We start from the raw sequence: 112102 nt of genomic DNA, 5'->3' as shown, positions 1-112102 counted from the left end.
ACGTCGATGAAGGCGTTGAACGCCCCGTTGCTGGTGCTCGGCGACCCGGGGTCGGGCAAGTCGGTGCTGACCGAGATGCTGGCGGCACGGTTGCCGGCCTCGGACTTCGCCGTGGTGCGGATCGAGCTGCGGACGACTCCTGTCGATGCGGACCTGGTGCGGCGGGTCGAACACGGGCTGCATCGGCTGTTGGACGAGCGGGTGAGCTGGGCCGAGTTCTCCCGCACCACCGGTGGTGCGGTGCCGCTGGTGATCCTGGACGGCCTCGACGAGCTGATGCAGGCGACCGGGGTGAGCCAGACCCGCTACCTGACGGTGATCGAGGAGTTTCAGTCGAAGTTGCTGGCGAAAGGTCGGCCGGCGATCTTCGTGGTGACGAGCCGGTTGAGCGTGTGTGCGGGGTTGGAGCTGCCTGAACAGTCACACGTGGTGCGGTTGCTGCCGTTCTCCGACGAGCAGGTGCGGCAGTGGCTGGACGTGTGGAATGCGAGCAACCCGCCGTTGTCGGCCGAGGTGGCGTTGTCCTATCCGGATCTCGCCGCGCAGCCGTTGCTGTTGCTGATGCTGGCGTTGTACGAGGCGGTGGACGGGTCGCTGCGGCGCGATCACGAGTCGCTGAGCCGGGGACAGCTCTACGAGCGGCTGCTGGAGCGCTTCGCGCGGCGTGAGGTGGAGAAGTCCTGGCCCGACCTCAGCGAGGCCGATCTGCGGCGTGAGGTGGAGTCCGAGCTGGAGCGGTTGTCCGTGGTCGCGCTCGGGATGTTCAACCGTGGCACGCAACAGGTGGCCGAGCACGAGGTGACCGCCGACCTGGCCGGGCTGATCGGGATGGGGTCGCCGAACCGGTCGGCCGGCACGCGCACTCCCCTGTCGGCCGGTGAGGCGGTGCTGGGGCGGTTCTTCTTCGTGCAGAAGTCGGAGGCGATCAGGGAGGATCGGACGACGCTGCGGACCTACGAGTTCCTGCACGCCACGTTCGGCGAGTACCTGGTGGCGCGGTTCGTGTGGGAGCGGCTGCTGGACCTGCAGCGCGAGGACGCGGCCCGGTCGCGCCGCAAGTCCACTGTGGACGACACGGAGCTGTACTCCGTGCTGTCGTACATGGCGTTCACGACGAGCAAGCCGGTGCTGGACTTCCTGCAGGAGTTCGCGGCGAGGGCGGATCGTGAGGCGTTGTTCGACCTGGTCGTGCGGTTGATCGCGGCGCGGGACGAGACCCGGTCCTCGCGTGGTGACTACGCGCCGGTGTCGCTGCCGGATTCGGTGCGGGACGCGAAGTACTCGCTGAACCTGGTCGTGCTGGCGATCGTGTTGCGGCGCACGGTGTACGCGCTTGATCTGGGGTCGGGCGTGAACGACTGGCAGCGGCTGGCGTTGTTCTGGAAGTCGCGGCTGCCGTCGAGCGAGTGGTCGAGCGTCGTGCGGGGGCTGTGGTCGGTCCGGGACGCCGAGCGGCATTTCGGACTGTCGCTGAACAGCCGTGAACGCCAGGTGGAACCGGGATGGCTGGTGATGGCGGAGCCTTACGTGACGCTGGACGAGGTCGCGCTGAGGTTGCGCGACGCGATCACTCCGCTGGCGTCGCGGTATCCGCTCGAGGTGACGGCGTTGTTGATCAGGCTGGCGGCGACACCGGTCGAGAGGTGCGTGCCTGATCTCGACCGGTTGGCCAGGGTCCTGCCTGCGGAGGAGATCTCGGACCTGATCTGCGCCCGGCTCGGTCGTGGTGGGGACGACCTGGCCCTGCTCGATCTGTGGGTCGGCTGGGCGAAGACCGTGCGCAACGCCGAGGTGCTCGACGCGTGGCTGCGGTTGCACGAGGGCGGCTTCCCGTTCTCCGCTGGACAGACCTACCCCACCGTCAGCGCGATGCTGCCGCTGCACGGGGGCGCGAAGTGGCTCGCGGCCAGGCCGGACCTGGTCAAGCGGGCCAGGTCGGCCGCGGCCGAGTTGGGTCTTGAATGGCCTCTGAGAGAGACCGGGCGAGCGCGGCGAGATCGTCTTCGCTGAGGTCGCGCTCCCCCACCCTGCGCAGGATCTCGGTGCGGGAGCACACGACGACCGCGCCGAGGTGTCCGCCGAGTTCGGCGGCGGCGACGATCTCGGTTGTCCCGTTGTGCACCACCAGGACGGGGTCAGGGGTCTCGGTGTAGAGCAGGCGCTCGATGTCCCGTCCGGTGATGGCCATGCCTCAGTCTTCTACGGCGCGGGCGTAGCGGGCCGCAAGAGTGCGAACGTGTTCGACCAGTTCCGGTGGTGAGGTGACGTCGAAGTCGTAACCGAGCATGCCGATCCACACCGCGAGGGTTTCCACCGAGTCGGCGCCCGTGACGAGTACGCACGACGAGTCGTCCACGGCCTCGACGGTGCCGACGGCGGCGTTGATGCGGGCGGCGACGGCTTCGGCCGGTGCGCGGACGAGGACGCGGGCCTGGAAGCGCCAGGCGGCTGAGGTCACCCGTGACGCGACGTGGGTGGTGGCGTCGAACTCGCGTGGGGTGAAGCGCGGGCCGTGAGGTGGTACGGGCTGGGTGATGCGGTCGACGCGGAAAGTGCGCCAGTCTTCCTTGTCGACGTCCCAGGCCACGAGGTACCAGCGGCGGCCCCAGTTGACGAGGCGGTGCGGTTGCACACGGCGGCGCGACGGGGTGCCATCGTGGGCGTTGTAGTCGAAGCGGATGGTCTCGCTGTCGCGGCAGACGGTGGCCAGGACCGTGAGCAGTTCGGGGTCGATGGCGGGGGCCGGTGAGTCGCGGGGCACGGACTCGACGGTCTGCAGTGCGGAGACGCGGTGGCGCAGGCGGGACGGGAGGACCTGTTCGAGTTTGAGCAGGGCCCGCAGGGAGACCTCCTCCAGGCCGGTGACCGGGCTGGTGCGCAGGGCGACGGCGACCGCGACGGCTTCGTTGTCGTCGAGCAGTAGTGGGGGTAGTTCGGCGCCGGCGCCGAGGCGGTAGCCGCCGAACGAGCCGGTGGTGGCGTTGACGGGGTAGCCGAGCTCGCGCAGGCGGTCGACGTCGCGGCGGACCGTGCGCGGGCTGATCTGCAGTTCGTCGGCCAGTTCTGATCCTTGCCAGTCGCGGCGTGACTGCAGCAGGGCGAGCAGGCGGAGCAGGCGGGCCGAGGTTTCCAACATGGACGAAGACTTTAGGACAGGAGGTGGCCACAATGGTCAATAGCCTGGGGGCTATGACGGAGATCAGGGAATTCCACATCGCAATCGACGAGGCCGACGTCGACGAGCTGCTGCTCCGTTTGGCGCGGACGCGGTGGACGGACCAGGTGCCCGGCGCCGGGAACCGTTACGGCGACGAGGTCTCGGCCGTGCAGGAGATGGCGCGGTACTGGGCCGAGGAGTTCGACTGGCGGGCGGTCGAGGCCAAGCTCAACGCGTTCCCGCAGTTCATCACCGAGATCGACGGCACCGACGTGCACTTCCTGCACGTGAAGAGCACGAACCCGGACGCGCGGCCGCTGCTGATGATCCACGGCTGGCCGGGGTCGGTCATGGAGTTCGTGGACGTCATCGAGCACCTGCGCGGTGAGTTCCACCTGGTCATCCCGTCGATCCCGGGGTTCGCGTTCTCCGGGCCGACGAGGGAGACCGGCTGGCACTCGGGGCGGGTGGCGCAGGCGTTCGCGACGCTGATGGCGCGGCTGGGCTACGAGCGCTACGGGGTGCACGGCAACGACGCCGGCTCGATCATCGCGCCCGAGGTCGGCCGGGTGGACCCGGAGCACGTGGTCGGTGTGCACGTCACGCAGATCTTCTCGTTCCCGTCGGGTGACCCGGCGGAGATGGAGGGCCTGACCGAGGACGACTACCGCCGCCTCGGGGTGTTGCAGGACTTCTACGAGAATCTGTCGGGCTACTCCAAGCTGCAGCAGGCGCGGCCGCAGAACGTCGCGTTCGGACTCGCCGACTCCCCCGTCGGGCAGCTGGCGTGGACGATGCAGCTGATGGGCGAACCGGCCGTCACGAAGGACTTCCTGCTCGCGAACGTGTCGATCTACTGGTTCACCCGGACCGCGGGTTCCTCGGCGCGGCTGTACTACGAGGACGCGCACCGCGAGAACCCGCCCAGCGAGCCGACGACGGTGCCGATGGGAGTCGCGATCTTCCCGGACGACTTCCAGACCATCCGGCGCTTCGCCGAACGCGATCACCACAACCTGGTGCACTGGTCGGAGTTCGAGCACGGCGGTCACTACTCCGGGCACGACGCGCCGGAGCTGCTGGCCGGTGACCTGAAGGTGTTCTTCGCGAAGATGTAGCCCGTGCCCCAATGGGTTGAAGCGGGATTGTGGGGATTGGCAGGCGGCGGCGCGCTCGTGCTGGGCGCGCTCGTCGCCTGGTTCCTGCGCGTGCCACGCGACGTCGTCGCGGTGGTGATGGCGTTCGGTGCCGGGGTGCTGACCGCGGCGGCGGCGTTCGAGCTGATGGACGAGGCGGAACAGACCGGCGGACTGCTCGCCACGTCCGTCGGGTTCCTCGGCGGCGCGCTGGGGTACGTGCTGGCGAACATCGTGCTGGCGCGGCACGGTGCCCGGCACCGCAAGCGCAGCCGCAACCAGCCGTCCGAATCCGACCAGGCCGGCAGCGGCACGGCCATCGCGGTCGGCGCGCTGCTGGACGGCGTGCCCGAGTCCGTCGTGCTGGGTGTCTCGCTGCTCGACGGCGGTGTCGGGGTGGCGATGCTGGCGGCGGTGGTCATCTCGAACGTCCCGGAAGGACTGTCCAGCGTCGCCGGCATGAAACAGGCCGGCCGCGGCGCGCGGTACGTGTTCGGGGTGTGGGGCGCGATCGCCGTCGTCAGCGGGGTCTCCGCGGCGCTGGGCAACCTGCTGCTCGACGACGCGTCACCACAGCTCATCGCCGTGATCACGGCGACGGCGGCCGGGGCGATTCTGGCGATGATCGCCGACACGATGATCCCCGAGGCCTTCGAACGCGCCCGCCTCTACACCGGACTGTGCACCACCGCCGGGTTCCTCACCGCCTTCGTGGTGGAGCGACTGGGATAGGTCACCGGCGCGTGCCCGCGAGCCGGGCCTGACATTCCTCAGTGGTGGAACGACTGGTCAGTTCACCGGCCTGTGCCCGCCAGCGGCGGCCTGACCACTTCGTGGTGGAACCACTGAACTGGACCAGAGGCGCGTGCCCCGCGAGCCGCGGGCCTGAGCACGCTCGTGGTGGAACCCACTGAACTGGACCAGAGGCGCGTCCCCCGCGAGCGGCGGGCCTGAGCACGCTCGTGGTGGAACGACTGGGCCGGTTCACTGGCGCGGCCTCGCCATGGGCGGTAGGAGTGCAGCCATGGGTGTTCCGCTGGTGGACTTGACCGGGTGGTTCGACGGCACAGGCCGCGAGGAGGTCGCGGCGCGCGTCGACGCGGCGTTGCAGGACTACGGGTTCCTGCTGATCACCGGGCACGGCGTGCCGGGCGAGCTGCGCGACCGGGCGCGTGCGCTGACACGCGAGTTCTTCGCCCTGCCGGCGGAGGAGAAGCAGCCCTACGCCGTGCGCACCGGCGGCCGCGGCTGGCTGCCACCCGACGAGCAGGCCACCGGCCGTGCCGACGGCGCCATGGCTCCCCCGGACCTGAAGGAGACGCTGGCGTTCGGCTCGGACGACCCCGCCGGCGGCGACCCGTTCTTCTTCCGCCCCAACGTCTTCCCGTCCCAGGTACCGGACCTCGAACCCGTCGTGAACGAGTACGTGCGACGCATGCGCGCGCTGGCCGACGAGCTGCTGACGATCTTCGCCGTCGCCCTGGGTTCGCCGGAGGACCTGTTCACGCAGTACACCGGCAAGTCCTCGTACACGCTCAACGTCAACCACTACCCGCCGCTGCGCCAGGTCGGCCCCGCGGGTCCCGGCCAGTTCCGCATCGGCGAGCACACCGACTTCGGCACCGTGACGATCCTGGACCGTCAGCACGGCGTCGGCGGCCTGCAGGTGCGCAACGCGGCCGGCGTGTGGGAGGACGCGCCGTTCGACCCGCGCGCCTTCACCGTCAACATCGGCGACCTGATGGCCCGCTGGGTCTCCGACCGGTGGCGTTCGACCCCGCACCGCGTCCTGCCCCCGGACGCGTCCGCGCCCGACGAGGACCTGGTGTCGCTGATCTTCTTCTACAACACCGACGCCGACGCCCGGATCGCCTCACTGGACGGCAAGTACCCGGAGGTGGGCGGCGGTGAGTACCTGCGCGCCAAGCTCGACGCCATCTCCATCGGCTAGGCCGCGCCCGGCGAGTCCGTTCGACGGGAGTCGCGGGAGAGAGACCTGAAGCCGGTGCCGCCTCCAGGCCCCTCGGCCGTGACTATCGCGGACGGAGACCTGTCGGACGCGGCCTAGGCGCGCCACACGGTCGCGCTGCGGGTCTCGGTGCTCTCCAACGTCAGCGGCACCGGCACCTCGTAGCGGGCCTGCGCGGTGAACAGGTCACGCGGCAGGTGCGCGCGGTCCGGGTCGCCCAGCAGCACGAGCGCGCCCCTGGCCGCGGCCCTGGTCAGGAACGGCAGCACCAGCGCGGTGATCTCGGCGTCGTAGAACACGTCGCCCGCGAGCACGACGTCCGCGCCGTGGGCGTCGCTGTCGAGCTGGTCACCGGGCAGCGTCCTGACCGCGACGCCGTTCGCCGCTGCGTTGAGCTCCACCGCGGCCAACGACAACGGGTCGATGTCGTTGGCCGTCACCGAGTCGGCGCCCGCCAGTGCCGCGGCGATCGCGACCAGGCCCGAGCCCGACGCGAGGTCGAAGACCTTCCGGTCACGCACCAGACCTGGGTGGTCGAGCAGATGCCGGGCCAGCGCCTGGCCTCCCGCCCACGGGAACGCCCAGAACGGCGGCTGGTCCTGGTCGGTGAGCTCCCACAGGTCCATCGCCTCGACCGCGCTGTGCAGGACGACCTCGGGCACCAGCGGCACCGGCGTGAGCGACGTGTTGGCGAGCACGAACTCCGTGAGCGTGGGCGCGGACATGACGAAGAAGCTTAGGGCCCACGCGTCCGGGCGCCGCAGAGGCGAAAGTCATGAGGACAGGGCCGCCACGACCGCCGCGCAGGTCCGCTCCACGTCGTCGCCGGCGGTCTCGATCACCACCGACTCCGGCGTGAGGTAGCCGGCGAACCGGTCGCAGCTCCGCTCGATCACGCTCACCCCGCCCAGCGCCTCGACGACGTGATCGATGTGGTGATCACGCTCCCGATATCGCCGCACGACCACGCCAACAGGCGCGAGCAGCACCAACTCCACGTACTCCGCGCCCGCTCGCTGTGCGGCCTCGGCGAACCGGGCGCGCTCGCTGCGGCGCATGATCAGCTGCGGCATCACGACGTCGTGCCCGGACGACAGGTGGTGGACGGCCATCGTGATCGCGAGCGGGCGCACCAGGTCGACCGTGCCGTAGAAGTCCTCGCGCCACCCGCCGATGAGCCGGACGATCTCGTCGGCGTCGAGGTTGAGAGTCTTGGGACGGGCGGCGGCGTACCGAGCGGCGATGGTCGACTTGCCGACACCGGTGGGGCCGTTGAGGTGGATCAGCCTGGGCACACCGCAACGCTAGCCGCAGACCCGCACCAGCTGGTCGATCGCCGTGGCCACCAGCGCGATGGCGCTGTCCGGGAACTTCCCGCAGCTCGCCGGCCGCGGGGGCACCGGCTGCTCGGTCAGCGCCACCCGCCACTCCCGGCCGTCGGTGTGCCGCACGGTCGCGGAGTCGGAGGTCTCACCGATGACGGTGAGGACGTCGCGGGTCTCGCCGATCTGCGCGCGGACCGCGACCTCGGCGACCTGACCCCGAGGGGTGAAGCACGAGCGTCCCCGGCACCGGTCCGCGACGATGCCCTCGGTGACCACTCGTTCGGCCAACTGGTGGTCCAGTCGCCCGTACAGGTGGCCCGTCGGCAGCAGCACACCCGTGGGCGCGAAGCGGTGGCCGCCGGTGTGCGTGCACTCCCACAAGTTCAGCGACGTCGCGATAGGACGGCCGTACAAGGCGCAGCAGACATCGCGTTTGCTGTTCGTGCACACCAGCAGCAGCGGATCTTCGACCGGCGTGCCGAACGCCGTCGAACGGCCCTCGCCCAGCGCGGCGAAGTCGAGTTCGAGGGCTTCCTCCGGCGCGGCCAGATCAGCCTGCTCCAGCCACGACGCACCCGGCTTCGTCGAGGCCAGGTACACGCGCCGCGTGCCACCGACGTGGGTGTCGGCGTGCTTGCCGGGACGGCGGATCAACAGGATGCGCACACCGGTGCCGGCGGCGCGGCGTTGCAGTTCGGCGCCGAGCTCGGGGTCGAGGTGACTCTCCACGATGGCGTCGCGGCCCCACGGGCCCGGCTGTTCCAGGCACAGCCACGCCGTCGCGGTCGCGGCCGTGCCGGCCAGCGGTTCCCCCGCGAAGTCGGAGAGTGTCGAGCACCTCATCTGCACACTCTATACGGCCGTTCGGGTGATGGCTAAGGGCACCCTTACCTAACCGTTGTGATCTTGGGCATTCCCGGTCCGGAGGGCTAGGTTTTCGTTCATGGACGTCGCCGTGTGGATCGTGTCCGCCGTTCTGGCGGCCCTCTACCTGATGGCCGGGTTCACGAAGGTCGCCAAGTCGAAACAGGACCTGCTCACCGAGCCGCGGTTGTCGTGGGTCGGCGACTTCTCCCCCGGCCAGGTCAAGGCGATCGGCGCCGCGGAGATCGCGGGCGCGCTCGGGCTCGTGGTGCCGTGGCTGACCGGCATCGCGACGATCCTCACCCCGGTCGCGGCGGTCGGACTGGCGTTGATGCAGGTCGGTGCCGCGATCGTGCACGGCAAGCGCGGCGAGACCGCCACGGTGCCGATCAACCTCGTGTTGTGCGCACTGGCGGTGTTCGTCGCCGTCGTCCGATATGGCCAGGTCTAGCCCTCGAGCTGCTTCACGCGCTGCCGCATCGTCTCCTCGAGCTGGGCCCGGTAGCCGATGAACAGCTTGTTCGCCAGGTACGGCGCCCAGTTGCCCTGCTTGGCGATGTTGTAGACGCGGTGCACCAGCAACGCGCCCTCGGGATGCGGGTGCAGCGAGTCCTCACCGCGGTACCACCAGTTCCCCCAGTAGGCGATCACGCCCTGATCGCGGTCCACGAGCCGATGCGACCCGGACACCCCCGCGTCGGTGAACATGCGCTCGCGTACGTCCTCTATCGGCGCGTGCACCACCCCGGACACTTCGAACAGCAGTTTCATCGGTGCTTGTCCTCCCAGTTGTCGTACCCGCCGACCGTGCCCTTGCGGACGGAGGCGGCGAACCCGGTCAGCCACGAACGCTCGGCGCGCAACACGGCCATCCGGTAGTCGAGCTCGATCCACGCGAGCTGCGGCAACCCCATGCCCTTGAGCTCCTCGATCAACGTCGCCAGCGCGACGATCTGCTCACCCACGGCGGCCTCGCGCTGCTCGACGACGACGAGCGCGTCGTCCGGCGGCAGCAGGCCGACCAGCGAGATCCCGGCCTCGAACCGCGGGTACTCCTTGGCCGGCACCGCGATCAGCTCGCGCAACCAGTCGTGCAGCTCCTCCGTGCCCGCGTCGGTGACCGCGTAGACGGTGCGCTCGGGCCGGTTGCCGGCCTTCTGCGTGGCGCTCGCGGTGATCAGCCCGTGCTTCAGCAGCCCCTCCACCACCGTGTAGAGCGAGCCGTAGTTGAGCTTGATCACCTCCTCCTGGTGCCGTTCCCGCATGGTCTGCGCCATCTCGTACGGGTGCATCGGCCGCTCGGACAGCAGCGCCAGCACCGCGAGGGCCAGGGGGTTCGTGCGCTTGAACGTCATATCCGCTCCCGTATATTCGGCACCGAGTATACGGGTTAGGGTGGGCGCCATGACAACGGTGATCACCGGGGGAAGCCGGGGTATCGGTGCCGCGACAGCGCGCAGGCTCGTGCGCGACGGGCACCGCGTAGTGATCAGCTACCGCAAGGCCGTCGACGAGGCGCGCGCGTTGGAGAAGGAACTCGGCGTCCTGGCCGTGCAGGCCGACACCGCGAACGAGGACGACGTGGCGCGGCTGTTCGACGAGGCGGGCGACGACATCACCGGCGTGGTGAACAACGCCGGCATCACCTCACCGTCCGGCCCGCTGGCCGAGCTGCGCACCGAGGACCTGCGCCGCGTGGTGGACGTGAACGTGATGGGCGCGTTCTTCGTGGCCCGCGAGGCCTCCCGGCGCATGACCCGCGGCGCGATCGTGAACGTGTCCTCGGGCGCGGCGACGCTGGGCAGCCCCGGCGAGTACGTCCACTACGCCGCCACGAAGGCCGCGGTCGACGCCCTGACCATCGGCCTGGGCAAGGAGCTCGCGCCGCGCGGCATCCGGGTCAACTGCGTGCAGCCGGGCACGATCCGCACCGACATCCACCAGCTGTCCGGTCAGCCGGACCGCCCGGACAAGGTCGCCGGCCGGGTGCCGATGGGACGCCCCGGAGAGGCCGAGGAGATCGCCAACGCCATCGCGTGGCTGCTGTCGGAGGAGGCGTCGTACGCGACTGGGGCGATCCTGCGGGTGACGGGCGGGACGTGACGGGTCGGCGGGCCGCAGGGGGCGCGGCGAGGACCGGCACCTGACGTCTCCGCATAGAAAACGCTGATGGGAGCCCGGCAGACGAAGCCGGTTTCTGTCAGACCCGCTGGGTACGTTGATCGAATGGGTCCCCTCCTGAGCACGCACCCAGTCGCACGAAGACACCTCGGCGGCCTGGTCGCGCTGACCATCTCGCTCGTCTGCTCCCTGCTCGTGGTTCTCGCGTTCGTCCTCGACCTGGGCGGCGCCGAGCTCGCACTGCTCGCCGCCGCCTACCCCCTGCTCGTCTCCGCCCCGGTAGCGGTCGGCATGCTCCGGAACTCCGCGATCCGGGAGACGTTCGAACTGCACGAAGGCGGACTGGCCCGCGTCAGGTCAGGCGTGCGCAAGAGCTGGACGTGGGACCGGGTCCGCGCGATCGACCTGACCGCGCAGGGCCCCGACCTCGTCTGCGCCGTCCGCTTCGACGACGGCGAGCTGATCCGCTTCACCAGTGCCGAGACCGAGAACAGCCTCGCCATCCACCACGCCCTCGGCGAACACTGCGTCGAAGCCCTCGAACGACCTGCCAGGACCGACCGCAGCGCACCCGCGCTGAGCGTCCTCACCCTGGCCGGCGCGGGCGGGGCCGCGGCGGCCATCTGCACGGCGTTCCAGATCGACGACCCGGAGACGCAGTTCGGGCTCGTCGTGGTGGCGATCGGCGGTTCGGTGACGGCCGTGATCACCGGGATTCTGCTGGGCGCCGTTCTGCTGGGGCCTCGGTAGGGCTGGGCACGGTCGCCGAGAACACCCCGATCCCCAGCGCGTACGGGTCGTCGAGCCCGACGGTCTCCAGCGTCTCCACCGGCAACGCCAGCAGCGAGATCGCCACCCCCAGGAAGTACGCGTCCAGCAGCCCGGTGTCGCGCACCGTCGACGGCAACCCGGCCGCCTGCTGCAACGCGGCGCCGGCCTCGGCGTTGGCCAGCACCATCCCGGACAGGGCGGCACGGACACCGGGACGGCGCACGGCCTCCAGGTACAGCTCGACCATCGCGAGCATCTGGGTCGGGTCGTCCGCGACCGCGCGGCGCAACAGCGCCGGGTACAGCTCGGCGACGTCGGTGGCGGAGATGTCGGCCGGCGTGGTCTCACGCAGCCGGTCGACGGCCGTGCGGTGCAGGGACGTCATGCGGGCCGCGCAGGCCTCGAGGATCGACTCACGGGTCGGGAAGTAGTTCTTGGTGGTGCCGATGGGAACGCCGGCCTCGCGGTCGATCGCGCGGTGGGTCAGTCCCCTGCCGCCTTCCACCGCGAGGATCTGGATCGCGGTGTCGCACAGAAGATCACGACGGCTCACGGTCCGGGACACTAGCAAGATCACCACAGCCGTGGTGAATCGGGGCGAACGTGCTGGTACCGGCAGTCGCCGTGATCACTCCGCGTTCGACGACCAGGAACAGGCCGCAGACGCAGCGGACGTACGACACGACACCGTGCGAGGAGACGGCGGCAGAACAACGCCAGGAGCAGGCGGGGCAGGTGGCGATCATGCCCCCAAGCCTGGTGTCATGGTCTAGTGCATTTCAACCCTTACGGCGGGGCGGCCGCCGAGCTCGCCGCGAAGCTCGTCAACGCCGAGCGCTCCACACCCCTCATCGACGTGCTGAAAGCCTCCGACTACAAGCCACTGGGCTCACTCGACGCACGTCAGGAACGTGACGTAAGAGACTGGGTCGAACGCCTGCGGCAGGTCTTCAAGGCACCCACCGTGGACCTGCTCAACGACCTGCTGGCCGAGTCGTCGACCACGCACTACATCTCCACGCACGACGGGCGCGCGCCGCACCTGCACTACGCGCGCGAGGACGCGCCAACAGACGTGCGGGTCAAGGCGTACACGGCGGCGGGCCTGGCGGCGTTGTTCTGCGAGGACGCGCAACGCATCGGCTGGTGCGACCGCGAAGGCTGCGACACGGTCTTCGTCGACACCAGCCGCAACGGGCGGCGCCGGTTCTGCTCGACCAAGTGCGCGAACCGGGTGGCGGTGGCGAACCACCGGAGCCGTCAGTCGGCGTGAATGCGGTGGCCGAACCGGGTGTTCTCGAACGACGACTCGCCCCCGAACGCGGCGTCGACGAAGTCCTCACGGCCGCGGAACCACGCACCGGCGAACGAGCAGTTGCCCGCGAACCAGGCGCGGCGGAACAACGCGCGCCCGCCGAACCGGACGCCTGAGCAGTCCAGATCCGACCCGAACCGCGCGCACGTGAAGTCCGCACGCCCCGAGAACCGCGTACCGCGCAACGTCACGGCACCGGCGCAGTGGACGTTGGAGAACTCGCCGTTGCCGCACACCGTCGCGCCGCGCAGCCCGAGTCCACGGGCGAACACGGAGTGCGTGAACAGGACGTGCCGCCCGAAGTAGGCCCCGGAGGCGTCGAAGGAGCCGACGAACGTCGTCTGGTCGAAGCGGGTGTCGCCCAGGAACCGCGTCCCGTCGAACCGCGCCGACCGCACCCGGCACTCCGACAGGTCGAAGTCCACGAGCGTGGTGTGGCGCAGGTCGAGGTCGCTGTCGAGCCAGAACCCCGGCCCGGGACGCAGGTGCGCGGCCAGCGACGCCTGCAGCACCATCCGCCACCGCTGGTCGACCTCGGTACCGGGCCACGGCAGCTCCCGCAGCGCCTCGCACAGCACGTCCAGCGCCGGCTGCCGGTTCTCGACCGCCCGCGCGCCGAACTCCACCCAGTCCCGCAACCCGCTCAGCCGCCGGTCGGCCTCCAGCGCCATCAACCTGCAGCGGATGTCCTCCAGCGGTGTCTGCTCTGTTGTTCTCGGGGCCAGCACCTCGACGTCATGGCGGAAGGACAACCGGCGCCTTCCCAGCGTCACCGCCGCCACGGTCAGAACAGAAGAGGTCGCTGTGAGCCAGCGCGAGAGAGAGGACATGACTCGATGATGTGACCTGGGTCATTGCATCGGACAGTGGTGGAGTTCAACGGTGTGCCCACCGGCAGTGACAGCCGGTGGGCATCACCTCAGCCCGTGACGTTCTTGAGCTTGCGCGGGAAGTATCCGTCGGTGCCGCTCAGGCCGTACTTCACGACCCGGTGCGAGGTGCCGTACACGTCGCGCTGCTCGTACGCCCAGTACGCGGTCTTGTAGGGGTCGGCCCACTTGTCGAAGATCACGACGTGGCGGGTCGTGCCGGTGCCGTTCGGGTCGACCACGATGTCGCCCCACCGCAGGTTCACGGCGGCGACCTCGGTCGAGTAGGTGTCGTAGAGCTCGACGGTGCGCTGACCGGGCGCGCCGAGCTTGGCGGCCATCGAGACGTAGCCGGAGCAGTCCTGCCGGTAGCGCTCGGTGCCCCAGTAGCTGGTCTGGCTGTAGGGCACGGGGCCGCCGTTGTTCGCCGTCAGCCACGTCTTCGCGCGCGCGATCAGGTCCGCACGGCTGATGGGCGCCGCGTGTGCGGGCAACGCCGACACCAGGGTCGTGCTCACGGCGACGAGGACGGCGGCTGCCATCGCCGTGACTCTTCTGCGGGCGACTCTCATGCTGGTAACTCCCATTCCGTAGATCGCCGGTCGGCGCTTAGGGTCGGTCCATGGAGCTGACGGAGCTGTCTTTCGCCGGGGTGGCCCGCCAAGCCGAGGCCGTGCGGTCCGGCGAGGTGACCGCACGCGAGCTGGTCGCGGAACACCTGCGCCGCATCGAGCTCGTCGATCCGCAGCTCAACGCGTTCCGGCAGGTGTTCGCCGAGCAGGCCCTGGCCGAGGCCGACGCCGCCGACGCACGCGGTGAGGACCTGCCGCTGCGGGGCGTGCCGATCGCGGTCAAGGAGGACATCGCGATCGCGGGCCTGCCCACGACGAAGGGCACGAACGCCGCCCGCACGCCCGAACCCGCGGACTCGGCGATCGTGCAACGCCTGCGCGCGGCCGGAGCGGTGATCATCGGCCGGACCCGCATGCCCGAACTGGGGCTGTGGCCCTACACCGAGAGCGGCTGGGCGGGCCCGACGCGCAACCCGTGGTCGCTGACGCACTCCCCCGGCGGCTCCAGCGGTGGCTCCGCCGCGGCCGTCGCGGCAGGGCTCGCAGCGGCCGCGATCGGCACGGACGGCGCCGGTTCGATCCGCATCCCGTCGGCCGTCACGGGCCTGTTCGGGCTCAAGCCCCAGCGCGGCCGCGTCTCGCTCGCCCCCGAACGCGAGGTCTGGGGCGGCATGGTCGTCGCGGGACCGATCACCCGCACGGTCCTGGACTGGGCGTTGGTCGCCGACCAGATCCACGGCGCCGTGCCCGGTGACCCGCACGTCGCGCACCCGCCGCGCACCAGCTTCACCGAGGCCGCGCGCACCGATCCCGGCCGGCTGCGGATCGGTGTGTCGCTGCGGCCGTGGGGGCCCGGCATCTCGATCGCCGAGGAGGTCCGCGACGCCGTGCAGGACACCGCCGCGCTGCTCACCGACCTCGGCCACGACGTCGTGCGGCTCGACCCGCCGATGAAGGACCTCAAAGCGTCCACGCAGTTCGCCGTGCGGTACCTGCACAACGCCCACCTGGCGCGCACCGGCATGGAGTTCCCGGACCTGGTCGAGCCCCGCACCCGCGCGGTCGGCGAGCTGGGCCGCCGGTTGCCGCGCGGTCTCGTGCGCTGGGCGTTGAAGGACGACGCGACGCTCACCGCGTACGCGAACCGCATCTTCTCCTCGGTCGACGTGCTGCTCACCCCGGCGCTGACCCGGCCGCCGATCCGTGTCGGCGAGTGGGACCGCCGCAACGTCGTGACCGCGCTGCTCGCGGCCTCGCACTACACGACGTTCCTGCAGATGTGGAACGTCGTCGGCAACCCCGCCGCGTCCGTGCCCGCCGGCCGCACGTCCTCCGGCCTGCCGCTCGCGGTACAGCTCGTGGGCCGCCGGCACGACGAGTGCACGCTGCTGTCGGTGTCCGCCCAGCTGGAGCGCGCTCGGCCGTGGGCGGACCGAACCCCCTCCGGCCTCGGTCATGCGAACTAGGATATTACGAAGACGGACTATCCGAACCGGAAACGGTTAGAAACCGCGTCGAGACAACTCGTCGAGCAGTTGACGGTCCGCCACGTGCCGCGACTTGATGTGCTCCAGGTAGTCCGCGAACGCGTCGGGCTGCAGGCCGCGTAGTTGCTGCAGCCATTCGACGACCAGTTCCTGCTCCTCGATGCCGCGCCGGGCGAGCTCGACCTCGACGATGCGCCGGTACACCTCGATCGCGAGGCGGCTGCCGTCCTGCACGAGGTGGTTCACCAGCTCCGCGCGCAGCGGTGGCCACTCGTCGGTGTGCACGACCAGCGCCCGGATCTTGAGGTAGATGTCCAGGTTGGGGCGCGCGAAGAAGGCGTCCCGGCACACCTCGACCGCCCGGTGCGGCATCCCGCGCCGCAGGTGTTCCTCCACCGCCAGGTCGATCAGCCGCAGCGCCGCACCCCGGCCGCCGACGGCGCGCAGGCCTCGTTCGACCCACTCCAGTGCCTCATCCGAGCGGGCGTTGTCGCGCAGCACGGTCGCGACCTGCAGGTAGTGCCAGCCCGAGGACAGGTCCTTCGACAGCACCAGCAGCTGCAGGTCGACGTCCTCGGTGTATTCAGCCAGCTCCTCCATGACCCGCAGCAACGCCCAGCGCGCGCGGTCGTAGCGGCCGGTCTCACCGAACCCGATCACCGGCAGCGGCTCGAACAACGTGACCGCGCGGTCGCGGTAGTGCTGCAGGCCCTCGTCGTCGAGCGCGTCGGTGTAGGCCGACAGGCTCACGTCGGGGGCTTCGGGGTGCTGCAGCTGCAGGTCGAGCAGCCAGTCGGCGAGCCGGATCGGGTCCGGGGCGGTCTCGGCGCACGCGCGGGCGTGGGTGCCCAGTACGCGGTGGGCGAGCTCGGCCAGTTCGACGCGGTGTCTTCGGGTGGACGCCACTCCATCGGCCAGCTGGGTGACGATGTGCTCGATCAACGCGACCAGCTCGGGACCCGGATCGGTGACCAGCATCGACTGCAGCTCGACCGACACGCCCGTGAGCGCCTGCCAGCGGGCCGGCCAGTCGGCGTCCCCGCCGTCGGCCTCGATCAACGCGGAGGCGACGGTGGCGGGCAGCGAGTCCATCACAACATCATTCCCGCGTCACCCGGTCGAGTACACAGATGTCGCCCTAACGGATTTAAGGTTCACCCCACGTGGTCATGCGCCTACAGGTCGGCCAGTTTCCTGGTCAGCACCGCGCGCTCGCGTTCGTTGCCGCACAAGCGAACCGCCTCTTCCAGCGCCGCCCGCGCCTCGTCCACCCGGCCCAGTCGGCGCAGCAGTTCACCACGCACACCGGGTAGCTGGTGCGAGTCCTTGAACGCGTCACCGCCCGCCAGCGAGTCGACGATCGGCAACGCCACCTCGGGGCCCTGCGCCATCGACACGGCGACCGCGCGGTTGAGCTCCACCACCGGCGACGGCGCGAGCCGGCCGAGGCCTTCGTAGAGCAGCACGATGCGCGCCCAGTTGGTCTCCTCGACCGACGGCGCCAGCGCGTGGCACTCGGCGATCGCGGCCTGCAGCCCGTAGTAGCCGTAGCCGCGGCCCGCGTCGGCGGCTTTCGCCAGCGCCGCACGGCCTCGGGCGATCGCGGAACGGTCCCAGCGGCGGCGGTCCTGGTCCTCCAGCAGCACGGTCTCGCCGTCGGGTCCGCGCCGCGCCGGGAAACGGGCGGCGGTCAGCTCCAGCAACGCGAGCAGGCTGTGGACCTCGGGCTCCTCGGGCATCAGCCGCGACAGGATCCGGGCCAGCCGCTGCGCCTCCCCGGCGAGATCGAGCCGCATCACCTCGTCACCGGAGCTCGCGGAGGAGCCCTCGGTGAAGATCAGGTAGATGACGCTGAGCACCTGCGCCAGGCGCGCGGGACGTTCGCTGACCGGCGGCACCTCGAACGGCACCCCGGCCGCCCCGAGCGTCTTCTTCGCACGGGTGATGCGGGCCTGCACGGTCGCGGTCGGCACGAGGAACACCCGCGCGATCTCGTCGCTGGTCAGACCACCGATCACCCGCAACGTCAGCGCCACCCCGGCCTCACGCGAGAGCACCGGGTGGCACGAGGTGAAGATCAGCTTGAGGGTGTCGTCGTCGATCTGGTCGGGGTCCCACAGCACGTCGTCCGGCGCGGGGCCGGGTTCGGCGCCGGTCAGCGCGCCGCCCTCGGTCAGGTGGTGGGCGAGGGCGGCGTACTTCTCGTCACGGGTGCTGCGGCGGCGGAACGCGTCGATCGCGCGGCGCCGCCCGACCGTGAGCAACCAGCCGGCCGGGTTGTTCGGCACGCCCTCGCGCGGCCAGGTCACCAGCGCCTCGGCCAGTGCTTCCTGGGCGAGGTCCTCGGCCAGCGCGAAGTCGCCGGTGTAGCGGGTGAGCGCACCGATGATCCTCGCGGAGTCGATGCGCCACACCGCCGCCACGGCCTTGCGTCCCGTGGGGTCGCTGTCGCTCATGGGGCCCAAAATAGATCAAACACGGTGGATCAGAGCTGGCCCGTGGACTCGCGCCAGGCCCGTTCCTTCTTGATCCACTCGTTGTCCTGCGGGAACTCGTCGATCGTCGGAACGCGGCGGATCTCGGTCTTGAACCCGGCCGCGGTCATCGGGGTCCGCTTGGCCCACTCGATCGCGTCCTGGATGGTGGGGACGTTGATCAGGTAGAAGCCGTTGAACAGCTCCTTGGTCTCGCCGTAGGGGCCGTCGGTGACGACGGGCGGCTCGGACGAGAAGTCCACGACCACGCCCTCCTCGGCGGGTGCGAGACCCTCGGCGGCGATCAGGACACCGGCCTCGATCAGCTCCTCGTTGAACCGGCCGACGGTCTCGAGCATCTGGTCGAAGTCGATCTCGCCGAGGTTGGCCCAGGCCTCGTCGGAGGTCACGCGCCAGATCAGCATGAACTTCATGGTGGTCTCTCCCAGTGGGTCGTGAAGGTCCGTTGTGGACCCTTTCACGCCCAGGTCGAACGGGCACCCCGTTCGATCGACACCCGGCCCGAAAAAGTCTGAGCGGCCCACCCCGGACATCGGGATGGGCCGCTCAGCGGGGTCGTTCGCTCAGATCTGGTCGTCGGGCTGGTGCAGTGACCGGGGCTGGTCCGCTTCCAGCTCGGGCCGCACGGACGGTGCGGCGACCGAACGCGGCGGCGTGCTCAGCGGTCCGGGCACCTCCTGGCGTGCCACTGCCTCGGCGGCGGCGACCGCCTCGGCGACCTTCGGATCGGACTTGAGGTCGAACCACGAGGCGACCGACTCGTCCTCGTCCTCCGGGCGCGGCAGTTCCTCGTCGGCGGCCGGGGGCTCGTAGCGGAACACGCCGTCCTCGCCGGGGGCACCGAGCATGCGGGCGAAGCCTTCGAGCGCCTTGCCGTAGTCGGACGGGATCATCCACACCTTGTTCGCGTCGCCCTGCGCCATCTGCGGCAGGGTCTGCAGGTACTGGTAGGCCAGCACCTCCGGGGTGGGCTTGCCGGCCTTGATCGCGGCGAAGATCTTCTCGATGGCCTTGGCCTGACCCTGCGCCTGCAGGTAGCGGGCGGCACGTTCACCCTGCGCGCGCAGGATCTGCGACTGCCGCTCGCCCTCGGCGGACAGGATCGCGGCCTGCTTGCCACCCTCGGCGGCGAGGATCTGCGACTGCTTCTGGCCCTCGGCGGTCTTGATGGACGACTCCCGCTGGCCCTCGGCGGTGAGGATCATGGCGCGCTTCTCGCGGTCCGCGCGCATCTGCTTCTCCATCGAGTCCTGAATGGACGGTGGAGGGTCGATGGACTTCAGCTCGACGCGGGCCACCCGCAGGCCCCAGCGGCCGGTCGCCTCGTCGAGGACACCGCGCAGCTGGCCGTTGATGTGGTCGCGGGAGGTGAGCGTCTCCTCCAGGCTCATGCCACCGACGAGGTTGCGCAGCGTGGTGATGGTGAGCTGCTCGACACCGATGATGTAGTTCGAGATCTCGTACACCGCGGAGCGCGGGTCGGTGACCTGGAAGTACACGACCGTGTCGATGGAGACGGTCAGGTTGTCCTGGGTGATCACCGGCTGCGGCGGGAACGACACGACCTGCTCGCGCAGGTCGATGCGGGCACGCACCTTGTCGATGAACGGCACGATGATGTTCAGGCCGGGTGCCGCGGTGTTGCGGAAGCGGCCGAGACGTTCGATGACGGCGGCCTGCGCCTGCGGGATGACCAGTACCGACTTGACGGCGACGGTCAGCACGAAGATCGCAATGACGGCCACGACCACAAGGGTGATCGGGTCCAACTCAGGTCACATCCTTATTGGGTCACACAGCCGCGATGACCACGGCGGTCGCACCCGAGATCTCGACAACGGTGACGGCTTCGCCCTCTTCGACCACGGACCCGTCCAGGGTGCGCGCGCTCCAGGTGTCGCCGCCGATCTTGACCTGTCCACCGTGCTCGTCCACCCGTGACACCGCGATGGCCTTGGCGCCCAGCAGCGCCTCGTGGTGCATCTTGATCCCGGAGCCGAGCTGCAGCCGCTTCTTGAGCAGCGGCCGGGCTCCGACGATCAACCCGAGCGAGGTCGCGGCGAAGACGAGCACGCTCACCAGGTCTCCGGCACCCAGCGCCGTGACGCCCGCCGCGGCCAGCGCGGCGGCGCCGAGCATGACCAGCACGAAGTCACCGGAGAGAACCTCGGCGACGACGAGGAGTATCCCGACGATCAGCCAGATCAGCGCGGCCATGCGCCATACATACACCAACGGGGAGGCTCAGGCGCCGAGATTCACCGTGCTGGGCCCTCGACCGTGACGAAATCGATCAACCGCTCGACCGCGCCGAGCAGATCGGACTCGATGTCGCGGTAGCTGCTCACCGCCCCCAGGACCCGCTGCCAGCCTTCCCAGGTCTCGCCCCAGCCGAGCTCCGCGCAGACGCCTTCCTTCCACGGCACCCCGCGCGGGACGACCGGCCAGGCCTCGATCTTCACCGCGCTGGGCTTGACGGCCTGCCAGATGTCGACGTACGGGTGCCCGGTCACCAGGACGTTGGCGTCGCGGATCTGGTCGACGATGCGTTGTTCCTTGGAGTTCGCGACGAGGTGGTCGACCAGCACACCGAGACGGCGGTGGGGCGCGGTGCCGAACTCGGCGATGCGGGCGGGCAGGTCGTCGACACCGTCGAGCGGCTCCACGACGATGCCTTCGACGCGCAGGTCGTGGCCCCAGACGCGTTCGACGAGCTCGGCGTCGTGCTTGCCCTCCACCCAGATGCGGCTGGCCTTCGCGGTCTGCGCGCGCAGCCCTTCGACCTTGACCGAACCCGACGCGCTGACGCGGGGCTTCTGCCGTTGCGGCATGGGTTTGACGAGGGTGACGGGCCGGCCGTCGACGAGGAAGCCGGCGGGGTTGAGCGGGAACAGGCGGTGCCGGCCGTGGCGGTCCTCGAGGACGACGTGACCGTGCTCGAACTTCACGACGGCGCCGCAGAAACCACTGGCGGGGTCCTCGACCACGAGGCCTGGTTCGGCCGGGATCTCCGGGACCTTCTTGCGCTTTGGGGTGTTCAGGACGTCGCGGCCGTAGTCGTGAGATCGCACGGCTGGAAACCCTAGCCCCAGAAGTCGTACAGGGGTTTGAAGGCGGTGATCCAGTCCTGCACCCGGTCCAGGTCGACGTCGGCGCGGTACAGGTCGTGGCCGTCGTGCACGAGGTCCATCCAGTCGAACGCCGGATCGCCCGCGCACGGCTGCGGGTCGATGGCGATCGGGCCGTGCGGGCCCTGCAGGACGTTGCCGGGGTGCATGTCGCCGTGCAGCAGCACCGGTCTGACGTCGTCGGCGGCGAGGTCGCGGGCGCGCTGGTGTTCGGCGGGGTGGTGTTTGCCGGTGAGCTGGGCGATCACGGTGCCGAACAGGAAGTCGACGTGGTCGGTCAGCGGCCGGAAGCCGGTCGGGTCGGCGGTGTGCAGCGCCGGGACGACCCGCGCGGGGTCGGGTGCCGGTGTGCCGGGGGTGATCGCTTCGAGCAGCAACGCGCCGCGATCGAGGTCTGTGGCGAGCAGGCCGACCATCGCGGGCGTGGCAGCCCAGGCGGTGAGGGCTTTCGCCTCACGTTCGGCGAGGTCGTGGTCCGGGGTCAGCTTCAGCACCGCGCCGGGCTCGCACAGGAACACCGCGCCGCTGCCGCCGGGCATGAGCTTCACGACCGTGAGGCCCCAGCGGGCGGTGAGCGTGCCGACCAGGTCGGGCAGCGCGTCGATCCAGGCGGTGACGCCGTCGCCGAAGCGCTTGATCAGCCAAGACCGGTCGTCCTCGTCGAGCATCCACCCGACGCTAGCGGTGCTCGTCGGGTCCGTCCCCTGTTCGCGGGCGATCGGTCCACTTCTAGCCGTAGAAGGGCTTGAAGGCGTTGAGCCACTCGTGGACGCGGTCCAGGTCGACGTCGGCGCCGTGCAGGTCGTAGCCGTCGTGCACGAAGTCCATCCAGTCGACCGCCGGATCGCCCACACACGCACGCGGGTCGATGGCGACCGGGCCGTCCGGCCCCTGCAGGACGTTGCCGACGTGCATGTCGCCGTGCAGCAGTACCTGTTCGACGTTGTCGTCGGCCAGCTTGCGGGCACGGTGGTGCTCGGTGGCGTAGTAGGTGCCGGTGCGCCGCGTCAGCACCGTCTCGAAGAGGAGGTCGATGCGGGCTTTGAGCGGCGGGAAGCCGGCCGGGTTCGCGGTGTGCAGGTGCGGGACGACGAGCGCGGGGTCGTCGGCCGGCGTGCCGGGGTCGATGCGTTCCAGCAGGACGGCGCCGCGAGCGAGGTCCGCGTCGAGGAGGTTGACCATCGCGGGTGTGTCGGCCCACGCGGTGAGGGCGCGGGCTTCGAGAGAGGCGATGTCGGGGTCCGGGGTCACCTTCAGCACGGCATTGGTGCACAAGAAGGTGGCGCCGCTGCCGCCGGGCATGAGCTTCACGAGGGTGAGGCCCCAGCGGGCCGTGAGCGTGGCGATCAGGTCGGGCAGTGTGTCGATCCACCCCGTGACGTCGTCGCCGAAGCGTCTGACGAGTCTGGCTCTGGCGGCGTCGTCGATCACTGCATCGATCACCCAGCTCACGCTAGCGAGTCGGCTCCCTCTTGGCGCCGGAATTGGTAATCGGCCAGGGCGGGGCGCCACAGAGCGTTGACGTCGAAGCAGGTGGAGAGCAGGCGCAGGTCGGCGCCGTCGCCCGCCACGGCGACCTTGCCGTCGATCACCCACCGGTTGACCGGCAGCAGCGGCACGGGCCAGCCGACGACCACGAGCCGGTCGCACACGAGCCGTTGCAGGCGGCCGCCGTCGTTGTCGACGATCACGGCCGGGGTGTCGAGGTCGAAGTCGCGGACGGTGGCTTTCGGGTAGCGCCGGACGCCGATCTCGGCCAGGGCGGCGGCTCCTGGTCCGATCAGGTGAACCGGCCCGAATCTTCGTGCCAGGCAGGCGGCAGCGCGTGCGCCGAGATCGGCCGCGCCGACCACGACGATCCGTTCGAAATACGCCATGTCAACCGTTTCCCGCATTCACAATTCAATGTTTCCGCAGGTCAGAACGCCCTGACGAAGATAGGGCCCTAATGATCGGCGCGTCAATCTCATAGCATCTCATTTGGCTTATAACAATGGGTGCGGAATAGGCCTGTTGAGACGCGTTGAACCGTGGGGCGTTCGATGGCGTGTTGTGCTGCATTAACCCCCTCTTCGAGGAAACCTCATGACCACGACCATGGAACGGTTCGACCTGCGGCTGGCGCGCGCGTCGCTGCAGTACGCGATCGACTACGGCTGGACGACCGAGGTCTCGGGCACCCGGTTGTTGTTCTCGCAGGCCTCGCACGTGATCGGGCTGGCGGTGCCGTGCGACGAGGCGATCACCCTCGCCGAGCACCTGTCCGGCCACCGGCTGTCGTACCCGGCGGTGCGGTTGCCGCACCGGCCGGAGTCCATCGTGTTCCTGGCGGTGCCGCGGGGGCTGGCGGCGGCGCCGTGGCCGTTGGTCGAGGTGATGCTGCCGCCGAGCCAGGCGCCGGAGGGTCCGGTGGTGTGGGTGGTGCCGCCGCGGCGCAGCCCGCAGCCGATCCCGAGCCTGGTGTCGCTGCTGGCGGCGATGCGCGGCCGTTAACCCCGCACGAGGGGCAGCAGCGGTTTCACGAGGCGGTGCGTGATGCGCCAGCCGTCGTCGGTGCACTGGTAGGTGTCGGTGTTGAGCACCGTGATCAGCGTGGTGCTGCCGTCCTTGTAGAGCATCTCGGCGCGCAGGTAGTGCGTGCCCGTGCCGGCCTCGGTGTCGATGATGTGGTTCGTGGCCGTGTGCGCGGTGTGGGTGGTGAGGTCGAAGACCGCGTGCCAGAACCCGCGGATGGCCTCACGTCCGGTGAGCACCGGCAGGTCGATCGCGGAGGCGTCGAACACGGCGTCGGAGCTGAACACCTGCTCGATGCCGTCGGAGGTGGCGGTGTCGAGCAGCAGCGCGTAACGGTGGGTCAGGGCTCTGATGGCTTCGATGTCGCTCACGCGGCCGACGCTAGCGGTGTGGCGGCGGCACGGGCCAGGTGCGGACCGGACGTCAGAACGCGGGCCACGGGATGGCGGGCCAGTCCCCGGAAGGTTCCGGGAACACCCCCGCCGCGAGCAGTTTGTCGGTGCGTTCGGCCACCGCGCGGACCTCGGCGCGGGTGAGGTGGTCGTGCAGCGACTCCCCCAGCTCACCGTCGAGCGAGGATCTGAGGCGGCGCAACGCGTCCAGCACCTGCTCGGTCAGCGGTTCGCGGGCCCAGCCCCACAGCACGGTGCGCAGCTTGGGTTCGGTGTGCAGGCAGATGCCGTGGTCGACGCCGTACACCCCGCCGTCGAGCGCGTGCAGGACGTGTCCGCCTTTGCGGTCCGCGTTGTTCACGACGACGTCGAACGCGGACATCAGCGCGATGCGCGGGTGGTCGGCGTGCACGAGCACCGCCGGGTCGCCGAAGCGGTCGTGGGCGTGGAAGACGGGGATCCAGCCCGGTTTGACGTCGTCGACGCCGACGATGTCGACGAGCTCGTCCTCTTCGCGGGTCTCGATCCACAGCTGGACCATGCCGCTGCCGAACGGGCCGGGCCGCAGCACCGTCGGCGGCACCAGGTCCAGCCCGGCGCCGGCGGAGATCAGGTAGGTGGCCACCTCGCGGCCCGCGAGCGTGCCGTCGGGGAAGTCCCACAGGGGGCGTTCGCCGCGGACGGGTTTGTAGACGCACTGGGCCTCGACGCCGTCCAGCTCGATCTTGCAGAACAAGGTCGCGTTGGAGGCGTCGACGAGCCGGCCCTCGACCTCGATGCGGCCGCGGGTCAGCAGGTCCAGGGCCGCGGAGGTGTCCACGTCAGTCTTCTTCGGTGCGGCGGTAGCCGTTCTGCCGCGGGCAGATGTGGCCGTCCGGGTCGAGCGGCTCGGCGCACAGCGGGCACGGTTTGCGGCCGGCGTTGACGACGCGGTCCGCGCGCTCGGCGAAGGCGCGGGCGGCGGACGGGGACAGGAACACCCGCACGGCGTCGGGGCCTTCCTCGGTGTCGTCGAGCACGACGGCCTCGTCGACCTCCTCCTCGGAGATCGCCAGGAGCTCGATCACGACGGCCTTGGACTCGGCGTCCCAGCCGAGGCCCATGGTGCCGACGCGGAACTCCTCCTCGACGGGCACGTCGAGGGGTTCGGTGTCGAGGTCGTCCGGCGGCGGATCGTCGGGCACGTCCGTGCCGAAGCGGCGGTGCACCTCCTCGAGCAGCGAGCCGATGCGTTCGGCGAGGACCTGTACCTGCTGCTTCTCGAGCGCGACGCTGATCAACCTGCTCTGCTCGGAGGCCTGCAGGTAGAAGGTGCGGTCGCCGGGCTGCCCGACGGTTCCTGCGATGAACCGGTCGGGTGCGCGGAATACGTGAATGACGCGAGCCATGGCACTTACCAACTTAGGCCACGCGGAGATCGTCGGCAGGTCCTCCCCCACCAAACACTCCGCGTATAGGGTCGGGCTGTGGTGAAGATCGCTTCGTACGGGACCTGGACCTCGCCGATCACAGCCGGCGACACCTCCAAGCCGGGTGGTGGGTTCCAGTGGGCCGACCTGCACGGTGAGCAGGTGTGGTGGGCGGAGAGCCGCCCTGCCGAGGGCGGCAGAGTGGCGCTGGTGCGCGACGGCGCGGACGTGCTGCCCGCGCCGTGGAACGCCCGCAACCGGGTGCACGAGTACGGCGGCCGGCCGTTCGTGGTGCTGGCCGATGACCGGGTGGCGTTCACGAACTGGGACGACCAGCGCGTGTACGTGTTCGACCCGGACTCCCCCGCACCTGTCGCTCTGACGCCGGAACCGGAGCGTCACCACGGCCTGCGCTACGCCGACCTGTCCGCCGGTCCGGACGGCGAGGTGTGGTGCGTGCGGGAGACGATCACCGGTGATCACCGCACCGACGTGCGGCGTGATCTCGTGGCGATCACCGCTGAGGGCGAGGTGCGGGTGCTGGGTTCCTCGCACCACTTCATGACCGGCCCGAAGATCAGCCCGGACGGCACGAAGTTCGCGTGGCTGGGCTGGAACCACCCGCAGATGCCGTGGGACGGCACCGAGCTGTGCGTCGCCGACGTCGGGTCGACCGAGCACCGCGTGGTGTCCGGTTCGGAGACCGAGGCGGTGTGCCAGTTCGAGTGGGAGGGCTCCTCGCTGCTCGCGCTGACCGATCCGGACGGCTGGTGGAACCTGTTCCGCGTCGAGCTGGACGGCACCCGCAAGAACCTCGCGCCGTGCGCGCAGGAGCTGGGCGGGCCGATGTGGCGGCTGGGCAACCGCTGGTTCGCCACCCTGGCGCCGGGCCGCTACCTGGTCGTGCGGTCGGGTCATCTGGCTGTGCTGGACGAGCGTTCGGCGACGGTGACCGATGTGGAGACCGATCTGCCGCTGTGGGCGGCGGAGCTGTCGGTGCGCGAGGGCGTGGTGGTGTGCGGCGCGGCCGGGCCGACGTCGGAGTTCGAGGTCGTCCGGCTGGACCTGTCCAACGGTGAGCTGACCTACCTGACCGGCGAGGAGACGGTGTCTTCCCCAGAGGCGGCGTACCTGCCGGTGCCGGTCGAGCGGATGTTCGGGGAGATCCCGGCGTACGTGTACGCGCCGTCGAACCCGGACTTCGCCGCGCCGGAGGGTGAGCTGCCGCCGTACGTCGTGCACGTGCACGGCGGGCCGACGGGGCGGGCGATGCCGAAGCTGGACTCCGACATCGCGTACCTGACCAGCCGCGGCATCGGCGTGGTGGCGGTGAACTACGGCGGCTCGACGGGGTACGGCCGGGCGTTCCGGGAACGGCTGCGCGAGCAGTGGGGTGTCGTGGACGTGGAGGACTGCGCGTTCGTGGCGCAGCAGCTGGCGAAGGAGGGCACCGCGGATCCCGCGCGGCTGGGCATCCGGGGTGGTTCGGCGGGTGGCTGGACGTCGGCGGCGTCGCTGACCTCCACGAACGTCTACCGGTGCGGCATGGTGGCGTTCCCGATCCTGGACCTGAAGGGCTGGACGTCGGAGGGCGGCGAGACACACGACTTCGAGTCCCGCTACGTCGAGGGCCTGGTCGGCACGCTGCCCGAGGCCGAGGACCGCTACCGCGACCGGTCGCCGTCGTCGAAGGCCCGGTCGGTGTCGGGTCCGGTGCTGCTGTTGCAGGGCCTGGAGGACGAGATCTGCCCGCCGGAGCAGGCCGACCGGTTCGCCGCGGATCTCGCGGGGTCGGGGATTCCGCACGCCTATCTGACGTTCGAGGGTGAGCAGCACGGGTTCCGCAAGGCGGAGAACATCAAGACGGCGCTGGAGGCGGAGCTGTCGTTCTACGGCCAGGCGTTCGGGTTCGTGCCGCCAGGCGTGCCCGTGCTGGAACTCTCCGAGTGAGTTTGCTGTCGCCTGGGGATCGGGTCGCGCTGGTGTCACCGGCCGGCCCGGCCCTGCCTTCGAGGGTCGCGGCGGGTGCCGAGGTGCTGCGGTCGTGGGGTCTGGAGGTCACCACACCTGTGGTGGAGCCGTGGTCGCTGTCGTATCTGGCCGGGTCCGACGAGGCGCGGGCCGCGGAGTTCGTGTCGGCTTGGTGCTCGGACGTGGCGGCGGTGTTCTGCGTGCGCGGCGGCTACGGGTGTCTGCGGATGACGGACCTGGTGCCGTGGAAGGACCTGCCACCTCGGGTTTTCGTGGGCTCGTCCGACGTGACGGTGCTGCACGCCGAGCTGAACCTCGTGGGTCAGGCGACGGTGTTCGGGCCGATGCCGGGCACCTCGGACTTCGTCGACGACCCTCTCGCGCAGTCGCGGTTGCGGGCGTTGTTGTTCGACGGCGTGTCGTCGTGGGCGGCCGGAACGGCTGTGGTGCCGGGGACCGCGCGTGGGGTGCTCACGGGTGGGAACGCGGCGTTGCTCGCGGCTTCGGTCGGCGGGCCGCGGTGGGCGCCGCCGGTCGACGGCGCGATCGCGTTGCTGGAGGACGTCGGCGAGGAGCCGTACCGGTTGGACCGGATCCTGACGCAGCTGCTGCGCGCGGGGTGGTTCGAGCCGGTGTCGGGGATCGTGCTGGGGTCGTGGACCGGCTGCGGCGATGTGTCGTCGGTACTTCTGGATCGGCTCGGTGGGCTCGGGGTGCCGGTGCTGGGTGACTTCGGGTTCGGGCACTGCGCGGGCTCGTGGTCGCTGCCTTTGGGGGTGGAGGCGTCGCTGGACGCCTCCACGGGGTCGTTGCGGCTGGTCTAGAGGATCGGCTGGGTCGCTTCGAGCCCGGCGACGGCGGCGCGCATCGCGGTGGTGAAGTCCCAGAACAGCTGGGTGGTCGTGTTCTTGCGCTGGGCCGCGGTGTTGGTGGTGAACATGCCGGCACGCAGCGGTGTCGTGGTCTCGACCTGGACGCCGGCGCCGAGCAGGGTGCGGTTGACGATGTTGCCGGGGGCGCCGCCGTCGAGCGTCGGGTGGGTGGAGGCGTCGACCGCGGCGATGCCCGCGCCGGTGAGCGCGTTGATCACCCGTGTGCGCAGGTCGGTGTTGGCGCCGCCGACGAGCGCGCAGGCCGGGTCGGGCAGCGGCCGCCAGTTGCGTTCGGCCTCGGTGACCGAGCAGCCGTGCAGCGCGACGGCGTTGAGCGCGCCCGCGGCCAGTGAGCGGGCGTAGTGGTCGTCGCAGCCGGTGGAGGTGACGTGCAGCTCGGTGTTGCCCGAGGAGCGCAGTCCTTCGAACATCCAGTGATCGTGGGTCTGACCCGAAGGCTGCAGGGTGGCCGGGTGGTAGCCGGCGATCGCCAGGCACAGTTCGGAGGTGCCGGGTTCGATGCCGCCGCCGTGCGGGGCGAACACCGCGGTGCGCCCGAACGCGGTGTGCCGCAGCATCCGCCGTCCCCAGTCGACGCCTTCGCGCAGCGCCGGGTCGCGGTAGAGGTCGCTGTAGGTGGCGTAGCCGGCCGCCTGGGCCGTTGTCGTCGCGCGGGTGAGCAGCGGAGTCGCGGCGATCAGCCCGAGAAACACACGTCTGGAAGTCCCCATGACCCGGCAGGTTAGGGGACGTTCAGTTGTTCATGGCCTCGCGTGCCGCCATCGCCGCGCGGCAGGCGTGGACGAAGTCCCAGAACACCTCGGTGGTGGTGTGGCGGCGGTCGGAGCGGGAGTTCTCGGCGAACATCGCGTTGCGCAGCGGTGTGGTGAGCTCGAGCTGGCCGCCCTGCCGGGTCTTGGTCCGGTTCGCGATGTTGGAGCGGTCGTAGCCGCCCAGTATCGGGTGGTCGACGGCGTCGATGGTGTGGAACCCGGCGCGGCGCAGCCTGGTCAGCAGCTCCAGGCGCAGCAGGGCGTCGCGGCCGCCGACGAGCACAGCGCGGTCGTGGTCTTCCAGGCCCGCGGCGGCGGCGGTGCAGCCGTGCAGGCCGAGGGCGTGGTGGGCGCCGGACACGAGGTCGCGGGCCATGCGGTCGTCGCAGTTGGACGAGGTGACGTGCAGTTCGTCGTTGGCGACCGACCGCAGGCCCTCGAACATCCAGTAGTCGTGCGTCTGGCCGATCGGCACGCGGGTCGACGGGTGGAAGCCCGCGATCGCGAGGCAGAGTTCCGAGGTGCCGATCTCGATGCCGCCGCCGTGCGGGGCGAGGACGACCGAGGGTGTGCGGGGCCGGTGCCGCTTGAAGCGACGCCGGTAGTCCACCCGTTCCACCAGTCGGGGATCGGCGTAGAGGTCGGTGTTGGACGCGTAGACGTCTAACGCCGTCCACTGAGGCTGGGGTCTCATGGCGGGCGGAAGCCTACCCGGCGTCACCCGGTCGGCCGCCGCCCGCCGGGTGAATCAGGCGTCGATCTGCTTGGGCGTCTCGTCGCCCGAGGTGATCGCGATCTTGCGGGGCTTCGCGCGTTCCGCGATGGGAATCCGCAGCGTCAGCACGCCCGCGTCGTACTTGGCGTCGATCCGGTCGGTGTCGAGCGTGTCGCCGAGGAACAGCTGCCGCGAGAACGCGCCCAGCGGCCGTTCCGACACCTGCATCTCGACGTCCTTGCCGATCGGCCGGCGCTCGGCCTTGACGGTGAGCACGTTGCGTTCGACGTCGAGCTCGATCGCGTCGGGTGCGACGCCCGGCAGGTCGAAGCAGACGACGAACTGGTCACCGTCGCGGTAGGCGTCCATCGGCATCGCCGTGGGCCGCGACCACGTGCCCGGAGTTCCGAAGACCTGCTGGGTCAGCCGGTCGAGCTCACGGAACGGGTCGGTACGCATCAACATCGGACTCCTCCTCGTTCTTGGTCTGTCAATGCGCTGCCCCTCTGTTCTAACATGTCGTCGAAACGATGACAAGTCCCGGCGTCATCGGAAGGATGACATGACGAGTGACTACGAAACTGTGCGCGCGACCGCGGCCTCTCCCGGCGACGCGAACCAGGTGCTCGCGGCGCTGATGCTGCTGCGGGACCTGCGAGACGAGCTGGCGGGCTTCGAACCGCAGCTGATCGAGGCCGCCCGTGCGCTGGGCACGAGCTGGGCGGATCTGGCGCCGGTGCTGGGTGTGGCGAGCAGGCAGGCCGCGGAACGCCGTTATCTGCGGGTTCGTCGCACCGGTGAGTCCGGGACGGGTGATCAGCGGGTGCAGGCGGAGCGGGATCGGCGGGCGGGTGACAAGGCGGTGGCGGCGTGGGCGCGGGAGAACGCGGGTGTGCTGCGGATGCTGGCCGCGCAGGTCGGGCCGCACGCCGCGGCGGTGCAGCAGGCACTCGGCGGTGAGGACGCGGCGGGTCTGCTGGGGCCGCTGGCTGACGCCGGGCCGGGGTTGCGGGCGGGTCATCCGGGGCTGGCGGAGCAGATCGCGGAGATCGGGGCGCGGACGGACCAGTTGCGCACGGATGCGCGGCACCGGCGCTCTGACTAGCGTCGAGGTATGCGGCTCACCTCGGTCTCCGTGGGTACTGAACGGCCACGCGAGCTCGCCGAGTTCTACGCCCGGCTGCTGGGCACGACCGTGGCGCTGGCGGAGGACGACTGGGCGCTGGTGCGGGCACCGGGCGGGTTGTCGGTGGGGTTCGAGCGCGAGAGGCACTTCCGCCGGCCGGTGTGGCCGAGTGTGGCGGGTGAGCAGACGGCGTCGCAGCACCTGGACATCGAGGTCGACGACGGCGATCTCGACGCGGCGGTCGCGCACGCCGTGGCGTGTGGCGCGGTCCTGGCGAACGAGCAGCCGCAGGCGCACGTGCGGGTGTTGTTCGACCCGCACGGTCATCCGTTCTGCCTGTGGCTAGACCCGGAGCGCGAGTAGCCGGCCGGGCCAGGTTCCGTTCTTGGCGGAGAAGGTCGCGACCGGGGTGAAGCCCTGCTTCTCGTAGTAGGCGACGAGCCGGTGGTCGTCGCCGTCGTAGCAGTCGACGCGCAGCAGCCCGACTCCGGCGGCGCGGGCTTCGGCGCGGGCGTGGGCCAGCAGCGTGGCTCCGACGCCCGCACCGGTGAAGGCCCGTGCGGCGACCAGCAACGAGACGTAGTGCTCGGGTTCGGGCGCTGGTGGCACGTAGTCGGGTGACGTGGTCGAGGTGATGATCACGCCCGCGGCGGCGCCGTCGATCATCGCGAGCCAGACGGTGCCGGACGTGGCGAGTGAGGTGAACCGGTCGACCGCGGCCGGGACACCGGACCAGTGGTCGGTGCCCCACTGGCCGGTGCGGCCGCGTGCGGCGAGCCAGTCCTGGGCGTCGTCGAGCATCCGCATGATCGCGGGCACGTCGGCCGGCCCGCCCCTCACCACGTCCATGGACCTACAGGTACACGGCCCCGCAGGCATCCGGTGCCTGCGGGGCCGGCAACTCGGGACCTACAGGTACTTCTTGAGCTCCCGCTTGGCCAGCGACATGCGGTGGACCTCGTCGGGGCCGTCGGCGATGCGCAGGGTGCGGGTGGCGGCCCAGAGCTCGGCGAGCGGGGTGTCCTGGCTGACGCCCGCGCCGCCGTGGGCCTGGATGGCCTTGTCGAGGACCCATTCGGTCATCAGCGGGGTGCCGATCTTGATGGCCTGGATCTCGGTGTGGGCGCCCTTGTTGCCGACTGTGTCCATCAGCCACGCGGTCTTCAGCACCAGCAGGCGGGCCTGTTCGATGCGGACGCGGGCCTCGGCGATCCACTCGTGCACGACGCCCTGGGTGGCGATGGGCTTGCCGAACGCCACGCGCGACGACGCGCGACGGCACAGCAGTTCGAGGGCGCGTTCGGCGATGCCGATCAGGCGCATGCAGTGGTGGATGCGGCCGGGGCCGAGACGCGCCTGCGCGATGGCGAAGCCCTCTCCCTCACCGGAGATGAGGTTCGAGGCCGGGACGCGGACGTTCTCGAAGACGATCTCGGCGTGGCCGCCGTGGGCGTAGTCCTGGTAGCCGAAGACGGTCATGGCGCGCTTGACGGTGATGCCGGGGGTGTCGCGCGGGACGAGGATCTGCGACTGCTGGCGGTGCCGGTCGGCGGACGGGTCGGTCTTGCCCATGACGATGAAGATGGCGCAGTTGGGGTTCATCGCGCCGGAGGACCACCACTTGCGGCCGTTGATGACGTAGTCGTCACCGTCGCGTTCGATGCGGGTGGCGATGTTGGTGGCGTCGGAGGAGGCGACGTCGGGTTCGGTCATGCAAAAGGCGGAGCGGATCTCGCCGTCGAGCAACGGCTGCAGCCACTGCTTCTTCTGCTCGTCGGTGCCGAACATCGTCAGCACCTCCATGTTGCCCGTGTCCGGCGCGGCGCAGTTCAACGCCTCCGGGGCGAGGTGGGGGCTGCGGCCGGTGATCTCGGCCAGCGGCGCGTACTGCAGGTTCGTGAGGCCGTCGCTGTGCTCGGGGTGGAAGAGGTTCCACAGGCCCTGCTTGCGGGCCTCGGCCTTCAGCTCTTCCAGGATCGGCTGGCGTTCCCACGGGTCGGCGGCGTCGTGCAGCTGCTGTTCCAGCACGGCTTCGGCCGGGTAGACGTAGGAGTCCATGAAGGCGAGCAGCTTCGTGCGCAGTTCCTCGGTCTTGGCGTCGTAGGCGAAGTCCATGACTCAGAGCTCCTTGTCGGCGGCGGCGAGACCCAGCCGCACGAGGGGGACGGTGAACGCGCCGAGCTCTTCGAAGCCGGCGCCGACGGTCTTGCCGCTGGCGAAGCGGTAGTGGATGCCTTCGACGATGACGGCGAGCTTGAAGTAGCCGAAGGCGATGTACCAGCCGAGGCCGGAGGTGTCGATGCCGGTGCGGGTGGTGTAGCGGGCGACGAGCTCGTCGGCGGAGAGGAACCCGGGCATCGACGGGACGCTGCCGGTGATGGGGTCGTTCTCGACGGCGAGGCCCTGCCAGTAGACGTAGAGCAGGCCGAGGTCGGCGAGCGGGTCGCCGAGGGTGGCCATCTCCCAGTCCAGCACCGCGCTGATCCGCAGCGGCGACTCGGTGACCAGCGCGTTGTCGAGGCGGTAGTCGCCGTGGATGATCGCGACGCGCGAGGAGTCCGGGACGGTGGAGGCGAGCTTGTCGCGCAGTTCGTCGATGCCGGGCAGGTCGCGGCTGCGGGAGGCGTCGAGCTGCTTGCCCCATCGCTTGACCTGTCGCGCGAGGAACCCCTCCGGCCGCCCGAAGTCGCCGAGACCGACCGAGTCGGGGTCGACGGAGTGCAGGTCGGCGAGCACGTCGACGAGCTTGCGCGACAGCACGGTCGCCTTCTCGGAGTTGAGCCACGGGCACTGCTTGCGTTCGCGCAGCGCCACGCCGGACATCTCCGACATGAGGTAGAACGGCGCGCCGATGACGGAGGTGTCCTCGACGAGCTGGTGTGCGTGCGGGACGGGCACGTTCGTGCCCTCCAGCGCGGAGATGACGCGGAACTCGCGGGCCATGTCGTGCGCGGTCGCGAGGACGTGGCCGAGTGGCGGGCGGCGCAGGACCCACCGCTGGGTGCCGTCGGTGACGCGGTAGGTCAGGTTGGAGCGGCCACCGGGGAACAGCTCACCGGTCAGCGGGCCTGTGCCGAGGTGCGTGGCCAGTGCCCCGAGGTCGAGGCCGGGAAGATCGGTCACTGGGTCGTCGGTCACAGGGTCACTCCGAGGGTGGCGAGGTTGGCGCGGGTGTCGTCGGCGGTGGTGTGGCGGAACGCGTGCATGCCGACGGCTTGGGCGGCTTCGACGTTGACGGGTGCGTCGTCGAAGAACACGGACCTCTCGGCGGGCAGGCCGATCTGGTCGATGGTGTGGCGGTAGATGCGCTCGTCGGGCTTGCGCAGGCCGATGCGGCCGCTGATCACGACGGTGTCGAACAGCTCGATGAGCAGGTCTTTCGGGTAGCCCTCGCCCCAGCTGTTGGACAGCAGCGCGGTGTGCAGGCCGGCGGCGCGGGCCTTGCGGACGAGCTCGACCATCGCCGGGTCGGGCGCCGCACCGCCGAACATGCGCTTGAGCAGCCCGTTCTCGTCGATCTTCGCGCCCGTCGTCGTGATGAGCTCGGCGGCGAGCAGCCGTTCGAACTCGGGCACCGTCAGCTCACCTGTCTCCAGGCGGAAGACGGGGTTGTCCGGGACCGCGTCGCGGCTGAGCCACTCGCGCATGATCCGACCGTAGACCTCGCGGTCGATGGCCTCGGCGCGCAGCCACGCGCCGACGAACTCGGGCACGGAGACCGTCATGACCCCGCCCCAGTCGAAAACGAGCGCGTCGACGAGAGGCTGCTCCGGAAGTGTCGTGTCACCCACGGACAGGAGGGTACCGACCGGTCGGTATGTCGGCAACAGGTGATCGCCACATCCACCTTCGGATGATGGAACATGTTCCCCTTCAGCGGTTTTATCCCTTTGCGGACCTCGATACGTTCGAGTCCGAAGGGGGTTCAACAACTGATGTCGAGGATTCTGACGGCGGCCGCGGTCGCCGCGATGGCGCTCGCCCTCATCCAGGTCCCAGGGGCTCAGGCACGGGGTGACGGACGGGTCGTCCAGACCGACAAAGGTGCGGTCGAAGGCACAGTGACCAGCACGTATCGCACGTTCGGCAACATCCCGTTCGCCGCCGCACCGGTCGGCGCGAACCGGTGGCGCGATCCGCAGCCGGTCACGCGATGGCAGGGCGTGCGGGACGCGACGAAGCCGAGCCCGGCGTGTGCGCAGACGGAGCTGCTGGGCCAGCCGGCGTCGGAGACCGAGGACTGCCTGCATCTGAACGTCACCACACCGGCTGAGAACTCGCGCAAGCCGCGGCCGGTGATGGTGTGGATCCACGGCGGCGGGTTCACCACCGGTGCGGCGAACGTGTTCGACGCGAAGTGGCTGGCGGTGAAGAACGACGTCGTCGTGGTGACGATCAACTACCGGCTCGGGGTGTTCGGCAACTTCGGCTATCCCGGCTTGCCGGGGTCGGGCACGTTCGGCATCGCGGACCAGCAGGCCGCGTTGAGGTGGGTGCAGCGCAACGCGCGTGCGTTCGGCGGTGACGCCCGGAATGTGACGATCTTCGGTGAGTCCGCGGGTGGGCTGAGTGTGTGTGCTCAGCTGGCATCACCGGGTGCGGCGGGGCTGTTCCACAAGGCGGTCATCCAGTCGGGGGCATGTGCGCTCACGATCCCTGACGCGCCGGGCGAGTTCGTGACGTTCTGGCGGCCTCAGGCCGAGGTGGAGAAGGTGGGCGCGGCACAGCAGCTGGGGTGTGCGGACATCGCGTGCCTGCGCGGGTTGCCGGTCGCGAAGTTGCTGACCGTGCACAACACCTTCGCGTTCCCGGCGTACGACTCGCGGGTGCTGCCGGTCGACCCGGCGGTGGCGCAGAAGACCGGCCGGGTTCACCGGGTGCCGACGCTGGTGGGGTCGACGCACGACGAGGCGAACCTGATGGTGGGGCTGAACCAGCCCGTGCCGGTGCCCGACGCGCAGTACCGGGTCAGCGTGGCGGGCCTGTTCGGCGAGGAGATCGCTGATCAGGTCGTCGCCCGCTACCCGCTCAACGGCAACGGCGACATCCGCGACGAGGTCGCGGCGGCGCTGACGGATCACTCGTGGGCGTGCCCGATCCAGGACACGCGCCGCTACCTGGGGCGCCGGATGCCGGTGTCGGGCTACGAGTTCGCCGACCCGAACGCGCCCGCGATCTTCCCCGGCCTGCCGCCGTTCCCCGGTGGCTACCGGGCCTATCACGCCTCGGAGCTGCCGTTGCTGTTCGACATGGGCGTGCAGCTCTCGCCGGGTCAAAGGGAGTTGTCGGACCACATGGTCACGGCGTGGGGCCGGTTCGCGCGCACGGGTCATCCGGGGTGGCGGGCGGACGTGCAGTCGCTGGCACCCGGAGCCGTCGGGCCGACCGACTTCGTGACCGATCACCAGTGCGGATTTTGGGGGCAGCAGTGAGGAAAGCATTGACGGCGGCCATTGCCGCCGCGCTCGCGTTCACGATCTCGGAGGCCCCGGCTCAGGCCGAGGGTGACGGCCGGATCGTCATGACCGACAAGGGTGCCGTGTCCGGCACGGTGACCAGCACTTATCGGACGTTCGGGAACATCCCGTTCGCCGCTGCGCCGGTGGGTGGGAACCGGTGGCGCGATCCGCAGCCGGCCGCGAGGTGGCAGGGCGTGCGGGACGCGACGAAGCCGAGCCCGATGTGTGCGCAGGACGGGCTGCTGGGCGAGCCGGCGTCGGAGACCGAGGACTGCCTGTACTTGAACGTCACGACACCGGCCGGGAACGCGAAGAAGCCTCGGCCGGTGATGGTGTGGATCCACGGCGGCGGGTTCGCCGGTGGTGCCGCGTACATGTACGACGCGCGGTGGCTCGCGACGAAGAACGACGCCGTGGTCGTGACCATCAACTACCGGCTCGGTGTTTTCGGGTTCTTCGGCTATCCCGGGCTTCCCGGATCGGGTGCGTTCGGCATCGCCGACCAGCAGGCGGCACTGAAGTGGGTGCAGCGCAACGCGCGTGCGTTCGGCGGTGACGCCCGGAATGTGACGATCTTCGGCGAGTCGGCCGGTGGATTGAGTGTGTGTGCTCAGCTGGCATCACCGGGTGCGGCGGGGCTGTTCCACAAGGCGATCATCCAGTCCGGGCCCTGCGCGATCACGTCCCCGTCCCAGCCGCCGGGGACTTCCGTGAAGGCTTGGAAGCCGCGGGCCGAGGTGGAGCAGCTGGGTGCACAACAGCCGCTGGGGTGTGCGGACATCACGTGCTTGCGGGCGTTGCCGGTGGCGAAGCTGTTGCCGGTGCACGGGGTGTTCGTGTCCCCGGCGTTCGGCACGAGGGTGTTGCCGATCGACCCGGTGGTGGCGCAGCGGACCGGGCTGATGCACCGGGTGCCGACGCTGGTCGGGTCGACGCACGACGAGGCGACGTTGTTCATCGGCCTGTTGCAGCGGGCGCCGGTCCCGGAGGCCGCGTACCGGGTCGCGGTCGCGGGGATGTACGGGGAGAGCGACGCGGACCGGATCGTGGCTCGCTATCCGGTGAACGGCAACGGGGACGCGCGTGACGAGCTCGCCAGGATCCTGACGGACGGGTCGTGGGCGTGCGCGTCGCACGACACGCGTCAGCAGCTGGGCCGCGTCACGAGGGTGTCGGGCTACGAGTTCGCGGATCCGAACGTGCCGTTGATCTTCCCCGACATGCCCGAGTTCCCCGGCGGCTACCGGGCCTATCACGCCTCGGAGCTGCCGTTGCTGTTCGACATGGGCGAGCAGCTCTCACCGCGGCAGCGGGAGCTGTCCGACTACATGATCGCCGCGTGGGGCCGGTTCGCGCGCACGGGTGATCCCGGATGGAGGGCTGAGGTGCAGTCACTGGCCGCCGGTGACATCAGGCCGACGGAGTTCGTGAAGGACCACAACTGCGCGTTTTGGGGGCAATCGTGAGGAAGATGCTGACCGCTGCCGTCGCCGCGGTGATGGCGTTCGCGGTCGCCGTCCCGGCGTCGGCTTCGAACGGCGCCGTGGTGCGGACGGACAAAGGACTGGTCGCGGGCACGGTGACCAGCACTTATCGGACGTTCGGCAACATCCCGTTCGCGGCGCCGCCGGTGGGTGAGAACCGGTGGCGTGACCCGCAGCCGGCCGCGAGGTGGCAGGGCGTGCGGGACGCGACGAGGCCGAGCCCGGTCTGTGCGCAGAACTCGCAGCTCGGACAGCCGGGTTCGGAGACTGAGGACTGCCTCCGTCTGAACGTCACGACGCCGGCTCGGCGGTCGGTGAAGCCGCGGCCGGTGATGGTGTGGATCCACGGCGGGGCGTTCACCGGTGGCTCGGCCGCGATGTACGACGCGCGGTGGCTGGCGACGAAGAACGACGTCGTCGTGGTGACCGTGAACTACCGGCTGGGGGTGTTCGGGTTCTTCGGTCACCCCGGGCTGCCGGGGTCGGGGGCGTTCGGGCTCGCCGACCAGCAGGCGGCACTCGAGTGGGTGCAGCGCAACGCGAGGGCGTTCGGCGGTGACACGCAGAACGTGACGATCTTCGGTGAGTCCGCGGGCGGGCTGAGCGTCTGCGCGCTGCTGGCGTCGCCGCGGGCGGCGGGGCTGTTCCACAAGGCGATCAGCCAGTCGGGTCCGTGCGGGCTGACCGCGGCGTCGCTGACGGAGCCGGGCAGGTTCAGGACGCTGTGGCGGTCGCGTTCGGAGGTGGAGGACCTCGGCTCGGGCGCGCTGGGCTGTGCCGACGTCGCGTGCCTGCGCGCGCAGCCGGTGGCGAAGCTGCTGACGGTGCACGAGCAGTTCGGATTCCCGGCGTACGACACGGCGGTCATGCCGATCGATCCGGTCGTGGCGCAGCGGACGGGCCGGATGCATCACGTGCCGACGCTGGTGGGCACGACGCACGACGAGGTCACGTTGTTCGCGCCGCTGATCTTCCCGCAGCCGATCCCGGAGGCGGGGTACCGGCAGGTGCTGGCGGGGCTGTTCGGGGAGGGACTCGCGGACACGGTCGCCGCGCGGTACCCGGTCAACGGCAACGACGACGCGCGGGACGAGGTCGCGCGCGTGCTGACGGACAAGTCGTTCTCGTGCCCCTCGCACGTGGCGCGCAAGGAGCTGGGCCGGTACGCACGGGTGTCGGGGTTCGAGTTCGCCGATGAGGACGTGCCGCTGATCTTCCCGCTACCGCCGTTCCCTGACTACGGCGCCTACCACGGCTCGGAGCTGCTGATGCTGTTCGAGTTCCCCGGCGTCACGTTGTCGCCGGAGCAGCGGAAGGTGTCGGACTACATGATCGCCGCGTGGGGCCGGTTCGCGCGGACCGGGGATCCGGGGTGGCGTTCGGCGGTGCAGTCGCTGGCACCCGGAGCAATCGGGGGAACTGATTTCGTCCGGGATCACCGGTGCGGGTTCTGGTCGTCCATTCTGTGACTCATGCCCGGCTACCGCGAGCTCGCCCGCGACGGTGAGTTCCGCGCCCTGTTCGTGGCGCACGTGGTGTCGGTGGCCGGGGACCAGTTGTCGCGGGTCGCGCTGACGGTGCACGTCTACGACCGCACCGCCAGCGCGGGCCTGACCGCGCTGACCTATGCGTTGACGTTTCTACCGGACCTGGTCGGCGGGCCCCTGCTCTCAGGGCTCGCCGACCGTTTCGCCCGTAAAGAAGTGATGGTGGCCACCGACCTCGTGCGGGCGGCCCTGTTGTTGTTCATGGCGGTGCCGCTGCTGCCCCTGTGGGCGCTGGCGGCACTGCTGGTGCTGGTGCAGTTCGCCGGGGCACCGCACGGGGCGGCGCGGGCGGCACTGTTGCCGCAGATCCTGCCCGACGAGCGGTATCCGATGGGTCAGGCGGTGCTGGGCACCGTGTCGCAGGCCGCCCAGGTCGCGGGGTTCCTCGTCGGCGGCGCGCTGGTGGCGTGGTGGGGGCCCGGGCTGGTGCTGGTCGCGGACGGGGTGACGTTCGGGCTCTCGGCGTTCCTTCTCTCGGTGTTCCTGCTCGATCGGCCCGCACCGGAGCGGCCGCACGTGCGGGCGTGGCCGGCGGACCTGGTGGGCGGGGCCAGGCTGGTGTGGGGTGATCGGCGGTTGCGGGCGCTGGTGGCGCTCGCGTGCGTCTCGGGGTTCTACATCGTCGGCGAGGCGTTGGCCGCGCCGTACGCCTCGCAGCTGGGTGCGGGGCCGACGGCCGTCGGGGCCATCTTCGGCGCCTACGCGCTGGGGACGGTCGTGGGGATGTTGCTGGTGGCGCGGTTGAGCGAGACGGCTCAGCTGCGGGTGATGCCGTGGCTGGCGATCGCCGCGTGCGCTGTCCTTGTCCCGGCCGCGCTGCGGCCGGGTCTCGCCGTCAGTGTGGGGTTGTTCGCGCTGTCCGGCGCGGCCAGTGCGTATCACCTGGTCGCGAACACGTCGTTCGTGCGGGCGGTGCCGGATTCGTCGCGCGGGCAGGCGTTCGGTCTGGCCGTCACGGCGTTGCGCGTGTCCCAGGGGGTGGGGGTGGCGCTGGCCGGTCTGGCAGCCGAGAAGGTCGCGGTGCACCAGGTCGTCGCCGCCGCCGGAGCACTGGGCGTGCTCGCGGCCGGCGGTGCGGCGGTGGTGTGGTGGGTCAGCGGGTCTCGCTCGAACGCCAGTCGTTCGGACGCTTCCAGTCGTTCGGACGCTTCCAGTCGTTCGGACGGACCGGACGCGGAGAGGAGGAGGTACGGACGATCATGACTGCTCCTATGGGTGTTCGTTGCGTGGAGTGAGGTAGGGCTTTCCGGGGGTGCATTCTGTGAGGACTACTCACGGTGAGGTCCCCCACATGGAGCCACGACTTTGCGTTACCCGGTAGCTACAGTTGTTTGTTCCTGACGGTGGTGTGGGGGTGGCAGCGTGCCTTGGCTCGACCCGCGCCGATGGAGGTTATGGTCGCTTCCTCCTGTGGTGCTGGCCTATGTCGTGACGGTGGACTTTTCGGCGTCCCTCGTCACGCTCGCCACCGCATGGCGTACCCCTGCCGAGGCCTTCGTCTGGCCTCTGTTCGTGCTGCTGGCCGGGGGTGCGGTGCTGCACCTGGAAGCCGCGCAGGGGATTGAACGGATCCGCGAAATCTCACGCGAGGGCTCGCCACACGCCCACATGCAGTCGGTGTGGCTGTTCGCGGGCGTGCTCGTACTGCCGATGCCACTGCTGGTGGCGCTGATCACGATCAGCTACCTGCACGCGTGGCTTCGGGTCTACAAGCGGCGGGCGGTCCTGTTCCGCAAGGTGTTCTCCGCAGCCACTGTCGTACTCGCGTGTGCGGCGGCGCAACTGGTTCTGGGATTCTTCTCGAACCGGCCTCTTGACGTTGACGGCCCGATCGGGCTGATCGCACTGGCCAGCGCGGGCCTGGTGTACTGGCTGGTGAACTACGCGCTGGTGGTCGGCGCGATCATCATGACCAACCGCGACCAGCCCGCTCGGGCGGCTTTGGGCAACGCCTCGGACCAGCTCATCATCCTGGCCTCGATCGGGCTGGGGTCGGTGCTGGCGATCATGATGAGCAACCGGCCGTGGCTGGCGCCGATGCTGCTGCTGACCGTGCTGGCCCTGCACATGGGTCTGCTGCTCCCCCAGTTCCGCGTCGCTGCCCGCACGGACTCCAAGACCGGGCTGGTCGACGCGACGTTCTGGCACGACGTCGCGGGCCGCGAGATCGAACGCGCCCGCCGCCTGCTGTCCACCGTGGGCGTGCTGATCCTGGACCTCGACCACTTCAAGCAGATCAACGACACCTACGGCCACCTCGCCGGCGACCGCGTGCTGCGGGCCGTCGCGGACGCGTTGAAGCACTCGGTGCGCTCCTACGACCTCGTGGGCAGATTCGGTGGTGAGGAGTTCGCCGTGTTGCTGCCCGGTGTCAGCACCGACGAGGTCCGAGCCACCGCCGAACGCATCCGGTTCGAGATCGCGAGCCTGCACATCGTCGTGGTCGACCGCCTGGGCGAGGACCAGGTCGTGTCCGGTCTGACGGCGTCGGTGGGCGCCGCGGTGTTCCCCGACACCGCGACGGAGCTGAGCCCGTTGCTGCTGGCCGCGGACGACGCGCTCTACTCGGCGAAGAACAACGGCCGCGACCGCGTCGCGACCGCTCGGGTGTTCTAGATCCGCTGAAGGACCTGGCGGGCTCGTTGGACGACGAGCCTGCGTTGCCGGTGCGCGGCGAGCTGCACGGCGTGGGTCGCGGTGGCCGTGGCGGCGGTCTTGTCGCCGAGTTCGAGCTGGTCGTGGGCCATCTCGGTGAGCGCGTCGGGTTCCAGCAGCAGGGCGCCGTGCTCGCGCATGAGGGCCAGGGCTCGTTCGCTGCGGGTCAGGGCGGCGCGCGGGTCGGTGCCGCGCACGGCTGAGGCGAGGCCGATCAACGCGGCGGCTTCGCCGTAGCGGAAGCCGATCTCCTGGGCGAGCGCGACGGCCTTCTCGTAGGTGGCTTGGTCGTGCTCGATGGTGGCGATGATGCGGATCAGGTTCGCTTCGACACGCCGGTCCCCCATGCGCAGCGCGAGAGTGAGGGCGTCGTCGGCGAACGACCGGGCCTGCTCGCGGCGGCCGGCGTCGAGGTGGCTCTCCGCCAGGCACGCCAGCGACGACAGCTCACCGAATTTCTGGCCCGCGTCGCGGCAGTAGGCCAGGACCTGGTGGTGGATGTCGAGTGACTCGTCGAGGTTGCCCAGGGCCCAGTGGGCGATGCCCAGGCCGTTGAGGGCGCGGTGGGCGGCCTCGCGGTTGCCGGAGAGCTCGGCGAGGTCGCGGGACTGTTCGTGCCACTCGACGGCGTCGGCCGGTTCTCCTGCGAACGCGGTGGCGACGCCGATGAAGTTCAAGGCCATGATCTCGGCCTCGGTGTTGCCCGCCTGGCGGCTCACGGTGAGCGACATCCGGTACTGGCGCAGGGCGTCCTGGGGGCGGCCCTGTTGCTTGAGGTGGCTGCCGACGTTGCGCAACGCCTCGGCTTCGGCGTCGAGATCGCGCAAGTCGCGGGCGGTGGCGAGCATCTGCTCGTGGTGGCCGACGGCCTGGTCGAAGTCGCCGAGGTTGTGGTGCAGGTGCCCGAGCAGGTCCAGCAGTGCCATGCAGGCCTTGTGGTCGCCCGCCTCGGTGGCCGCGTCGAGGGCCTGGGTGCAGGCGGCGACGGCTTCGCGGGCGTGACCGCGGGCCCGCAGGTAGCCGTGCAGGACGCTGAGCAGGCGCCACGCGTGGTGCCGGGCGGCCGGCCGGGTCGCGGCCCAGGTCATGGCGGCCAGGAGGTTGTTGCGTTCCTCGTCGAGCCACGACAGGGCGTTCGGGTCTGCGTGCGCGACGTAGAAGTCGATCAGCCGGGTGACGGCGTCGTCGTTGGTGGCGGCGCGTGAGGCGGCGTATTCGCGGATGAGGTCGTGGAAGGCGTAGCGGCCGGGTTCGGTGCGGTGCAGCAGGTTGGCGACGGTGATCCGTTCCAGCGCGCGTTTCGTGTCGCGCTCTGCGGCGCCGACCAGGGCCGCGGCCGCGGCGGTGCTGATGTCCGGACCTGGTGCCAGGCCGAGAAGCCCGAACAGAGTCTGGTCCTGTTCGGACAGTCGCAGGTAGGACTGGTCGAACGCGGCACGCACGGCGGAGCGTTCGTCACCGTCGATCGCGAGCTCGTTCAGCCGCCCGCGGGCGAGCTCGCGGGTGTAGGCGGCGACACCGCGGTGCGGGTCTGCGGCGAGGTTCGCGCCCGCGATCCGCAACGCCAGCGGCAGGTGCGCGCAGGCGTTCGCGAGCTCGCCGATCGCGTCGGGTTCGGCGTCGGCACGCGTGGTGCCCACCATGTCGGTGAGCACCGCGCGGGACTCGGCGCCGCTCAGCACGGTGAGCGGGAGGTGACCGGCGCCGGGGGTCACCGCGAGGCCGCGCAGGTCCGTGCGGCTGGTGATCAGCACCCGGCAGTCGCCCTGGCCGGGCAGCAGCGGCCGGACCTGGTCGGCGTTCACGGCGTTGTCCAGCACCAGCAGCATCCGGCGGCCGGTGAGCATGCTGCGCAGCAACGCCGCCTGCTCCTCGACGTCGTCCGGCACGTGGTCACGAGGCTGGCCCAACGCGCGCACGAACCGGCTCAGCGCGGCAGCCGGCGACAACGGCGGATCCGCGGCGAAACCCTGCAGGTTCACGTACAGCTGCCCGTCCGGGAACTGCTCGGCCCACCGGTGCGCGACGTGGATCGCGAGGGTGGTCTTGCCGACCCCGGGAGGGCCGGAGATCACGACGTTGCGGTGCGCTCCGACCATCCGGGTCAGGTCGTCGATCACCGCGGTGCGGCCGACGAACCGCTGCACGTCGCCGGGCACCTGCCACACCACGACCGGCGCCTTGGTGGCCGGGACGGGTTCGGTGCCGTCGTTGAGGATCGCCTGGTGCGCGCGTTGCAGGCGGGCGCCGGGTTCGACGCCGAGCTCCTCGACGAACCGCCGGTGCAGCTTGCGGTAGGTCTCCAGCGCCTCGGCACGGCGACCCGTGCCGTCCAGCGCCACCAGCAGCAACGCCCAGAACGACTCCTGCCACGGGTGGTGCTCGGTCAGTCGCACGAGTTCTCCGAGCACGTCGCGGTGGCGGCCGAGTTCGAGGCTGACCTCGAAATAGCGTTCCTGCACACGCAGGCGTTCCTCTTCCAGCAGCGGCACCTCGTCGCGCTGCAACGGCTCCGACGGCACATCGGTCAGCGCCGGGCCACGCCAGCAGGCGAGAGCCTCGGCGAGCAGCCGCCGTTCGTCCTCCGCGGCACCTTCCCGCGCGTCCGAGGCGAGCTTCTGGAACTTCAACAGGTCCAGCTGATCCGGTTGCAGGCGCAGCAGGTAGCTGTTCGGGCGGGTCTCGATCACCACGTCGTCGCCCAGCATCCGCCGCAGCCGCAGCACGTACATCGAGGTGCTCTTGTGCGCGGCCGGTGACGGATCCTCGCCCCACAACCAGTCCGCGAGGGTGACCACGGGCACGGGGCTGTTCGCCCGCAACAGGAGCGCCGCCAGCAGCACTCTCAGCTTGGGGGCGTTGAGCTGCACCGGCTGCCCGTCCCGCTCCACCTGCAGCGGGCCGAGCACACCGAACGCGACACTGCCCATCCCGGGCTAACTGTCCAGGAAGGTCGCGATCTGCTTGGCGACCTGGTCCGGTTCCTCCACCCACGGATAGTGCCCCACGCCCTCGTGCACGTACAGGGTGGCGTGCGGGAACAGCTCCGCGAGCTCGGCACAGCGGCGCACCGGCGAGATCGGGTCCACCGTGCACGCGTACACCAGCACCGGGTGGTCGAAGTCCGCCATCGCCCGCCGCAGCACACCGGGCACGAACGCACCCTCGGCGTTGTAGCCCAGCGCGACGTGGAACTTCCACTGACCCAGCTCGGCGTTCGCGTGCGCCTGCGCCCGCTCGTCCCAGCGCGCGTACAGCAGCGGCGACGCGGCGACCCGGTTCTCCACGGAGTCGTCACCGGCGGCGTTGCGTTCCAGCGCGGTCGTGGCACTTTCGAACCACGGCTGGTCCGAGCGTGAAGCCAGGAACGTGTCCCAGTCGCTCTGCTCCGGCGACAGGCCGACGCTGCGCAACGCGGGAGTGAGCAGGACCAGCTTGCCGACCCGGTCCGGGAAGTCCGCCGCATACCCCATCGCGATACCGGCGCCCGCCGAGTGACCCAGCACGTCGACCCGCGCCAGGCCGAGGTGCCGACGCAGCATCTCCACGTCACGGACCAGCATGTCCCGCCGATACGTGAACGGGTCCTCCGGCTCGTCGGACTCCCCCGTGCCCCGGTTGTCGAGGATGATCAACCTGCGCGCCGCGTCGAGACCGCCGAGCGTTTCCAGATACTCCGAAGCCCTGCCAGGGCCGCCCGCCAGCACGAGCAGCGGGGCACCCTCCCCTGCTTCTCGATAGGCGAGTTCGGTGCCGTCGAACGAGGTGAACCGTGCCATGCTGCACATCATGCCGAAGATCGCCACGGCCGACGTCGTCGACCGGCCGCAGCTGCTCGAGTTCCTCCGCACCCGCCACCACGGCGTCCTGATCACCCGCCGTTCCACCGCTGACGCCGTGCAGGTCTCCCCCGTCGCCTGCGGTGTCGACGGCGAGGGCCGCATCGTTGTCTCGACCTACCCGCAACGCGCCAAAGTCCGCAACGCGCGCCGCAACCCGTCCGTCACGATGTGCGTGCTCTCCGACGACTGGGACGGCGCCTACGTGCAGATCGACGGCACCGCCGAGGTCCTCGACCTGCCGGAAGCCCTGGAGGACTTCGTCGAGTACTACCGCTGCATCGCCGGCGAGCACCCCGACTGGGACGAGTACCGCGCCGCCATGCTGCGCCAGGGCAAGTCGCTCATCCGCATCACCATCGACAGCTGGGGCCCCATCGCGACCGGCGGCTTCCCACCGGAGCTCGACGCCTGATGAAGCCGTGGATGAAGACCGTCCTCTGGGTCTACATCGCGTTCAACCTGCTCCAGACCGTCGTCCTGACGTTCAGCCCGGAGCTCACCGACCGCGCCTACCTCGGCGGCGAGATGACCCCGACGCGGGCGTTCCAGTGGTACGCCGTCGCCGGCTACCACGTGCTGATCATCGCGGTCACCATCGTCGCGATGGGCCTGCAGCGGGCAGCCGACCGCCGCAAGCTCATCGTCATCAACGCGCTGATGTACCTGTTCTGGGACGCCGGATCGCAGCTCGCCCACTGGGGCCGTGAGATCGGCATGGCCACGTCCGACCTGCTGATCAACTCCGGCGTCAGCATCGCCACCGGGCTGCTGCTGCTCGCCGTGGCCTGGTTCGACCGCGACTAGACCGCCCAGGTCCCGCCCCAGCCCTTCGGCTGCTCCAGCAGCACACACGGGCCACCGTGCGGACCTTCGATCGACGCGATGAGTCCGGTTGGCACGGTCGTGGGCTCCAGCAGCACCCGACCGTCCAACTCGGACACACGCTCACACGCCCGCGCCAGGTCGTCGACCGCGAAGTACGCCGTCCACCCCTGCGCGCGAATCGTCTCCAGACGACCCGCGACCGGACGTGGATCGCCGTGCCGCGACGACATGAACAGCACGAAATCCTCCGCGCCGGGCCTGGATTCCCAGCCGAGCTCGTTCATCCAGAACTCGTCCTCGGGCGCGTCGGTCATCAGCTCCACCCAGCACGGCTCACCGTGCCGCGGCGGCGGCGCCCACGGACCGTGCAGCACCCGGCCACTGTCCACAGAGGAATTGACCTTCAGCTCACGCGGCTCGTCACCGTCGAAGAAGAAGCGCCAACCCTGTTCTCCCGCAACGACTTGCGTCGCGAGTCTGTCACCGACCCAGCCCGAGAACGATCCGCCCGGCTCTGCTATCACCGTCCAACCGAGCACGGCGGCGAAGAAGTCCACCGACAGCTCAGGCTCGGCAACACTCAGTTCAAGACGACGCAGACCACAAGACGACACGGGCATCCCATCAGGCGGTGATCAGGAGCGCGCACCATCCTCTGCTCCGACCACCTGAGACGACAATGCGCCATTCGGCGGCATGCGCTCCGCGTTCACCACGTCACGCAACGGCACCGGCCTGCCGAGGTGGAAACCCTGCCCCACCCGGACCCCGAGCTTGCGCAGAGCATCCACCTGGGACGGTCGCTCCACCCACTCCGCCACCGCCGACAACCCCAGCCCGTTCGCGATCTGCACGATCCCCGACACCAGCACCGCGTCCGCGTCGTTGGTCTCGATGCCCTTCACGAACTCGCCATCGATCTTGATACCCGTGATCGGCAAGTGCTTCAGGTGCACGAACGACCCGAAACCACTGCCGAAGTCGTCCAGCGTGATCCGGCAACCGAAACTCCGCAGCTGCGTCGCCAGCGTGACCGCGGCGTCCAAATTGGTCACCGCCGCCGTCTCCGTGATCTCCAGCCCCAGCCGGCCCGGCGCCACACCGGCCTTGCCGAGCTTGTCCAGCACGAACCCACCGAAATCCGGGTCCTCCAGCGTGCGGCCGGAGACGTTGACGTTGAACCGGAGCCTGGAGTTCGGCTCAGCGACCAACGCGTCGATCGCCGTGGACAGCACCCAACGGTCGACTTCGAGGATCAGGTTGCTGCGCTCAGCCACCGGCAGGAAGTCCGCCGGCCCCAGGTACGGCTCCTGCTGGTCTTCCAGACGCAGCAGCAGCTCGTGACCCAAGGTCTTGCCGCTGTGCAACTCCACCATCGGCATGCCGTAGAGCGCCAGGCCGTTGCCCGCGAGCGCCGCTCTTAGACGGTCCAGCACACTCACCCGCTTGACCGTGTCCGCGTAGTGGTTCGGCTCGTACACCGTGACGCGATCGCGGCCCGCTGCCTTGGACGCGTACAGGGCGAGGTCGGCGTTCGCCAGGACCAGCTCCCACGAGTCACCCGGACCGAACTCCGCCAAGCCCGTGCTGACCGTGATCCTGGCCGGCGTGCCGATACCCGCGAGCGGGAAACCCGCCACCGCGTCCCTCAGGCCGTCGGCCACTTCGGAGGCGTCCTTCGGGGACGCACCCGGCAGGACCACCGCGAACTCGTCACCGCCGAGCCTCGCGATGAGGCGGTCACCCAGGCGCGATTGGAGTGCGGACGCCAGCATGCGCATGACGCGGTCACCCACCGCGTGGCCACGCAGGTCGTTGACGTCCTTGAAGTTGTCCAGATCCAGCACGAGCAGCGCGCCGGAGCCGTTGTTCGCGAGCTCCTGCTCCAAGGCGCGGGTGAGCGCCCGGCGGTTCGGCAGGCCCGTCAGCGGGTCCTGCTCGGCCATCCTCACGAGCTCGTCGTGCACCCTGGAGGACTGCGTGACGTCGTGCGCCGTGCCGAGCGCCCTCAGCGGAGCGCCGTCGTCGCCGACCACGACCTCACCGAAGCACTCGAACACCCGCTCCTTGCCATCCGGACGCAACATGCGATGCGTGTACGTGAAGACAGACCCGGTCTTGAGCGCCGCGTCCAGCGTCTCCTCGATCATCGGCAGGTCGTCAGGGTGCACCAGCTGCGAGTACATCTCGAAGTCGAACGCCGTCCCCGGCGAGAACCCGAACATGTCCAGCAGAGTGTCCGACCAGGTCACCCGATCGTCCGCGATGGACCACTCCCACGTGCCCATCCGCCCGAGAGCCTGCGCTCGTCGGAGAGCGTCAGCCTCCTGGGTGACAGTCAGCTCGCGATCCCGCCACGCAGACACGTCCACGACCTCGTACATCAGGTCGTCCCCGAGCTTCGAGCACCGAACCTCAAGCCACTTCGGACCGGGCGCCAGCACCTCCCGCGCAGGCGCCGCCACCTCAGGCACCCCCGGAAGAAGCGCCGGCAACGACCGCCCGTACGCCTGCTCCACCGGAATCCCGAGCACAAGGCCCAGCGCGCGGTTGCACCACAACAGGTTCCCGCGCGCATCCGTCACGGCATAGCCGACATCCGCTCGGTCCAGCACCGTGCGGGTATACGAGGTCACGCGCGTCATGATCGTCCGATCACCGGACGTAAGCAACCCGCTACGCCGGTCAGTTCGCTATTTCGCGAACGGCTATGTGGAACACGGCCTCAGCGAAGCCGCTCCAAACCCTTCGCCGACTCCACGAGCTCAGCAGCCAACTTCCGAAGCTCCTCGTTCTCAGCCCCGTCCTGCGCCGCCGTCACCACGTCCTCCGCGGCACACCGCAGCTGGAACAACCTGTCCTGCAAATCAGCCAGCTCAGCGGTGGAGAGTACAACAGCGTCCTCGGGAAGCCCGCCCCGCTGCAACGCCGCCCGCCGCTCATACGCCCGCTGACGACACGGCTGCGCGCAGTACCGCCTCGGCCGGCCGATCCGCCCACTCCCCGGCAACCGCCTCCCGCACCACGCACAGTGCTTGGGCTCATCCGCCTCCATGGAGCGCTCCATGGCGCGCGACGGTAGCGGGTGGCGGCGGGTGGTCTCCAGCGACGCGCCAGAAACCCCGACCTTCGTAGGGAACCGGACAGTACCGGTAGGGCGATTGGTGTTGGGTTTGGGTGGGGTTTGATCGGCTTCGGTGACGTTGTGACGGGATTTGGGTGCGGGCGGGTGGCTTGCGGCGACCCGGTGCCGGTTCCGGACGAGAGAGGCGGTTGCCGGACGGCGGGTCGCGTTCCAGCGGCGCGTGCTGGCAATCGCCGTGCGAGGGCGGACGCGTTCCGGGCGGGCGGGTCGGCTTGCGTGGGCCGGCTGCGGTTCCAGCGGGGCGGTCGCCTTGCGTGCGTGGCCGGACGGGCCGTTGCTGAGCTCTGGTTGCGTCATCGCCGGTTGCCGTGATTGCCGCCGCTCAGCGCGACACAAGGCCGGCTCGCCTTCGGCGTTGCCCTGCGCGACATGAGGCCTGTCCGGCTCGCTTCGCGTCGCCGTTGAGGGGTGCCTCAGCTTCGCCGTCGACCGTGCCAGCCCGCCTCCGTTGGCTACCCGCCGCGCCGCGGCGGGTGTGGGTCGGGCGGTTGAGCTGGTTCGGGAGACCGTCAGGTCTGAGTTTAGTCAACACTGAAGTGATAGAGGTAAAGAAGAAAGTGTCCCGCCACCCACTGTCCACTCCGAAGCCATGACCGGGAGGCACACTCAGGGGGTGACCCACCCGTACCTCGCAGGCCCGCACCCCCGCGCCTTCGCCCACCGCGGCTGGCACGTCGGCGACCTCGCCGGCATGGAGAACTCGCTGAGCAGTTTCAGGCGAGCCGTGCAGGAGGGCTACCGCTACATCGAGACCGACGTGCACGCCACCGCTGACGGTGAGGTTGTGGTGCACCACGATCACACGCTCGACCGCACCACCGATGGCGAAGGACGCGTGGCGGACCTGCCGTGGACCGAGGTTCAGCGGGCGCGCGTGGGTGGGCGGGAGCCGATCGCGCGGCTGGCGGACGTGCTGGAGGAGTTGCCGGACACGTTCTTCAACATCGACGTGAAGGTCGACGGGGCGGTCGAGCCGATCATCAACCTGCTGCGCAAGGCCAAGTCGTTGCACCGCGTGTGCCTGGCGAGCTTCTCGGACAACCGGCTCGCGAGGCTGCGCCGCAAGGGTGGGCCGGAGCTGCTGACGTCGATGGGGCCGCGGAGTGCAGGCGCGTTGTGGGCAGCAGGCCGGATTCCGTTCGCCGGGCTCGCGGTGCGCGGGCAGGTGGCTCAGGTGCCGCGCAGCCAGGGGCGGTTGACCGTGGTGGACGAGAGGTTCGTTCAGGCGGCGCACCGGCGGGATCTTGAGGTGCACGTGTGGACGATCGATGACGAGGCGGACATGCGGGCGTTGCTCGACATCGGGGTGGACGGGCTGGTGACGGACAGGCCGGATGTTCTGCGCGAAGTACTCCGGTCGCGCGGCACCTGGTAACAGCTTGGACAGGCGATCATGGGATGAGTCGGCGGACAAGTACAGTCCGCCGACATGAAGGTCAAGGGCGACGACGCCGCCGACGCCACCGCCAGCCGCCGTCGGGAACAGCGCGGCTGGGTCTGGTACGACGTGGCGAACTCCGTGTTCCCCACGTCTGTGGTCACAGTCTTCTTCTCGCTGTACCTCACGGACATCGCGGCCAACGCCGCCAGGGCCGACACCGGGCTCAACGGCGCGAACCCCTGCGCCAACGACAACACGTTCGACCACTGCGACGTCACGATCTTCGGGCTGCAGTTCCCCGCCGGATCGCTGTGGGGCTACCTGCTCTCACTCGCCACGGTCATCCAGGTCGTCGTGCTGCCCGTCATGGGCGCCATCGCCGACCGCACCCAGAGCAAGAAGAAGATGCTCGCCGGGTTCGCCTTCACCGGCTCCGCGGCCACCATCGCGCTCGCGGCCGTGCAGGGCACCAACTGGCACCTCGGTATCGCGCTCTTCGTGCTCGCCAACATCTGTTACGGCGCCAGCGTCGTCGTCTACTACGCCTTCCTGCCCGAGATCGCGCCACCCGACGAACGGGACGCCGTCTCCAGCCGCGGCTGGGCCTTCGGCTATCTCGGCGGCGGTGTCGCCCTGGCGATCCAGCTCGGCATCACGCTGTCCGCCGAACCGCTCGGCATCACGAAGGCCGACGCCGCACGCATCGCGTTCGTCATCTCCGGCATCTGGTGGGCCTCGTTCACGATCATCCCGCTGCTGCGCCTGACCGAGCACCAGTCCCCGCACGGCCGCGAACACGGCACCTCGGTGATCTCCGCGGGCTTCAAGGAGCTCGGCCAGACCCTCAAGCAGGCCAAGGCCTTCCCGCTCACGCTGGCGTTCCTCGGCACGTACCTGATCTACACCGACGGCATCGCGACCGTCGCCAACGTCTCCGCCCAGTACGGCAGCGTCGAGCTCAAGTTCGAACAGGAAACGCTGATCACGACGATCCTCATCGTCCAGTTCGTCGCGTTCCTCGGCGGCGTCCTGCACGGCGCCGTGGCCAAGAAGGTCGGCGCCAAGAAGACGATCCTCGGCTCGCTGCTGGTGTGGATCGTCGTGATCACCGCGGCGTTCTTCGTCAAGACCGGCGACGAGATCCAGTTCTACCTCGTCGCCGCCGGCATCGGCATCGTGCTCGGCGGCACGAACGCCCTGTCCCGCAGCCTCTTCAGCCAGATGGTGCCACCCGGCCGGGAAGCCCAGTACTTCTCGCTCTACGAGGTCGGCGAGCGCTCCACCAGCTGGCTCGGCCCGCTGGTGTTCGCCGGTGTCGGACAGGCCACCGGCAGCCTGCGGCCCGCCATCCTCGCGTTGATCATCTTCTTCGTCGCCGGGTTCGTCCTGCTGATCTTCGTCCCGGTCCGCCGGGCCATCAAGGCAGTCGGTAACGAAGAACCGAAGCTCGTCTGACCGGTGCGGCGGCGCTGATCACCAGCAGCGCCGCCGCCACCACGTTGAACGCGGTCGCCTCACGCGGCCCCTGCAGGACCAGGATCACGAGCGGGCCCAGCAACAGCAGGCTGAACAACGACAACGCCCGCCCCAGCACGAAATCCCCGCGCACGAACCCGTACGCCCGTACACCGAACACCGCGATCGCGAGCACGGCCACCCCGCTCCCCCACACCAGCGGTTCGGCGAGGCCCAGCAGCACCGCTCCCCCACCCCACCACGCGAGCCTCCTGGCCGGCGGCGTCGGCGCCTCCCGGTGGAAACCCAGGCACAGGCACGCGAACGTGACGAGCTGCGGCAGCTGGTAGAGCAGACCCGCGAACCCCGTCCCCGGCATCGCCACCTGCAGCGCCAGCGGCACCAGCAGCAGCCCGGACACCACCTTCGCCGCCGTCCGCTGCCCGCTCAGCAGCAACACGAACGCCGCCAGCGGCGCCAGGCCCCACAGCAACCAGCCGAGCGTCCACTCAGGAGTGTCCAGCGGGGCGAACGCGCCGTAGACCGACGGCGCCACGTGGGTGAGCCCGAGCAGCAACCCGAACATCCCCAGCGCCCGCACGATCTCGCCCAGCCACACCGGCCCGCTCGCGGCCGTCAGATGCGTCCGCACGGCCAGGCCCAGCACCGAGAACGCCTCACCCCAGCCCGGCCAGCCGTGCTCCAGGTCGAGGTCGTCGGTCCGGCCGGCCAGGAACAGGCCGACCATCTCCTCCTCGCGGTCGCGCCGGTACCACCGCGGCAACACCTTCAGCAGCAAGCGGTACCGGCGTTCCAGGTTGCTCATGACAGCCTCGCCGACGGCTTCCGGATGGGCGCGACCACCGTCAGCAAGAGCAGCACCGCGAGCGGCAGCACGAAGATGAGGATCTCTCCCCCGATCAACGGGAACACCAGCGGCGCCAGCTGCAGCAGCGCGAACAACGACAACGCCCGCCCCAGCACCACGTCACCGCGCACGAACGCGACCACCCGCACGATCAGCGTGACCAACCCGATCACCAGCAACCCGGTGCCCGTCGCGAGCCCACCGGCCAGGCCGAGCAGCAACGCTCCCAACGCCCACCAGCCGAGCCTCCTGGCCGGCGGCGTCGGCGCCTCCCGGTGGAAACCCAGGCACAGACACAGGAACGTCACCAGCGCCGGCAGCTGGTACACCAGCCACGTCCAGAAGTGCCCCGACTGCCCGATCATCACGAACGCCGGCAACACCGCCGCCAGAGCCGCGAGCTTCGCCAGCGTCCGCCTGCCGTTCACCAGCGCCACGAACGCCACGACCGGCGCCACGTCGAACACCCGCAGCCACGTCAGCCCACCGATGATCTCCGGGTGGTTGTAGGCGTAGAACATGCTCGTGAGCGACGCACCCGCGTAGAAGACGCTCAGCAGCAACCCGAGCATCCCCAGCGCGCGCACGACCTCCCCGCGCCACACCACCTTCGCCGGCGCCTGCGTCAGCCCGCTCCCCGCCGCGAGATGCGTGCGCACGGCGAGACCGAGCATCGCCCCGGTCTCGCCCCACCCCGGCCAGCTGTGCTCCAGGTCGAGGTCGTCGCTGCGGTCGGCCATGAACAGACCGACCATCTCCTCCTCGCGGTCCTGCCGATACCACTTCGGCAGGACCCTCAGCAGCCGCCGGTAACGGCGCTCCAGATTGCTCACACCTTGCTCGCCCATGGCAGCACTCCCCTCCCCCTCAGCACCGCCGACGCCGCGCGCACGTTCGCGCTCAGCCTGGCCACCTCCGCCTGCAGCGCCCGCACACCGGAGTCGGTGAGCTTGTAGTAGCGCCGCAGCCGCCCCTGGTGCACCTCTTCACGGTCGCGCTCGGCGAGCCCGTCCGCCACCAATCGGTCCAGCACCCCGTACAGCGTCCCGACCCGCAGGACCGTCCGCCCCTCGGACAGCTGCTCCACCGCCTGCACGATCGCGTAACCGTGCAACGGCTCCTCCGCGAGCGCGGTGAGCACGAGGAACGCCTGCTCCGACATGACTCGACCACTCATGTCGTTGAATATATCGCGGCGCGAGCTATATCGGGGAGCGGAACAACCGGATGAGTCCGGTTTCAGGCAGCACTGAAGCTATCGAGAGTGCTGGAAGGAAGTTTGCCGAGGCGTTCGCGCTGCGGGAAGTCGCCGACGGGCACCCGCGCCACCTCCCGGCCGGTCCGGTAGTCGATCACCGAGACCGCGTCCAGGTTGGACAGCGTGACGAAGCAGTGGTTGCCGTCCACGCTCGTCAGCGACCAGTACGGCAGCGCCCCCACCGGGTAGTGCACGAAGGCGTCCGTGGTCAGTCCAGGCCGCGAGACGATCGCCGTGTAGTCGTCGATCGTGCCGGCCGTGCAGAGCTTGTCCGCTCCCCCGTTGAGCGCCATGCCGTGGTGCGCGGAGTTCTGCGGGTACTCGTCCTCCTTGAGCTTGCGGCCTGCCTCGCTGAACGGCATCTGGACGGTCTTGGTGATCTTGCCGGCGACGAGGTCGAACTCGGCGAACCCGTTGAGGTAGGACAGCTGCAGGTAGAGGGTCTTCTCGTCGGGCGTGATCACCGACGGCCGCACGCCGAACTCGAAGTCGTACGAACGCACCTTCTGCAGCGACTGCGCGTCGACGACGGTGACCCGCTTGGCGCCCTTGGCCCAGTTCATCCACTTCGGCAGCGCGGGGTTGCCGATGCTCATGTTGTAGATGCGCTGGCCGTTGGGCGAGTACATGTTCTCGTGCGGGTACGCGCCGGTCGCGAACGATCCGAGCACGCGGCCGGTGGCGGCGTCGAGCACCTGCGCCTTCTCCGCAGTGATCGCCGAGATGACGTACTTGGTGCCGTCGGGCGAGAGCGTGGCGTGGTCGGCCTTGAAGCCTTCGAGCTGGGTGCGCCACTTCTGCTGCCGTGACGCGACGTCGAACGCCACCGCGTCGCCGAGGTTGCCGCGCGAGACGATCAGCGTGCGGCCGTCGGGCGTGAGGTGGGCGTCGTCGACGAACTTGTCCCCGACCTGGCCGCGGATCACCTCGTAGGCGGCGCGGCGGACCGGGTCCATCTCGTCGATGCGCTGCTGCTTGTCGGCGGCCACGTCGAGCGTGCCGACGCCTGCGAAGGTGTGGCCGTCGAGGAACGTGACGGTGCCGGCCACGGAGTTGCCGACGATCACCACGTCGCGCAGGGCGTCGGCGGCACTGGCGGCCGGGGCACTCGTCAGCCCCAGGCAGATGACAGCCAGCAGGAGACGTGCAGGGTTCATCGTCCTCTGGTCCTTTCAGGTGTGTACGCGCTTCCACGAACACCTGAAGGATTCTCACGTCTGGGTGATGATCGGGACCGCCATTCGCGCGATGGCAACTATTAGTCAACACTGAAGTCATCGAGTTGATACAGATGTTTCGACCACCTCAGCAGCGGTTACCTCCACTCAACGGTTTCGAGGCTCGCGCGGAGGGACGCACGATGGGCAGGGATACGCCGTGGGGATTCCTCAAGATCAGGACCCAGGCACTAGGGTGACCCGCCGTGGACGCCCTTCCCGATCCGACAGATGCCCTTTCCGCTGTACCTGTCGCGGGTTCCCGACGCTCGACGCCGGTGGTGGGGCACCTCAAGTTCTTCTTCGGCCCCATGGACTGCGGCAAGTCGACGCTCGCGCTGCAGATCGACCACAACAACTCGCGGCAAGGTCGCCGCGGGCTGCTGCTGGTGCGGCACGACCGTTCGGGGCGCCCGCAGATCTCCAGTCGCATCGGCATCACGCGCGAGGCGGCGGAGATCCGCGACGACGACCTCCGCCGGCTGGTGCGGGCGGAGTGGGCAGAGGGCCGCCGCGTCGACTACCTGATCGTCGACGAGGCGCAGTTCCTGTCACCCGAACAGGTGGAGCAGCTGGCCGAACTGGCGGACGACGTTCAGGTCGACGTGTACTGCTTCGGGCTCGCCACCGACTTCCGCGGGGAGATGTTCCCCGGTTCGCAGCGGTTGTTCGAGTTGGCGGACGAGCTCAAGGCGATTCAGGTCGAAGTTCTGTGCTGGTGCGGGGTGCCGGGACGGTTCAACGCGCGAGTGCGGGCCGGACGGGTGATACGTGCCGGAGACACCGTTCTGGTCGCCGACACGGTTTCGGACACGGAACAACACCGATCGGGTACAGAGAGCAACTGTGTAACCGATACCACGGAAACTACTGTCCGCTACCAAGTGCTCTGTCGGCGTCACTTCCGACTGGGTGACCTAGGCCCTGACGTCGCACAAAGTGGCCAACTCCGCTTGGCATAGCCGGTTACACACAGGGATCGCTAGGCCATTAGAGTGACGCGTGAGCACAGTAGCTTGATAACGCGTCACGATCCTGTGGCGATCGCATCCATTAGTAGGAAGCCTTCGTTGACGAGTGAACGACGTCACTGTGGGCGACCATGAGAGCGAACCGGAAACAAACGGAGCAATCCGGGCGTTGCACACGGTGAGCAAGAAGCCTGGGCCCCGGCCCTGAGCCGAGCGAAAGGACACCGCCATGGCCGACCGCGTTTTGCGTGGCAGCCGGCTCGGAGCAGTCAGCTACGAGACCGACCGCAACCACGATCTCGCTCCGCGCCGGGCAGCGCGGTACGCCTGCCCGAAGGGACACGACTTCGAGGTCCCGTTCTCCGACGACGCCGAGTTGCCGCCGACCTGGGAATGCCGCCTCCACGGCACCGAGTCGAAGATCATCGACGGTGTCGAGCCGGAGGTGAAGAAGGTCAAGCCGCCGCGCACGCACTGGGACATGCTCCTGGAGCGCCGGTCGATCCCCGAGCTCGAGGAGCTGCTCGACGAGCGACTCGAAGAGCTGCGCGGACGCCGCACCCGCACGGCCTGATCTCACAACCGCTTCAAGCCGTCCCGGTCTCCCGCCGGGACGGCTTTTTGCGTGCGCAGAACCAGCCTCCTGCCCCACCACAGACCGACGGCCGCCAGCACGGTCCAGATCGACAGCGCCACGATCGACCGCGGTGACCCGAGGTCGCTCAGCGCGTCCCCCAGCACCGCCGCGAGCACGGTCGGCGGCACCAGTCCCAGCGCCGTGCCGAGCGCGAAGTGTTTCGCCCTGACCGAGGTGACGCCCGCGCCGTAGTTCGCCAGCGTGAACGGCAGCACCGGCAGCAGCCTGATGACGAGCGTCGCCTCGACACCCTTGCGTTTGAAGACCTCTTCGAGGACGTGCAGCCGCTCCCCCAGCGTTGTGGCGACCGCGTCCCGGCCGAGCGCGCGGGCTGTCGCGAACGCGATCATCGCTCCCGCGGTGAACCCCGCGATCGCGAGCACACTCCCCCACGCGACGCCGAACAGCAGCCCCGACGCGGTGGCGAGCACCGGTTTCGGGAAGAACACCGCGGTGCCGAACGCGCAGACCGCGACGAAGATCGCCGGGGCCGCCGCTGTGCCGTCGATCAGCTCGCGGAGTCGCGCGCCGTCAGGGATGTCCACGAGCTGCGCGGTGACGGCCAGCGCGATGACGAGCAGCGCCAAGACGATGAGGCCCGCGCGTCGCATCAGTCCAACGTACCCGGCAAGCTGGACCGCATGACTGTGACGCTGCCGTCCGGCGAAGTCGTGCCCGCGCTCGGCATGGGCACGTGGATGATGGCCGAAGACCCTGCCCGGCGTTCCGACGAGATCGCCGCGCTGCGGTGCGGCCTCGACCTCGGGCTCACGGTGATCGACACCGCCGAGATGTACGGGTCGGGTGCCGCCGAGTCGCTGGTCGGCGAGGCCGTGTCGGGCCGCCGCGACGAGGTGTTCCTCGTGTCGAAGGTGCTGCCCTCCAACGCTTCTGCCGCCGGGGTGGTGCGCGCCTGCGAGGCCAGCCTGCGCCGCCTCGGCACCGACCGCCTCGACCTGTACCTGCTGCACTGGCGCGGCAGCGTGCCGCTCGCCCAGACTTTGGAGGGCTTCGCGACGTTGGTGGAGGCCGGCAAGATCCGCCACTGGGGCGTCAGCAACTTCGACCTGGCCGACATGCGCGAGCTCACCGCGTTGCCCGGCAACTGCCAGACCAACCAGATCCTCTACAACCTGTCCCGGCGCGGCCCCGAGGCCGACCTCCTGCCGTGGCACGCGTCCGCCGGCATGCCGATCATGGCCTACTCCCCCGTCGAACAGGGTCGTTTGCTGGGCTCTCCGGTCCTTGCTGCGGTTGCTGAGCGGCTGGACGCCACGCCCGCACAAGTCGCGCTGGCGTGGGTGCTGCGGCTGCCGCACGTTCAGGCGATCCCGAAGGCAGGCACCGTCGCGCACGTGCAGGAGAACGCCGCCGCCCGCTCGTTGCGGCTGTCTGCCGAGGACTTGGCGGAGCTTGATCGCGCCTTCCCGCCCCCTTCCGGCCCGGAACCGCTGGCCATGCTTTAGTTCTGGCCGTGAGCTGGACCGGAATCGAGGCGTGGGCCCGGACTCACGCGCCCAAGCTGCCTCTGCTGCCGCCCTCTTCCCCCGCGGACATCGCGGCCGCGGAAGACGTTCTGGGACTGACGCTGCCGGCCGATCTTGCGGCGTGGTGGCGGCAGTTCGGCGGCATCGACGACAAGTACACCCGCTGGGAGCTCATCGCGCCCTCCTGGCACCCCTACTCGCTTCGTGAGGCGCTCGACGACCGCACCCGGATGATGGACGCGATCCGGGGAATCGCCTCTTCCTCGCCCGACGAGGAGGCCGCGTCGGGCGAGCCGGCGGGCTCGCCGTGCTCCGACTGGTGGCTGCCGGGGTGGTTGCCGATCGCTTCGGACGGGTGCGGCTGGTTGCTGTTCGTGGATCTGCGCGGTGGGCCGTTGCACGGGTGCGTGATGGAGTGGGACAAGTACGGCGGGGCGGAGAACGAACCTCTGTGGCCCAACGTGACGGAGATGTTCGCGTTCGCTTTGCGGGCGCTTGAGAGTGGAGACGGGGAGCGCCGCGTGGCGCTCGACGACGGGCTCTACTGGGAGTGACACCCGTGACGGTCGAGGGGACCTGGGCGCAGGTGGACTCCTGGGTCCAGCGGAAGGCGCCGGCGCTGCACGCCGCGTTCCTGCCACCTGTCGACGGGCGGCTCGCGGACCTTCCGTCAGATCTGGCGGCGTGGTGGGGACTGTTCGGTGGGGTGGACCGCGTCTTGCTCGGCGACTCCAGTCCGCTCATCCCGGAGTACTTCCACCCGCTCGGTGCCGATGCTGCCGTCCAGCTGCGCGACACCTGCCTCAGCACCAGCGCCGGGTGGCTGCCCGGGTGGCTGCCGATCGCCATCGACTTCGAGGGCGAGGACGTGCTGTTCGTGGATCTCCGTGGCGGGGCTGTCTGGACCTGCGAACACGGGCACGGCCCCCACGCAAAGCCGACCTGGCCGAGCGTCACCGCGATGCTCGAACACCTCTGGCGCATGCTCCGGCACAACGACGACCCGGTCCACCGCCTGTCCCTCTGGTCCGACGGCCACCTCAGTTGGGACGTGCGTCCCGTTCTCACCCCGGACTCACGTCCGGTTCAGTAACGTGAACTCCCGGTCTTACCAACCAGACACCAGGAAGCGAGGTGAGCGACACATGCCAGGCGACAGTAGCCCGCGCAGGTCTTTCACCTCGCTCGCCTTCTTCGGGCACGCTCGAGTTTCTGGCGTGTGACGCACACCCCCTGCACACAAGGGGAGTCACACGATGCACGTCTTCGACATGACGCTGCGCATTGCCGAGAGCATGGGCCTCGGCGCGTTGATCGGTTTTGAGCGGCAGTACCGCGCCCGCATGGCCGGGCTGCGGACCAACGCCCTCGTGGCGGTGGGGGCCGCGTTGTTCGTTCTGCTGTCCGCGCAAGGGTTCGACGGCCAGGGCGACCCCACGCGGGTGGCCGCTCAGGTCGTGTCCGGGATCGGCTTCCTCGGCGCGGGCGTGATCCTGCGCGACGGGCTGTCGGTGCGCGGACTGAACACCGCGGCCACGCTGTGGTGCGCGGCCGCGGTGGGTTCGTTGGCTGGTGCCGGGCTGCACGTCGTCGCGGCGGCCGGCACGGTGGCGATCATCGCGGTCAACGTCGGCCTGCGGGAGTTGGGCCGGGCGGTGGACCGCAAGGAAGAGGACTAACGCGGTTGGTAGGTCAGGCAGTTCGCGTGGTGGTCGCCCTGACCGGCGCCGATGCGCACGCTCTGCGCCGTGCACTCCAGCGAGGCGTTGTGCGTGCAGTCGGTGCGGAGGCAGGCGCCCACCTGCGCGACGACCTTGTCCAAGCCACCCTTCGTGCTCAACGGGATGAAGGTGCCGCAGTCCGCGGCTCCGTTGTCGCCGCGCACGGTGATCGCGAAGGCGTGGCACCCGTCGTGGTTGTACGAGCACTCACTCACGGTGCAATCGTGGACGGCGGGCATCGCCGGGTTCTCGAGAGTGGTCATGTCCGCTCCTGCCGTGGTGGGAAAGGTTCGGTGATCCGGACGATGCCACCACGGCAGAAGGCCCGCAATTCGAGATTAATTAGGCGAGCCTATCCTTCAACAATCATTTCCAGCCACGCGCATGAGCCGCCGGTCTTGGTGATCGCATCGGCCAGCCAACGTCGTTGCACGGCGCTGAGCAGCGGTAACACCGCGTGGAAGTCGGCGGTGTCTTTTGGGCGCGGCGATTTGGACTTGTAGAAGAGTTGAATCTCGGGAGCCAGGTACGGGATCGGGGAAGAGCGGGTCAGCGTGGCGATGGGGCGGCGCACGCGCGGATCACGCCGGGAAACCCAGTCGTCGCCGGACGATTCGTCGAGCATCACCTGGACGCGCCACGTTTCGGAACCGGCCGGGCGGCACCAGATGTCGTGGACGTCCGGCGGCAGGATCTCGCCGGGCCGCCACGGGCGAAGCGTGCCCGGCGGGTCGGCGGCCCACCACTCCCAGCCCGCCAGCGCCTGTTGCGCCGCGAGCTGGTCGCGGCGCAACAACAACACGTCGATGTCCGAATGGGGCCGCAGAGGACGGCCGACCGCCAGTTCGATCGCGTAGCCACCGGCAACGCACCACCACGGGGCGTCCGCGAACAGACCGGCCACCTCGGCCGGGCTCAACGGATCCCACGGAAGGTCGATCACCCGTGGTCCAGCACGCGACGCAGGAACCGTTGCGTCCGCTCCTCCTGCGGATCACCGATCACCTGCGCAGGCGAACCCCGCTCCACGATCACTCCGCCGTCCAGGAACAGCACCTGATCGGCAACGTGCTCGGCGAACCGGATCTCGTGCGTGACGATCACGGTGGTCCACCCCTCGGCGGCCAGGTCCTTGATCACCGCCAGCACCTCCCCCACCAGCTCTGGGTCCAGGGCCGAGGTCGGCTCGTCGAACAGCACGACACGCGGCTTCAGAGCCAACGCACGAGCGATGCCAACGCGCTGCTGCTGCCCACCGGACAGCTGGTACGGGTACGACGAGGCCTTGTCAGCCAATCCGACCTGATCCAGCAGCACCCGAGCCTCAGCGACGACCTCGTCGACATCACGCTTCTGAGCCACGACCGGCCCCTCGGTCAGGTTCTCCAGGACCGTCCGGTGCGGGAACAGGTTGTGGGACTGGAACACCATCCCGCTCTGCCCACGCAGCCGCTGCCCAGCAGCTCGACCGGCCTTCCCCGGCGGCAGAGCAGAGAAGTCCACCGACACGTCGTCGATCCGGACCACGCCGGAATCCGGGACGTCAAGCACGTTCAGCGAGCGCAGCACAGTGGTCTTGCCGGAGCCGGACGGTCCCAGCAGGACTGTCGACGTGCCGCGAGGGGTCGAGAAGTCGATGCCGCGCAACACGTCCAGGGAGCCGAACGACTTGTACAGGCCGGACACTTCGATGCGGATGTCGGTCATCTGTAGTCCTCCGAGAGAAACCCGGCCTTCACGGCACAGAGGAATCGGGCCATTGCAGCACGAGGCGCGGATAGCTGGTTCGCCGTCAATGCAGAACGCCGGTCATGATCCACCCTCATGGCAGCAGATGGCGGCTTGCTGTGTTCTGAACCGTGGACGCACTGGTGAAGCGCGCGTTCAAGTACCGCTTCTATCCCACCGAGACGCAGGCAACGGAGCTGTCTCGCACCTTCGGATGCGTTCGCAAGGTTTACAACCTGGCCTTGCATGCCCGCACGGAGGCTTGGAAGCAGCACAAGGAACGGGTTGGCTACGACACCACGTCCGCGTTGCTGACCGCGTGGAAGCGCACCGAGGAGCTGGCATTTCTCTGCGAGGTGTCGTCGGTGCCGCTGCAACAGGCGTTGCGGCATCTTCAGACCGCGTTCAGCAATTTCTGGGCGAGACGTGCCCGCCATCCGCGCTTCAAGTCCAGGAAGAGGTCTCACGACTCGGCGGAGTACACACGTTCGGCGTTCCGCTGGCGCGACGGAAAGCTCACGCTGGCGAAGATGTCCGAACCGCTCGACATCCGATGGTCTCGGCCGTTGCCTGAAGGGGCGGCTCCCTCGACGGTGACCGTGTCGCGGGACGCGGCAGGACGCTGGTTCGTGTCCATGCTGTGCGAGGACCCTCTCGTGCGGCCGCTGCCCGCAGCCCATTCGAACGTGGGGATCGATGTCGGCCTCGACCACCTTCTGGTCCTGTCCACCGGCGAGAAGGTGAGCAACCCCCGACACGAGCACCGTGACCGGCTCGCGTTGGCCAAGGCGCAGCGTGCCCTGTGCCGCAAGCAGAAGGGCAGCCGCAACCGGACGAAGGCTCGCATCAAAGTCGCCCGTGTCCACGCCAGGATCGCCAACCGACGCTCCGACCACTTGCACAAGATCACTACTCGGCTCGTGCGTGAAAACCAAACGCTCGTGATCGAGGATCTGGCCGTGTCCAACATGGTCGGCAACCACCGCCTCGCCCGCGCGATCAGTGATGCGGGCTGGCGGCAGTTCCGGCAGATGCTGGAGTACAAAGCAGCGTGGTACGGGCGGGACGTTGTCGTGGTCGATCGATGGTGTCCGTCGTCCAAGTTGTGCTCGGTCTGCGGCGCGCTCGCGGCAAAGATGCCGCTTCATGTGCGCACCTGGACCTGTGCCTGTGGCGCGACCCGTGACCGGGACGTGAATGCGGCACGCAACATTCTGGCCGCCGGGCTGGCGGCGACAGTCTGTGGAGCCGATGTAAGACCCCAACGGAGCACTCCGGGCGGGCAGTCGGTGACGAAGCAGAAAGCACCGCAGCGCGAGCTGCGGGAATCTGTCTCCCTTGAGGAGCGGGACGGAAGTCAAGCGATCACGTACCTGTTCAGCCTGGTCTCCAGTCGTTTCTGCGCCGCCGACAGCGCCACGCAGATCACCCAGTAGTAGAGCCCCGCGAACGAGTACAGGGCGAGGAACTCGTTGCTCTCGGCCGCGGCCAGCTGCGACTCGCGGAACAGTTCGGTCAGCAGCACCACCGAGCCCAGCGATGTGTCTTTCAGCAACGACAGCAGCGTGTTCGACAGCGGTGGCACGGCGGTGCGCGCGGCCTGAGGCAGCACGATGCGGCGCAAAGTCTGCGAGTACCCGAGGCCGATGGTCGACGCCGCCTCGAACTGGCCGCGCGGCACGGAGAGGATCGCCGAGCGCACCACCTCGGCCGCGTAGCCCGCGACGTTCAGCGAGAACGCGACGACCGCGGCGGTGAACGGCGGGAACTTCAGACCGATCTGAGGCAGGCCGTAGAAGACGATGAACAGCTGCAGCAGCAACGGAGTGCCGCGGATGATCGAGATGAAGCCGCGCGCCAGGCCCGAGAGCACCCGATAGGGCGAAATCCGGGCAAGGGCCACCAGCAAGGCGAGGATCAGGCCGATCGCGAACGACAAGGCGGTCAACGGAATGGTGACCTTCACCAGGCCCACGAACATCGGCCAGGCGGTACCGAGAAGCACGTCCCACGTGCTGCGCGGACCACGGCCGGCGGACAGGTCCGCGGCACCGCCGTCCTCACGGGACACATCGGCCTTGAAGTACTTCTCGGAGATCCCGCGCAACGTGCCGTCGGCCTTCAGGGCGTCGATCGCCTGGTTGGCCTGAACCTGCAAAGCGTCGTTCTTGCGGAACGCCAGGACCTGCCGGCTGCCGGACGAACCCGCGTCGCCCGCGATCTCGACGTCCTTGGAACCCGTCGTGGCGAGGTAATCGAGCACGGCGATGTTGTCGTTGACGATCGCGTCGACCCGGCCCTGCTGCAGCAAAGCCGCGGCCTGGGCGAAGCCTTCGACGGCCTCCACGCGGGCACCGGCGTCACGGGCGACCTTGGCCCAGTTGCTGGTGCTCGACTGGGCGGTCGTCTTGCCGTTCAGGTCCGCGAGGGACTTGATGCGGTCGTCGCCCGCCCGGCGGACGACCACGCCGCGCGAGTAGGTGTAGGGGTTCGAGAGGCCGTACTTGGCCTGGCGTTCGTCGTTGACCGAGACCTGGTTGGCGATGAGGTCGATCCGGCCCGAGTCGAGAGCGGGGAAGATGGCGTCCCACTGCGTCTCGACGAACTCCAGCCGCCAGCCGGCCTTCGTGGCGATCGCCTTGATCACCTCGATGTCGTAGCCGGTCAGCTCGGAGGTCTGCGGGTCGTGGAACGAGAACGGCGGATAGGTGCCCTCGGTGCCGACCCGGACCACGGCCTGCTGTTGTTGCGCTGTCGCCGGTGCGGGGACGACGATCAACAGCAGCAGGAGCAGCACCGCGCCCCTGATCACTTGTCGCATTCGGGCAGGGTAGAGCGAACGGGGCGGGCGGCGCTGATGATCCACCATGCGGGAAACCCGGGATGAGGTGCGGTATGGCGACGGTGACGACGGGCGACGGGCAGCTGGTGTCCTACGTGGACCACGGCGGTGACGGCCCCGCGGTCGTGCTGCTGCACAGCTTCCTGATGGACACGACGATGTGGGCGCCGCAGGTCGCGGCGTTCAAAAACACGTACCGGCTGATCGCGATCGACGAGCGCGGACACGGTGAGACGCCGGCGAACGGGCCGTTCGACCACTGGGACGTCGCGAAGGACACGCTCGCGGTGCTCGACGGGTTGAACGTCGAGCGGGCAGCGGTCGTCGGGACCAGCCAGGGCGGGTTCGTCGCACTGCGGATGGCGTTGCTGGCGCCGGAACGCGTCACCGCGCTCGCCTTGCTGGGCACGTCGGCAGAGCCTGAGGACGAGCAGATCGCGGCGGCGTACCAGCAGCTCGCGGAGGTGTGGATCGCGCAGGGGCCGGACACGGTGATCCAGGCCGTCGCGACGATCTGCCTGGGCGACCACGACCCGTCGGACTGGACGCCGAAGTGGCGGGAGATCGAGGGCGAACGGCTGCGGTTCATCATGAACGCCCTCGTCGAACGGGAAGGCGTGCTGGAGCGCCTCGGTGAGATCACCGCGCCCGCGCTCGTGCTGCACGGGACGGCCGACGTCGCCTACGCGGTCGCGAAGGCCGAGGCGATCGTCGCGGCACTGCCGAAGGCCGAGCTCGTCACCGTCGAAGGCGGCGCGCACTTCCTCAGTCTCACGCACGCCGAAGACGTGAACCCGCACCTGCAGCGGTTCCTCAGCGCGAACCTCTGACGGCCCACGCCCTGGCGGTGAGCTCGATCGGCCCGTGGGCGGGCAGGCGGGAGCGGAGCAGGTCGCGAACCGCGTCGCGCTGCTCGTCGGGCAGCGTCGCGAGGTAGGCGGGTGCGGCGCCGGTCCGGCCCAGGAACGGCGTCCAGTAGTCGTCGAAGTCGCGGAACACCGTGGGCACCACGAGCCCGGCCACCTCGACGTCGCGCAGACCGGCGTCCGTCCACAACGAACGCAACGGGCCTGGCAGGCAGACCCTGGCGAACTTCGGGCCTTCGTCGTGGGAGGCCGCGGCGGGATCGACGTCGATGGCGGCGTCCCAGAAGAGGCGCATCATCTGCATGCCGTTCGTGTAGTCCCACACGTAGGAACCGACGCACTTCCCAACCCGCGCGAACTCGGCTGCCGCCCGGCTCGCGTCCGGCACGAAGCTCAGCACGAGGCCGCTGATGACCACGTCGGCCTCCCGCGCGCCCAGGTCCGTCGCGTCGCCGACCTCGAAGGACGCACCGGGCACCCGTTGCCGGGCCAGCTCCAGGAATCCCGAGGAAGGGTCGACGCCGGTCACCGACGCCGGTTCGGCGTGGGCCAGGACGGTCTCGGTCAGCGCGCCGGTGCCGCAACCGACGTCGAGCCAGGTGCGGCCGGGAGGCACGTCGAGGAACCGCAGGAACTCCACCGCGACCGGCCTGCTCCACCGGCCCACGTAGCTTTCGTACGCTTCTCCGAGATCCCACACGTCCGCGACGCTAGCGGAGGGGCCGGAAGCCCGCCCAGAGCTCCTGAGCGAGGATCTGCGGCTGTTCCCAGGCGGCGAAGTGCCCGCCGGCCGCGACCCGGTTGTAGTGGATCAGGTTCGGGTACGCGCGCTCGGCCCAGCTGCGAGGGGCCTGGTAGACCTCCTCGGGGAACACGCTGACCGCGACCGGCAGCGTGACGCCCTTGGCGGCGATCACCGAGTACTTGCTCTCCCAGTACAGGCGGGCGGCCGAGATCGCGGTGTTCGTGAGCCAGTACAGCGAGATGTTCTCGACGACGTCCTGCTTCGTCAGCGACTCTCGGTGCCCGGCGAACGCCCTGGCGATCAGCGCGAGCGACGCGACGTTGTGGTCGATCATGAACGACGCCAGCCCGACCGGGGAGTCGGTGAGCCCCATCAGCGTCTGCGGCCGCGTGCCCATGATCCGCGCGTAGGCCTGCCCCTTGCCGTAGCGGAAGAGCAGGTCCTGCCACGCCTTGAGCTCCTCGCCCTGCAGTCCGGGCGGCTGCGGGCCACCGGCGCGGGCGGCGTTGTCGATGTCGACCGGCACGGCGCCGGGCAGGTTCGTGTGCACGCCGAGCAGACCGGCCGGCTTCTGCAACGCCATCAGGTCGACGACCAGCGCGCCCCAGTCACCGCCCTGCGCGACGTAGCGGTCGTAGCCCAGTCGTTTCATCAGGTCGATCCACGCGCGGGCGATGTGGTCGGGTCCCCAGCCGGTGGTCGTGGGCTTGCCGGAGAAGCCGTAGCCGGGCATCGACGGGATGACCAGGTGGAAGGCGTCTTCGGGCTTGCCGCCGTGCGAGGTCGGGTCGGTGAGCGGTCCGATGATCTTCAGCTGCTCGATGACCGAGCCGGGCCAGCCGTGCGAGACGAGCAGCGGCAGGGCGTTCTCGTGCTTCGAGCGGATGTGCAGGAAGTGGATGTCCAGCCCGTCGATCTCCGTCATGAACTGCGGCAGCGCGTTGAGCTTGGCCTCCGTGCGGCGCCAGTCGTACTCCTCGGTCCAGTACCTGGCGAGGGCTTTCACGGTGTGCTGCGGCGCGCCCTGCGTGAGGTCGGAGACGGTCTCCATCTCGGGCCAGCGGGTCTGCAGGACACGGCGGCGCATCTCGACGACGTCCCGCTCCGGGATCCGCACCCGGAACGGCCGGATCTTGCCCGGAGCGGCTTGCGCTGGGGCGGCTTTGAGCAGCCCGAACGTGAGCGCGGCGGCGGCGGAGGCGGACAGGAAACTGCGGCGGGACGGCTCGTTGGACACGTTCACGACCGTAGGGAGGCCGGTCCGGCCGTCGCGAGCGTCGCGTGACGGTGTTCCGGTACGTCATCGGGGAATATCCGCGCGCCCGGCCCGTTGATGTGGATGACACGTCAACTAGCCAGGTCAGGTGTGCTGTGAAGATCGCTGTTCTCGGTGCTGGCCACGTCGGTCCCGTCATCGCGCGCCTCGCCCTGGCGGCGGGCTACCCCGTGACCATCGCGGGCTCGGGCGAGCCGGCGCGGATCGAGATGATCATCGAGTTCCTCGCTCCGGGCTCGGTGCCGTTGTCGGCCTCGGACGCCGTCGCCGACGCGGATCTGGTGGTGCTGGCGATCCCGTGGCACCGGTTCTCCACGCTCGAACCGGGGATGTTCGCGGGCAAGGTCGTCATCGACGCCATGAACCACTGGCCTCCCGCCGCCGAGCCGGTGGGCACGAGCGAGGACGTGGCCCGTCGGCTGGTGGGCGCGCGGGTCGTGAAGACCCTCAACCACGTTGCGTACCAGGACATGGAACCGCCGAACGGCCGTGCCGTCGGGTTGGCCGGTGACGACGCGGCGGCCGTGGAGGTCGTCGCATCGTTCCTGGCGCGCATCGGCTTCGAGCCGGTGGCGGTGGGTCCGCTGACCGCCGGACGGCTGCTCGAACCCGGCAGCCCGCTGTTCGGCGTCGCCGTGGGTCGTTCGGAAATCGAGAAGTTCGCGAAGGAGTTGTCATGACCACGTTCGGACTGGACACGTTCGGCGACGTCACCCAGGGCGCCGACGGCAAGCTGCTGACCCACGCCGAGACCATCCGCGACGTCGTCGAGCAGGGCGTGCTCGCCGACCAGGTGGGTCTCGACTTCTTCGGCATCGGCGAGCACCACACGCCCGACATGCCGCTGTCGGCGGCCGACGTGGTGCTGGCCGCGATCGCCGCCCGCACCTCCCGGATCCACCTCGGCTCCGCCGTCACGGTGCTCAGCTCGGACGACCCGGTCCGGGTGTTCCAGCGGTTCTCGACGTTGAACGCCGTGTCCGGTGGCCGGGCGGAGATCATCCTCGGCCGCGGGTCCAGTGTGGACTCGTTCCCGCTGTTCGGGTACGACCTCGCCGACTACGAGGACCTGTTCGAGGAGAAGACTCAGCTCTTCGCCGAGATCCTCAAGGGCGGCCCGGTGACGTGGCAGGGCAAGACCCGCGCGTCGCTGCACGAGCAGGACGTCGTGCCGTACACCGAGCCGTTCCCGACGTGGATCGGTGTCGGCGGCAGCCCGCAGTCCGTCGTGCGCGCGGCCTCGCACGGTTTCTCGCTGATGCTCGCGATCATCGGCGGTCACCCCGGCCGCTTCGCCCCGTTCTCGGAGCTCTACCTGCACGCGCTGGAGAAGTTCGGCCGCTCACCGCTGCCGATCGGCATCCACTCCCCCGGCCACGTGGCCGAGACGGACGAGCAGGCGCAGGAGGAGTTCTGGCCGCACTACCTCGACGTGATCAGCCGCCTGGGCCGCACGCGCGGGTTCGCGACGCCGACTCCCGAGTCGTACGCCCACGAGGTGGGGCCGCACGGCGCGTTGTTCGTGGGCTCGCCGGAGACGGTCGCGGAGAAGATGGCGCGGACCATGAAGACGTTGAAGGCCAGCCGGTTCGACCTGAAGTACGGGATCGGCGCACTGTCGCACTCGTCGCTCATGCGGACGATCGAGCTGTACGGGAACGAGGTCGTGCCTCGCGTTCGTGAGCTGCTCAACGAGGCGTGACCAGGCCCGACTCGTAGGAGATGACGATCGCCTGGGCGCGGTCCCTCGCGCCCAGCTTCGTCAGCACTCGGCTGACGTGCGTCTTCACGGTCTGCTCCGCCAGGCCCAACTCATGGGCGATTTCCACGTTGGACAGGCCGCGCGCGATCTGCCGGAGGATCTCGGTCTCCCGTTCGGTGAGCGATTCGAGGCTTGTGGGGCGCACGGACGGCAGTCGCCGGGCGAACTCCGCGATGAGGCGTTTCGTGACGGCGGGTGAGAGCAGCGCTTCACCGTTGGCGACCACGTGCACGGCTCGGATCAGTTCGGCGGCGGGGGCGTCCTTGAGCAGATAGCCGCTCGCCCCGCCGCGCAAGGCCTCGTAGACGTACTCGTCGAGGTGGAAGGTGGTCAGGACGATCACCTTGCACGGGTGGTCGCGCAGTCTGCGGGTGGCTTCCAGGCCGTCCATCATGGGCATCCGGACGTCCATCAGCACGACGTCCGGGTTGAGCTTTCCGATTTCGCTCAGGGCTTCGGCGCCGTCGCCCGCCGACCCGACGACCTCGATGCCGGGCTGGGCGTCGAGCAGCGCGACGAAGCTCTCGCGGACCATGGCCTGGTCGTCCACCACGAACACGGTGGTCACACCGGGACCTCCGCGATGACCTCGTAGCCACCGTCCGGGAGCGGGCCCGCGGTGCTGTGGCCGCCCAGTGCCGCGACGCGTTCGTGGACGGTTTTCGGTCCGTTGTGGATGGTCATGCGGATCGTCTTGCCGGACTTGGTGATGGTGACGGTCGTGGGCGCGCCGGGGCTGTGCTTGCGCACGTTGGTCAGCGACTCCTGGACGATGCGGTACAGCGCCAACCGGGTGGTGTCGCGCAGTTCCGGCAGCGGGCCGAGACTGAGCGTTGCGCCGGCCTCCTCGACCAGGGCGCGGAGATCGGTCAGGCCTGGTGGGGTGTCCTCGCGCAGCACGTCGACCAGGCGGCGGGTCTCGGTCAGTGCCTGACGGGCGGCGTCCCCGAGTTCCTTCAGTTCCAGGTGCATGCCGTCGAGGTCCGTGCGGCGGTATTGCGCGCTGTCGGTGCGCACAGCGATCAACGACAGGTGGTGGCCTACGACGTCGTGCAGCTCGCGGGCGATTCGGGTGCGCTCCTCGAGGATGATGCGGCGTTCGCGTTCGTCGGTGGTGCGGCGGCGTTCGCGCTGGAGGGCGAACCCTGCGGCGACCGTCAGCACCGCACCCACCAGAGGACCGGCCATCACGCCTGGGCCGAACAACGCCGCGGCTGCAAGCGGGAGGGCTAGCACGAGCGGGGCCACGAAGCTGGCTTTGCGGGCGATGGCCAACGCGAACACCGGGGCCAGAGGTACCAGGTAGGCGTCGAGCGGCCAGCTCGGCGAGGGGCCGACCGCCGGGTTCGTCCAGGCGAGAACGCCGATGGCGAACGCCATGGCCAGGAGCGCGAGCCTTGCCGCCGCCTGTGGTTTCTCCGGGATCAGCAGGGCGGGGGCGATCTGGAGACCGAGCAGCACGGGCGTGACGGCCGGGGCGATGCGGTACCACTCCGGGGCTTGCCACAGACCCCACGCCGTGACGACCACGGCGATGGTCAGGCGGCCGAGCCACACCGGTCCGCGCCACCAGCCGAGCGGCGGAAGTTCCACGCCATTCACCCCCGGAGATCACCTTACGGAGCCGGGGTTAACGGCTGGGGTGGGTCTCATCCCTCGGAGTGACAACGGCCGGTGAGGTGGCTCATGAGAGCTACTCCGAGATCGTGCTCGGCGCCGACGCGGCCCACCCTGCTCCCCCACCACGATCTCCAGCATGAAGATCCTGGGGTTGATGGTGCTCGTGCTGGGGGTGCCCGCCGTCGAGCCGCGGGCGGTGGAGATCGAGGACGTGGTGGCGTCGCGGCAGATCACCGAGGTCCGGATGGCGCCCGACGGCAAGCAGGCCGCTGTCGTCATCACCGAGCCGTCGCTCGACGACAACGCGGTGACCAGTCGCCTGATGATCGTCGACGTCGACGCGCCGGAACGGGCCCGCACGGTGACGACGGTGCGCGGTGTGGTCGAGCGGATGACCAACGTCCGGTGGTCGCCGGACGGGAAGCAGGTCGCGTTCCTCGCCCCGCTCGACGGCGCCGACGAGGTGTGGACGGTGTCGCGGTGGGGTGGGCGGCCGCGCAAGATGTTCGGCTCGCCCGCGCCCGCCACCAGGTTCGGTGGCAACCACATGGCGTTCTGGAGCCCGAACGTGCCACCGCACGACGCGAAGGTGCTGGCGTTCGAGTGGAGCGCGGCCGGTGTCGCGTTCACCGCGCCGAAGCCGTTGAACAAGTCGACCGACGACGGGGTCGTGTACAACGGACGCAACCTCATGCCGTTGCTCGCCCGTGAGCACGATGAGGTGCACAACGCGTTGTGGCTGTATGACCCGAAGACCGGCAACATGCGGCACGTCCTGGACGCGCCGACAGGTCCGATGGCCCAGCCGGGCAAGCCGAAGATGGCGTTCTCGCCGGACGGGAAGCGGCTGGCGTTCGTCACGGACCGGCTGCGGGTGCTCGACGGTGACCGGGTGTCCGCGGTGGACGCCGGCACGGCGAGGCCGCTGGAGCCGTCCTGGTCATCGGACGGGAAAGAGCTCGCGGGAGTCGAGAACGGCCAGGTGGTCGCCATTCCCGTCGACGGCGGGCCACGTCGCCCGCTCGCCGTCCTGCCACCGGGAGCCACGGCCACACGGGTCTGGTTCACCCAGAACGGCGTCACACTCGCACTGAACGACGATCGGCACGAGTGGCTCAGCACCGCAGAAACCGAGGACGATCTGTCGAACTGTTCGGTGCACGAGGACAAGGCCGTGTGTGCACGGCAAACCGCAAGCACTCCCCCTCGCATCGCCGCCGTGCACAAGGGCACGATCAAACACGGCTACAACCCCAACCCGTGGGTGAACGGCGTCCGCGTCAACACGCCGATCCCCACCGAGTGGACGACCGGCTTCAAGGCCACCGGCTATCGGATCGTGCCGCCGCAGTGCGCCGGGAAGCGTTGCCCCGCCGTCGTGATCACGCACGGGTACGACGCGCGGAACACGTTCATGGCCGACGTCAACGAGTGGTCGTTCCCCTCCCAGGTCTACGCGGCCAAAGGCTATGTCGTGCTACTCGTCAACGAACCACGCGCGGCCAACCCCACGAACACGGTTGAAGCGCGCAAGACGATCGAAGCGGCCGTCAAGTCCGCTGTGGACAGTGGTGACGTCGATCCCGCCGAGGTCGGCGTCCTGGGCTACAGCCGGGGCGCACGGGTCGCGGACGAGCTGATGATCCACTCGACGACGTTCAAGGTTGCCGTAGCCGGTGACGACGGCACGTTCGAGCTGATGCCGGGCTCGCCGGTGCCGCTCGCCCAGCGGTTCAACGGGCCGTTGCTGCAGCAGATGGGGCCGGCCGCCGGGGTGATGGTCACGCGGATCGACGAGTACCTGAAGCACGGCCTGAAGGTGCCCACCGAGCTGGTGGTGTTCCCGGAGGAGACGCACATCCTCCACCAGCCGCGGCACCGGGCGGCGGCGATGCGGCAGAACGTCGACTGGATCGACTACTGGCTGCTCGGCAGGCGCGATCCCGACCCGGCCAAGGCGGCCCAGTACGCCCGCTGGGACTCCTACCGCTGAAACAGGGTCCGCACCGCCACGGTGACCCACGCGAGCACGAGCGCGCCGTACAGCACGACGGCGACCCCGGTGAACATCGCCGAGGGAACCCGTGCGGCGAGCGCGCTCGTGCCGGTCACCAAAGTGCCCAGCGGGAAGACGAAGCTCCACCACGTCAACGCGAACGGCAGCCCGCGCCGGGCCGTGCGGATCGTGACGGACAGCGCGATCGCCACCCACAGCAGGGCGAATCCCCACGTGATCGTGCCGTAGAGGACGCCGAACGCGACCTGCCCCGGCAGCACGGGCACGCCGGCGAGGAGGTTCGCGGCGGTGATCGACTGCCCGAGCGGGCCGAGCACGATCCACAACGTCGGCACGGTCGAGGCCGCGCCCAGGCCGTGCTGCACGAGCCGTTGCCAGATCTGCGGCACGATCACCAGCGTCGCGAACAGGCTCACGCCGAACAGCGCGTAGCAGCCCAGGACCATTGCCTGGCGCAAGGATCCTTCCGGCAGATGTGAGGCGAGCAGAGCGCCGGAAGCCGCGGACACCATCGGCGGCACGACGGGCATCAGCCAGCCGCCGAACGCGCGTTCACCGCTGCCGATCATCCGCAACGGCACCAGCACCGACGTGGCGAGTCCCAGCAGCGTGCCGACCGTCCACAGTGTCCAGTCCACGGCCAGCGCGGCGGGCAGGCCGATCCAGTCGGAGCCGAGCAGCAGGGCACCGGTTCCGACGGTCATCAACGCCATCGGCGGCGCACCCCAGAACTGGGCCATGACCGGGTCGGCCAGCTGCGCGCGCACCGTCGCCCACGTCCAACGCCGGCAAGCGGCAACCGTGAGGAACACCAGCAGTGCGGCGTCCAACGCCCAGACGACCGTGGCGGCGGGGCGGAGACCGTGCAGGGGAAGCGACGCGGCGGCCGTGGCGACGATGCCGGTGCCCATCACCGAGGCGAACAGGTTCGGACCGAAAGGCGCCGCTCGTCGCACCTCATGGGGCACGGTGTGTGTTTGAGGTGCGAGAGCGGTCACGACATGACAATGCTCGTGTCCGGGCGGCCTCGGTAGGCACTGATCACCGATGAACGCATAGGCTGTCCCTATGCCTCTGCCGTCCAGGGTCACCGACCTGAGCAGCTTCGACCTGTTGCTGAGCGTCGCCGAGCTGGGCAGCATCGGCCGGGCGGCCAAGGCGCACGGCATGTCGCAGCCCTCGGCCAGCGAACGACTCCGCGTGCTCGAAGCCCGCGTCGGGGTGACGTTGCTGGAACGGACCTCGCGCGGCGCGAAGCTCACGACGGCCGGGCAGCTCGTGGCCGGGTGGGCGGCGCCGGTGCTCGCGCGGGCGGTCGACCTGGACGCCGGCATCACGAGCCTGCGGGCGGACCGGCACAGTCAGCTCAAGATCGCGGCGAGCCTGACCGTGGCCGAGTACCTGTTGCCCGCGTGGCTGATCGCGCTGCGTGCGGTCAGTCCGGACACCGCGACCGTGCTGACGGCGGGCAACTCGGTGCACGTCGCCGAGCAGGTGCTGGCGGACCGGGCCGATCTGGGGTTCATCGAGAACACCGACGTGCCGGCCGGACTCGCGAGCCGGGTGGTCAGCCAGGACGAGCTGGTGCTCGTGGTCGCGCCGGGGCATCCGTGGGCGAAGCGGCGGCGGGTCACGGCGGGGAAAGTCGCTGGTACGCCGTTGGTGAGCCGGGAACCGGGGTCGGGCACGCGGCAGGCGTGGGAGCACGCGCTCGGCAAGGCGGGCGTCACGACGTCGGCCGAGCCGTTGCTGGAGATGTCGTCGACGACGGCGATCAAGGCGGCGGCGATCGGCGGGATCGGGCCGGCGGTGCTGAGCGTGCACGCGGTGGCGGCGGATCTGGCGACCCGGACGCTGGTCCGGGTCGAGGTCGGCGACGTCGATCTGCACCGGGCCCTGCGAGCGGTCTGGCCGGCCGGAACGACACCACGCGGCCCCGCCTCCGACCTGTTGACCATCGCCACGCGTACTCTCACGCACCGTGCCGACCGGAGGTAGCAGGCAGGTTCGCGCCGCCCGCAAGCGCAAGAAGCGGATGGCGCGGGTCGAACACGACCTGACCGACGCCCAATGGGACGCGCTCAAGTCGTTGTGGGGTGGTTGCGCGTACTGCGGTGCGCCCGCGACCTCGTTGCAGAAGGACTGCGTGCAGGCCATCTCGCGCGGTGGGCGGTACACGCTCGGCAACGTCGTGCCGGCGTGCGGGTCGTGCAACGCCAGCAAGTGCAACGCCGAGGTGACCGGGTGGTTGCGGCGCAAGCGGCTCGACGAACGCGCGTTCCTGGTGCGGCACTACGAGATCTCGAAGGAACTCACCGCGCAGTTCACCCTAGATGGCGCCTGATCTGATCGCGAACGCGACGGCGTGCGTGCGGTTGCGCAGCTGGAAGCGCACCAGCACGTTCTGCACCATGCTCTTCACGGTTCGCTCCGAATAGGACAGTTTCCGCGCGACCTCCGCGGTGGTCCACCCCTCGGCGAACAGGCGCAGCATGTCCATCTCGCGGTCGGCCATCCCGGTCATCGTGAAGCGGGACGGCAGCTCGGCGCGACCCTCGTGGGCGGCCAGCACCGTCGACACGAGGCTGTCGCAGGTGAGCTCGGCGCGCGACAGCACGGCGACAACGCGGTGTTCGATCGCGCGTGACAGTTCATGGGCGCGCAGGTCGTCGGTGACGAGCACCGTGCAGGCCGTCGTGCGCTGGGCGACCGTCCGCAGCTCGGCCAGCAGCCCCGGCCCGCCCGAGGCCACCAGCACCACCTGGGCCTGGCTGAAGGCGGTCTCGGCGAGCAGCTGGAACTCCGGCCGGATCCGCAGATAGCCCGCCAGGCCCCAGCGGGTGACCGCGTCCTTCGCGTAGATCGCGACTCGCACTCGTTCCATGGCGCCGAGTCTTCAAGACCGCTCTCCATTCGGACTCCACGCGGTCTCCACGGCACTGCCCGATCGGGCACGACCCCGCGACAACCAGGGCGGATCTCCCCAAACGGAGGCCGGGGTGTGCCTAGGTTCGCCCCCTCCCCCGCCACCCGGAGGTTTCTCGATGTCCGCCACCATCGATGCCCTCGCCGAGCTCGCCAAGCCCGAGCGTCGCCAAGATCCGTACCCGTTCCTGCACTGGTTGCGCGAGCACGACCCCGTGCACCGCACACGCTGCGGGTTCTACCTGCTGAGCAACTACGACGACGTGTCGTTCGCCCTGCAGGAGTTCGTGGTGCCGGACGAGGCCGGGATCTGGCGCGAAATCGGTTCCGGGAAACGGAGCCATCCGTCGGTCCGCAAGCTCGTCGCGGCGTTCGCGGCCAGGAACCACCCCTGCTACGCCCGGTTGCGCGCGGCCATCGCGAGCGACATGACGCCCGCTCGAGTGCAGCAGCTGCGGCCGCGGATCCTGGAGCACCTGGGCAACATCTTCGACGACCTCGGGCCGCGGCTGGTCGCGGGCGAGACGGTCGACCTGCACGCCGAGGTGTCCGTTCCGCTCACGCAGTACGTGTTCGCTGACCGAGTGGGCATACCGGAGGAGGACCGCGGGTGGATCGCGGACACCGTCGCGTCGATGACTCGGGCGCTCACGAGTGGTGACGAGGAGGTCGTGCTGGCCGCGGACCGGGCGAGCAACACCGTCGAGGACTACTTCCGCGAACGGGTCGCCGAACGCCGGGCCGCGCCGCGCGACGACCTGATCACCCGGCTGGTCCAGGCGCACGACTCGCACGACGAGCTGTTGATCGCGATTCTGTGGATCATGTGGATGACCGGGTACGAGAGCACGATCTCGGGCATCGACCGCGTTGTACAGGCGTTTCTGGCCCATCCCGAGCAACGGTCGTGGTGCGATGGCACGGACACGTCAGCGGTGCAGCGGTTCATCGACGAGTCGCTGCGACACGACGGGGTGGTGCTCTACACGCCGATACCCCGTATCGCGTTGCACGCCGTATCGCTGAACGAAGTCACCATCCCGGCAGGGGCGTCGGTCCGCATGCTGATCGCGGGCGCGAACCGGGACCCCCGCGTATTTCGGGATCCCGACACGTTCGACCCGAGCCGGGACCCGCGGCGCGCCCTCTCGTCCGGCAACTGCTGCGGCACCACCCTGGGCCGGGCCGAGATGGCGCACGTGGTGACCGGGCTGCAGCAGCGGTTCCCGACGCTGGTCGCGGCCGGTGAGCCGCAGTGGAGCTCCACTGTGGTCGCGCGCAGGACGGTCGAGACGTTGCCTGCCCGACTGGGCTGATCCGCGATGTTCGGATGGGCAGTGCGTTGCGCTGAACGGGCGAATACCCTGCCCGCATGGGCGAAGTGCGCGTGGACGTGCTCGGTGAGCTGCGGCTCACCGTCGGCGAGACGCGACTCTCCCCGTGCCAGCCGAGGCAACGCGCGGTGCTCGCGGTGCTGGCTCTGCGCGCGCCGCATCCCGTCTCGCGCGACGAGCTGATCGACGCCGTGTGGGGCGATGATCCGCCCTCGAGTGCGTCGGGCAGCCTGCACACCTACATCAGCGCGTTGCGGCGGCTGGTCGAGCCGGATCTGCCGCCGCGGGCCTGCGGGAAGCTGATCATCACGACCGACGCCGGGTACGCGTGCCGACAGCCTCCCGACGACCTCCGGGAGTTCTCGGAGTTGGTTGCCGGAGGCGAGTTCCAGCAGGCGCTGCGGTTGTGGCGCGGGACGGCGCTCGCCGACGTGCCGGGGCCGTTCGCTTCACGGCAGCGTGTGCGGCTGGAGGAGTGCCGCCTGGCCGCGGTCGAGGACTGGGCCGCGACGGAGATCGAGGGCGGCGGGCACAGCGAGGTCGTCGACGCGCTCACCCGCGAGATCGCCGACAACCCGGTGCGGGAACGGCTCGTGCGGCTGCTCATGCTGGCGTTGAGCCGGTCCGGGCGGCAGGCCGAGGCACTGGCGGCCTTTCGCGACGTCCGCGCGGCCCTGATCGAGCAGCTCGGCGTCGAGCCCGGCCGTGAGCTGCGGGAACTGCACGAGCGGATCCTCAAGGGCGAGCCGCGGTCGCGCGAGGTCCGGCCGGCTCAGGTCACCCACGACACGAACGGGTTCGTCGGCCGTGACGCGGAGATCGCCGAGCTGTGCGGGCGGTTGGGCGGCGCGGAACCGCGAACGGTCGTGATCTCGGCGATCGACGGCACGGGCGGGATCGGCAAGACCGCGCTGGCCGTGCACGTGGCGCACCTGCTGGTGGACAGGTTTCCGGACGGGCAGCTCTTCATCGACCTGCAGGGGTTCGCGCCGAACGCCGCACCGATGTCCTCCGACGAGGCGCTGCGGCGGTTGCTGGTCGGGCTCGGCGTCTCCCAGAAGGACCTGCCGGACGACCTCGCCGGGATGTATCGCAGCGTGCTCGCTTCACGGCGCATGCTTTTGTTGCTGGACAACGCCTTCAACGCCGAGCAGGTGCGTCCGCTGCTGCCGGGTGTGTCGTCCAGCGCGGTGCTGGTCACGAGCCGGAACCGGCTGAGCGGGCTGGTCGTGTCCGGTGGCGCGCACCGGGTCACGCTGGACGTGTTGCCGGAGTCCGAGGCGCTCGGGTTGTTGCGGTCGGTCATCGGGCATCGCGTCGACGCCGAACCTCACGCCGCACGCGAGCTGGTTCGGTTGTGCGGCGCGCTTCCGCTGGCGCTGCGGCTCGCCGCTGAACGGGTGAGCTGCGGTCCTGATAGGACACTCGCCGTTCTGGTGCAGGAGTTGGCGCACGAGCGGCTAGACGTGCTGGAGGTGGACGAGACCACGGCGGTGCGGGCCACGTTCTCCTGGTCCTACCGGGCGTTGGCGCCTGAGGCCGCCAGGATGTTCCGGTTGCTCGGCCTGCATCCCGGACCTCTGCCGTCGCTCGGTGCGGCCGCCGCGCTGGCCGGGCTCACGGTTAGGGAGGCGCGCCGGCTCGTTGATGTGCTGTGTGCGGGGCACCTCGTCGACGAGGTCGCTTTGCGGCGTTACGGCTTGCACGACCTGCTGCGCACTTACGCGCGCGAGAAGGCGTTCGAGGACGAGCCGTGCCACGACAAGGCCGTCGACCGGTTGCTGTGCTGGTACCTGCACAGCGCGGACGCGGCGGACCGGCTGCTCTTCCCGGGCCGCAGGCGGATGCCGTTGCCCGCGCTGCCCGAGGACGTGACGCCGGAATCGTTCACCGGAGCGGATGAGGCGCGGGAATGGCTGCGGGCGGAGTACGTGAACCTGATCGCGGCGATCCGGTCCGCGGCGGAGAACGGCAACACCGAGCTGGCGGCGCGGCTTCCGTTGGCGCTCATGAGCTTCTTCGAGTTCGAGTCGCACTTCGACGACGGCCTCGCGATGTACCTGATCGGCCTCGACGCAGCGGTGACGTCCGGTGATCAACGGGCGGAAGCCGTGCTGTGCAACAACATCGGCATCCTGCACTCGGTCCGGCGTTCGTACGACGAGGGCGAACGGTGGTTCCAACGCGCGCTACCGCTGTGGCACGCGATCTCCGACGAGCACGGCGAGGGCCAGGCGTTGATCAACCTCGCCGGCGTGTACGTCGGCCGCAACACCGGCGGGTGGGAGCACGCGGAGAAACACCTGCTCCGTGCGTTGGACATCTTCACCCGCCTGGACACCCGGCTCGGCCAGGTGTTCGCGAAGACCCACCTCGCCACCGTCTACCGGCGGATGGGCCGCCTGGACGAAGCCCTCGCCGCCGGCACTCACGCGGCGGCGACCGCGCACGACCTCGGCGCGCTGGTCGTCGAGGCGTCCACGCTGGCCGATCTGGGCCGCATCCACGAGGTGCTGCGCGACTTCCCCGCCGCACTCGCCTGCCACGAGGCCGCGCTGGAGATCCACCGCCGCACCAACAACCAGCTCCGCGAGGCCCGCGACCGCCTGTGCATCGCCTACGTGTGCCGCGAGACCGGCGACTACCCGCGCATGCGGCAGGAGTACACGCGGGCGTTCGAGATGCTGGAGGAGCTCAACCCGGCCGAGGTCGACGCGGAACGGGCGGCGTTCGGCCCGCTACCCGCGTGACCGGACGTTGAACGTCATGTGCGGGTAGCGCTGCTGCAGCTGGTTCGCGACGCCGACAGACTCGTTCGAGGTCGTCACCTCAACACCCGACCCGTCGACCGCGGGCTCGGCAGTGACGACGTGAATCCCGAGCCCCTGCCAATGGGTTGTTTCGGCCAACATCTGCTGTGCGGCCGCCATCATCTCCACGCGCGTGTACTTCGCGTCACGGAACACAACCCGCACGTTCGGCGTGGCCTCGGCGATCTCGGCGTCCAGCTTCGCGTCCGGCTTGCGGTGCACCACCAGCATCGACGGCTCGTGCCGCAGCTCCAGCCCGGCGAACGTGCCAGCGAACTCGCCCTCCAGCCTCGGCCGGACGACGCTCGCGGCCTCCGTCAGCCCCGGATCCCCGGTGCTGGGCCCACCAGCGGCGGCCTGCTGTCCGCAAGCCGCGAGCGCGACGAGCAGCAACGCGAGCACGACGGCTCTCTGCACGGTTCCCCACCTTCAGTCTGTATGCCTGGGAAACGCGTGCAGGTGCCTATGAGGTTGCTTCTGCTGTTACGCCGAATTGCGCACGGCGTTGTAACTCTTGAACAGCCCGTCCCACGCCCGGTTGCACCGCACGTTGAGCTGCCCGTCAGCGCTGTTGCCACCAGCGGCGAACCACGGCTCGCACGGCGCGATCTCACCGAGCTGCTTGCGCACCTCGGCAACGGCCGTCCTGGCGTCCGCAGGCAGCTTGTCGGCCTGTTTTTCGACCTCGTCGATCACCCCCGCCACGTCCTGCATCAGGTGGGCGCAGTTGTCGGCCGGGTTGACGGGCTCACCGCTCAACCGCGGGATGCAGGCCGTGAGGAGGCTGCCGATCGCGTCGAGCCTCGGTTGCAGCTCGGGCATCGGCGAAGCGGACGACGACGTGGGGGCCGGGGTGATCGTGGGCAGGGACGTCGTCCCGGTACCACACCCGACCAGGAGGAATGCCAGCGCAGCGGCGGAGTAGCGCACGTCTCGACACCCTAGCCCTCCGCCCTGTCCGTCCCCTTTCAGGTGATGCCATCAGTCGCCGCGCTCGCCCGTGATGCCCCAGATGAGCTGCTCGATCGGGTCCGGGTCCGGTGTCCGCATGTCCACGAGGTGCCGCAGTCCGAGGAATTCGGGGAACGTCGGCTCACCCTCGGTCCCGCCGAGGACCACCGGGATCACCGGCTTGCCGCTCGACAGCGCCTTGTCCTGGATGAGCTCCAGCTCCATGCCGTGCCACCGGCCCTGCCCGGCCGGCCCGAACAGGACGGCGGCCGCCTTGCTCTGTTCGACGCCTCTGGCGATGGCCGGTTGCCACCGTTCACCCGGCCGGATGTCGCGCTGGTCGAGCCACGGCAGCAGCCCGCACGCCTCCAGCCGATCGGCGATGTCGATCACGGCGGGCTTGTCGAGGTTGTTGTGGCACAGGAAGACGTCGTACTCGCCGGACTCCCGCTTGCCCTTCAACTTGGTCGACAGCACATCCCTGTCCCGTTGGGCGTTCGCGTGCGTGTTCATCTCGTCGATGGCCTGTCCGACGTCCTCCGGCACCGCGTCGACGAGCGAGATGACGAACTCATCGCACAACGGGCACGGCATCTCGATGGCGTTGCGGTCGAGCTTGCCCTGCACCAGGTTCTCGGGGAGCACGAAGCCGCACACCCGGCACTTCCGCACTCGGCGGACCAGCACGGTGCCGGCCACGGCGCGTTGTGTCAGGTGCTCGACGACGTAGACCTCGAACTGCCTGCGCACGATCGCCACGGCACGCTCGTCGTAGAACAGCGTGAGCTCGTTGCGCCCTTCCTCGACCTCGCGGATCGCGATGCCGCACGTCCCGCCGTCGACCGCGCGGTAGGAGGCCGAGTTGTGCCACATCGCCTCCTTCTGGAACAGCCGGGAGTGCGTCAGCCTCACCGCGAGCGTCGAGTAGATCGTGTGCAGATCGCCGTCGAACGCGATCACCACGTCCTGTCCCGGCAGCTCCGGCGCGTCCGGACGTTCCCTGGTGAACTGCGCCGGGAAGATCAGGTCGACCTCGCGGTCGGTGACCTCCTTGAGCGCGATCTCGCGGCGCAGCAACTCCTCGACAACCGCGATCAGCAGGATCCGCTCGAGCTGCGCGTGGGCGAGCTTCTCGTCCTCCGGAATCCGGAACCGGCCCTCCAGCGCGTCCTGCTCCGGCACGAACCCGAGCCCGTCCGGTTCCTCCTTGGCCGCCTGCACGAGCGATGAGGCGTACGCGTCGAGCAGTTCGGGCTGCAGCAGGACGTAACCACCGAACTCCATGCAGCGCAAAACGCCCCGGCTCTCCAACCGTCCGAGGCAGCTCGTGAAGGTGGCCTCGTCCGCTTCACCCCGGGTTCGGTGGTAGCTGCGCATCAGATCGTCCACAGTGGCCAGAACGCGACCCTGCTCCTTCTCCTCGACGAGGAACTCCTTGATGGACTCCAGCAGAGCGCTGGAGCTCACCAGCTGCACGGCGCCCCAGTCGATGCCGTCGCGGATCATGCGCGTCAGCTGCTCCAGGCCCCAGCTCTCCTTGGCGCTCGTCTCGACGTGCCCGTCGAGGCCGAGTTCGTCCACCAGTGCTCGCAACCGCCGTTCGCTCACCGCCGTGCCACCGCGATCGGCCCGCGCGGCCACCAGGTAGACGCGCGTCTGCACTGCCGACTTCCCGTCCAGCTTCTGAGCCTGCGCCAGCGCCCGCCACCAGTACCGGACGCCGGAGAACGGATCCGTCTCGCTGCGCGCGTCGAACACGATGAGCGCCACCGCGACTTCCTTGAGGTGCAGCTGGTGCACCATTCGGTAGCCGGGCTGGCCGGCCAGGTCCCACAGCAGCGTTTCTCTTGTCAGCGTGCTGCCGTCCGGGTTCGTGACGTGCGCCCGTTCCCAGGTCCACACGTTGCGTCCGTGAGTGGAGGCGGTAGCGGCGAACGGCTTGCCGCTCAGCACCAGGCCCAGCCCCGACTTGCCCACTCCGGAGTCGCCGACGAGCACGACCTTCGCGTTGGTGTACTGCCTCGCGGACAGTTGCGCGCCGACGTCGTTGAGCAGGTCGTAGTCGAGCCTCAGAATGTCGACGTTGCCGCCGTCTTTGAGGGCCAGCAGTGGTTCGGTGGGGTGGAAGGCGATGCCGCCGCGCCGGGTGTAGGACTCGCGCGGGATCACGGAGACGCATTGCCAGTCTCGGCACCGCCAGATGCGCACGGTGTTGTCCTCGGACGCGGAGACCAGATAATCGCCGTTCGGCGAGAATCGTGCGCACAGAACGGTTTTGGTGTGCCCTTCGAGTACCGCGAGGGACCGGTCGGCCGCCGGTTCGTCGACCGAGATGCCGTTCCCATCAGCTGACAACTGCGCGAGCAGCAAGCCGCCATCCGGTCGCTCGAAAGCGTCCAACGCCTCCCGGACTACCGCCACCTTCCACTCCGTGTCGAGGCGTTCCGCGCGAAGCACACGCACACGAGTGCCATCCGTCACCAGCAGGCGCGCACCATCGGCCAGCCAGACCGGTCTCATCCGATAGCCGCCGCGCGGAGGGCCGAGCGACCTTCTCGCCAACTGGGTGCCGTTGGCGGCGTCAACCACGCGGAAAGCACTCCCACCGAGCAATACCAGCTTCTGGCCGTCAGGCGACCAACTGATCCGGGTGGATTTGTACGTCCCGCACAGACGTCTCGGTTGAGACGACCCGAATCCGATCAGCGTGACCTGGTGCGTGTTGAACGGTTCGGATTCCTTCGACGGCGACCGCAGCCTCTGAACCACGGCAGCAACTGTCTCGCTCGGATGCCATGCGATGTCCGTCCCGTCCTCGTGCAGGCCGATGGGCTCCGGTGCTGAGTTCAGGGGCGTCGACCAGAAGAACACCTGTCCGGCGGCGTTCGCGGTCAGCATCCGCCCGTCCGACGACCACGTCACCTGGCTGATCGTCGAACCGGTGGCGAGCCCTCGGTGCACGAACTCAACTCCGGCCGGCACATCCTCTGGATTCGCGGCGACACTGCTCTCGCGACGTAGGGCGATCACCCCGCTGTTCAGCGAGACCAGCGACAGGAGCGCCCGATGTCCTTCCTCGGTCAGTCCGGCCTTCCACAGGCTGATCAGTTCCTCAGCAGGCCAGTCCGTTCCTGTTGGCTCGACGTGGAGTCGCAGGAGCACGAGGTTCGCGGAGTAGGTGGCAAGCGCGCTGACCGTGTCCGGCAACGTCGGGTGGTAGTTCGCGTACCAGGGATCGACCGTTCGGATGCGATGACGCCGGATGAGGGCGTCGAGCGTCCGCACCACCGATTCACGCAGGTCCAGGTCGATCCCTGCGGCCAGTTCGCCGACGAACTCCAACACCGACGGTCGCACGGCCAACGGTTGGTGTGACAGCAACACGTAAAGCATGCCGTCTTCCGGTGCCGTGCCTTCGCGGACGAGCGGTCCTCTGGCGGTGTCGAGGAGCAGCCGCTCCAGGTGCTGAGCGATCAGGTAGTCACCGAAGATCGCTTGCTGCCACTCGTACCTGGTGACGACGTGGTTCTCCCTGACGACCAGACTCGCAGACGTCAAGAACAACGACGGCAGGGATGTCGCGCTCTCGGGGATGCCGAACGCCACCATGTCCTTGGCGTACTCGTCTTCCGCGATCCAGTGGCGGCCTCGGTTGAACATCCCGAGCGCCAGCACGCCGAGCTTGAACATCAGATCGGCGATCGCGGCTTTGACGACCACAGGCGCGTCGGCGGTCTTCTCGACCTCTCGGCGGACCTGGCGGTCGACCAGCTGCTTGATCAGCCCAGCGGTCGACGTGGTCGAGCTCGGCCGCGCTGCGGCCGGGTCGGTCAGGCTCAGGGTGAGCATCACCAGGCCCAGCGGTTGCCGCGCCAGATCCCGTTGCGCGAGCGCTGCCGCCAGGGTCATGGGTCGCCGGCCTGTTTCGGCGTTCGTGCTGTTCCACGACCTGATCCACCGCTGGATCTGCTCGTCGTCGAACTCTTCGAGCCTCACCACCGGAATGTCGTTCGGTATCCGCACGCGGTCGATCGCCGATGCGCGCGACGTGATGACCACTGCGACCGGTGCGCCCAGCGCACTCTGCACCCGTTGGTACTCGGAGAGTTCCAACAGGTAGTTGGTGCCGGCACTGGACACCTGGAGCAGGTCGTCCAGTCCGTCCAGCAGCACCACCGGCAACCGGCCGGCATCGGTGCGGCTGAATTCGGGATGCATCAACTGGCGGCCGGTGAGGTGTGCGAGTCCCTGCTCGATCTGGTCGGCGACGGGCACGTCCGCATCGACAGATCGCAACGCGACCCGCACGACGGTGAAAGCGTCGGCGGGCAGCCTGGCGGCGAGCACGTGCGTCAGCAACGACTTGCCGCAACCGGGGGCGCCCAGGACCAGCAGCGGCAGCTCGGTGCATCCGGACCCGCTGAAGTGACGTGCGAAGGCCAGATCCAGGTCCTGCGGCCCACCGGCGTCCCAGGACCACCACCAGTCGTCGGCAAGCCTCATCCCGACGTCCGCCGTGATGATCCGGACGTGCGGAGCAACGTAGGCGTCCCGGACGCGAGGAGCCGCTGGCTCCCCGTCTGGCACGTCGAACACCGGCCGGTCCAGTTCGGCCTGGTTGAGCACGCTCAGGGCAGTCTCGAGCTCATCTTCCGGTTGGCGAGTTCCCGCCACCGCGAGCGGCTCCAGCAGGACGTCCAGCGTGTCCACGTTCACCGAGTGGTCGAGGTGCCTGCCCCAGATCTCGAACTCGGGGATCTGGGGCACCATGTCGACAAAGCCCGTCCGGTACCGGCTGACGACCGCCTGCGGGAGTCCGGAGTGCAGCAACCCCGCAGTCTCGTCCTGCCAGAACAGCACGCTGTGGAAGCGCTCCAGACGCTCGGTCGCCCACTTGCCGACGGCATCCGCGACGCGTTCGAAGCCGCGCGCGATCGACGGTGCCGGGACCACGCCTGCGTAGAGGCTCACGACAAAGGCGTCCAGCTCCACAGATCGTGTGGACTCCAGCTCGTCCAGGAGGTCCGGCAGCTCCTCGAACACTTCGCGAACCAAGTCGAAGAACGCCGTCGCCACGACCGCCGTGTGCGTGGCCGTCACGAGTTCAGTCCTGGCGGATCCACTCGTCCGCGACAGGCGGTCCGGCACTCGGTCCAACGCCTGCTGGACGAGGCGCGGCAGGGTGTCGTCCGCTCCGATCCACGTGACCAGCGATTGCCCCGCGCTCAGCTGCACGTCCGCGCGGTCCAGCCCGTGCTGCTCCCGGCCCAGGACCTCGAGCGCACCCTTGATGGTGGTCGGCGTCATCCGCTCCCTCACGTCCTCGGCTTCACATTCAGTCGTTCGGAGCCGGAGGTTGCGTTACGTGGAGCGAATTCCACGATTGCTGGAATCTCAGGACGTGGCGGCGTGCGCGATCCGGAGCGTCATCTGCTGCTGCGTTGCGTCGCGGGCAACCGGCGTGAACGAGTAGACGATGCGGCGTTGCTGGTCGCGCGTCGAGAACAGACCCGCGTTGTAGCCGTACTGCTCCCCCGTCTTGCCCCACACCGTGACGCCGTTGATCGTGAACGTCTGCATGCCCGCGCTGTAGCTCGCGGACTTGCCGTCCACCATGGACACTCGCGGCACCGTGAACATCTTGTCCAGCAGGTGTGGCGGCAGCAGCCGGCCGTCGAACAAGGCCGCGGCGAACCGGGTGAGGTCGCCGGTCGTGGAGATCATGTCGCCCTCGCCGTACGAGCGCGAGGTGTTGAAGTCGGAGACGTCGACCAGGCCGCGGCCGGGGACGTTGAGGTAGCCGTGGACGTGCGCGCCGCGGATTCGGGTCTCGTTCGCACCGGGCACGTAGGTGTGAGACAGGCCCAGCGGGCACAGGATGCGGGTCGCGACCTCGTGGCCGTAGGTGTGGCCGGTGACCTTCTCGATCAGCATCGCGGCGAGCACGTAGTTGATGCCGCGGTACTCCTGCTGGCTGCCGGGCGTGAACTTGGCCTTGGTGTTGGGGATCAGGGCCACGCGCTGCGAAGGCGTCCACTGGTCGTAGCGGTGTTCGAGCACCTTTTCCGGGGTGCTCACATCGGGGAAGCCGACCTCGAACGGGATGCCGCTGGTGTGGTTGAGCAGCTGTGAGACGGTCACCGGTTCCAGCTGAGGGGGCAGCAGGCCCGGCAGGTACTGCTGGACGGGACGGTCGAGGTCGACCTTGCGTTCGGCGGCGAGCTGCAGGACGACCGTCGCCACGAACACCTTGGTGACGCTGCCGATCCGGAATCGGTCGGTCGGCCGCACAGGACGCTGTTGGTCCGCGGTGCCTGATGTCCCGTACCAGGAGCCCGCGGAACCGGAGACCCGCAGCTGGGCCGAGGTCGCCACCGGATGTTCCAGGTCGGAGATGGCCGCGCGCAGTGCGGGAGGTTGGAGCGGGGTAAGGGAGTGGCGGCGACGAGGGCCGCGAGTAAGAGGGTCTTCATGATCACCACGCTGCCGACACCGCTCGCGCGAAGCCATGGGGGCAGCCCCCGCACCCGTGGTGGGGGCAGCACCAACGCCAACGGGCCGGGTCGCCGTGGCGAGCCCAGCCCGTTGAGAGGCGGTGGGTCAGGGGAGGATGTAGGACTGCACGCCGTTCGGGAAGCCCAGGTCGGCGGTGTCGCGGACGTCGTCGCTCACGACGGCCGACTTGCCCTTGCAGCCCGGCTCGGACCAGATCTTCACGGCGCCGTCGGGGGACAGCGACTTGAAGCCGCCGCGCAGGTCGGCGCACGTCTTCGAGGGCTTGACGCCGGTGGCGAAGTTGTTGCCGCTGAAGTCGTCGAAGTTCTTGCCGGTGAAGAAGGTGACCGAGTCAGCGGGCTTCGCACCGGAAACAGGCGGGGCGGGCTGCGTGGTCGGGGCCTCGGCCGGGGCGGTGGCGCGCTTGCCCTCCGGGTTGATCACGAACCACTTGTTGCCCACGTTCTGACCCTTGATGTCACCGGGCTGGGTGTCCTTGGTGAACAGGTACGTCGGGCGGCCGCCCAAAGTCACCTGAGTCTTGCCGTCCTTGCGCTTGATGAAGCCGATGTTCTCCCGCTTGATGCCGGGGAAGAAGAGCTTCGTGCCCTTCGCGACGGTGATCGGCGTCCACGTCTTCTCGCACTCACCGTTGCAATTGGACACTCCGCCGTTCACCGGGTCGTCGCTGAACCAGTAGACGGTGCGGCCGGCGCCGTTCACGACCGCCGGCTCCAGGCCGCCCGCGTTGGCAACGCGCAGTTCCACCCACTTCTGCTTCACCTCCGGGGCCGCCGCCTCCGGGGCGCGGTCGCCGGTGGTGCGGTCCGCCTTGTTGGAGTTCGCGGAGCCGCGCAGGAAGTCCACACCGGACTCGTCCGACACCGCGGCGGCGGCCTGCTGCTGCGTTTCCGTTGCAGGAGCGGGGTTTCCGGACTGCGCGGAGCCGGTCTGGCACGCGGTCAGAGCGACGGCGCTCACCGCGACGAGGGCAGCAACGATCCCAACTTGCTTGCGACGCATGGGGTTTCTCACTCCTGAGGTGATCTCATCAACCTGTTCACCCCCAGTCACGCACGGCCGCGCCGAACGGTTCAAAGGAGTTCGACGTGAGAGCGCGATCACAGTCTCACTTGGCGCCGCCCGGTACGGTTGGGGGCGTGAACATCAGTCTGAGCAGCGACTTCGCCACCGCGGTGCCGGAGATGGCCGTCTCCTGGGAAGCCGTCCCGGTCGAAGAACCGGAACTGCTCGTCCTGAACGAGCCGCTGGCGAAGGAGCTCGGCCTCGATCCCGCCTGGCTGCGCGGCGACGGACTGCCGTTCCTCGTCGGCAACCAGGCTCCTGGCGTGGCGCAGGCCTACGCCGGGCACCAGTTCGGCGGCTACTCCCCCAGGCTCGGCGACGGCCGCGCGCTGCTGCTCGGCGAACTGACGCACGCCGACGGCAAGCTGCGCGACCTGCACCTCAAGGGCTCGGGTCGCACGCCGTTCGCCCGCGGCGGCGACGGGCTGGCGGCGGTCGGGCCGATGCTGCGCGAGTACATCGTCAGCGAGGCCATGCACGCTCTCGGCATCCCCACGACCCGTTCGCTCGCTGTCGTGGCGACCAAGAACGTCGTGCACCGCGAAGAGCCGCTGCCGGGTGCGGTGCTGGCCAGGGTCGCGGCCAGCCACCTGCGGGTCGGCAGCTTCCAGTACGCGCGCAACACCGGCGACCACGACCTGCTGCGCCGTCTCGCCGACCACGCGATCGCCCGCCACTACCCCGGCAGCACCTACCTGGAGCTGTTCGGGCAGGTCGTGGCGGCGCAGGCGGCGCTCGTCGCGCGGTGGATGTCCGTCGGTTTCATCCACGGCGTCATGAACACGGACAACATGACGATCTCTGGCGAGACGATCGACTACGGCCCGTGCGCGTTCATGGAGGCCTACGACCCGACGACGAAGTACAGCTCCATCGACCACCGCGGCCGCTACGCGTTCGGCAACCAGCCGATCATCGCCGAGTGGAACCTCGCCCGCCTCGCTGAGGCGCTGCTGCCGTTGTTCGCCGACGACGAGGACAAGGCGGTCGCGCTGGCCCTGGAGGTGCTCGGCACGTTCCAGGAGCACTTCGAGAACGCGTGGATGGCCGGCATCCAGGCCAAGCTCGGCGTGACCGGAGACGTGAAGCCGCTGCTCAAGGACCTGCTGGCGCTCATGCACGAGAACCACGTCGACTTCACGTCGTTCTTCCACCACCTGGCGAAGGCCGCGAAGGGTGATGCCGAGCCCGCGCGGTCGTTGTTCCTCGACCTCGCCGGGATCGACGCCTGGATCGCGCGCTGGCGTGAGCTGGGACCGGACGCCGCACGGATGGAAGCGGTCAACCCCGTCTACATCCCGCGCAACCACCTCGTCGAGGAGGCCCTGCAGGCCGGCACCGACGGTGATCTCGGCCCCCTCGAACGGCTGCTGGACGCCGTTACGGCACCATGCGGAGAGCGCGCCGGGCTGGAGCACTACGCGACGCCGGCGCCGCAGGACTTCAGTGCCACCTACCGAACCTTCTGCGGGACCTGAATGAAACTGCAGCCCATCGCCCACGTCGAGTCGCCGCTGACCGACCGCTCCTCCGCGCCCAAGCAGGGTGACGAGGGCGCGCCGGAGGCCTGGATCGTCTTCGCCCCGCAGTACGCGCGGGCGATGGCCGAGCTGGCCGCGGGACAGGACGTCCTGGTGCTCACCTGGCTCGACCGGGCCGACCGGTCCGTGCTGGCCGTGCATCCGCGCAGCGACGCCACCAGGCCGGAGACCGGGGTGTTCTCCACCCGGTCGCCGGACCGGCCGAACCCGATCGGGCTGCACCGCGTCCGCGTCCTGCAGGTGGACGGTCAACGGGTGCGGGTCGCGGATCTGGAGGCCATCGACGGCACGCCGGTGGTCGACGTGAAGCCGGTGCTGGGCGCCGAACGCTGAACCACCAGGTGACACGGCTGGGCATCGGGGGTATCCAGGCGGTATGACCCAGCCAGTACCGCCTCCCGAGCCCATGCCGCAGCCGGGTCCGGACCAGCCGCGGCCGCCCGGCCCGGACCCGGATCCTCTGCCGCCGATGCCCGAACCGGTCCAGCCCCGGGCAACGTGACACGCCGCTGCCCGGACCGCTCTGGCCTCGCGCGTCAGGACGCTGCCGCGATCGCGGGCATCGGCGCGTCCGCGCGGTTCCAGTCCATCCGCGACCACGGCAGATCCATGTCCGCGAGCGCGCTGATCTGCAGCGGCGCCAGATCGGCGGGATCAGGTGCCTCGGCGTGCCGGGAGTACGCGGCGTCGACGTACCGGTGCCCGGTGTCCGGGGCCAGCACGACGACGTGCCGGTCCGGATCGAGCTTCTGCTCCCACCTCGCCGCCAGGTACGCCGCTCCCGCCGAGAGCCCGGCGAAGATCGCGTGCTCGCGCAGCAACGCCACGCTGCCGGCCAGCGCCGCGTCGAAACCGAACCAGTGCACCGTGTCGTAGAGCGTGTGGTCGACGTTGCCGAACGGGATGGAGCTGCCGATCCCGGCGATGATGATCTCCGGGTCGTGCACGTGCTCGCTGCCGAACGTGACGCTGTCGAACGGTTGCACGCCAGCGAGTTCCACGCTCGGGTGGGTCTCGCGGAGGAACGTGGTCAGCGCGCCGGTCGACGCTCCGGTGCCGACGCCGCCCACCACGGTCAGGTGCTGGCAGTCGACGTGTTCGCGGACCAGGTCGGCGATCGGGCGGTAGCCGCGGTAGTGGACGTCGTCGTGGTACTGCCGCATCCAGTGGTGCCGCGGGTGATCGCGGAGGATCTCCCGCACGCGCGCCACCCGGCGGCTCTGGTCGAGCTTGAGGCTGGCGGACGGCGGCATCGGCTCCACGGTGGCGCCGAGGATCTCCAGCTGCGTGCGCAGAGTGGCGTCGACGGTCGTGGACGCGACGATGTGGCAGTGCAGGCCGTAGCGGTGGCAGGCGAGCGCCAACGCGTGGGCGTAGATGCCGCTGGAGCTGTCGACCAGCGTGTCTCCGTGCGCGATGGTGCCGCGTTCGAGGAGAAACCGGACCGCTTCGAGGGCCGAAGCGACCTTCATGGTCTCGAAGCGCAGGCAGAGGGTGTGGGAGTCGAGGCGTACCAGTGCAGGACGGCTGAGGGCGTCAGCGATGTGGTGGTCCACGTCTTCTCTCATGTTCGGTAGCGGAAGAGAGCGGTGTCGTCGGCGCTGAACTGCGAGAACGGGAACGGCTCCGCGGACAGGGCGGTCACTCCCGCGTCGAGGAAGTGGCGGGCGACGGCGCTCGCGGTCTGCGCGTAGATGATCAGCGGGACTCCCCTGTCCCGGCAGGTGCGCAGGATCTCGTCGAACGTGCCGTTGCCGATCGTCATGCCGGTGGCGACGACGGCGTCCGCGACACCGAGGACGTCGCGCATGTCCGGGGTCACCGGATCGCCCCACTGGGTCGTGCGCAGCGTCAGGTCGCACGGCAGGCACTCGGCGCCACGCTCGCGGATGGCTGCCACCAGCGGGTTCACCACGCCGATCAACGCGACCTTGGCACCGGGCTGCACGTCCAGCAATCCGGCTACCGCCGCGTCACGGGCCTTCGCCCGTTCCTCCGGTGTGCCGGCGGGGAGCACGACTCGTTCCGTCTCATGTGGACGGACGTGGCCGAGGTAGGCGTCGAGCGCGGCCACCCGCACCGGCGCTGGTGCTTCGGTGAGCAGGCGCGCGACGGGTGCCCCGGAGTAGTTCGCGCAGACCGCCGGGTCGGCCTCGCCCTCCGCGAACGCGCACGCGCCGAACGCCCTGCCGACGCGGGCGAGCACGTACTGGTTGCGGTAGGTGACGTTGCCGCCGGCGAGCCGCGTGCCGTGGTGCACCCAGAACACGCTGGTGGCGAGCACTTCCCCGGGGTCGGGGCCGTGCCGGCCCGCCAGCACCTCGTTGATCAGATCGTCCACAGTGGTCACGAACATCCCCCTTCTCAGCGATAGCCGACGGCCAGGTGGCCCAGGCTGTCGCGGCCGATCTCGGCGTCCACGTCGAACACGTCGCGCAGCAGTGGCGCGGTGAGCACTTCAACCGCCGGGCCGTTTGCGACGACCGTGCCGCCGTGCATCAGGACCAGCCGGTCGCAGTAGCGGGCGGCCAGCGCGAGGTCGTGCAGCGCCACCACGACCGTCTGCGGTGTGCGGGAGGCGAGTTCCATCAGGTCGAGCTGGTGGCGCACGTCCAGGTGGTTGGTGGGCTCGTCGAGCAGCAGACCCTCGGTGCGTTGCGCCAACGCACGGGCGAGGTGGGTGCGTTGACGTTCGCCGCCGGACAGCTCCCGCCACGACCGGTCCGCCAGCGCGGTCAGGTCGAGCCGGCCCAGCGCGGCGGCGACGATCTCGTGGTCGGCGGTGTCCGGGCCTCGCCACATCGACCGGTGAGCGGTGCGGCCGAGCATCGCCACGTCTGCCACGCGCAGATCGCTTTCGGTGTCGGCGGTCTGCTCGACGAACGCCATCTTGCGCGCACGCTCACGGGCCGGCCACGAGGCGATGTCGGCGCCGTCGTAGCGGACCACGCCTGCTGTTGGCGTGCGCAATCCAGCTATACAACGGAGAAGCGACGACTTGCCGGAGCCGTTCGGTCCGATCAGCCCGACGGTCTCGCCCGGCTGCACCGTCAGACTCACGTTGTGCACGATGGTCTTGCCCGGCACGCCCCAGCTCAGGTTCTCGACGTCGATCTTCACAGCTCTCCCCTCTTGCGCAGCACCAGCAGGAAGAGCGGAACGCCGAGCAGTGCGGTGAACACGCCGACCGGGACCTCCAGCGGCGAGAAGACCACGCGGGTGAGTGCGTCGGTCCAGACCAGGAACACCGCGCCGACGACCGCCGAGAGCGGCAACAGCTTGCGGTGCAACGGCCCCACCAGGAACCTCACGCCGTGCGGCACGATCAGCCCGACGAACCCGACAGCACCCACCGCGGCCACCGAGACGGCGGTCAGCATCGATGTCGTCACCAGCAGGACTGTCCTCGTCATGCGTACGTCGACACCGAGAGAGGACGCGGTGTCGGTGCCGAAAGCGAACCCGTCCAGTGCGGACGAACACAGCCACACGACGAGCAGGCCAACGGCCAGAACGACCGCGCACACCGCCACCGACGTCCAACGGGCTGACGCGAGCGAACCCAGCAGCCAGTGCGTGAGAGCGCGGATGCTGTCCGCGTCACCGGAGGAGAGCAGGATCAACGAGGTGAGGGCCGCGAACAGCTGCCCCACCACCACTCCCGTGAGCACGATCCGCACCGAGTCCAGGCCCGTGCGTCTGAGCAGCAGCATCAGCAACCCGAACGACACCAGTGCGCCCACGAGCGCGCCACCGGTCACCCCGAGCTGAGAGCCCGCGAACCCGAGCACCACCACCACGACCGCACCGGTCGAGGCGCCCGACGACACCCCGAGCAGGTACGGGTCGGCGAGCGAGTTGCGCGTGATGCTCTGCAGGGCCGCGCCGCACACCGCCAGCGCGGCACCGACGAGTGCCGCGAGCAGCACTCGGGGCAGTCTCAGGTCCCAGATCAGCGAGTCGAGCAGGCGGGGCAGCGGAACGACCGGCAGTCCGAGACGCGCGCCTGCGGACCTGCCAATTTCTGGCCAACTAGCGCCCACTCCTATCCGGACGGCGAGCACGAGCGAGACCATCAGGACCGCGAGACTCAGCACGGTCAGGAGCACGCTCTTGCCACGTCGAACAGGAGTCACCGGAACCTCGACGGCGGGATCGAGGACAGCGGCCTCAGCCACGGCCGGCGATCTTGTCGAGTCCGGCGCCGAACGACCGCAGCGCGTCGACAGTGCGGACCGACGGGTCCATCTCGGTGCCGTTGATCTCGATGATCTTGTTGTCCTTCAAGGCTTTCAGCTGCGAGACGACCGGGTGTTCGCGCATCATCGCGAGCTTCTCGCTGGCCTTGTCACCGGGGTTGCCGCGTTCGGACAGGTCGCCGATCACGATGACGTCCGGGTCGCGCCGCGCGATCTCCTCCCAGGACGCCTCCGGCCACTCCTGGGCCAGGTCGTCGAAGATGTTGGTGGCACCGGCGATCTTGCTCATCTGGCTGGGCATGCCGTCGCGGCCCGCCACGTACGGGACGCCCTTGAAGACCGAGTAGACCCAGACCACCTTGACCGGGTCGCGTTTCACCGCTTGGACCTCGGCGAGCGTCTTGCGCTGGTCGTTCGCGAGCTGGTTCGCCTTCTCGGTGGCGCCGAAGATCTTGCCGAGGTTCTCGTAGTCGCGGAACAGCCGCTCGAACGGCGGCGTGGTCCCGTCCGGGCAGTTCACCGCGCTCACGAACGTCGGTACGCCAAGGGCTTCGAGCTCGTCCCGCGTGCCGGCGCGGTCGGCGGTGAACAGCTCCTTGAAGCCCGACACCACGACGTCGGGGTTCGCCGCGCGCAGCGGTTCGGACGTGAGGATCTTGGGCGAGAGCACCGGGATCTTCGCGTAGGCCTCGGCGTACTTCGGCGACACCTTTGTCTTGATGTTGGCCGTGCCCGCCATGCGGTCCTGCATTCCCAGTGCCAGCAACGTTTCCGTGGAGCTCTGGTCCAGCGCAACCGCCCGCTGCGGCGTGCCGGTGAACGTCAGCTGCTTGCCGCAGCTGTCCACCACCACCGACTGAGCCGTTGGCGCCTGCGCGCCTCCCGGTGCGGCGCAGCCCGCGGTGAGCACCGCGACGGCGAGCGCCAGGCCGAGCCGGGCGGGGTGTGACATCTGATCCTCCAGTGCGTGACGACTTCAGCGTCCGTTACTGTAACGACAACCATTTTCAAATCAAGCCCTTTCCTGGAAGGTGACGCACGTGGTTCACGACACAGCCCCGCCGGCCGCAAAGACTCGATCGGTGTTGCGCAGCCCGGCTTTCCTGCGGCTGTGGAGCGCCACCACGGCTTCCGGCATCGCGACCTGGGCCCTGCCGTTCGTGCTGGGTCTCGCGGTGTTGTCTCGCTCGTTGACCGCTGTCGAGCTGGGCGTCCTGCTCGCGGCGCGCACCGCTGGTTTCCTCGCCGCGGTCCCGGTCAGCGGGGTGCTGGCCGACCGCTACGCGCGCCGCCAGGTGGTGCTCTGGTCCGGCCTGATCTCGGCTCTCGCCGCTCCGGTCCTCGCTGCCTTCGTGGGCAACTCGCTGCTGCTGGCCGCCGTCGCGGCCGCCGCGATGGGTGCGGGTCAGGGTGCGTGCCGTCCGGCGTTCTCGGCGCTGACCGCCGAGGTGGTCTCCGTCGACCAGCGGCAGCAGGCCAACGCGGCGATGACCATGTCGATCCGGGTGACCACGCTGGTGGCGCCGGGTTTGACCGCGTTGCTCGCACTCGTGGTGAACACGCAGGGCCTGCTCTTGGGGATCGGCGCGCTGTGGCTCGTGGCCGCCTTCGTACCCCCGGCCGGTTCCGGTCAAGTGGCGGCGGTCGCGAGCCGCGCGGGGTTCGTGACGGAGTTCCTGGACGGCGTGCGCGAGGCCCGCAGGCATCCGTGGTTCCTGGCGGGCCTGGGCGCGCTGTCCGCGGTGATCGCCACCGGCTACTCGGCGACCGGTGTGATCCTCCCCCTGGTCAGCCGCGACCGCTACGACACCGAAGCCGTGCTCGCGGGCGCACTGACCGCCTACACGCTCGGCGCACTGGCCGGCGCGGTGCTGATGGCCCGCTGGCGCCCCCGCGCCGCAGGCTGGACCGGGCTCTTCGGCCTCGCGCTGTACGGCTTCGCGCCGCTGGTCCTGCTGCTGCCGGTGCACCCGTTCGTCGTGATCGCCGTCTACGCGGTCGCCGGGCTCGGCATCGACCTGTTCAACGTGCCGTGGTTCACCGCCACGCAGCGGGAGGTCGATCCCGCGAAGCTGGCTCGGGTGTCCTCTTTGGACTTCCTGATGTCGTACGGTCTCGCGCCGGTCGGGCTGGCGCTCATCGCACCGGCCATCTCGGCTTTTGGGGCGGCGCCGGTGTTGGTCGTGTGCTCGGTGGTCTGTTTCGCGGCGCCTGGGCTTGCGGCGCTCGTGCCGTCGTCGCGCGACTTCGGTCCGCGCCGGTGACTGTTTCCCGCGTCCAAGCCTTCGATCCTCTTGCGCGCACTGCTCTCGCGGAGACGGGTGCGGTGATCGTGACCGGCCTGCCGAACTCCCCCGATTCGCTTCCGGTGGCCGCCGCGGCGTTGTTCGGCACGTCGTTGCGCGAGCTGTACCCGCACCGCACACGCCGCTCGGTGGACAGCGGAGTCGTGGGGTTGCACGCGGACAGCTTCGACGTCGTCGTGGACGTCAACGGCGAACTGGTGCGGCGCAGGCACCCCGACGAGGACTACGTCCTGGTGCTGCTGGCTTCTCAGGCTCCGGCGGGTGGCGAGTCGTTCGTGCTGGACGCGCACGCGTTCACGGACTCACTCGATCCGGAACTGCGAGAGTTCCTGGTGGGATCTGACGTCGACCTCTACGGGCGCTGGGCCGGAACCCGCGGGTTGCCCGCGACGCCGCGGGTCGGCAGGCACGTCGAGTACACCCGAACCGGACGGCGGATCACCCGCCGCACGGACGGTGTCGTTCCCCTGCACCGGGATCCCGACAGCGACCGCGTGACGGCGATGATGGTGAGGTTCGACGCCGAGGTGGAAAGGGTGCAGGCGACGTTGCCGCGATTCACGCTCGACGACGGCGACGTCCTGATGCTCGACAACTACCGCTGCTGGCACGGCCGGGACGCGCACACAGGAGTGCGGACCGTCCACATTCAGACGGTCCGCACCGATGACGCCTAGGAACCGGCAGAAGCTCAGGAACCGGCCTTCTGCAGCTCCCGCTTCAACTGCTCCTTGGTCATGTTCGCGGCGTTCGTCACCCCGAGGTTGCGGGCCTGCGTGAGGAGCTCCTCACGGGTGGCCTGACCGGGCAGCTCACCGAGGTGCTCGGCCCGGCTGCTCGCGAACCGTTCGCCGAGCTGGTGGCGGCGTTCCGCGCTGAGCCGCTCGCGCATGCCGGGGAGGACCGTCTTCTCCTCTTCCTCGACGTGGTGGGAGACGGCGTCGACGACCTTCTTGAGCGCCGTGACGTACTGCGGGGAGTCCCAGTCGCAGTCCAGGAGCTCGGCGAGGAGGCGTTCGGCCTCGGCGTGCTCTTCCTGGCTGTGCTCGACCTCGTCGGTCTCGCCGGCCTCCTTGATGGCGACCGGGTAGACCTCGGACTCCTCGGCGCGGCTGTGGGCGACGAGCAGGCCGCACATGACCGGGGTGAGCAGCGGGCGTTTCTCCGGGTGGTTCTCGAGCTCGTCGAACAGGCGCTCCACCTCGCGGTGGTCCTGCATGATCAGGTCGACGACGTCGTACTGCACGGCGGTCCTCCTACTGGTTCCTGGGATAGCGGGTGCTGATCGGCGCCACGCCGCGCCGGCCGATGCGGCCCAGCGCCACGCCGAAAGCGGAGATCACCGCGATGGTGATGATCACTCCGATGACGATCGCCCACGCGAGGCTCGCGTTGAGCAGGCCTGCTGCGGCTCCGGCGATGGCACCGGCGACGAGGCCGTTGACGAGGTTCACCAGGCCGGACACGCCGAGGGCGGTGCCGATGAGGCGCGGCCGGCGGGCCTTGCGCCAGCCGGTCTGGCCGCCGTCCGCCTCGACGGCGGCCGTCTCGTCGTGGACCTGCCGGACGAAGGCGGCCCTTGTGGACGGCTCGAGGTCGCCGTAGATGTGCCGGATGCGGTTGATCCCCAGGCCTGCCTGGACGTCCTCGATGGTCAGCTCGACCGTGCGGAAGAGCGTCGCGAGGCCGATCGCGAACAGGCCGGTGAAGAGCACCAGCATCAGTGTCAGCAACACCTCGAGCGGCACCACCTGGGCGACGAAGCCGAGCGCGATCATGGACGCGGAGATCGTGGTGAGCAGGTGGCCCGCCCGGCTCGCCGCGTCGGTGATCGTCGCGCTGCGCACCATCTGCAGCGTGTAGTGCTCGGTGGTGAGGATCGTCAACGCCGATGCTTTGTCCTCTGGCACGTCAGCGTCCGAGCGCGTTGGCGAGCTCCTTCTTCGTCATGGTGGAGCGGCCCTTGATGTTCTTCTTCTTGGCCTCGTTGTAGAGCTGCTCCTTGGTCAGACCCTTCGGCCTGTTCGTACCGGACCGCTGGCCGCCGCGCTTCTGCGGCGACATGTCCTCTGTGGACGACTTGCTCGCGGTCTTCGACTCACCGGCCTGGGCGCGGTTCTTGTTCACCGTGCGCGCGGCGATCTCCTTCGCGCGCTTGGTCGACGCACCGCGGCTCTTGGCGGAGTCCTTGATGTGTTCGTACTGGCGTTCACGTTTGGCGTTCGATCCCGCTGGCATCACGACCTCCTGGTTAACGCTGACCCGCGAATACCCCCGGTCAGGGCGGTTCACACCACGGTGACGGCGGGTAGCCGTCAGGTATGGCGATCTCATCTCGACTCGACACCGTTCGAATGCTCACAACGGTGCTGCTGCCCACCCTCGCCAAGGGCGTCACAGTCCGCCGACCGGGCGTGATGGCCGCGGCGGAGAAGCTCCAGTCCGACGGAACCGCGATCGACACGATGCGCAGCCTGCGCGACCGGTACGGGCCTGAACCGGTGCGGTTGCGGATCACCGGGCGCAGCGTCGCGGTGCTGGTCGACCCCGCGGACGTCGGCCGGTTGCTGGCCGGGTCGCCGGAGCCGTTCGCGCTGGCCACGAGGGAGAAGAAGGCCGCGCTGAAGCACTTCCAGCCGCACGGCGTGCTCGTGTCGGAAGGCCTCTCCCGCGAGCGCAGGCGTGAGATCAACGAACGCGCGCTGCGACCGGAGAACGCGCCCGTCGAGGCGATCGTGCGCGACGAGGCCGACCTCCTCACCCGGCACGTGATGAGCACGGGTGAGCTGACCTGGGACTCGTTCAACCAGGCGTGGTGGCGGGTCGTGCGCCGGATCGTTCTCGGTGACCACGCCCGCGCCGACGACCAGCTCACCGACGACCTGAAGGCGTTGCGGCAGAACGCGAACTGGGCCTTCCTTCATCCACGGCAGCGCGGCCTGCAGGCACGGTTCCAGCGCAGGCTCGACCGGCACCTGGACCGGAGGGAAGGCCTCGCCGCACAGCCGGGTGACCTGTCCGGTCAGGTGCCGCACTGGCTGTTCGCGTTCGACGCGGCGGGAGTCGTGACGATCCGGGCGTTGGCGATCGGCGCGCGCGGCACCCGCGGCGTCCTGGAGTCGGCGCGGCTGTGGCCCACGACACCGGTGATCCTGCGGGAGAGCACCGAACCGACCAGGTGGCACGGCACGTGGCTGCCGGCGGGCACGTCGTTCGTGGTGTTCACGCCGTTCTTCCACCGCGACCCCGACCGGCTGCCGTACGCCGACCGGTACGCGCCGGAGATCTGGGACCGGCCGCGGGACCCGGCGATCGTGCCGTTCAGCGGTGGTCCCGGCGTCTGCCCCGGCCGTGACCTGGTGCTGGCGACCGGCGCCGCGATGCTCGACGCGTTGAGCGAGCACCTGACGTTCCCCAAGCTCACCGCCCCGCTGCCGAAGACGCTGAACCACTTCGGGCTGCGCATGCCGACAGACCCCGCGGGTACTCGGGTGTCATGATGCGTGCCGTGGTGCTGAACTGCACCCTGAAGAAGTCGCCGGAACAGTCCAACACCGACCTGCTCGCCCAGGTGGTGATCGACGAGCTGACCAAGAAGGACGTCGAGGTCACCACCTACCGGCTGGCCGACCACGACATCCAGCCCGGCGTCACGACCGACCTCGGCCCCGGCGACGAGTGGCCGCTGATCCACGCCTCGTTGCTGCAGGCGGAGATCCTGGTGTTCGCCACGCCGACCTGGGTCGGGCACCCGTCCTCGCTCGCGCAACGGGCGCTGGAGCGGATGGACGCGATGATCTCCGAGACCGACGACGAGGACCGGCCGGTGGCCTACAACCGGGTCGCGGGCGTCGTGGTGACCGGAAACGAGGACGGCGCGCACCACGTGATCAGCGAGATCGCCGGCGGGCTGGGCGACATCGGCTACACGATCCCGGGTCAGGCCTGGACGTACTGGAACCGCGGACCGGGACCGGGACCGAGCTACAGCGACACCGGCGAGGGTCACGAGTGGTCGGAGAACACCGGCCGCACGATGGCGGCCAACCTGCACGCCGTGGCCCTGGCCTTGGCGGAGCGCCCGATCCCGGCCTGAGCCAGCGCGACCAGGGCCCCGATCAGCAGGCCGCCCAGGACGTCGGTCGGCCAGTGCACTCGGGTGCGCAACCGGCTGTAGGCGACGAGGAGGACCAGCGGCGTCACGAAGATCGCGGCGCCGCGGTCCTCCAGCGCGGTGGCGGTGCCGAACGCAGCCGCCGTCACCGCGTGCTTCGAGGGGAACGACGACGAGTCCGGATGTTCCGGCAGCGCGCGCCGGGCGGGCATGTTCGCGGCGTTCGGCCGGCGGCGGTGGACGACGAGGCTGACCAGGTGGCCGATCGGCATGGCGACGACCGCGGCGGTGAGCGCACGTTTCGCGGCTTTGCGCTTACCCGCCAACGCGAGCAGGCCGGCGACCGGCAACCACAGCAGGCCGCCCCGCGCGGTGAGGCTGGCGGCGATGATGATCGGGTTGGGTCTCTCGGTGGGCAACGCCTCACTGTCCTGCATGGACTCCTCGTCCAGCTCTTCCAGCTCGTCGTTCACAGCACCGGGCTCGCTTGCACGTCGCGGCCTTCGCCAATGCCCCGGATGAGGGCTTGGAGCGTTTCCTGCGCGTCGAACTGCGGTTTCCAGCCGAGTTCGTCTCGCGCTCGCGACGCGTCCAGCAGGGGCGACGTGAGTGCCAGGTCGACCCATCCCGGCGCGGTGGGTTGCAGCCTCAGTCGCCAGGTCACGTTCGCCAGCCCGCGCAACAGCCACGCCGGCACGGTGACGTGACGGCCGCCGAGCACCTCCGCCAGTGCGCGGGGAGTGATGACGGGCTCGGCGACGAGGTTCACCGGGCCGTGGAGCCGTTGTTCGAGGATGCGGGCCAACGCGTCCGCGACGTCGTCCGCGTGGACGAACTGCAGCACCAGGTCCTGCGGCAGCGGCAGGATCGGAATCCGGTGCCGGAACAGCACCCGAGGCACCAGCTTGCCGAGGAAGTAGTCGCGGATCTCGGTTCCGGCGTCGGCCTGCAGGATCAGCCCAGGGCGTGGCCGGGAGATCAGGAACCTGTCCTCGAACTGGTTGAGCATGTGCTCCACGGCCGCCTTGTGCCTGCTGTAGAACGACGTCTTCACGCCGTCGACCGGCCACGACTCGTGAACGCGATGGTCCTTGTGGGTCGGCGAGTACGCGCCGACTGACGACATGTGCACGAGGTGCGGCACGTTCGCGTCGGCGGCAGCGCTGAACACCCGCGCCGAGCCTGCCACGTTGGTCCGGTACATCAGGCGTTCGTCACGGGAGGGCTGGATCAGCCAGGCGAGGTGCACGACCGCGTCCGCCTTTTCGAACGCCAGGCTGAGCACCTCCTCCGCGCCCGGCTGGCCGATGTCGACCGGGGTCCAGTCGATGCCCGCGTAGGGCGGCGCGTCCCCCGGCGGGCGGCGGGAGATGCCGTGCACCTGGATGTCGGGCTCGGCCGCGAGCCTGCGGAGGAGCGCGGTGCCGACGTTGCCGCTCGCACCGGTGATGACGACCTTCACGGTTCCTGCCTTCCGGGCATGGCTCTTCCAGGGGTTTCGGCCTGCGCGGACGGGTACCCGGCAACCATGACCGCCATGCACGCCGTCGACGTCCACAGCCCGCGCGACGCAGAGCTCGTCGGATGGCTTCCCACGGCGACGGAGGACGAGGTGGCGGCGGCGCTGGCGACGGCCCGCTCGGCGGCGGCGACGTGGGCGGCGGTCTCCGCGGCGGACCGGGGAGCCGCGGTCCGGGCCGGTGCGGAGGCGTTGCGGGCGCGGGCGAGCGACCTGGCGACCGTGGTGGAGACCGAGACGGGCCGGCCGTTCGCGTCCGCTCGGGAAGCTGTGCTGGCCGGTGCGGCGACGCTGGCGCGGTACGCCGAGCTCGGTCCAGTCCATCGTGGACGGCCGCCGCTCGGCACCGACTTCACGGTGCCGTGCCCACGTGGTGTCGTGGTGGCGTTGACGCCGTGGAACGACCCGGTCGCGGTGGCGTGCAGGCTGCTCGGGGCGGCTTTGGTGACCGGCAACGTGGTGGTGCACAAGCCGAGCGAACGCTGCCCGCACACCGGGCTGCTGCTCGCCACCGTGCTGGCGCCGTGCTTCCCCGCCGGCGTGCTGCAGACGCTGGTCGGTGATGGAGATGTGGGCGGCGCACTTGTGCGTGCCGACGTCGATGTTGTCGCTCATGTTGGCAGCACCGCCACCGGGCGTGCGATCGCGCGGGTGTCGTCGGCGAAGCTGTTGCTGGAGAACGGGGGCAACGACCCGTTGCTCGTCGACGACGACGTGGACCCGTCGTGGGCGGCTTCGCAGGCTGCTCTGGGCGCGTTCACCAACGCGGGCCAGCTGTGCACCTCGGTCGAGCGGATCTACCTGCACAAGTCGATCGCCGCACCGTTCCTGGAAGCGTTGTGCCAGCGGGCACGCGAGTGGAACACCGATCCGCAGCCACTGGTCGACGTCCGGCACCGTTCGTTCGTGCACGCCCAGGTGGCCGACGCCGCCGCAGCGGGAGCACACGCACTGACCGGCGGCGAGATCCCGTCCGGTCGCGGCGCCTACTACCCGGCGACGGTGCTCGCCAACTGCATGCCGGCCATGCGGATCATGTGCGAGCAGACGCTCGGCCCGGTCGCGCCGGTGCAGCTCATGTCGTCGTTCGACGAGGGCCTGGCCGAAGCCTGCTCCGGCGAGCGCGGGCCGGCCGCCACGGTGCTGACGAGCTCGATGCAGCACGCGCAGCAGGCCTGGCGCGCTCTCCCGGTCAGCACGGTGAAGATCAATGCGGTGTTCGGCGGCGCGGGAGGTTCGGACCTGCTCGACGAGATGACCACGACCAAGGTGGTCCACCTCGGTCTTCCCAACGGGTCCTGATCAGCTGACCTCCACCCGCAGGATGCCGCCCCGGTGCACGAACGACTCCGGCAACCACGGCTGCGTGTGCTCGCGGCCGTTCCACCTGACGTTCTGCACGTAGATGTCCGGGGCGCCGGGCGCGAGGATCGTGATGTTGCGCTGGGCGATCCGAGCTTTGGGGAACATCGGGCTCGACACGTGAAGCTCGGCGCTGCTCGGGGTCCGCGGGTACAGGCCCAGCGCGGCGAAGACGTACCACGCGGACATCGTGCCCAGGTCGTCGTTGCCGGGCAGGCCCGCGGGTCCGGTGCGGTAGACCAGCCTCGCCATCGCCCGGACGGTCTCCTGGGTCTGGTGCGGGCGGCCGAGCTCGTTGTAGATCCACGGGGTGTGGATGCCGGGCTCGTTGGTCGGGTCGTACCTGAGCGGGTCGCCGCCGGTCGCCCACGAGCCGTCCGCGTGGTGGAAGAACGCGTCCAGCCTGCTGGCGGCGACGTCCTCGCCGCCCATTGCTTCGGCGAGTCCGGCGATGTCGTGCGGAACCATCCACGTGTAAGTGGCGCTGCTCCCCTGCGCGAAGCCCTGGTCCGATGCAGGGTTGAACGGGGCCACCCACGAGCCGTCGGCTTTGCGCGCCTGTTGGTAGCCGGTGGCGGGGTTGAACGTGTTGCGCCACCAACCCGCGCGCTTCCGCAGCTCCTCGGCGGGACGGGCCAAGCGCGTCGCCAGGTCCGCCAGTGCCTGGTCGGCGACGGCGTCTTCGAGTGTTTCGGCGGCACCGCCCCAGCAGTGGCAGGTGTCGTGCGGGGCGTAGTTGAGGCGCAGGTGCTCGGCGAGGTTCGGGCGCTGGCCCTCGCACTGACCGGGGCAGCCCTTGTCGGACAGGCCGTCCGGGTGCGGGACGGTGGCCTGGCGCAGCAACGAGTCGTACGCCGCCTTGACGTTGAAGTTCTTGGCGCCCATGGCGTACATGCCCGCGATCGCGGGGGCGGACGGGTCGCCGGTCATGACGTGCGTCGGGCCGTTGACGTGCACCCAGCGGTCCCAGACGCCGCCGTTCTGCAACGCCAGGTTGAGCAGTGATTGGGCGTAGTCACCGGCGACCTGGGGTTCGAGGAGAGCCAGGAGCTGGGTGTGGGCGCGGTACTGGTCCCAGCCGGAGAAGTTGCCGTACTGGGCTTTCTGACCTGGTGCGAGGCGGCGGACCTTGCGATCGCTGCCGAGGTAGGTGCCGTCCACGTCGCTCGCCACGTTCGGCTGCAGGAACGCGTGGTAGAGCGCGGTGTAGAAGATCTTCCGCTCGTCGGCCGTCCCGCCGTCGATCTCGACCGCGCGGAGCTGCTTCGCCCACGCCTTGCGCGCTTCCTTCGCGACGTCCTCGACGGTGGCGCGCTTCGGGATCTCCGCGGTGAGGTTGCGTTTCGCGGCCTCCGCGCTGGTGTAGGAGATGCCGATGCGGGTGGTCACCTCGGTGTCCGCAAAGGACACGTAGCCACCGGACCCCTTGCCGGCGCGGGCGCTTCCGGTCAGGTAGCCCTCACCGCCGTTCGCGGTCGTCGTGCCCGGCCTCAGCTGGCTGTTGACCCACGTGCCATAAGCGGTGATCGGGCGGTCGAACGACGCCGTGAAGTACAGGCGGTAGTAGGTCTTCTGGTTGTTCACTCCGCCGTTCGCGCGGCGGCCGCAGAACGCTCCGGTCAGCACCGAGCCGTGCACGCTGTTGGTCGCCGGGTCGATGGTGGTCTCGGCGTCCTCGCTGCCGTTGAGCGAGTTCGAGGTGCGGAAGAGCAGTGAGCCGGTGTTGTCAGCGGGAAACGCGAACTCGCCGATGCCGGCCCGGGTCGTCACGGACAGGTCCGCTTTCGCGCCGGACTTCAGGCCCACCCGGTAGCGACCGGGTTCGGCGATCTCGTCGGCGTGCGTGAAGTCGCTGGCGTAGACCTGGTCCTTCGTGTCCGCGGTCGGCGAGGTGGTGATCGCGCCGACGTGCGGCATGATCGGCACGTCACCGGCGGCACCCGGATGGCAGCCCGCGCCGTTGACGTGCGTGAGGCTGAAGCCCCGGACCCTCGTGGCGTCGTAGGCGTAACCGTTGGCGGCGCCCGTGTTCGTCTGGTCGCCTCGGGTCGACGTCGGGCTCCACGAGATCATCCCGAACGGCCGCACCGCGCCCGGATAGGTGTTGCCGCCGCCTGCCGAGCCGATCAACGGGTCGACGTATCGCGTGTCGTCCCTGGCCGCCGCGCTCGCGGGAGCCACCAGCGCGGCGGTGAGGACAGTTACCAGAACGACCGGGAGCGCTCTCACGTCCCGGGAACGTACCCGGTTTTCAGTAAACGCAGGGTGGCCGGTAGCGGTCGATCTTCAGACCCTGGAACTCCAGGTCGTTCGGCGTCTTGCCGACGAAGACCAGGCCACGGGCGTCGTCGAGCGCCTCGGCGAGGGGGTAGGCGGGCTTGCCGAGCTCGGGCAAAGTTGTCCAGTTGTCAGGGCTGAAGCTGAAGAACCTCGTCTTGAGCTTGCCGCTCGTTGACGGGATCTTCGTGGCCCACTTGTCGCCGCCGCTCCAGTGCGAGGCCGGCCGCAGCTGGACCCAGAGGTCGTCGGTGGCGCGGTAGGTCATCCAGAAGCCCTTCGACCTGGTCAGATCGGCCTGCGCCTCGAACTTGTTGCCGAGCCACAGCACCATGACGTGCCAGTCGTTGGCGAGAAACTTGATCTTCGCCGTGTAGTCGTGCCTGCCCTTGGGCACCAGGATGCTGCCGGTCGCGGGCTCGGTCGCACCCTCACCGCTGGCGAGCCACTGTTGCAGCCGGTCGATGGACGGGGTGGCGCACTCACGACCGTGCGAGGCGTCCGCGGTGGCCGTGGAGCCCATCAGGAACAGCAGCGCGTACGCGATCACCGCGACGCGGCCGTGCGTCGATTTCAAGCGCATCTCGTGGAAGGTAGCGGCAATTGGTTGAACCATTACTGGTTCACGGTTGACGGCTTTACCTGGACAGCGGATTGTGAGGCCGCCTCACCGCGGCTCACAGTGTGCGTCGTGCGCCCTGCCAGATGGCTTGGATTCATAGGTGTCGTAACGACTTTCTGCCTCCAGCTGACCACACCCGCCGGTGCCTCTCCCGACTGCCCGGCCACGATCGACGACCGGGCGTTCGCCTCCTCTTCGACGCTGCGGGACTGGAACGCGACCGTGGCCGGGTTCGGGGTCCGCGCCACCGGCAGTCCGGCCCACAAGCGGCTGATCTCCTGGCTGGAGCGCCGGGTCGACCGGTTGCCGGGCGTGTCCGTGCGCTCGGAGCACTTCCCGATCCACCGCTGGCAGCCCGGTCCTGGCTTCCTCGTGTCGGGTGGCGTCGTGCCGGTCGCTTCGGTGATCCCCTACTCCGAGCCCGGTCTGCGTTCCGGCACGTTGATCCATCTGCCCACCGGCACGCCGATCACCGCGGCCACCGCGCGCGGCAAGGTCGTGTTGCGCGACTTCCCCGCTGTCGACCGCGGCTACCTCGCCGAACCCGCGCTGCACCGCGACATGATCGACGCGGGCATCGCGGGGGCCGCCGGAGTTGTTGTCGTGCTTCCCTTCCCGCACTCGCAGATGCGCGGTTACTGGGACCCGCACACCGGCACGCATTACCGCGTGCCCGGCGTGTTCGTCGGCTCCGACGCTCGGTTGCAGGTCGGTACGCGCACGACGATCGGTGTTCTGGCGGGTCGCGCACCCGCCGTCACCCGCTCGTTGATCGCCACTTTGCCCGGCCTGAGCAGGGAACGGATCGTCATCGACACCAACACCGACGGCGTGGGATGGGTGCAGGAGAACGGAACCGTCGCGCTGCTGGCCCTCGCCGAGCACTTCGCACGGCTGCCGTTGCGCTGCCGGCCGCGCACCCTGGAGTTCGTCTTCGCGACCGGACACCTGCACCGGCCGGCGGAGGGCAGCGAGTTCCGGGCCCGCGCGCTCGACTCGGAGTACGACTCGGGCTCGGTGGCGTTCGCGTTCGTGCTGGAACACCTCGGCACGCGGGAGTTCCTGCCCAGCTCGGGTTCGTTGCAACCAACGGGTGCGGCGGAGTTCTCCGGCTGGTTCGCCGGTAGCCCGGTGCTCGCTCAGACGGCGGGTGCCGCGTTGGCCGGGCGTGCGGTGGATCGCACGTTCGTGTTGCCGGGCAGCGATGTTCCGGTGCCGGGCCGGGCGCCGCCGCAGTGCTCGTTCGGCGGGATCGGCACGCACTTCCACTCGCACCTGGTCCCGACCATGGCGATGATCTCCGGGCCGTGGACGCTGTGGGCGCCGGCATTCGGCGCTGAAGCCGTTGACCACGAACGGATGCGGCGTCAGGTGCTGGCGGCGGGTGACGCCGTGCTGGCTCTTGGCCCCGTGGCTCGGGAGGACATCGCCGGGCCGTACCTGGATCTGCGGCGGGCGCGGGCTTCCGGCGCTCCTACCTGTTCACACGAGCTGCCGCCGGAGTGGGCGCCTAGATCGTGATCCACGCCTGCACGGGCAGGTGGTCGGACGGGTACTGGCCGTCTCGCGCGTAGGTGTTGATCGCGGTTTTCTCGACTGTCACGCCTCTGGTCAGGATCCAGTCGATGCGCGGGCCGTTCGGGATCAGCGGGCCGTAGCCGTGGAACGTCCCGTACGCCGGTGTGGTTTGCGTTCCCGCGAGCCAGGAGTCGGTCAGTTTCGTGGTGAGGATGTCGTAGACGGGTGACGCGGTGGCGGCGGCGTTGAAGTCGCCGGTGACGATGACCGGCAGGGTCAGGGCGTCGAGGCGGCTGTGGACGAACTCGGCGCTGCGCATGCGTGAGTTCTCGGACTCGTGGTCGAAGTGGGTGTTGAGGACGACGAACTGCCTGCCGGTCTGGCGGTCGGCGAAGCGGATCCACGTGACCATGCGGATGACGTTGTTGCCCCACGACCGGGAACCCACGACGTTCGGGGTGGCGGAGAGCCAGTGGTGGTCGAACTCCAGCGGCTCCAGCCGCACGGTGTCGAAGAAGATCGCCATGAACTCGTCGTGGCTGCCGCCGGCTCGGCCGAGGCCGATCCAGTCGTAGTGGTCCGGCAGGTCGTGCTTGATGTCGAGCAGTTGCCCGTAGAGGCCCTCCTGCGTGCCGAGGATCGTCGGTAGTTCGTCGAGCAGGAGCTGGGCCATCACCGGTCTGCGGGCAGCCCACGAGTTCGGTTCGGCGGTCGAGGCGTAGCGCAGGTTGAACGACATGACGTGCATTGGTCCGAGCATGGCACAGGCCCGCCTGGGGTTCAGGCGGGCCTGCGTTCTACCTATGCCGGCGCGTAACCGGTGAGGCGGCTGGTGAACGTGCCGCGGCCTTGCGTCCGGCTGCGCAACCTCGTCACGTAGCCGAACATCTCCGCCACCGGCACGCTCGCCGTGATCACCGTCGCGCTGGCCCTGACCTCGGAGCCGAGGATCCGGCCCCGGCGCGCGGCCAGGTCACCGAGCACGCCGCCGACGTAGTCCTCCGGCACCGTCACGGTGACTTCCGCGACCGGTTCCAGCAACGTCATCGCCCCGGCCTTCAGCGCCTCGCGGAGGCCCATCCGGCCGGCCGTGCGAAACGCCATCTCCGACGAGTCCTTGACGTGCGTGGAACCGTCGGTCAGCGTCACCCGGACGCCCGTCACCGGGTGTCCGAGCGGCCCTTCGGCGAGCGCGTCCCGGCAGCCCTGTTCGACCGCGCGGACGAACTCCTGCGGCACCCGTCCGCCGGTGATCGCCGAGCGGAACTCGAACCCGGTCTCCAGCGGTTCGGTGTCGATGACGACGTGCGCGAACTGCCCCTGACCTCCGTCCTGCTTGACGTGCCGGTACACGAATCCCGTGACACCGCTGGCAACGGTCTCGCGGTAGGCCACCCGCGGGCGGCCCATCGTGATGTCGACGCGGTGGTTCTGCCGGGCCTTCTGCACCGCGACTTCGAGGTGCAGCTCGCCCTGCCCCGCCAGCACGGTCTGACCGGTCTCCGGGTCCGTGCTGACCTGCAACGACGGATCCTCGTCCGTGAGGTGTGCCAGCGCCTGGGCCAGCCTGCCGTTGTCGGCACTGGCCTTCGGCTCGACGGCCACCGAGACGACCGGATCGGCCGACACCGGCGGTTCGAGCAGCAGCGGAGCCGTTGGCGCACACAGGGTCGCCCCGGTCCGCGCCGTCTTCAGTCCGACGAGCGCCACGATGTCACCTGCCTGTGCGGTGTCGACCGGCGTGTGCCGATCGGCCTGCACCCGCAGAATCCTGCCGACGCGTTCGGTCCTGCCGGCAACGCTGACCGTCTCTCCTTTGTGGAGGGTGCCCGAGTAGACGCGGACGTAGGTCAGCCGGCCCGTGGCGGTGGCGTTCACCTTGAACACCAACGCCGCGAACGGCTCGTCCGGATCCGGGTGCCGCTCCTCGCCGTCGACGCCGCGCACCGGTGGAACGTCCACAGGGGACGGAAGGTACGCGACCACCGCGTCCAGCAACGGTTCGATGCCGATGTTGCGGTACGCCGAGCCGCACAGCACGACGGTTCCGGCGCCGTTGCTGGTGATCTCGCGCAACGCCGCCGTCAACGTTTCTGCTGACAACGTTCCGTTCTCAATGAACTCCTCCAATGCCTCCGAGTTCAGCTCCGCCACCGCCTCCTCGAGGATCCGGCGGCGCCTGGTCGCCTCCGGCGGCAGTTCCGGCTCGGAGTCGTCCCAGGTCAGCACACGCATGCCGACCAGATCGACAACGCCGACGAACCCGTCCTCGGTCCCGATCGGCAGCTGCACCACCAGTGGAACGGTGTGCAGCCTCGTTCGTATCGACTCGACCGCGGCGTCGAGATCCGCGCCCGCCCGGTCGAGCTTGTTGACGAACGCGATCCGCGGCACCCCGTGCCGATCGGCTTGCCGCCACACGGATTCGCTCTGCGGCTCGACGCCGGCGACCCCGTCGAACACCGCGACCGCCCCGTCGAGCACGCGCAGGGACCGCTCGACCTCGTCAGCGAAGTCGACGTGCCCAGGCGTGTCGATGAGGTTGATCCGGTGCCCGTCCCACGTGCAGCTGACGGCCGCGGCGAAGATCGTGATGCCGCGATCGCGCTCCTGCGGGTCGAAGTCCGTGACGGTGGTGCCGTCGTGGACCTCGCCGCGCTTGTAGGTGGTGCCGGTGGCGAACAGAACGCGTTCGGTGAGCGTGGTCTTGCCCGCGTCGACGTGGGCGAGGATGCCGATGTTGCGGACAGCGTTCAACGTGGTCGTGCGCATGGCTCAGTGCCTTTTCGTGGTGAAAGGTCTACGAGGTCAGCGCGATGAACCGACGAACCCGACTTCGGGGTTCGTCAGACACTCCGGTGCCCGGCGCGCAGCGGGCAGCCGGGGTGCGGAGACACGAGGATCACGTCGAAACGGGACGAGAGAACGACAACGGCGGTACGCACGGCCGGTCTCCTCTCGTCACTCGGTGATGTTGATCGTGGAGTGTAGACACACGAACGCTCACACGACAGCGGTTTGTCGACTCAGGAGTTCCTGGATCTCCCCCGCGACTGTTTCAACAACCGGCCACAGCTCGTTGTTCCCCAGCAGTTCGCGCAGCCCGCGGACCGCGTCCACCTCCTGCTGGTCGCGGAACACCTCGCCGAGCTCGAACGAGAGCTCCGGGTCCATCACGTCCCGGATCGCCCACTGCTGGAGCACCTGTCCTGGCGACAACTGTGCGAGCCGGTGGTAGAAGTCCACTCGCTTCA

Annotated in this window: 114 protein-coding genes and 1 pseudogene (2 of these 115 running past the window's edge); 46 read left to right on the top strand and 69 right to left on the bottom strand. The window is 69.5% G+C overall.

Translation table 11 applies throughout. The features are described from left to right. Positions 1-2010 carry the 3' portion of an NACHT domain-containing protein gene (locus tag LFM09_RS18735; RefSeq protein ID WP_414097758.1) on the top strand. 918 nt of this gene lie to the left of the window's left edge, so only the last 2010 of its 2928 coding nucleotides appear in the window; its start codon lies off the left edge, out of view; it ends in the stop codon at positions 2008-2010. A 181-nt stretch (positions 2011-2191) separates the two neighbouring features. Here LFM09_RS18735 and LFM09_RS18730 read toward each other — a convergent pair whose 3' ends face one another. Further along, positions 2192-3136, bottom strand: a complete 945-nt coding sequence (locus LFM09_RS18730) for a helix-turn-helix transcriptional regulator (protein WP_414097757.1) — start codon at positions 3134-3136, stop codon at positions 2192-2194. 53 nt (positions 3137-3189) lie between these two features. Between LFM09_RS18730 and LFM09_RS18725 the strand changes: the two genes are divergently transcribed. The 3 genes from LFM09_RS18725 (at position 3190) to LFM09_RS18715 (ending at position 6244) form a co-directional block, all read left to right on the top strand. Next, the gene (locus tag LFM09_RS18725; protein ID WP_414097756.1) at positions 3190-4275 is read left to right on the top strand and encodes an epoxide hydrolase family protein; all 1086 of its coding nucleotides are present in this window, start codon (positions 3190-3192) and stop codon (positions 4273-4275) included. A gap of 3 nt (positions 4276-4278) precedes the next feature. Further along, on the top strand, positions 4279-5025 hold the full coding sequence (locus LFM09_RS18720) for a ZIP family metal transporter (RefSeq protein ID WP_414097755.1): 747 nt from the start codon (positions 4279-4281) through the stop codon (positions 5023-5025). Positions 5026-5317: 292 nt separating this feature from the next. Next, on the top strand, positions 5318-6244 hold the full coding sequence (locus LFM09_RS18715; RefSeq protein WP_414097754.1) for an isopenicillin N synthase family dioxygenase: 927 nt from the start codon (positions 5318-5320) through the stop codon (positions 6242-6244). 113 nt (positions 6245-6357) lie between these two features. Here LFM09_RS18715 and LFM09_RS18710 read toward each other — a convergent pair whose 3' ends face one another. From LFM09_RS18710 to LFM09_RS18700, 3 genes are read right to left on the bottom strand one after another with little or no spacing between them, the layout of a single operon-like run. After that, on the bottom strand, positions 6358-6987 hold the full coding sequence (locus LFM09_RS18710) for a class I SAM-dependent methyltransferase (protein ID WP_414097753.1): 630 nt from the start codon (positions 6985-6987) through the stop codon (positions 6358-6360). A 48-nt stretch (positions 6988-7035) separates the two neighbouring features. Then, on the bottom strand, positions 7036-7557 hold the full coding sequence (locus LFM09_RS18705; RefSeq protein WP_414097752.1) for an AAA family ATPase: 522 nt from the start codon (positions 7555-7557) through the stop codon (positions 7036-7038). Between the two features lie 9 nt (positions 7558-7566). Continuing rightward, positions 7567-8430: a sucrase ferredoxin gene (locus tag LFM09_RS18700; protein ID WP_414097751.1), complete on the bottom strand. Its 864-nt coding sequence runs from the start codon at positions 8428-8430 to the stop codon at positions 7567-7569. A gap of 100 nt (positions 8431-8530) precedes the next feature. On the opposite strand from LFM09_RS18700, the gene LFM09_RS18695 reads away from it, so the two are divergent. Continuing rightward, positions 8531-8902: a DoxX family protein gene (locus LFM09_RS18695; protein ID WP_414097750.1), complete on the top strand. Its 372-nt coding sequence runs from the start codon at positions 8531-8533 to the stop codon at positions 8900-8902. Here the strand turns inward: LFM09_RS18695 and LFM09_RS18690 are convergent. Beyond that, the gene (locus LFM09_RS18690) at positions 8899-9222 is read right to left on the bottom strand and encodes a hypothetical protein (protein WP_414097749.1); all 324 of its coding nucleotides are present in this window, start codon (positions 9220-9222) and stop codon (positions 8899-8901) included. The genes LFM09_RS18695 and LFM09_RS18690 overlap by 4 nt on opposite strands. Beyond that, positions 9219-9806: a PadR family transcriptional regulator gene (locus tag LFM09_RS18685; RefSeq protein WP_414097748.1), complete on the bottom strand. Its 588-nt coding sequence runs from the start codon at positions 9804-9806 to the stop codon at positions 9219-9221. The genes LFM09_RS18690 and LFM09_RS18685 overlap by 4 nt, the downstream gene beginning before the upstream one ends. A 49-nt stretch (positions 9807-9855) precedes the next feature. On the opposite strand from LFM09_RS18685, the gene LFM09_RS18680 reads away from it, so the two are divergent. Continuing rightward, on the top strand, positions 9856-10554 hold the full coding sequence (locus LFM09_RS18680) for an SDR family NAD(P)-dependent oxidoreductase (RefSeq protein WP_414097747.1): 699 nt from the start codon (positions 9856-9858) through the stop codon (positions 10552-10554). Between the two features lie 123 nt (positions 10555-10677). Further along, on the top strand, positions 10678-11322 hold the full coding sequence (locus LFM09_RS18675) for a hypothetical protein (RefSeq protein ID WP_414097746.1): 645 nt from the start codon (positions 10678-10680) through the stop codon (positions 11320-11322). Here LFM09_RS18675 and LFM09_RS18670 read toward each other — a convergent pair. Together LFM09_RS18670 and LFM09_RS18665 are read right to left on the bottom strand one after the other, a co-directional pair. Continuing rightward, on the bottom strand, positions 11279-11896 hold the full coding sequence (locus LFM09_RS18670) for a TetR/AcrR family transcriptional regulator (protein WP_414097745.1): 618 nt from the start codon (positions 11894-11896) through the stop codon (positions 11279-11281). The genes LFM09_RS18675 and LFM09_RS18670 overlap by 44 nt on opposite strands. Next, positions 11883-12089, bottom strand: a complete 207-nt coding sequence (locus tag LFM09_RS18665) for a hypothetical protein (protein WP_414097744.1) — start codon at positions 12087-12089, stop codon at positions 11883-11885. The genes LFM09_RS18670 and LFM09_RS18665 overlap by 14 nt, the downstream gene beginning before the upstream one ends. Before the next feature lie 26 nt (positions 12090-12115). Between LFM09_RS18665 and LFM09_RS18660 the strand changes: the two genes are divergently transcribed. Beyond that, entirely contained in the window at positions 12116-12616 is a 501-nt protein-coding gene (locus LFM09_RS18660) for a CGNR zinc finger domain-containing protein (protein ID WP_414097743.1), read from the top strand. Here LFM09_RS18660 and LFM09_RS18655 read toward each other — a convergent pair. Both LFM09_RS18655 and LFM09_RS18650 read right to left on the bottom strand, forming a co-directional pair. Beyond that, on the bottom strand, positions 12604-13488 hold the full coding sequence (locus tag LFM09_RS18655) for a pentapeptide repeat-containing protein (protein ID WP_414097742.1): 885 nt from the start codon (positions 13486-13488) through the stop codon (positions 12604-12606). The two genes, LFM09_RS18660 and LFM09_RS18655, sit on opposite strands and share 13 nt — an antisense overlap. Before the next feature lie 89 nt (positions 13489-13577). Then, positions 13578-14069, bottom strand: coding sequence for a hypothetical protein (locus LFM09_RS18650; RefSeq protein WP_414097741.1), 492 nt, complete (start codon positions 14067-14069; stop codon positions 13578-13580). An 80-nt stretch (positions 14070-14149) separates the two neighbouring features. Between LFM09_RS18650 and LFM09_RS18645 the strand changes: the two genes are divergently transcribed. After that, complete coding sequence (locus LFM09_RS18645; RefSeq protein WP_414097740.1) at positions 14150-15565, top strand: amidase; 1416 nt, start codon at positions 14150-14152, stop codon at positions 15563-15565. Between the two features lie 36 nt (positions 15566-15601). Here LFM09_RS18645 and LFM09_RS18640 read toward each other — a convergent pair whose 3' ends face one another. The 9 genes from LFM09_RS18640 to LFM09_RS18600 all read right to left on the bottom strand — a co-directional run bounded on the left by LFM09_RS18640 (position 15602) and on the right by LFM09_RS18600 (position 23104). Further along, the gene (locus LFM09_RS18640; RefSeq protein ID WP_414097739.1) at positions 15602-16678 is read right to left on the bottom strand and encodes a hypothetical protein; all 1077 of its coding nucleotides are present in this window, start codon (positions 16676-16678) and stop codon (positions 15602-15604) included. A gap of 83 nt (positions 16679-16761) precedes the next feature. Beyond that, on the bottom strand, positions 16762-18042 hold the full coding sequence (locus tag LFM09_RS18635; RefSeq protein WP_414097738.1) for an RNA polymerase sigma factor: 1281 nt from the start codon (positions 18040-18042) through the stop codon (positions 16762-16764). 29 nt (positions 18043-18071) lie between these two features. After that, positions 18072-18494, bottom strand: a complete 423-nt coding sequence (locus LFM09_RS18630) for a YciI family protein (RefSeq protein WP_414097737.1) — start codon at positions 18492-18494, stop codon at positions 18072-18074. Positions 18495-18644: 150 nt separating this feature from the next. After that, positions 18645-19850 carry an SPFH domain-containing protein gene (locus LFM09_RS18625; protein ID WP_414097736.1) on the bottom strand — a complete coding sequence of 402 codons (1206 nt, stop codon included), beginning with the start codon at positions 19848-19850 and terminating at the stop codon, positions 18645-18647. 22 nt (positions 19851-19872) lie between these two features. Then, complete coding sequence (locus LFM09_RS18620) at positions 19873-20298, bottom strand: NfeD family protein (RefSeq protein WP_414097735.1); 426 nt, start codon at positions 20296-20298, stop codon at positions 19873-19875. 41 nt (positions 20299-20339) lie between these two features. Next, complete coding sequence (locus tag LFM09_RS18615) at positions 20340-21152, bottom strand: DUF3097 domain-containing protein (protein WP_414097734.1); 813 nt, start codon at positions 21150-21152, stop codon at positions 20340-20342. An 11-nt stretch (positions 21153-21163) separates the two neighbouring features. Beyond that, on the bottom strand, positions 21164-21877 hold the full coding sequence (locus LFM09_RS18610; RefSeq protein WP_414097733.1) for an aminoglycoside phosphotransferase family protein: 714 nt from the start codon (positions 21875-21877) through the stop codon (positions 21164-21166). Between the two features lie 61 nt (positions 21878-21938). Beyond that, complete coding sequence (locus LFM09_RS18605) at positions 21939-22652, bottom strand: aminoglycoside phosphotransferase family protein (RefSeq protein WP_414097732.1); 714 nt, start codon at positions 22650-22652, stop codon at positions 21939-21941. A gap of 5 nt (positions 22653-22657) precedes the next feature. Further along, positions 22658-23104: a hypothetical protein gene (locus LFM09_RS18600; RefSeq protein ID WP_414097731.1), complete on the bottom strand. Its 447-nt coding sequence runs from the start codon at positions 23102-23104 to the stop codon at positions 22658-22660. A 190-nt stretch (positions 23105-23294) separates the two neighbouring features. Here LFM09_RS18600 and LFM09_RS18595 point away from each other — a divergent pair, with 190 nt between their 5' ends. Continuing rightward, the gene (locus LFM09_RS18595; protein ID WP_414097730.1) at positions 23295-23702 is read left to right on the top strand and encodes a hypothetical protein; all 408 of its coding nucleotides are present in this window, start codon (positions 23295-23297) and stop codon (positions 23700-23702) included. Here the strand turns inward: LFM09_RS18595 and LFM09_RS18590 are convergent. The 3 genes from LFM09_RS18590 to LFM09_RS18580 are packed head-to-tail and all read right to left on the bottom strand — an operon-like array spanning position 23699 to position 25503. Beyond that, positions 23699-24094 (bottom strand): nuclear transport factor 2 family protein, encoded by a 396-nt coding sequence (locus LFM09_RS18590; protein ID WP_414097729.1) that lies wholly within the window; start codon positions 24092-24094, stop codon positions 23699-23701. The two genes, LFM09_RS18595 and LFM09_RS18590, sit on opposite strands and share 4 nt — an antisense overlap. Positions 24095-24146: 52 nt before the next feature. After that, positions 24147-24935: an SCO1664 family protein gene (locus LFM09_RS18585; protein WP_414097728.1), complete on the bottom strand. Its 789-nt coding sequence runs from the start codon at positions 24933-24935 to the stop codon at positions 24147-24149. A gap of 1 nt (position 24936) precedes the next feature. Continuing rightward, positions 24937-25503 carry a DUF3090 domain-containing protein gene (locus LFM09_RS18580; RefSeq protein WP_414097727.1) on the bottom strand — a complete coding sequence of 189 codons (567 nt, stop codon included), beginning with the start codon at positions 25501-25503 and terminating at the stop codon, positions 24937-24939. Between the two features lie 78 nt (positions 25504-25581). Here LFM09_RS18580 and LFM09_RS18575 point away from each other — a divergent pair, with 78 nt between their 5' ends. Together LFM09_RS18575 and LFM09_RS18570 are read left to right on the top strand one after the other, a co-directional pair. After that, positions 25582-27474 (top strand): prolyl oligopeptidase family serine peptidase, encoded by a 1893-nt coding sequence (locus LFM09_RS18575; protein ID WP_414097726.1) that lies wholly within the window; start codon positions 25582-25584, stop codon positions 27472-27474. Further along, positions 27471-28319, top strand: coding sequence for a S66 peptidase family protein (locus LFM09_RS18570; RefSeq protein WP_414097725.1), 849 nt, complete (start codon positions 27471-27473; stop codon positions 28317-28319). Before LFM09_RS18575 ends, LFM09_RS18570 begins: the two co-directional genes overlap by 4 nt. Here LFM09_RS18570 and LFM09_RS18565 read toward each other — a convergent pair. The 3 genes from LFM09_RS18565 to LFM09_RS18555 are packed head-to-tail and all read right to left on the bottom strand — an operon-like array spanning position 28316 to position 30320. Next, on the bottom strand, positions 28316-29098 hold the full coding sequence (locus LFM09_RS18565; RefSeq protein WP_414097724.1) for a poly-gamma-glutamate hydrolase family protein: 783 nt from the start codon (positions 29096-29098) through the stop codon (positions 28316-28318). The genes LFM09_RS18570 and LFM09_RS18565 overlap by 4 nt on opposite strands. Positions 29099-29120: 22 nt before the next feature. Then, positions 29121-29834 (bottom strand): poly-gamma-glutamate hydrolase family protein, encoded by a 714-nt coding sequence (locus LFM09_RS18560; protein WP_414097723.1) that lies wholly within the window; start codon positions 29832-29834, stop codon positions 29121-29123. A gap of 54 nt (positions 29835-29888) precedes the next feature. Next, positions 29889-30320 (bottom strand): Hsp20/alpha crystallin family protein, encoded by a 432-nt coding sequence (locus LFM09_RS18555; protein ID WP_414097722.1) that lies wholly within the window; start codon positions 30318-30320, stop codon positions 29889-29891. 97 nt (positions 30321-30417) lie between these two features. Here LFM09_RS18555 and LFM09_RS18550 point away from each other — a divergent pair, with 97 nt between their 5' ends. After that, positions 30418-30960 (top strand): HSP18 transcriptional regulator, encoded by a 543-nt coding sequence (locus LFM09_RS18550; RefSeq protein WP_414097721.1) that lies wholly within the window; start codon positions 30418-30420, stop codon positions 30958-30960. Positions 30961-30969: 9 nt separating this feature from the next. Then, positions 30970-31344 (top strand): VOC family protein, encoded by a 375-nt coding sequence (locus LFM09_RS18545; RefSeq protein WP_414097720.1) that lies wholly within the window; start codon positions 30970-30972, stop codon positions 31342-31344. Here LFM09_RS18545 and LFM09_RS18540 read toward each other — a convergent pair. The 4 genes from LFM09_RS18540 to LFM09_RS18525 are packed head-to-tail and all read right to left on the bottom strand — an operon-like array spanning position 31324 to position 34772. Beyond that, positions 31324-31830, bottom strand: a complete 507-nt coding sequence (locus tag LFM09_RS18540; RefSeq protein ID WP_414097719.1) for a GNAT family N-acetyltransferase — start codon at positions 31828-31830, stop codon at positions 31324-31326. The two genes, LFM09_RS18545 and LFM09_RS18540, sit on opposite strands and share 21 nt — an antisense overlap. 60 nt (positions 31831-31890) lie before the next feature. Beyond that, positions 31891-33096, bottom strand: a complete 1206-nt coding sequence (locus LFM09_RS18535) for an acyl-CoA dehydrogenase family protein (protein WP_414097718.1) — start codon at positions 33094-33096, stop codon at positions 31891-31893. Positions 33097-33099: 3 nt separating this feature from the next. Continuing rightward, positions 33100-34119, bottom strand: a complete 1020-nt coding sequence (locus LFM09_RS18530) for a phosphotransferase family protein (protein WP_414097717.1) — start codon at positions 34117-34119, stop codon at positions 33100-33102. Further along, positions 34116-34772, bottom strand: a complete 657-nt coding sequence (locus tag LFM09_RS18525; RefSeq protein ID WP_414097716.1) for an HAD family hydrolase — start codon at positions 34770-34772, stop codon at positions 34116-34118. The genes LFM09_RS18530 and LFM09_RS18525 overlap by 4 nt, the downstream gene beginning before the upstream one ends. 144 nt (positions 34773-34916) lie before the next feature. Between LFM09_RS18525 and LFM09_RS18520 the strand changes: the two genes are divergently transcribed. The 5 genes from LFM09_RS18520 (at position 34917) to LFM09_RS18500 (ending at position 42087) form a co-directional block, all read left to right on the top strand. Next, positions 34917-36413, top strand: coding sequence for a carboxylesterase/lipase family protein (locus LFM09_RS18520; protein ID WP_414097715.1), 1497 nt, complete (start codon positions 34917-34919; stop codon positions 36411-36413). Then, positions 36410-37906, top strand: coding sequence for a carboxylesterase/lipase family protein (locus LFM09_RS18515; protein ID WP_414097714.1), 1497 nt, complete (start codon positions 36410-36412; stop codon positions 37904-37906). The genes LFM09_RS18520 and LFM09_RS18515 overlap by 4 nt, the downstream gene beginning before the upstream one ends. A 5-nt stretch (positions 37907-37911) precedes the next feature. Continuing rightward, positions 37912-39393 carry a carboxylesterase/lipase family protein gene (locus LFM09_RS18510; protein WP_414097713.1) on the top strand — a complete coding sequence of 494 codons (1482 nt, stop codon included), beginning with the start codon at positions 37912-37914 and terminating at the stop codon, positions 39391-39393. A gap of 3 nt (positions 39394-39396) precedes the next feature. After that, positions 39397-40674 (top strand): MFS transporter, encoded by a 1278-nt coding sequence (locus tag LFM09_RS18505; RefSeq protein WP_414097712.1) that lies wholly within the window; start codon positions 39397-39399, stop codon positions 40672-40674. Positions 40675-40884: 210 nt separating this feature from the next. Beyond that, positions 40885-42087 carry a diguanylate cyclase gene (locus LFM09_RS18500; protein ID WP_414097711.1) on the top strand — a complete coding sequence of 401 codons (1203 nt, stop codon included), beginning with the start codon at positions 40885-40887 and terminating at the stop codon, positions 42085-42087. On the opposite strand, the gene LFM09_RS18495 is transcribed toward LFM09_RS18500, so the two are convergent. Together LFM09_RS18495 and LFM09_RS18490 are read right to left on the bottom strand one after the other, a co-directional pair. Next, on the bottom strand, positions 42084-45056 hold the full coding sequence (locus LFM09_RS18495; protein WP_414097710.1) for a BTAD domain-containing putative transcriptional regulator: 2973 nt from the start codon (positions 45054-45056) through the stop codon (positions 42084-42086). The genes LFM09_RS18500 and LFM09_RS18495 overlap by 4 nt on opposite strands. Positions 45057-45062: 6 nt before the next feature. Beyond that, positions 45063-45905 carry an alpha/beta fold hydrolase gene (locus LFM09_RS18490; protein ID WP_414097709.1) on the bottom strand — a complete coding sequence of 281 codons (843 nt, stop codon included), beginning with the start codon at positions 45903-45905 and terminating at the stop codon, positions 45063-45065. Positions 45906-45915: 10 nt separating this feature from the next. On the opposite strand from LFM09_RS18490, the gene LFM09_RS18485 reads away from it, so the two are divergent. Beyond that, positions 45916-46380: a PPOX class F420-dependent oxidoreductase gene (locus LFM09_RS18485; RefSeq protein ID WP_414097858.1), complete on the top strand. Its 465-nt coding sequence runs from the start codon at positions 45916-45918 to the stop codon at positions 46378-46380. A gap of 11 nt (positions 46381-46391) precedes the next feature. After that, complete coding sequence (locus LFM09_RS18480) at positions 46392-46772, top strand: hypothetical protein (RefSeq protein WP_414097708.1); 381 nt, start codon at positions 46392-46394, stop codon at positions 46770-46772. Here the strand turns inward: LFM09_RS18480 and LFM09_RS18475 are convergent. The 3 genes from LFM09_RS18475 to LFM09_RS18465 all read right to left on the bottom strand — a co-directional run bounded on the left by LFM09_RS18475 (position 46769) and on the right by LFM09_RS18465 (position 49860). Further along, positions 46769-47413, bottom strand: coding sequence for a VOC family protein (locus LFM09_RS18475; RefSeq protein ID WP_414097707.1), 645 nt, complete (start codon positions 47411-47413; stop codon positions 46769-46771). The genes LFM09_RS18480 and LFM09_RS18475 overlap by 4 nt on opposite strands. 15 nt (positions 47414-47428) lie before the next feature. After that, complete coding sequence (locus LFM09_RS18470; protein WP_414097706.1) at positions 47429-49429, bottom strand: putative bifunctional diguanylate cyclase/phosphodiesterase; 2001 nt, start codon at positions 49427-49429, stop codon at positions 47429-47431. Between the two features lie 89 nt (positions 49430-49518). Next, positions 49519-49860 (bottom strand): hypothetical protein, encoded by a 342-nt coding sequence (locus tag LFM09_RS18465; protein WP_045316915.1) that lies wholly within the window; start codon positions 49858-49860, stop codon positions 49519-49521. A gap of 667 nt (positions 49861-50527) precedes the next feature. Between LFM09_RS18465 and LFM09_RS18460 the strand changes: the two genes are divergently transcribed. Both LFM09_RS18460 and LFM09_RS18455 read left to right on the top strand, forming a co-directional pair. Next, positions 50528-51313 (top strand): glycerophosphodiester phosphodiesterase, encoded by a 786-nt coding sequence (locus LFM09_RS18460; protein ID WP_414097705.1) that lies wholly within the window; start codon positions 50528-50530, stop codon positions 51311-51313. A 54-nt stretch (positions 51314-51367) separates the two neighbouring features. After that, positions 51368-52774 (top strand): MFS transporter, encoded by a 1407-nt coding sequence (locus LFM09_RS18455; protein WP_414097704.1) that lies wholly within the window; start codon positions 51368-51370, stop codon positions 52772-52774. On the opposite strand, the gene LFM09_RS18450 is transcribed toward LFM09_RS18455, so the two are convergent. The 4 genes from LFM09_RS18450 to LFM09_RS18435 form a co-directional block, all read right to left on the bottom strand. Beyond that, positions 52737-53600 (bottom strand): hypothetical protein, encoded by an 864-nt coding sequence (locus LFM09_RS18450; protein ID WP_414097703.1) that lies wholly within the window; start codon positions 53598-53600, stop codon positions 52737-52739. The two genes, LFM09_RS18455 and LFM09_RS18450, sit on opposite strands and share 38 nt — an antisense overlap. Beyond that, positions 53597-54490 carry a hypothetical protein gene (locus LFM09_RS18445; protein WP_414097702.1) on the bottom strand — a complete coding sequence of 298 codons (894 nt, stop codon included), beginning with the start codon at positions 54488-54490 and terminating at the stop codon, positions 53597-53599. Before LFM09_RS18445 ends, LFM09_RS18450 begins: the two co-directional genes overlap by 4 nt. Next, positions 54472-54804, bottom strand: coding sequence for a PadR family transcriptional regulator (locus LFM09_RS18440; RefSeq protein WP_414097857.1), 333 nt, complete (start codon positions 54802-54804; stop codon positions 54472-54474). The genes LFM09_RS18445 and LFM09_RS18440 overlap by 19 nt, the downstream gene beginning before the upstream one ends. A 77-nt stretch (positions 54805-54881) precedes the next feature. Continuing rightward, positions 54882-56057 (bottom strand): YncE family protein, encoded by a 1176-nt coding sequence (locus LFM09_RS18435; protein WP_414097701.1) that lies wholly within the window; start codon positions 56055-56057, stop codon positions 54882-54884. Positions 56058-56323: 266 nt separating this feature from the next. Here LFM09_RS18435 and LFM09_RS18430 point away from each other — a divergent pair, with 266 nt between their 5' ends. Next, complete coding sequence (locus tag LFM09_RS18430) at positions 56324-57079, top strand: thymidine kinase (RefSeq protein WP_414097700.1); 756 nt, start codon at positions 56324-56326, stop codon at positions 57077-57079. Positions 57080-57317: 238 nt separating this feature from the next. Further along, a complete protein-coding gene (locus LFM09_RS18425) occupies positions 57318-57662 on the top strand; it encodes an RNA polymerase-binding protein RbpA (RefSeq protein WP_030466135.1) in 345 nt (114 codons plus the stop codon). A gap of 2 nt (positions 57663-57664) precedes the next feature. Here the strand turns inward: LFM09_RS18425 and LFM09_RS18420 are convergent, their stop codons facing one another. After that, complete coding sequence (locus LFM09_RS18420) at positions 57665-58336, bottom strand: TVP38/TMEM64 family protein (RefSeq protein WP_414097699.1); 672 nt, start codon at positions 58334-58336, stop codon at positions 57665-57667. 30 nt (positions 58337-58366) lie between these two features. Here LFM09_RS18420 and LFM09_RS18415 point away from each other — a divergent pair, with 30 nt between their 5' ends. The 4 genes and pseudogenes from LFM09_RS18415 to LFM09_RS18400 all read left to right on the top strand — a co-directional run. Continuing rightward, positions 58367-59191, top strand: a complete 825-nt coding sequence (locus tag LFM09_RS18415) for an aldo/keto reductase (protein ID WP_414097698.1) — start codon at positions 58367-58369, stop codon at positions 59189-59191. A gap of 8 nt (positions 59192-59199) precedes the next feature. Then, positions 59200-59766 (top strand): SMI1/KNR4 family protein, encoded by a 567-nt coding sequence (locus LFM09_RS18410; protein ID WP_414097697.1) that lies wholly within the window; start codon positions 59200-59202, stop codon positions 59764-59766. Between the two features lie 5 nt (positions 59767-59771). Next, entirely contained in the window at positions 59772-60305 is a 534-nt protein-coding gene (locus tag LFM09_RS18405; RefSeq protein ID WP_414097696.1) for a hypothetical protein, read from the top strand. 163 nt (positions 60306-60468) lie between these two features. Beyond that, positions 60469-60885: pseudogene (locus LFM09_RS18400) on the top strand (MgtC/SapB family protein); the annotation flags it as partial. Positions 60886-60887: 2 nt separating this feature from the next. Here LFM09_RS18400 and LFM09_RS18395 read toward each other — a convergent pair. The 3 genes from LFM09_RS18395 to LFM09_RS18385 form a co-directional block, all read right to left on the bottom strand. Next, positions 60888-61196, bottom strand: a complete 309-nt coding sequence (locus tag LFM09_RS18395; protein ID WP_414097695.1) for a DUF1540 domain-containing protein — start codon at positions 61194-61196, stop codon at positions 60888-60890. A gap of 89 nt (positions 61197-61285) precedes the next feature. Further along, entirely contained in the window at positions 61286-61852 is a 567-nt protein-coding gene (locus LFM09_RS18390; protein WP_414097694.1) for a nucleotidyltransferase domain-containing protein, read from the bottom strand. Between the two features lie 20 nt (positions 61853-61872). Next, the gene (locus LFM09_RS18385; protein WP_414097693.1) at positions 61873-62640 is read right to left on the bottom strand and encodes an amino acid ABC transporter ATP-binding protein; all 768 of its coding nucleotides are present in this window, start codon (positions 62638-62640) and stop codon (positions 61873-61875) included. Positions 62641-62792: 152 nt separating this feature from the next. Here LFM09_RS18385 and LFM09_RS18380 point away from each other — a divergent pair, with 152 nt between their 5' ends. Beyond that, complete coding sequence (locus tag LFM09_RS18380) at positions 62793-64097, top strand: RNA-guided endonuclease InsQ/TnpB family protein (protein WP_414097692.1); 1305 nt, start codon at positions 62793-62795, stop codon at positions 64095-64097. Here the strand turns inward: LFM09_RS18380 and LFM09_RS18375 are convergent. Next, entirely contained in the window at positions 64019-65482 is a 1464-nt protein-coding gene (locus LFM09_RS18375) for an ABC transporter substrate-binding protein/permease (protein WP_414097691.1), read from the bottom strand. The genes LFM09_RS18380 and LFM09_RS18375 overlap by 79 nt on opposite strands. Positions 65483-65556: 74 nt before the next feature. On the opposite strand from LFM09_RS18375, the gene LFM09_RS18370 reads away from it, so the two are divergent. Further along, complete coding sequence (locus LFM09_RS18370) at positions 65557-66333, top strand: alpha/beta fold hydrolase (protein ID WP_414097690.1); 777 nt, start codon at positions 65557-65559, stop codon at positions 66331-66333. Here the strand turns inward: LFM09_RS18370 and LFM09_RS18365 are convergent. Together LFM09_RS18365 and LFM09_RS18360 are read right to left on the bottom strand one after the other, a co-directional pair. After that, positions 66317-67069, bottom strand: coding sequence for a class I SAM-dependent methyltransferase (locus LFM09_RS18365; protein ID WP_414097689.1), 753 nt, complete (start codon positions 67067-67069; stop codon positions 66317-66319). The genes LFM09_RS18370 and LFM09_RS18365 overlap by 17 nt on opposite strands. A gap of 10 nt (positions 67070-67079) precedes the next feature. Continuing rightward, entirely contained in the window at positions 67080-68351 is a 1272-nt protein-coding gene (locus tag LFM09_RS18360) for an epoxide hydrolase family protein (protein ID WP_414097688.1), read from the bottom strand. Between the two features lie 134 nt (positions 68352-68485). Between LFM09_RS18360 and LFM09_RS18355 the strand changes: the two genes are divergently transcribed. Both LFM09_RS18355 and LFM09_RS18350 read left to right on the top strand, forming a co-directional pair. After that, positions 68486-69070: an NADPH-dependent F420 reductase gene (locus LFM09_RS18355; RefSeq protein ID WP_414097687.1), complete on the top strand. Its 585-nt coding sequence runs from the start codon at positions 68486-68488 to the stop codon at positions 69068-69070. After that, positions 69067-70092 carry an LLM class flavin-dependent oxidoreductase gene (locus tag LFM09_RS18350; protein WP_414097686.1) on the top strand — a complete coding sequence of 342 codons (1026 nt, stop codon included), beginning with the start codon at positions 69067-69069 and terminating at the stop codon, positions 70090-70092. Before LFM09_RS18355 ends, LFM09_RS18350 begins: the two co-directional genes overlap by 4 nt. Here the strand turns inward: LFM09_RS18350 and LFM09_RS18345 are convergent. Beyond that, positions 70079-70720: a response regulator gene (locus LFM09_RS18345; RefSeq protein WP_414097685.1), complete on the bottom strand. Its 642-nt coding sequence runs from the start codon at positions 70718-70720 to the stop codon at positions 70079-70081. The genes LFM09_RS18350 and LFM09_RS18345 overlap by 14 nt on opposite strands. Then, complete coding sequence (locus tag LFM09_RS18340) at positions 70717-71745, bottom strand: sensor histidine kinase (RefSeq protein WP_414097684.1); 1029 nt, start codon at positions 71743-71745, stop codon at positions 70717-70719. The genes LFM09_RS18345 and LFM09_RS18340 overlap by 4 nt, the downstream gene beginning before the upstream one ends. A 163-nt stretch (positions 71746-71908) precedes the next feature. Here LFM09_RS18340 and LFM09_RS18335 point away from each other — a divergent pair, with 163 nt between their 5' ends. Then, positions 71909-73765: a hypothetical protein gene (locus tag LFM09_RS18335; RefSeq protein ID WP_414097683.1), complete on the top strand. Its 1857-nt coding sequence runs from the start codon at positions 71909-71911 to the stop codon at positions 73763-73765. On the opposite strand, the gene LFM09_RS18330 is transcribed toward LFM09_RS18335, so the two are convergent. Further along, the gene (locus LFM09_RS18330) at positions 73756-74787 is read right to left on the bottom strand and encodes a TDT family transporter (protein WP_414097682.1); all 1032 of its coding nucleotides are present in this window, start codon (positions 74785-74787) and stop codon (positions 73756-73758) included. The genes LFM09_RS18335 and LFM09_RS18330 overlap by 10 nt on opposite strands. A gap of 70 nt (positions 74788-74857) precedes the next feature. On the opposite strand from LFM09_RS18330, the gene LFM09_RS18325 reads away from it, so the two are divergent. Both LFM09_RS18325 and LFM09_RS18320 read left to right on the top strand, forming a co-directional pair. Beyond that, positions 74858-75787, top strand: a complete 930-nt coding sequence (locus LFM09_RS18325; RefSeq protein ID WP_414097681.1) for a LysR family transcriptional regulator — start codon at positions 74858-74860, stop codon at positions 75785-75787. Next, positions 75771-76133 carry an HNH endonuclease gene (locus LFM09_RS18320; protein ID WP_414097680.1) on the top strand — a complete coding sequence of 121 codons (363 nt, stop codon included), beginning with the start codon at positions 75771-75773 and terminating at the stop codon, positions 76131-76133. Before LFM09_RS18325 ends, LFM09_RS18320 begins: the two co-directional genes overlap by 17 nt. Here LFM09_RS18320 and LFM09_RS18315 read toward each other — a convergent pair. Beyond that, positions 76119-76673, bottom strand: coding sequence for a response regulator transcription factor (locus LFM09_RS18315; protein WP_414097679.1), 555 nt, complete (start codon positions 76671-76673; stop codon positions 76119-76121). The genes LFM09_RS18320 and LFM09_RS18315 overlap by 15 nt on opposite strands. Before the next feature lie 160 nt (positions 76674-76833). Here LFM09_RS18315 and LFM09_RS18310 point away from each other — a divergent pair, with 160 nt between their 5' ends. Together LFM09_RS18310 and LFM09_RS18305 are read left to right on the top strand one after the other, a co-directional pair. Then, positions 76834-78030 (top strand): cytochrome P450, encoded by a 1197-nt coding sequence (locus tag LFM09_RS18310; protein WP_414097678.1) that lies wholly within the window; start codon positions 76834-76836, stop codon positions 78028-78030. Between the two features lie 56 nt (positions 78031-78086). After that, positions 78087-80798: a BTAD domain-containing putative transcriptional regulator gene (locus tag LFM09_RS18305; RefSeq protein WP_414097677.1), complete on the top strand. Its 2712-nt coding sequence runs from the start codon at positions 78087-78089 to the stop codon at positions 80796-80798. Here LFM09_RS18305 and LFM09_RS18300 read toward each other — a convergent pair. From LFM09_RS18300 to LFM09_RS18280, 5 genes are all read right to left on the bottom strand, one after another. Further along, the gene (locus LFM09_RS18300; protein ID WP_414097676.1) at positions 80787-81275 is read right to left on the bottom strand and encodes a hypothetical protein; all 489 of its coding nucleotides are present in this window, start codon (positions 81273-81275) and stop codon (positions 80787-80789) included. The genes LFM09_RS18305 and LFM09_RS18300 overlap by 12 nt on opposite strands. Before the next feature lie 66 nt (positions 81276-81341). Then, positions 81342-81788, bottom strand: a complete 447-nt coding sequence (locus LFM09_RS18295) for a hypothetical protein (protein WP_414097675.1) — start codon at positions 81786-81788, stop codon at positions 81342-81344. A 51-nt stretch (positions 81789-81839) separates the two neighbouring features. Then, a complete protein-coding gene (locus tag LFM09_RS18290) occupies positions 81840-87116 on the bottom strand; it encodes a TIR domain-containing protein (RefSeq protein WP_414097674.1) in 5277 nt (1758 codons plus the stop codon). Positions 87117-87203: 87 nt separating this feature from the next. Beyond that, complete coding sequence (locus tag LFM09_RS18285) at positions 87204-88184, bottom strand: serine hydrolase domain-containing protein (RefSeq protein WP_414097673.1); 981 nt, start codon at positions 88182-88184, stop codon at positions 87204-87206. A gap of 225 nt (positions 88185-88409) precedes the next feature. Beyond that, positions 88410-89285: a hypothetical protein gene (locus tag LFM09_RS18280; protein WP_414097672.1), complete on the bottom strand. Its 876-nt coding sequence runs from the start codon at positions 89283-89285 to the stop codon at positions 88410-88412. Between the two features lie 179 nt (positions 89286-89464). Between LFM09_RS18280 and LFM09_RS18275 the strand changes: the two genes are divergently transcribed. Beyond that, positions 89465-90868 (top strand): protein adenylyltransferase SelO, encoded by a 1404-nt coding sequence (locus LFM09_RS18275; RefSeq protein ID WP_414097671.1) that lies wholly within the window; start codon positions 89465-89467, stop codon positions 90866-90868. After that, positions 90869-91264, top strand: a complete 396-nt coding sequence (gene tsaA / locus LFM09_RS18270) for a tRNA (N6-threonylcarbamoyladenosine(37)-N6)-methyltransferase TrmO (protein ID WP_414097670.1) — start codon at positions 90869-90871, stop codon at positions 91262-91264. 203 nt (positions 91265-91467) lie between these two features. Here the strand turns inward: tsaA and LFM09_RS18265 are convergent, their stop codons facing one another. From LFM09_RS18265 to LFM09_RS18245, 5 genes are read right to left on the bottom strand one after another with little or no spacing between them, the layout of a single operon-like run. Beyond that, a complete protein-coding gene (locus tag LFM09_RS18265) occupies positions 91468-92499 on the bottom strand; it encodes a pyridoxal-phosphate dependent enzyme (protein WP_414097669.1) in 1032 nt (343 codons plus the stop codon). Then, the gene (locus LFM09_RS18260) at positions 92496-93281 is read right to left on the bottom strand and encodes a Rossmann-like domain-containing protein (RefSeq protein WP_414097668.1); all 786 of its coding nucleotides are present in this window, start codon (positions 93279-93281) and stop codon (positions 92496-92498) included. Before LFM09_RS18260 ends, LFM09_RS18265 begins: the two co-directional genes overlap by 4 nt. A 14-nt stretch (positions 93282-93295) precedes the next feature. Beyond that, entirely contained in the window at positions 93296-94051 is a 756-nt protein-coding gene (locus LFM09_RS18255) for an ABC transporter ATP-binding protein (RefSeq protein ID WP_414097667.1), read from the bottom strand. After that, positions 94048-95109, bottom strand: coding sequence for a FecCD family ABC transporter permease (locus LFM09_RS18250; protein ID WP_414097666.1), 1062 nt, complete (start codon positions 95107-95109; stop codon positions 94048-94050). The genes LFM09_RS18255 and LFM09_RS18250 overlap by 4 nt, the downstream gene beginning before the upstream one ends. Next, positions 95102-96082 (bottom strand): ABC transporter substrate-binding protein, encoded by a 981-nt coding sequence (locus tag LFM09_RS18245; protein ID WP_414097665.1) that lies wholly within the window; start codon positions 96080-96082, stop codon positions 95102-95104. Before LFM09_RS18245 ends, LFM09_RS18250 begins: the two co-directional genes overlap by 8 nt. Before the next feature lie 88 nt (positions 96083-96170). Between LFM09_RS18245 and LFM09_RS18240 the strand changes: the two genes are divergently transcribed. Next, the gene (locus tag LFM09_RS18240; protein ID WP_414097664.1) at positions 96171-97394 is read left to right on the top strand and encodes an MFS transporter; all 1224 of its coding nucleotides are present in this window, start codon (positions 96171-96173) and stop codon (positions 97392-97394) included. Beyond that, positions 97391-98113, top strand: a complete 723-nt coding sequence (locus LFM09_RS18235; RefSeq protein WP_414097663.1) for a TauD/TfdA family dioxygenase — start codon at positions 97391-97393, stop codon at positions 98111-98113. The genes LFM09_RS18240 and LFM09_RS18235 overlap by 4 nt, the downstream gene beginning before the upstream one ends. A gap of 14 nt (positions 98114-98127) precedes the next feature. On the opposite strand, the gene LFM09_RS18230 is transcribed toward LFM09_RS18235, so the two are convergent. The 3 genes from LFM09_RS18230 to LFM09_RS18220 are packed head-to-tail and all read right to left on the bottom strand — an operon-like array spanning position 98128 to position 99674. Further along, positions 98128-98682: a hemerythrin domain-containing protein gene (locus LFM09_RS18230; protein ID WP_414097662.1), complete on the bottom strand. Its 555-nt coding sequence runs from the start codon at positions 98680-98682 to the stop codon at positions 98128-98130. A 10-nt stretch (positions 98683-98692) separates the two neighbouring features. Continuing rightward, positions 98693-99346 carry a hypothetical protein gene (locus tag LFM09_RS18225; protein ID WP_414097661.1) on the bottom strand — a complete coding sequence of 218 codons (654 nt, stop codon included), beginning with the start codon at positions 99344-99346 and terminating at the stop codon, positions 98693-98695. Between the two features lies 1 nt (position 99347). Beyond that, positions 99348-99674, bottom strand: a complete 327-nt coding sequence (locus LFM09_RS18220; RefSeq protein WP_414097660.1) for a plasmid stabilization protein — start codon at positions 99672-99674, stop codon at positions 99348-99350. Between the two features lie 128 nt (positions 99675-99802). Here LFM09_RS18220 and LFM09_RS18215 point away from each other — a divergent pair, with 128 nt between their 5' ends. Both LFM09_RS18215 and LFM09_RS18210 read left to right on the top strand, forming a co-directional pair. Continuing rightward, on the top strand, positions 99803-100936 hold the full coding sequence (locus tag LFM09_RS18215; protein ID WP_414097659.1) for a cytochrome P450: 1134 nt from the start codon (positions 99803-99805) through the stop codon (positions 100934-100936). Then, on the top strand, positions 100933-101532 hold the full coding sequence (locus LFM09_RS18210; RefSeq protein ID WP_414097658.1) for a flavodoxin family protein: 600 nt from the start codon (positions 100933-100935) through the stop codon (positions 101530-101532). Before LFM09_RS18215 ends, LFM09_RS18210 begins: the two co-directional genes overlap by 4 nt. Here LFM09_RS18210 and LFM09_RS18205 read toward each other — a convergent pair. Together LFM09_RS18205 and LFM09_RS18200 are read right to left on the bottom strand one after the other, a co-directional pair. Next, complete coding sequence (locus tag LFM09_RS18205) at positions 101442-102023, bottom strand: phosphatase PAP2 family protein (protein ID WP_414097657.1); 582 nt, start codon at positions 102021-102023, stop codon at positions 101442-101444. The genes LFM09_RS18210 and LFM09_RS18205 overlap by 91 nt on opposite strands. Then, positions 102020-103012: an NAD-dependent epimerase/dehydratase family protein gene (locus LFM09_RS18200; RefSeq protein WP_414097656.1), complete on the bottom strand. Its 993-nt coding sequence runs from the start codon at positions 103010-103012 to the stop codon at positions 102020-102022. Before LFM09_RS18200 ends, LFM09_RS18205 begins: the two co-directional genes overlap by 4 nt. A 66-nt stretch (positions 103013-103078) precedes the next feature. Between LFM09_RS18200 and LFM09_RS18195 the strand changes: the two genes are divergently transcribed. Next, positions 103079-104371, top strand: coding sequence for an aldehyde dehydrogenase family protein (locus LFM09_RS18195; protein ID WP_414097655.1), 1293 nt, complete (start codon positions 103079-103081; stop codon positions 104369-104371). On the opposite strand, the gene LFM09_RS18190 is transcribed toward LFM09_RS18195, so the two are convergent. Beyond that, complete coding sequence (locus tag LFM09_RS18190; RefSeq protein WP_414097654.1) at positions 104372-106660, bottom strand: GH92 family glycosyl hydrolase; 2289 nt, start codon at positions 106658-106660, stop codon at positions 104372-104374. A 22-nt stretch (positions 106661-106682) separates the two neighbouring features. Then, positions 106683-107231 carry a hypothetical protein gene (locus tag LFM09_RS18185; protein ID WP_414097856.1) on the bottom strand — a complete coding sequence of 183 codons (549 nt, stop codon included), beginning with the start codon at positions 107229-107231 and terminating at the stop codon, positions 106683-106685. 168 nt (positions 107232-107399) lie between these two features. Between LFM09_RS18185 and LFM09_RS18180 the strand changes: the two genes are divergently transcribed. Then, complete coding sequence (locus tag LFM09_RS18180; RefSeq protein ID WP_414097653.1) at positions 107400-108851, top strand: hypothetical protein; 1452 nt, start codon at positions 107400-107402, stop codon at positions 108849-108851. Here LFM09_RS18180 and LFM09_RS18175 read toward each other — a convergent pair. From LFM09_RS18175 to LFM09_RS18165, 3 genes are all read right to left on the bottom strand, one after another. Then, positions 108841-109596, bottom strand: coding sequence for an endonuclease/exonuclease/phosphatase family protein (locus tag LFM09_RS18175; RefSeq protein ID WP_414097652.1), 756 nt, complete (start codon positions 109594-109596; stop codon positions 108841-108843). The two genes, LFM09_RS18180 and LFM09_RS18175, sit on opposite strands and share 11 nt — an antisense overlap. Before the next feature lie 53 nt (positions 109597-109649). Further along, positions 109650-111620: an elongation factor G gene (fusA, locus tag LFM09_RS18170; RefSeq protein ID WP_414097651.1), complete on the bottom strand. Its 1971-nt coding sequence runs from the start codon at positions 111618-111620 to the stop codon at positions 109650-109652. 231 nt (positions 111621-111851) lie between these two features. Continuing rightward, positions 111852-112102 carry the end of a hypothetical protein gene (locus LFM09_RS18165; RefSeq protein WP_414097650.1) on the bottom strand. It continues 358 nt past the right edge of the window, so 251 of the gene's 609 nt are visible here — the last part of the coding sequence; the start codon falls outside the window, past its right edge; the stop codon is at positions 111852-111854.

This window comes from Lentzea alba (assembly GCF_047445655.1).
Classification (GTDB): Bacteria; Actinomycetota; Actinomycetes; order Mycobacteriales; family Pseudonocardiaceae; genus Lentzea; species Lentzea alba_A.
This window is presented reverse-complemented; position numbering and strand designations above follow the sequence as displayed.

Coding starts and splice junctions, on each gene's coding strand:
- LFM09_RS18445 (WP_414097702.1), bottom strand. CDS start 54,490: ATGGGCGAGCAAGGTGTGAGCAATCTGGAGCGCCGTTACCGGCGGCTG.
- LFM09_RS18350 (WP_414097686.1), top strand. CDS start 69,067: ATGACCACGTTCGGACTGGACACGTTCGGCGACGTCACCCAGGGCGCC.
- LFM09_RS18475 (WP_414097707.1), bottom strand. CDS start 47,413: ATGCCCGTGTCGTCTTGTGGTCTGCGTCGTCTTGAACTGAGTGTTGCC.
- LFM09_RS18310 (WP_414097678.1), top strand. CDS start 76,834: ATGTCCGCCACCATCGATGCCCTCGCCGAGCTCGCCAAGCCCGAGCGT.
- LFM09_RS18490 (WP_414097709.1), bottom strand. CDS start 45,905: ATGGCACGGTTCACCTCGTTCGACGGCACCGAACTCGCCTATCGAGAA.
- LFM09_RS18385 (WP_414097693.1), bottom strand. CDS start 62,640: ATGACCGACATCCGCATCGAAGTGTCCGGCCTGTACAAGTCGTTCGGC.
- LFM09_RS18220 (WP_414097660.1), bottom strand. CDS start 99,674: ATGCCAGCGGGATCGAACGCCAAACGTGAACGCCAGTACGAACACATC.
- LFM09_RS18455 (WP_414097704.1), top strand. CDS start 51,368: ATGAAGGTCAAGGGCGACGACGCCGCCGACGCCACCGCCAGCCGCCGT.
- LFM09_RS18420 (WP_414097699.1), bottom strand. CDS start 58,336: ATGCGACGCGCGGGCCTCATCGTCTTGGCGCTGCTCGTCATCGCGCTG.
- LFM09_RS18675 (WP_414097746.1), top strand. CDS start 10,678: ATGGGTCCCCTCCTGAGCACGCACCCAGTCGCACGAAGACACCTCGGC.
- tsaA (WP_414097670.1), top strand. CDS start 90,869: ATGAAACTGCAGCCCATCGCCCACGTCGAGTCGCCGCTGACCGACCGC.
- LFM09_RS18635 (WP_414097738.1), bottom strand. CDS start 18,042: ATGAGCGACAGCGACCCCACGGGACGCAAGGCCGTGGCGGCGGTGTGG.
- LFM09_RS18465 (WP_045316915.1), bottom strand. CDS start 49,860: ATGGAGCGCTCCATGGAGGCGGATGAGCCCAAGCACTGTGCGTGGTGC.
- LFM09_RS18665 (WP_414097744.1), bottom strand. CDS start 12,089: ATGATCGCCACCTGCCCCGCCTGCTCCTGGCGTTGTTCTGCCGCCGTC.
- LFM09_RS18540 (WP_414097719.1), bottom strand. CDS start 31,830: ATGGACGTGGTGAGGGGCGGGCCGGCCGACGTGCCCGCGATCATGCGG.
- LFM09_RS18305 (WP_414097677.1), top strand. CDS start 78,087: ATGGGCGAAGTGCGCGTGGACGTGCTCGGTGAGCTGCGGCTCACCGTC.
- LFM09_RS18315 (WP_414097679.1), bottom strand. CDS start 76,673: ATGGAACGAGTGCGAGTCGCGATCTACGCGAAGGACGCGGTCACCCGC.
- LFM09_RS18485 (WP_414097858.1), top strand. CDS start 45,916: ATGCCGAAGATCGCCACGGCCGACGTCGTCGACCGGCCGCAGCTGCTC.
- LFM09_RS18595 (WP_414097730.1), top strand. CDS start 23,295: ATGACCACGACCATGGAACGGTTCGACCTGCGGCTGGCGCGCGCGTCG.
- LFM09_RS18450 (WP_414097703.1), bottom strand. CDS start 53,600: ATGAGCAACCTGGAACGCCGGTACCGCTTGCTGCTGAAGGTGTTGCCG.
- LFM09_RS18645 (WP_414097740.1), top strand. CDS start 14,150: ATGGAGCTGACGGAGCTGTCTTTCGCCGGGGTGGCCCGCCAAGCCGAG.
- LFM09_RS18415 (WP_414097698.1), top strand. CDS start 58,367: ATGACTGTGACGCTGCCGTCCGGCGAAGTCGTGCCCGCGCTCGGCATG.
- LFM09_RS18560 (WP_414097723.1), bottom strand. CDS start 29,834: ATGAGACCCCAGCCTCAGTGGACGGCGTTAGACGTCTACGCGTCCAAC.
- LFM09_RS18535 (WP_414097718.1), bottom strand. CDS start 33,096: ATGGACTTCGCCTACGACGCCAAGACCGAGGAACTGCGCACGAAGCTG.
- LFM09_RS18510 (WP_414097713.1), top strand. CDS start 37,912: ATGCTGACCGCTGCCGTCGCCGCGGTGATGGCGTTCGCGGTCGCCGTC.
- LFM09_RS18545 (WP_414097720.1), top strand. CDS start 30,970: ATGCGGCTCACCTCGGTCTCCGTGGGTACTGAACGGCCACGCGAGCTC.
- LFM09_RS18395 (WP_414097695.1), bottom strand. CDS start 61,196: ATGACCACTCTCGAGAACCCGGCGATGCCCGCCGTCCACGATTGCACC.
- LFM09_RS18460 (WP_414097705.1), top strand. CDS start 50,528: ATGACCGGGAGGCACACTCAGGGGGTGACCCACCCGTACCTCGCAGGC.
- LFM09_RS18680 (WP_414097747.1), top strand. CDS start 9,856: ATGACAACGGTGATCACCGGGGGAAGCCGGGGTATCGGTGCCGCGACA.
- LFM09_RS18425 (WP_030466135.1), top strand. CDS start 57,318: ATGGCCGACCGCGTTTTGCGTGGCAGCCGGCTCGGAGCAGTCAGCTAC.
- LFM09_RS18325 (WP_414097681.1), top strand. CDS start 74,858: ATGCCTCTGCCGTCCAGGGTCACCGACCTGAGCAGCTTCGACCTGTTG.
- LFM09_RS18580 (WP_414097727.1), bottom strand. CDS start 25,503: ATGGCTCGCGTCATTCACGTATTCCGCGCACCCGACCGGTTCATCGCA.
- LFM09_RS18725 (WP_414097756.1), top strand. CDS start 3,190: ATGACGGAGATCAGGGAATTCCACATCGCAATCGACGAGGCCGACGTC.
- LFM09_RS18495 (WP_414097710.1), bottom strand. CDS start 45,056: ATGGGCAGTGTCGCGTTCGGTGTGCTCGGCCCGCTGCAGGTGGAGCGG.
- LFM09_RS18520 (WP_414097715.1), top strand. CDS start 34,917: ATGTCGAGGATTCTGACGGCGGCCGCGGTCGCCGCGATGGCGCTCGCC.
- LFM09_RS18685 (WP_414097748.1), bottom strand. CDS start 9,806: ATGACGTTCAAGCGCACGAACCCCCTGGCCCTCGCGGTGCTGGCGCTG.
- LFM09_RS18600 (WP_414097731.1), bottom strand. CDS start 23,104: ATGCGGGAAACGGTTGACATGGCGTATTTCGAACGGATCGTCGTGGTC.
- LFM09_RS18195 (WP_414097655.1), top strand. CDS start 103,079: ATGACCGCCATGCACGCCGTCGACGTCCACAGCCCGCGCGACGCAGAG.
- LFM09_RS18650 (WP_414097741.1), bottom strand. CDS start 14,069: ATGGCAGCCGCCGTCCTCGTCGCCGTGAGCACGACCCTGGTGTCGGCG.
- LFM09_RS18620 (WP_414097735.1), bottom strand. CDS start 20,298: ATGGCCGCGCTGATCTGGCTGATCGTCGGGATACTCCTCGTCGTCGCC.
- LFM09_RS18265 (WP_414097669.1), bottom strand. CDS start 92,499: ATGAGAGAAGACGTGGACCACCACATCGCTGACGCCCTCAGCCGTCCT.
- LFM09_RS18375 (WP_414097691.1), bottom strand. CDS start 65,482: ATGCGACAAGTGATCAGGGGCGCGGTGCTGCTCCTGCTGCTGTTGATC.
- LFM09_RS18480 (WP_414097708.1), top strand. CDS start 46,392: ATGAAGACCGTCCTCTGGGTCTACATCGCGTTCAACCTGCTCCAGACC.
- LFM09_RS18370 (WP_414097690.1), top strand. CDS start 65,557: ATGGCGACGGTGACGACGGGCGACGGGCAGCTGGTGTCCTACGTGGAC.
- LFM09_RS18555 (WP_414097722.1), bottom strand. CDS start 30,320: ATGTTGATGCGTACCGACCCGTTCCGTGAGCTCGACCGGCTGACCCAG.
- LFM09_RS18435 (WP_414097701.1), bottom strand. CDS start 56,057: ATGAACCCTGCACGTCTCCTGCTGGCTGTCATCTGCCTGGGGCTGACG.
- LFM09_RS18715 (WP_414097754.1), top strand. CDS start 5,318: ATGGGTGTTCCGCTGGTGGACTTGACCGGGTGGTTCGACGGCACAGGC.
- LFM09_RS18695 (WP_414097750.1), top strand. CDS start 8,531: ATGGACGTCGCCGTGTGGATCGTGTCCGCCGTTCTGGCGGCCCTCTAC.
- LFM09_RS18730 (WP_414097757.1), bottom strand. CDS start 3,136: ATGTTGGAAACCTCGGCCCGCCTGCTCCGCCTGCTCGCCCTGCTGCAG.
- LFM09_RS18185 (WP_414097856.1), bottom strand. CDS start 107,231: ATGGGCTCCACGGCCACCGCGGACGCCTCGCACGGTCGTGAGTGCGCC.
- LFM09_RS18290 (WP_414097674.1), bottom strand. CDS start 87,116: ATGACGCCGACCACCATCAAGGGTGCGCTCGAGGTCCTGGGCCGGGAG.
- LFM09_RS18245 (WP_414097665.1), bottom strand. CDS start 96,082: ATGTCACACCCCGCCCGGCTCGGCCTGGCGCTCGCCGTCGCGGTGCTC.
- LFM09_RS18440 (WP_414097857.1), bottom strand. CDS start 54,804: ATGTCGGAGCAGGCGTTCCTCGTGCTCACCGCGCTCGCGGAGGAGCCG.
- LFM09_RS18335 (WP_414097683.1), top strand. CDS start 71,909: ATGAAGATCCTGGGGTTGATGGTGCTCGTGCTGGGGGTGCCCGCCGTC.
- LFM09_RS18700 (WP_414097751.1), bottom strand. CDS start 8,430: ATGAGGTGCTCGACACTCTCCGACTTCGCGGGGGAACCGCTGGCCGGC.
- LFM09_RS18550 (WP_414097721.1), top strand. CDS start 30,418: ATGACGAGTGACTACGAAACTGTGCGCGCGACCGCGGCCTCTCCCGGC.
- LFM09_RS18655 (WP_414097742.1), bottom strand. CDS start 13,488: ATGTCCTCTCTCTCGCGCTGGCTCACAGCGACCTCTTCTGTTCTGACC.
- LFM09_RS18565 (WP_414097724.1), bottom strand. CDS start 29,098: ATGGGGACTTCCAGACGTGTGTTTCTCGGGCTGATCGCCGCGACTCCG.
- LFM09_RS18175 (WP_414097652.1), bottom strand. CDS start 109,596: ATGCACGTCATGTCGTTCAACCTGCGCTACGCCTCGACCGCCGAACCG.
- LFM09_RS18710 (WP_414097753.1), bottom strand. CDS start 6,987: ATGTCCGCGCCCACGCTCACGGAGTTCGTGCTCGCCAACACGTCGCTC.
- LFM09_RS18505 (WP_414097712.1), top strand. CDS start 39,397: ATGCCCGGCTACCGCGAGCTCGCCCGCGACGGTGAGTTCCGCGCCCTG.
- LFM09_RS18640 (WP_414097739.1), bottom strand. CDS start 16,678: ATGGACTCGCTGCCCGCCACCGTCGCCTCCGCGTTGATCGAGGCCGAC.
- LFM09_RS18610 (WP_414097733.1), bottom strand. CDS start 21,877: ATGCTCGACGAGGACGACCGGTCTTGGCTGATCAAGCGCTTCGGCGAC.
- LFM09_RS18690 (WP_414097749.1), bottom strand. CDS start 9,222: ATGAAACTGCTGTTCGAAGTGTCCGGGGTGGTGCACGCGCCGATAGAG.
- LFM09_RS18630 (WP_414097737.1), bottom strand. CDS start 18,494: ATGAAGTTCATGCTGATCTGGCGCGTGACCTCCGACGAGGCCTGGGCC.
- fusA (WP_414097651.1), bottom strand. CDS start 111,620: ATGCGCACGACCACGTTGAACGCTGTCCGCAACATCGGCATCCTCGCC.
- LFM09_RS18210 (WP_414097658.1), top strand. CDS start 100,933: ATGATGCGTGCCGTGGTGCTGAACTGCACCCTGAAGAAGTCGCCGGAA.